General features: G+C 73.1%; 118 protein-coding genes and 1 pseudogene. 16 read left to right on the top strand and 103 right to left on the bottom strand.

The features are described from left to right. On the top strand, window positions 1-184 hold a 184-nt coding region (locus tag PSD17_RS28655), incomplete at its 5' end, for a hypothetical protein (protein WP_339125470.1). Window positions 185-597: 413 nt separating this feature from the next. On the opposite strand, the gene PSD17_RS28650 is transcribed toward PSD17_RS28655, so the two are convergent. The 3 genes from PSD17_RS28650 to PSD17_RS28640 form a co-directional block, all read right to left on the bottom strand. After that, complete coding sequence (locus PSD17_RS28650; protein WP_339125468.1) at window positions 598-1,905, bottom strand: MFS transporter; 1,308 nt, start codon at window positions 1,903-1,905, stop codon at window positions 598-600. Between the two features lie 137 nt (window positions 1,906-2,042). Continuing rightward, window positions 2,043-2,672, bottom strand: coding sequence for a histidine phosphatase family protein (locus PSD17_RS28645; protein WP_013675007.1), 630 nt, complete (start codon window positions 2,670-2,672; stop codon window positions 2,043-2,045). 1 nt (window position 2,673) lies between these two features. After that, the gene (locus PSD17_RS28640; RefSeq protein WP_339125466.1) at window positions 2,674-3,102 is read right to left on the bottom strand and encodes an HIT family protein; all 429 of its coding nucleotides are present in this window, start codon (window positions 3,100-3,102) and stop codon (window positions 2,674-2,676) included. A 59-nt stretch (window positions 3,103-3,161) separates the two neighbouring features. On the opposite strand from PSD17_RS28640, the gene PSD17_RS28635 reads away from it, so the two are divergent. The 4 genes from PSD17_RS28635 to treZ all read left to right on the top strand — a co-directional run bounded on the left by PSD17_RS28635 (window position 3,162) and on the right by treZ (window position 10,389). Further along, complete coding sequence (locus PSD17_RS28635; protein ID WP_339125464.1) at window positions 3,162-3,626, top strand: PPOX class F420-dependent oxidoreductase; 465 nt, start codon at window positions 3,162-3,164, stop codon at window positions 3,624-3,626. A gap of 345 nt (window positions 3,627-3,971) precedes the next feature. Further along, entirely contained in the window at window positions 3,972-6,155 is a 2,184-nt protein-coding gene (gene glgX / locus PSD17_RS28630; RefSeq protein WP_339125462.1) for a glycogen debranching protein GlgX, read from the top strand. Further along, the gene (gene treY, locus PSD17_RS28625; protein ID WP_339125460.1) at window positions 6,152-8,608 is read left to right on the top strand and encodes a malto-oligosyltrehalose synthase; all 2,457 of its coding nucleotides are present in this window, start codon (window positions 6,152-6,154) and stop codon (window positions 8,606-8,608) included. Before glgX ends, treY begins: the two co-directional genes overlap by 4 nt. 44 nt (window positions 8,609-8,652) lie before the next feature. After that, window positions 8,653-10,389, top strand: a complete 1,737-nt coding sequence (gene treZ, locus PSD17_RS28620; protein ID WP_339125458.1) for a malto-oligosyltrehalose trehalohydrolase — start codon at window positions 8,653-8,655, stop codon at window positions 10,387-10,389. 9 nt (window positions 10,390-10,398) lie between these two features. On the opposite strand, the gene PSD17_RS28615 is transcribed toward treZ, so the two are convergent. From PSD17_RS28615 to PSD17_RS28605, 3 genes are all read right to left on the bottom strand, one after another. Beyond that, window positions 10,399-10,959 carry a Uma2 family endonuclease gene (locus PSD17_RS28615; RefSeq protein ID WP_013675001.1) on the bottom strand — a complete coding sequence of 187 codons (561 nt, stop codon included), beginning with the start codon at window positions 10,957-10,959 and terminating at the stop codon, window positions 10,399-10,401. A gap of 168 nt (window positions 10,960-11,127) precedes the next feature. Continuing rightward, window positions 11,128-11,727, bottom strand: coding sequence for a CAP domain-containing protein (locus PSD17_RS28610; RefSeq protein ID WP_013675000.1), 600 nt, complete (start codon window positions 11,725-11,727; stop codon window positions 11,128-11,130). Window positions 11,728-11,939: 212 nt separating this feature from the next. After that, window positions 11,940-12,926: a malate dehydrogenase gene (locus PSD17_RS28605; protein WP_013674999.1), complete on the bottom strand. Its 987-nt coding sequence runs from the start codon at window positions 12,924-12,926 to the stop codon at window positions 11,940-11,942. A gap of 128 nt (window positions 12,927-13,054) precedes the next feature. Between PSD17_RS28605 and PSD17_RS28600 the strand changes: the two genes are divergently transcribed. After that, the gene (locus PSD17_RS28600) at window positions 13,055-13,576 is read left to right on the top strand and encodes a hypothetical protein (protein WP_339125456.1); all 522 of its coding nucleotides are present in this window, start codon (window positions 13,055-13,057) and stop codon (window positions 13,574-13,576) included. A gap of 16 nt (window positions 13,577-13,592) precedes the next feature. Here PSD17_RS28600 and PSD17_RS28595 read toward each other — a convergent pair whose 3' ends face one another. The 6 genes from PSD17_RS28595 to PSD17_RS28570 all read right to left on the bottom strand — a co-directional run bounded on the left by PSD17_RS28595 (window position 13,593) and on the right by PSD17_RS28570 (window position 19,158). Continuing rightward, window positions 13,593-14,093, bottom strand: a complete 501-nt coding sequence (locus PSD17_RS28595) for a CoA-binding protein (protein WP_103383667.1) — start codon at window positions 14,091-14,093, stop codon at window positions 13,593-13,595. Beyond that, window positions 14,093-15,394: an O-acetylhomoserine aminocarboxypropyltransferase/cysteine synthase family protein gene (locus tag PSD17_RS28590; protein WP_339125454.1), complete on the bottom strand. Its 1,302-nt coding sequence runs from the start codon at window positions 15,392-15,394 to the stop codon at window positions 14,093-14,095. Before PSD17_RS28590 ends, PSD17_RS28595 begins: the two co-directional genes overlap by 1 nt. A gap of 44 nt (window positions 15,395-15,438) precedes the next feature. Then, window positions 15,439-16,002 carry an OsmC family protein gene (locus PSD17_RS28585; protein ID WP_339125452.1) on the bottom strand — a complete coding sequence of 188 codons (564 nt, stop codon included), beginning with the start codon at window positions 16,000-16,002 and terminating at the stop codon, window positions 15,439-15,441. Window positions 16,003-16,188: 186 nt separating this feature from the next. Continuing rightward, a complete protein-coding gene (locus tag PSD17_RS28580; RefSeq protein ID WP_013674994.1) occupies window positions 16,189-17,088 on the bottom strand; it encodes an acyl-CoA thioesterase in 900 nt (299 codons plus the stop codon). A gap of 76 nt (window positions 17,089-17,164) precedes the next feature. After that, window positions 17,165-18,583, bottom strand: a complete 1,419-nt coding sequence (pyk, locus tag PSD17_RS28575) for a pyruvate kinase (RefSeq protein ID WP_339125450.1) — start codon at window positions 18,581-18,583, stop codon at window positions 17,165-17,167. 242 nt (window positions 18,584-18,825) lie between these two features. Continuing rightward, a complete protein-coding gene (locus tag PSD17_RS28570; protein WP_339125448.1) occupies window positions 18,826-19,158 on the bottom strand; it encodes a DUF2461 family protein in 333 nt (110 codons plus the stop codon). Between the two features lie 386 nt (window positions 19,159-19,544). On the opposite strand from PSD17_RS28570, the gene PSD17_RS28565 reads away from it, so the two are divergent. Beyond that, window positions 19,545-20,249, top strand: a complete 705-nt coding sequence (locus tag PSD17_RS28565; RefSeq protein ID WP_339125447.1) for a tyrosine-type recombinase/integrase — start codon at window positions 19,545-19,547, stop codon at window positions 20,247-20,249. 8 nt (window positions 20,250-20,257) lie between these two features. On the opposite strand, the gene PSD17_RS28560 is transcribed toward PSD17_RS28565, so the two are convergent. Then, window positions 20,258-20,464: a MerR family DNA-binding transcriptional regulator gene (locus PSD17_RS28560; protein ID WP_339125445.1), complete on the bottom strand. Its 207-nt coding sequence runs from the start codon at window positions 20,462-20,464 to the stop codon at window positions 20,258-20,260. 455 nt (window positions 20,465-20,919) lie between these two features. On the opposite strand from PSD17_RS28560, the gene PSD17_RS28555 reads away from it, so the two are divergent. Together PSD17_RS28555 and PSD17_RS28550 are read left to right on the top strand one after the other, a co-directional pair. Continuing rightward, window positions 20,920-21,285, top strand: a complete 366-nt coding sequence (locus tag PSD17_RS28555; RefSeq protein WP_339125444.1) for a hypothetical protein — start codon at window positions 20,920-20,922, stop codon at window positions 21,283-21,285. A gap of 239 nt (window positions 21,286-21,524) precedes the next feature. Further along, window positions 21,525-21,887, top strand: coding sequence for a DUF4429 domain-containing protein (locus tag PSD17_RS28550; RefSeq protein ID WP_339125443.1), 363 nt, complete (start codon window positions 21,525-21,527; stop codon window positions 21,885-21,887). A 4-nt stretch (window positions 21,888-21,891) separates the two neighbouring features. Here the strand turns inward: PSD17_RS28550 and PSD17_RS28545 are convergent, their stop codons facing one another. The 72 genes and pseudogenes from PSD17_RS28545 to PSD17_RS28190 all read right to left on the bottom strand — a co-directional run bounded on the left by PSD17_RS28545 (window position 21,892) and on the right by PSD17_RS28190 (window position 67,687). Next, complete coding sequence (locus tag PSD17_RS28545) at window positions 21,892-22,167, bottom strand: hypothetical protein (RefSeq protein ID WP_339125441.1); 276 nt, start codon at window positions 22,165-22,167, stop codon at window positions 21,892-21,894. A 1-nt stretch (window position 22,168) separates the two neighbouring features. Beyond that, entirely contained in the window at window positions 22,169-22,840 is a 672-nt protein-coding gene (locus tag PSD17_RS28540; protein WP_339125440.1) for a hypothetical protein, read from the bottom strand. Window positions 22,841-22,908: 68 nt separating this feature from the next. After that, window positions 22,909-23,238 (bottom strand): hypothetical protein, encoded by a 330-nt coding sequence (locus PSD17_RS28535; protein WP_339125439.1) that lies wholly within the window; start codon window positions 23,236-23,238, stop codon window positions 22,909-22,911. A gap of 38 nt (window positions 23,239-23,276) precedes the next feature. Further along, window positions 23,277-24,191, bottom strand: coding sequence for a hypothetical protein (locus PSD17_RS28530; protein ID WP_339125437.1), 915 nt, complete (start codon window positions 24,189-24,191; stop codon window positions 23,277-23,279). After that, a complete protein-coding gene (locus PSD17_RS28525) occupies window positions 24,188-24,958 on the bottom strand; it encodes a hypothetical protein (protein WP_339125435.1) in 771 nt (256 codons plus the stop codon). The genes PSD17_RS28530 and PSD17_RS28525 overlap by 4 nt, the downstream gene beginning before the upstream one ends. Then, the gene (locus PSD17_RS28520; protein WP_339125433.1) at window positions 24,958-25,287 is read right to left on the bottom strand and encodes a hypothetical protein; all 330 of its coding nucleotides are present in this window, start codon (window positions 25,285-25,287) and stop codon (window positions 24,958-24,960) included. The genes PSD17_RS28525 and PSD17_RS28520 overlap by 1 nt, the downstream gene beginning before the upstream one ends. After that, complete coding sequence (locus PSD17_RS28515) at window positions 25,284-25,697, bottom strand: hypothetical protein (protein ID WP_339125431.1); 414 nt, start codon at window positions 25,695-25,697, stop codon at window positions 25,284-25,286. The genes PSD17_RS28520 and PSD17_RS28515 overlap by 4 nt, the downstream gene beginning before the upstream one ends. Window positions 25,698-25,700: 3 nt before the next feature. Beyond that, window positions 25,701-26,066, bottom strand: a complete 366-nt coding sequence (locus tag PSD17_RS28510) for a hypothetical protein (protein ID WP_339125430.1) — start codon at window positions 26,064-26,066, stop codon at window positions 25,701-25,703. After that, window positions 26,063-26,917, bottom strand: a complete 855-nt coding sequence (locus PSD17_RS28505) for an N-acetylmuramoyl-L-alanine amidase (protein WP_339125428.1) — start codon at window positions 26,915-26,917, stop codon at window positions 26,063-26,065. Before PSD17_RS28505 ends, PSD17_RS28510 begins: the two co-directional genes overlap by 4 nt. Beyond that, on the bottom strand, window positions 26,914-27,105 hold the full coding sequence (locus PSD17_RS28500) for a hypothetical protein (protein WP_339125426.1): 192 nt from the start codon (window positions 27,103-27,105) through the stop codon (window positions 26,914-26,916). The genes PSD17_RS28505 and PSD17_RS28500 overlap by 4 nt, the downstream gene beginning before the upstream one ends. 110 nt (window positions 27,106-27,215) lie before the next feature. Beyond that, window positions 27,216-27,797: a hypothetical protein gene (locus PSD17_RS28495; RefSeq protein WP_339125424.1), complete on the bottom strand. Its 582-nt coding sequence runs from the start codon at window positions 27,795-27,797 to the stop codon at window positions 27,216-27,218. Next, a complete protein-coding gene (locus tag PSD17_RS28490) occupies window positions 27,797-28,915 on the bottom strand; it encodes a hypothetical protein (RefSeq protein ID WP_339125422.1) in 1,119 nt (372 codons plus the stop codon). Before PSD17_RS28490 ends, PSD17_RS28495 begins: the two co-directional genes overlap by 1 nt. 3 nt (window positions 28,916-28,918) lie before the next feature. Beyond that, window positions 28,919-30,013 (bottom strand): hypothetical protein, encoded by a 1,095-nt coding sequence (locus PSD17_RS28485; RefSeq protein ID WP_339125421.1) that lies wholly within the window; start codon window positions 30,011-30,013, stop codon window positions 28,919-28,921. A gap of 13 nt (window positions 30,014-30,026) precedes the next feature. Beyond that, complete coding sequence (locus PSD17_RS28480; protein ID WP_339125420.1) at window positions 30,027-30,953, bottom strand: hypothetical protein; 927 nt, start codon at window positions 30,951-30,953, stop codon at window positions 30,027-30,029. Continuing rightward, window positions 30,950-34,528, bottom strand: a complete 3,579-nt coding sequence (locus PSD17_RS28475; protein WP_339125419.1) for a phage tail tape measure protein — start codon at window positions 34,526-34,528, stop codon at window positions 30,950-30,952. The genes PSD17_RS28480 and PSD17_RS28475 overlap by 4 nt, the downstream gene beginning before the upstream one ends. Further along, entirely contained in the window at window positions 34,525-34,935 is a 411-nt protein-coding gene (locus PSD17_RS28470; protein ID WP_339125417.1) for a hypothetical protein, read from the bottom strand. The genes PSD17_RS28475 and PSD17_RS28470 overlap by 4 nt, the downstream gene beginning before the upstream one ends. Before the next feature lie 41 nt (window positions 34,936-34,976). Further along, window positions 34,977-35,330, bottom strand: coding sequence for a hypothetical protein (locus PSD17_RS28465; RefSeq protein ID WP_339125415.1), 354 nt, complete (start codon window positions 35,328-35,330; stop codon window positions 34,977-34,979). After that, a complete protein-coding gene (locus PSD17_RS28460) occupies window positions 35,327-35,548 on the bottom strand; it encodes a hypothetical protein (protein ID WP_339125414.1) in 222 nt (73 codons plus the stop codon). Before PSD17_RS28460 ends, PSD17_RS28465 begins: the two co-directional genes overlap by 4 nt. Window positions 35,549-35,647: 99 nt before the next feature. Further along, complete coding sequence (locus PSD17_RS28455; RefSeq protein ID WP_339125412.1) at window positions 35,648-36,307, bottom strand: phage tail tube protein; 660 nt, start codon at window positions 36,305-36,307, stop codon at window positions 35,648-35,650. Window positions 36,308-36,320: 13 nt separating this feature from the next. Continuing rightward, window positions 36,321-36,704, bottom strand: a complete 384-nt coding sequence (locus tag PSD17_RS28450; protein WP_339125410.1) for a phage tail termination protein — start codon at window positions 36,702-36,704, stop codon at window positions 36,321-36,323. Further along, complete coding sequence (locus PSD17_RS28445) at window positions 36,701-37,021, bottom strand: hypothetical protein (RefSeq protein WP_339125408.1); 321 nt, start codon at window positions 37,019-37,021, stop codon at window positions 36,701-36,703. Before PSD17_RS28445 ends, PSD17_RS28450 begins: the two co-directional genes overlap by 4 nt. After that, window positions 37,018-37,335, bottom strand: coding sequence for a hypothetical protein (locus tag PSD17_RS28440; protein ID WP_339125407.1), 318 nt, complete (start codon window positions 37,333-37,335; stop codon window positions 37,018-37,020). The genes PSD17_RS28445 and PSD17_RS28440 overlap by 4 nt, the downstream gene beginning before the upstream one ends. After that, entirely contained in the window at window positions 37,335-37,736 is a 402-nt protein-coding gene (locus PSD17_RS28435; protein WP_339125405.1) for a Gp19/Gp15/Gp42 family protein, read from the bottom strand. Before PSD17_RS28435 ends, PSD17_RS28440 begins: the two co-directional genes overlap by 1 nt. Window positions 37,737-37,853: 117 nt before the next feature. Next, on the bottom strand, window positions 37,854-38,783 hold the full coding sequence (locus PSD17_RS28430) for a phage major capsid protein (protein ID WP_339125404.1): 930 nt from the start codon (window positions 38,781-38,783) through the stop codon (window positions 37,854-37,856). Window positions 38,784-38,880: 97 nt separating this feature from the next. Next, a complete protein-coding gene (locus PSD17_RS28425) occupies window positions 38,881-39,396 on the bottom strand; it encodes a hypothetical protein (RefSeq protein ID WP_339125402.1) in 516 nt (171 codons plus the stop codon). Window positions 39,397-39,483: 87 nt separating this feature from the next. Next, window positions 39,484-40,179, bottom strand: a complete 696-nt coding sequence (locus PSD17_RS28420) for a VG15 protein (protein WP_339125400.1) — start codon at window positions 40,177-40,179, stop codon at window positions 39,484-39,486. A 4-nt stretch (window positions 40,180-40,183) separates the two neighbouring features. Next, complete coding sequence (locus PSD17_RS28415; protein WP_339125399.1) at window positions 40,184-41,503, bottom strand: phage portal protein; 1,320 nt, start codon at window positions 41,501-41,503, stop codon at window positions 40,184-40,186. Between the two features lie 140 nt (window positions 41,504-41,643). Continuing rightward, on the bottom strand, window positions 41,644-43,278 hold the full coding sequence (locus tag PSD17_RS28410) for a hypothetical protein (RefSeq protein ID WP_339125397.1): 1,635 nt from the start codon (window positions 43,276-43,278) through the stop codon (window positions 41,644-41,646). Between the two features lie 7 nt (window positions 43,279-43,285). Continuing rightward, on the bottom strand, window positions 43,286-43,762 hold the full coding sequence (locus tag PSD17_RS35490) for a phage terminase small subunit (protein ID WP_445261042.1): 477 nt from the start codon (window positions 43,760-43,762) through the stop codon (window positions 43,286-43,288). Between the two features lie 170 nt (window positions 43,763-43,932). Further along, window positions 43,933-44,181, bottom strand: a complete 249-nt coding sequence (locus PSD17_RS28400; protein ID WP_339125393.1) for a hypothetical protein — start codon at window positions 44,179-44,181, stop codon at window positions 43,933-43,935. A gap of 561 nt (window positions 44,182-44,742) precedes the next feature. Further along, window positions 44,743-44,955, bottom strand: coding sequence for a hypothetical protein (locus PSD17_RS28395; RefSeq protein ID WP_339125391.1), 213 nt, complete (start codon window positions 44,953-44,955; stop codon window positions 44,743-44,745). Beyond that, window positions 44,952-45,224 carry a helix-turn-helix domain-containing protein gene (locus tag PSD17_RS28390; RefSeq protein ID WP_339125389.1) on the bottom strand — a complete coding sequence of 91 codons (273 nt, stop codon included), beginning with the start codon at window positions 45,222-45,224 and terminating at the stop codon, window positions 44,952-44,954. Before PSD17_RS28390 ends, PSD17_RS28395 begins: the two co-directional genes overlap by 4 nt. Continuing rightward, window positions 45,217-45,489, bottom strand: a complete 273-nt coding sequence (locus PSD17_RS28385) for a hypothetical protein (RefSeq protein WP_339125388.1) — start codon at window positions 45,487-45,489, stop codon at window positions 45,217-45,219. Before PSD17_RS28385 ends, PSD17_RS28390 begins: the two co-directional genes overlap by 8 nt. After that, window positions 45,486-46,337, bottom strand: a complete 852-nt coding sequence (locus tag PSD17_RS28380; RefSeq protein ID WP_339125387.1) for a hypothetical protein — start codon at window positions 46,335-46,337, stop codon at window positions 45,486-45,488. Before PSD17_RS28380 ends, PSD17_RS28385 begins: the two co-directional genes overlap by 4 nt. After that, window positions 46,330-47,544, bottom strand: coding sequence for a hypothetical protein (locus PSD17_RS28375; RefSeq protein ID WP_339125385.1), 1,215 nt, complete (start codon window positions 47,542-47,544; stop codon window positions 46,330-46,332). Before PSD17_RS28375 ends, PSD17_RS28380 begins: the two co-directional genes overlap by 8 nt. Further along, window positions 47,537-47,779 (bottom strand): hypothetical protein, encoded by a 243-nt coding sequence (locus PSD17_RS28370; RefSeq protein WP_339125384.1) that lies wholly within the window; start codon window positions 47,777-47,779, stop codon window positions 47,537-47,539. The genes PSD17_RS28375 and PSD17_RS28370 overlap by 8 nt, the downstream gene beginning before the upstream one ends. After that, window positions 47,776-48,081 (bottom strand): hypothetical protein, encoded by a 306-nt coding sequence (locus PSD17_RS28365; RefSeq protein ID WP_339125382.1) that lies wholly within the window; start codon window positions 48,079-48,081, stop codon window positions 47,776-47,778. Before PSD17_RS28365 ends, PSD17_RS28370 begins: the two co-directional genes overlap by 4 nt. Window positions 48,082-48,357: 276 nt before the next feature. Then, window positions 48,358-48,669, bottom strand: a complete 312-nt coding sequence (locus PSD17_RS28360; protein ID WP_339125380.1) for a hypothetical protein — start codon at window positions 48,667-48,669, stop codon at window positions 48,358-48,360. After that, window positions 48,662-49,048, bottom strand: coding sequence for a hypothetical protein (locus PSD17_RS28355; RefSeq protein WP_339125379.1), 387 nt, complete (start codon window positions 49,046-49,048; stop codon window positions 48,662-48,664). Before PSD17_RS28355 ends, PSD17_RS28360 begins: the two co-directional genes overlap by 8 nt. Further along, window positions 49,045-49,647 carry a hypothetical protein gene (locus PSD17_RS28350; protein WP_339125377.1) on the bottom strand — a complete coding sequence of 201 codons (603 nt, stop codon included), beginning with the start codon at window positions 49,645-49,647 and terminating at the stop codon, window positions 49,045-49,047. The genes PSD17_RS28355 and PSD17_RS28350 overlap by 4 nt, the downstream gene beginning before the upstream one ends. Beyond that, complete coding sequence (locus PSD17_RS28345; RefSeq protein ID WP_339125375.1) at window positions 49,644-50,030, bottom strand: hypothetical protein; 387 nt, start codon at window positions 50,028-50,030, stop codon at window positions 49,644-49,646. The genes PSD17_RS28350 and PSD17_RS28345 overlap by 4 nt, the downstream gene beginning before the upstream one ends. Beyond that, a complete protein-coding gene (locus PSD17_RS28340) occupies window positions 50,027-50,227 on the bottom strand; it encodes a hypothetical protein (protein WP_339125373.1) in 201 nt (66 codons plus the stop codon). Before PSD17_RS28340 ends, PSD17_RS28345 begins: the two co-directional genes overlap by 4 nt. Next, window positions 50,224-50,406: a hypothetical protein gene (locus tag PSD17_RS28335; RefSeq protein WP_339125372.1), complete on the bottom strand. Its 183-nt coding sequence runs from the start codon at window positions 50,404-50,406 to the stop codon at window positions 50,224-50,226. Before PSD17_RS28335 ends, PSD17_RS28340 begins: the two co-directional genes overlap by 4 nt. Next, window positions 50,403-51,098 carry a hypothetical protein gene (locus PSD17_RS28330; protein WP_339125370.1) on the bottom strand — a complete coding sequence of 232 codons (696 nt, stop codon included), beginning with the start codon at window positions 51,096-51,098 and terminating at the stop codon, window positions 50,403-50,405. The genes PSD17_RS28335 and PSD17_RS28330 overlap by 4 nt, the downstream gene beginning before the upstream one ends. A gap of 104 nt (window positions 51,099-51,202) precedes the next feature. Then, the gene (locus PSD17_RS28325) at window positions 51,203-51,769 is read right to left on the bottom strand and encodes a hypothetical protein (RefSeq protein WP_339125368.1); all 567 of its coding nucleotides are present in this window, start codon (window positions 51,767-51,769) and stop codon (window positions 51,203-51,205) included. Further along, window positions 51,766-52,071 (bottom strand): hypothetical protein, encoded by a 306-nt coding sequence (locus tag PSD17_RS28320; RefSeq protein WP_339125367.1) that lies wholly within the window; start codon window positions 52,069-52,071, stop codon window positions 51,766-51,768. The genes PSD17_RS28325 and PSD17_RS28320 overlap by 4 nt, the downstream gene beginning before the upstream one ends. Window positions 52,072-52,251: 180 nt before the next feature. After that, a complete protein-coding gene (locus PSD17_RS28315; RefSeq protein WP_339125365.1) occupies window positions 52,252-52,449 on the bottom strand; it encodes a zinc finger domain-containing protein in 198 nt (65 codons plus the stop codon). Further along, window positions 52,446-53,078, bottom strand: coding sequence for a GIY-YIG nuclease family protein (locus PSD17_RS28310; protein ID WP_339125363.1), 633 nt, complete (start codon window positions 53,076-53,078; stop codon window positions 52,446-52,448). The genes PSD17_RS28315 and PSD17_RS28310 overlap by 4 nt, the downstream gene beginning before the upstream one ends. Continuing rightward, window positions 53,075-53,821 (bottom strand): hypothetical protein, encoded by a 747-nt coding sequence (locus PSD17_RS28305; RefSeq protein ID WP_339125362.1) that lies wholly within the window; start codon window positions 53,819-53,821, stop codon window positions 53,075-53,077. Before PSD17_RS28305 ends, PSD17_RS28310 begins: the two co-directional genes overlap by 4 nt. Before the next feature lie 83 nt (window positions 53,822-53,904). Then, window positions 53,905-54,033: a hypothetical protein gene (locus PSD17_RS28300; protein ID WP_339125360.1), complete on the bottom strand. Its 129-nt coding sequence runs from the start codon at window positions 54,031-54,033 to the stop codon at window positions 53,905-53,907. Then, on the bottom strand, window positions 54,033-54,470 hold the full coding sequence (locus tag PSD17_RS28295; RefSeq protein WP_339125359.1) for a hypothetical protein: 438 nt from the start codon (window positions 54,468-54,470) through the stop codon (window positions 54,033-54,035). The genes PSD17_RS28300 and PSD17_RS28295 overlap by 1 nt, the downstream gene beginning before the upstream one ends. After that, window positions 54,470-54,751: a hypothetical protein gene (locus tag PSD17_RS28290; RefSeq protein WP_339125357.1), complete on the bottom strand. Its 282-nt coding sequence runs from the start codon at window positions 54,749-54,751 to the stop codon at window positions 54,470-54,472. Before PSD17_RS28290 ends, PSD17_RS28295 begins: the two co-directional genes overlap by 1 nt. Then, window positions 54,751-55,032, bottom strand: a complete 282-nt coding sequence (locus PSD17_RS28285) for a hypothetical protein (protein ID WP_339125355.1) — start codon at window positions 55,030-55,032, stop codon at window positions 54,751-54,753. The genes PSD17_RS28290 and PSD17_RS28285 overlap by 1 nt, the downstream gene beginning before the upstream one ends. After that, complete coding sequence (locus PSD17_RS28280) at window positions 55,029-55,361, bottom strand: hypothetical protein (protein WP_339125354.1); 333 nt, start codon at window positions 55,359-55,361, stop codon at window positions 55,029-55,031. Before PSD17_RS28280 ends, PSD17_RS28285 begins: the two co-directional genes overlap by 4 nt. Next, window positions 55,358-55,954, bottom strand: a complete 597-nt coding sequence (locus PSD17_RS28275) for a hypothetical protein (RefSeq protein ID WP_339125352.1) — start codon at window positions 55,952-55,954, stop codon at window positions 55,358-55,360. The genes PSD17_RS28280 and PSD17_RS28275 overlap by 4 nt, the downstream gene beginning before the upstream one ends. After that, window positions 55,951-56,895 carry a hypothetical protein gene (locus tag PSD17_RS28270; protein ID WP_339125350.1) on the bottom strand — a complete coding sequence of 315 codons (945 nt, stop codon included), beginning with the start codon at window positions 56,893-56,895 and terminating at the stop codon, window positions 55,951-55,953. The genes PSD17_RS28275 and PSD17_RS28270 overlap by 4 nt, the downstream gene beginning before the upstream one ends. Further along, the gene (locus PSD17_RS28265; RefSeq protein ID WP_339125349.1) at window positions 56,892-57,785 is read right to left on the bottom strand and encodes a PD-(D/E)XK nuclease-like domain-containing protein; all 894 of its coding nucleotides are present in this window, start codon (window positions 57,783-57,785) and stop codon (window positions 56,892-56,894) included. Before PSD17_RS28265 ends, PSD17_RS28270 begins: the two co-directional genes overlap by 4 nt. After that, a complete protein-coding gene (locus tag PSD17_RS28260) occupies window positions 57,785-57,919 on the bottom strand; it encodes a hypothetical protein (RefSeq protein WP_339125348.1) in 135 nt (44 codons plus the stop codon). The genes PSD17_RS28265 and PSD17_RS28260 overlap by 1 nt, the downstream gene beginning before the upstream one ends. Then, window positions 57,916-58,137: a hypothetical protein gene (locus PSD17_RS28255; RefSeq protein ID WP_339125346.1), complete on the bottom strand. Its 222-nt coding sequence runs from the start codon at window positions 58,135-58,137 to the stop codon at window positions 57,916-57,918. The genes PSD17_RS28260 and PSD17_RS28255 overlap by 4 nt, the downstream gene beginning before the upstream one ends. Continuing rightward, window positions 58,134-58,541 carry a hypothetical protein gene (locus PSD17_RS28250; RefSeq protein WP_339125344.1) on the bottom strand — a complete coding sequence of 136 codons (408 nt, stop codon included), beginning with the start codon at window positions 58,539-58,541 and terminating at the stop codon, window positions 58,134-58,136. Before PSD17_RS28250 ends, PSD17_RS28255 begins: the two co-directional genes overlap by 4 nt. Then, window positions 58,538-58,738, bottom strand: a complete 201-nt coding sequence (locus PSD17_RS28245) for a hypothetical protein (RefSeq protein WP_339125343.1) — start codon at window positions 58,736-58,738, stop codon at window positions 58,538-58,540. The genes PSD17_RS28250 and PSD17_RS28245 overlap by 4 nt, the downstream gene beginning before the upstream one ends. Window positions 58,739-58,833: 95 nt before the next feature. After that, window positions 58,834-59,595 carry a hypothetical protein gene (locus PSD17_RS28240; RefSeq protein WP_339125341.1) on the bottom strand — a complete coding sequence of 254 codons (762 nt, stop codon included), beginning with the start codon at window positions 59,593-59,595 and terminating at the stop codon, window positions 58,834-58,836. Next, the gene (locus PSD17_RS28235) at window positions 59,595-59,765 is read right to left on the bottom strand and encodes a hypothetical protein (RefSeq protein ID WP_339125339.1); all 171 of its coding nucleotides are present in this window, start codon (window positions 59,763-59,765) and stop codon (window positions 59,595-59,597) included. The genes PSD17_RS28240 and PSD17_RS28235 overlap by 1 nt, the downstream gene beginning before the upstream one ends. 48 nt (window positions 59,766-59,813) lie before the next feature. Further along, on the bottom strand, window positions 59,814-60,083 hold the full coding sequence (locus PSD17_RS28230) for a hypothetical protein (protein WP_339125337.1): 270 nt from the start codon (window positions 60,081-60,083) through the stop codon (window positions 59,814-59,816). After that, window positions 60,080-60,319 (bottom strand): helix-turn-helix domain-containing protein, encoded by a 240-nt coding sequence (locus PSD17_RS28225; RefSeq protein WP_339125336.1) that lies wholly within the window; start codon window positions 60,317-60,319, stop codon window positions 60,080-60,082. The genes PSD17_RS28230 and PSD17_RS28225 overlap by 4 nt, the downstream gene beginning before the upstream one ends. A 392-nt stretch (window positions 60,320-60,711) precedes the next feature. Beyond that, window positions 60,712-61,026, bottom strand: a pseudogene (locus PSD17_RS28220) (DUF2461 family protein); the annotation flags it as partial. Window positions 61,027-61,030: 4 nt separating this feature from the next. After that, window positions 61,031-62,089, bottom strand: coding sequence for a prolipoprotein diacylglyceryl transferase (gene lgt, locus PSD17_RS28215; protein ID WP_339125334.1), 1,059 nt, complete (start codon window positions 62,087-62,089; stop codon window positions 61,031-61,033). Between the two features lie 297 nt (window positions 62,090-62,386). Further along, a complete protein-coding gene (gene trpA / locus PSD17_RS28210) occupies window positions 62,387-63,184 on the bottom strand; it encodes a tryptophan synthase subunit alpha (RefSeq protein WP_339125332.1) in 798 nt (265 codons plus the stop codon). Next, window positions 63,181-64,479, bottom strand: a complete 1,299-nt coding sequence (gene trpB, locus PSD17_RS28205; protein WP_013674989.1) for a tryptophan synthase subunit beta — start codon at window positions 64,477-64,479, stop codon at window positions 63,181-63,183. Before trpB ends, trpA begins: the two co-directional genes overlap by 4 nt. Window positions 64,480-64,528: 49 nt before the next feature. Further along, window positions 64,529-65,368, bottom strand: a complete 840-nt coding sequence (gene trpC / locus PSD17_RS28200) for an indole-3-glycerol phosphate synthase TrpC (RefSeq protein ID WP_013674988.1) — start codon at window positions 65,366-65,368, stop codon at window positions 64,529-64,531. Between the two features lie 49 nt (window positions 65,369-65,417). Continuing rightward, a complete protein-coding gene (locus PSD17_RS28195) occupies window positions 65,418-66,098 on the bottom strand; it encodes a Trp biosynthesis-associated membrane protein (protein WP_103382716.1) in 681 nt (226 codons plus the stop codon). Next, entirely contained in the window at window positions 66,095-67,687 is a 1,593-nt protein-coding gene (locus PSD17_RS28190) for an anthranilate synthase component I (protein WP_339125329.1), read from the bottom strand. Before PSD17_RS28190 ends, PSD17_RS28195 begins: the two co-directional genes overlap by 4 nt. Before the next feature lie 80 nt (window positions 67,688-67,767). Between PSD17_RS28190 and PSD17_RS28185 the strand changes: the two genes are divergently transcribed. Beyond that, entirely contained in the window at window positions 67,768-68,379 is a 612-nt protein-coding gene (locus tag PSD17_RS28185) for a TetR/AcrR family transcriptional regulator (RefSeq protein WP_103382718.1), read from the top strand. Between the two features lie 29 nt (window positions 68,380-68,408). Here the strand turns inward: PSD17_RS28185 and PSD17_RS28180 are convergent, their stop codons facing one another. Further along, window positions 68,409-69,083, bottom strand: coding sequence for a response regulator transcription factor (locus PSD17_RS28180; protein WP_013674984.1), 675 nt, complete (start codon window positions 69,081-69,083; stop codon window positions 68,409-68,411). Further along, on the bottom strand, window positions 69,080-70,339 hold the full coding sequence (locus PSD17_RS28175) for a sensor histidine kinase (protein ID WP_339125324.1): 1,260 nt from the start codon (window positions 70,337-70,339) through the stop codon (window positions 69,080-69,082). The genes PSD17_RS28180 and PSD17_RS28175 overlap by 4 nt, the downstream gene beginning before the upstream one ends. 107 nt (window positions 70,340-70,446) lie before the next feature. On the opposite strand from PSD17_RS28175, the gene PSD17_RS28170 reads away from it, so the two are divergent. Continuing rightward, window positions 70,447-71,361, top strand: coding sequence for a hypothetical protein (locus PSD17_RS28170; RefSeq protein WP_339125322.1), 915 nt, complete (start codon window positions 70,447-70,449; stop codon window positions 71,359-71,361). 109 nt (window positions 71,362-71,470) lie between these two features. Next, window positions 71,471-72,349 (top strand): oxygenase MpaB family protein, encoded by an 879-nt coding sequence (locus tag PSD17_RS28165; protein ID WP_013674981.1) that lies wholly within the window; start codon window positions 71,471-71,473, stop codon window positions 72,347-72,349. A gap of 12 nt (window positions 72,350-72,361) precedes the next feature. Here PSD17_RS28165 and hisI read toward each other — a convergent pair whose 3' ends face one another. The 12 genes from hisI to nadA all read right to left on the bottom strand — a co-directional run bounded on the left by hisI (window position 72,362) and on the right by nadA (window position 83,806). Further along, window positions 72,362-72,715 carry a phosphoribosyl-AMP cyclohydrolase gene (gene hisI / locus PSD17_RS28160; RefSeq protein ID WP_339125320.1) on the bottom strand — a complete coding sequence of 118 codons (354 nt, stop codon included), beginning with the start codon at window positions 72,713-72,715 and terminating at the stop codon, window positions 72,362-72,364. Next, window positions 72,712-73,482 carry an imidazole glycerol phosphate synthase subunit HisF gene (gene hisF, locus PSD17_RS28155; RefSeq protein ID WP_103382722.1) on the bottom strand — a complete coding sequence of 257 codons (771 nt, stop codon included), beginning with the start codon at window positions 73,480-73,482 and terminating at the stop codon, window positions 72,712-72,714. Before hisF ends, hisI begins: the two co-directional genes overlap by 4 nt. Then, on the bottom strand, window positions 73,482-74,249 hold the full coding sequence (priA, locus tag PSD17_RS28150; protein ID WP_013674978.1) for a bifunctional 1-(5-phosphoribosyl)-5-((5-phosphoribosylamino)methylideneamino)imidazole-4-carboxamide isomerase/phosphoribosylanthranilate isomerase PriA: 768 nt from the start codon (window positions 74,247-74,249) through the stop codon (window positions 73,482-73,484). Before priA ends, hisF begins: the two co-directional genes overlap by 1 nt. Before the next feature lie 49 nt (window positions 74,250-74,298). Continuing rightward, window positions 74,299-75,333: a uroporphyrinogen decarboxylase family protein gene (locus PSD17_RS28145; protein WP_103382723.1), complete on the bottom strand. Its 1,035-nt coding sequence runs from the start codon at window positions 75,331-75,333 to the stop codon at window positions 74,299-74,301. Window positions 75,334-75,351: 18 nt separating this feature from the next. Further along, window positions 75,352-75,711: a hypothetical protein gene (locus tag PSD17_RS28140; RefSeq protein ID WP_132975449.1), complete on the bottom strand. Its 360-nt coding sequence runs from the start codon at window positions 75,709-75,711 to the stop codon at window positions 75,352-75,354. A 5-nt stretch (window positions 75,712-75,716) separates the two neighbouring features. Continuing rightward, window positions 75,717-76,352, bottom strand: coding sequence for an imidazole glycerol phosphate synthase subunit HisH (hisH, locus tag PSD17_RS28135; protein ID WP_339125316.1), 636 nt, complete (start codon window positions 76,350-76,352; stop codon window positions 75,717-75,719). A gap of 665 nt (window positions 76,353-77,017) precedes the next feature. Then, a complete protein-coding gene (hisB, locus tag PSD17_RS28130; protein WP_339125315.1) occupies window positions 77,018-77,620 on the bottom strand; it encodes an imidazoleglycerol-phosphate dehydratase HisB in 603 nt (200 codons plus the stop codon). After that, window positions 77,617-78,756 (bottom strand): histidinol-phosphate transaminase, encoded by a 1,140-nt coding sequence (locus PSD17_RS28125; protein WP_339125313.1) that lies wholly within the window; start codon window positions 78,754-78,756, stop codon window positions 77,617-77,619. Before PSD17_RS28125 ends, hisB begins: the two co-directional genes overlap by 4 nt. Continuing rightward, window positions 78,753-80,072 carry a histidinol dehydrogenase gene (hisD, locus tag PSD17_RS28120; RefSeq protein ID WP_041761231.1) on the bottom strand — a complete coding sequence of 440 codons (1,320 nt, stop codon included), beginning with the start codon at window positions 80,070-80,072 and terminating at the stop codon, window positions 78,753-78,755. The genes PSD17_RS28125 and hisD overlap by 4 nt, the downstream gene beginning before the upstream one ends. Window positions 80,073-80,250: 178 nt before the next feature. After that, the gene (gene nadC / locus PSD17_RS28115; RefSeq protein WP_339125311.1) at window positions 80,251-81,144 is read right to left on the bottom strand and encodes a carboxylating nicotinate-nucleotide diphosphorylase; all 894 of its coding nucleotides are present in this window, start codon (window positions 81,142-81,144) and stop codon (window positions 80,251-80,253) included. Continuing rightward, entirely contained in the window at window positions 81,141-82,814 is a 1,674-nt protein-coding gene (locus tag PSD17_RS28110) for an L-aspartate oxidase (protein ID WP_339125309.1), read from the bottom strand. Before PSD17_RS28110 ends, nadC begins: the two co-directional genes overlap by 4 nt. Beyond that, entirely contained in the window at window positions 82,811-83,806 is a 996-nt protein-coding gene (nadA, locus tag PSD17_RS28105; RefSeq protein ID WP_339125307.1) for a quinolinate synthase NadA, read from the bottom strand. The genes PSD17_RS28110 and nadA overlap by 4 nt, the downstream gene beginning before the upstream one ends. On the opposite strand from nadA, the gene PSD17_RS35485 reads away from it, so the two are divergent. From PSD17_RS35485 to PSD17_RS28090, 4 genes are all read left to right on the top strand, one after another. Next, complete coding sequence (locus tag PSD17_RS35485; RefSeq protein ID WP_379652881.1) at window positions 83,775-83,891, top strand: hypothetical protein; 117 nt, start codon at window positions 83,775-83,777, stop codon at window positions 83,889-83,891. The two genes, nadA and PSD17_RS35485, sit on opposite strands and share 32 nt — an antisense overlap. A gap of 89 nt (window positions 83,892-83,980) precedes the next feature. Further along, window positions 83,981-84,691 carry an NUDIX hydrolase gene (locus PSD17_RS28100; RefSeq protein WP_013674968.1) on the top strand — a complete coding sequence of 237 codons (711 nt, stop codon included), beginning with the start codon at window positions 83,981-83,983 and terminating at the stop codon, window positions 84,689-84,691. Between the two features lie 4 nt (window positions 84,692-84,695). After that, window positions 84,696-85,370 (top strand): LON peptidase substrate-binding domain-containing protein, encoded by a 675-nt coding sequence (locus PSD17_RS28095; RefSeq protein ID WP_041759667.1) that lies wholly within the window; start codon window positions 84,696-84,698, stop codon window positions 85,368-85,370. Between the two features lie 45 nt (window positions 85,371-85,415). After that, a complete protein-coding gene (locus PSD17_RS28090; protein ID WP_267939123.1) occupies window positions 85,416-85,550 on the top strand; it encodes a hypothetical protein in 135 nt (44 codons plus the stop codon). Between the two features lie 36 nt (window positions 85,551-85,586). Here the strand turns inward: PSD17_RS28090 and PSD17_RS28085 are convergent, their stop codons facing one another. The 4 genes from PSD17_RS28085 to bioD form a co-directional block, all read right to left on the bottom strand. Then, complete coding sequence (locus PSD17_RS28085) at window positions 85,587-86,126, bottom strand: type II toxin-antitoxin system PemK/MazF family toxin (protein ID WP_086002805.1); 540 nt, start codon at window positions 86,124-86,126, stop codon at window positions 85,587-85,589. 88 nt (window positions 86,127-86,214) lie between these two features. Then, on the bottom strand, window positions 86,215-86,433 hold the full coding sequence (gene bsaP / locus PSD17_RS28080; protein WP_013674964.1) for a biotin synthase auxiliary protein BsaP: 219 nt from the start codon (window positions 86,431-86,433) through the stop codon (window positions 86,215-86,217). After that, complete coding sequence (gene bioB / locus PSD17_RS28075; protein ID WP_049803406.1) at window positions 86,430-87,491, bottom strand: biotin synthase BioB; 1,062 nt, start codon at window positions 87,489-87,491, stop codon at window positions 86,430-86,432. The genes bsaP and bioB overlap by 4 nt, the downstream gene beginning before the upstream one ends. After that, the coding region (gene bioD, locus PSD17_RS28070; protein WP_339125297.1) for an ATP-dependent dethiobiotin synthetase BioD at window positions 87,470-87,896 on the bottom strand (427 nt) is incomplete at its 5' end. The genes bioD and bioB, both read right to left, overlap by 22 nt.

Genomic DNA, 87,896 nt, shown 5'->3' with positions numbered 1-87,896 from the left:
TGACCACCGCCCGACCACCCGCCGACGGAAGGAGCACGCAGGTGCGCAACAAGAGCTGGTGACCGACCCCGAACAGGCCCGATCCGAGAGGAGCGCGACGTGCGCAACAAGAGCTGGTGAGCAACGCCCGCCCGACCCGCCGACCCACGAGAGGAGCCCGCAGATGCGCAACAAGTCCTGGTGACCCACCCGAGCAGACCCGTCCGAAAGGAGCGCGACGTGCGCAACAAGTCCTGGTGACCGTCCCGACCGCCGACCCGCGACCCGAAGGAGCTCCGGTGAGCAACAAGTCCTGGTGAACACGCCCCACACGACCCACGACCGAGAGGACGCCCCGTGCGCAACAAGTCCTGGTGAACCCCGTCGCGAGAATCCGCTCCGGACGACCGACCCCGACCCCGCCCCGAACCACCGCGCCCCGAACCGAGGAGTGACCGTGCGGAACAAGAGCTGGTGACGTGCCGATCCCGACCCTTCCCCCGACGGCGTCCGTGAGGGCCCGTCCCGACGGCCCGACCGGACCGGAGACCGAACCTCCGGACGACCGGACGCCGGACCGGCCCGCTCCCCCGGCGGGCACGACCACCGGACGCCCCGTCAGCCCCCCGCCCGGGCCGACCGCCACGCGACGGCCCCACCCACCGCGAGAACGGTCCCGACGGCACCCGCGATCGCGACCGTCATCGCGGGCCCGGTGTGGTCGGCGAGCACACCGCCGAGGAACACCGTCACCCCCTGGGCCGCGAGCAGGCACGACGCCGCGACGCCGACGACGCTGCCGCGCCGGGCGTCGGGGGTGGCCCGCACGAACAGCGCCTGCGCCTGGACCATGAACGCGGTGGACAGGGCGCCGGAGACGACCCACAGGGCGACCGACGCCCACAGCCCCGGTTGGGAGACGCAGGCGATCAGCGGGAAGCCGGCGAGCACGGCGAGCACACCGATCAGCCGGGAGCGCAGCCGCGCCGGGACCAGCCGTTGGAACGCGAAGGCCCCGATCACGCTGCCCGCGGGGTCGGCGGCCATGAGCAGGCCGGTGCCGAAGGGGCTGTTGCCCAGCGCCGACGCGTACGGCGCGGCGATCGCCTCCGGGACGACGTAGACGCTGACCAGCAGCACCAGGCCCAGCAGCGTGCGCCGCGCGGGATCGGCGAGGATCTCGCGGATCGCGGTGATGCCGTCGTGCACCACGGAGCGGGGTCCGGTGCCGTCGTCGGCGGGCGGGACCGGAGCGGGCCGCGACGCGACGCCCAGTCGCAGTACGACCCCCGAGATCAGGAAGCTCGCGGCGTTGAGCAGCAGCGCCGTGCGCGGGGGCACCGCGACGAGCAGCGCACCACCACCCGCGAAGGCCGCGAGCTGGACCGCCTGCGCGGTGATCTGGCGGACCGCGAGGCCCCGTTCGTACCGTTCGCCGGGAAGCACGAGCGGCAGCAGGGCGGCCTGGGCCGCGCTGTGCACCGACGACAGCAGCACGACGACGACCAGCACCCCGCAGAGCGCGCCCAACGGCAGCCACGGCACCGCCATGAGGACGACCAGCCCGGCGCGCAGGAGGTCGACCAGCACCATGAGCTCGCGCCTGCGGTAGCGGTCGGCGAGGCCGGCCAGAAGGATGCCGCCGAGCATCGCGGGCAGGAAGGTCAGGGCGTAGACCAGGGCGGACAGTCCCGCCGACGAGGTCTGCGCGTAGACGAGGACGGCGAGCGCGAGCCGCGCGAGCTGGTCGCCGACGGCGGAGACGAGCTCGGCGCCCCACAGGCTGCGGAACTCACGTACCGCGAAGACGGAGCGAGCGTGTCTTCCCGAGGGGGCGGCCTCGGGATCGTCGCCGGCCTGCGGGAGTGCCGCGGCGTCGAGTGGCCGGCGGGCGTCCCCGCCGTCAGCCCCGAGCCGACCGGTCATCGCGACGGCACTCTCCCCCCGGGTCCGGCGCCGCCATGGCGACCGGAGATCGTCGGGCACCGAGCGTATTGACCTGAACGCGGCTGGTCACGACCCTGTGACACCGTCGTGCGGGACGTCACCCGACCGCGCGGCCGTCAACCACGCACGGCGGCGACCTCGGCCAGCAGTGGTGCGACGTGTCCGATCTCGTTGACGCTGCGCACCGTCCGGCGGCCGTCGCGCCCGCACAGGACCCTGGTGATCCCGGTGTAGTCCAGCGGGAACGGCAGCTCCCGTTCGACGCCGAGCAGATGCGCGAGATAGATGTTGATCACGCCGGCGTGGGCGACGACGACGGCGGTCGAGACGCCCTGATGGGCCTCCGCGACCGCCTCGATCGCCGCGACGACGCGGGCGCGGAACGCGGGGACGTCGACGTGCGCGGGCAGCAGCCCGGCGCGCAGCCGCTCCCACGTCGCCGGGTCGAGCCGCGCCATCTCGTGGACCGGCACGTAGTGCGGGTCGTCGACGTCGTACTCGGCGAGGTCGGCGCGGCGCACGGGCTCGAGGCCCAGTGCGGCGGCCAGCGGCGCGAGCGTCTGCACGGCCCGGGTCATCGTGCTGCTGTAGACGCCCTCGACGGGCTCGCCGGCGAGCGCCGTGACGAGGGTGGCGGCCTGCCGGTGGCCGAGCTCGGTGAGGGCGGGGTCGGCGGCTCCCGCGACGTTCACCGTGCCGGGCTGGATCCTGGTCGGCAGGGCGTGGCGGACGAGGACGAGCTGCACGTCAGGCGTCGCGCACGTGGGCGCCGTGACCGGCGTCGCGCAGCGCGGCGCGCAGGGATCCGGCGTGCGCGTCCTGCTCGGTGTCGTCGACCGTCTTGGCGGCGTTCGCGAAGTCGAACGCGGCCATGTCCCACGCGGGGAAGACGTGCACGTGCAGGTGCGGGACCTCGAACCCGGCGACGACCAGTCCGACGCGCGGCGGCGCCCACACCGACTGCACCGCCTGCGCGATCGTGTGGGAGACCTGGGTGAGGTGCGCGACGAGCGCGGGCTCGGCGTCGACCCAGTGGTCGACCTCGGCGCGCGGCACGACCAGCGTGTGCCCGGGCCCGAGCGGGTTGATCGAGAGGAAACCGACGCACGTGTCGTCGGACCAGACGAACCGGGCGGGCAGCTCACCGTCGATGATCTTCGTGAACAGGGTGCTCATCACCGCGGACCCTACCCGTCGGCGCGGCGCGGACCGATGGCGCGGCCTAGGCTCGGCCCATGCCGCGCACCATCGCCACGAACACGAGGGTCGACCTCGACGGCCTGCTCGACTTCGTCCGGCCACGGCACCGGTTCGTCCTGCTCACGACGCGTGTCGACGGGTCCCCGCAGCTCTCGCCGGTGACCGGCGGGGTCGATGCCCAGGGCCGGCTCGTCGTCGCGACCTACCCCGAGCGCGCGAAGTCGGTCAACGTCGCCCGGACCGGCAGGGCCTCGGTCATGGTCCAGTCCGACGAGTTCAACGGCCCGTGGGTGCAGATCGACGGGGACGCCGAGCTGGTGACGCTGCCCGAGGCCGTCGAACCGCTGGTCGACTACTTCCGGGCGGTCGCGGGCGAGCACTCCGACTGGGACGAGTACCGCGCCGCGATGGTCTCCCAGGGCAAGGCGCTGATCCGCGTCACGCCGGTCCGCTGGGGCCCGATCGCCACCGGTGGCTTCCCCGCCCGGCTCGCGGGCTGAGCGTCCCGGCCCGCGTCCGCGCCGGACGGCCGGCACCGGCCCGTCCGCCGCCGCGGCGCGGCCCCGGGCGAGCGCCGCCGGCGCGGACCGCGGCGAGCACTGCCGCTGCGGCCCGCTCGGTTGCGCGCCTCGCTCGGTTGCGCGCCTCGGCGGACACCGGCTCGGGTGCCGCAGGCGCGGCGCGGTGTCGGTCGACACCGGTAGCGTGTCCGCGGACACCCCGAGCACGCCCCGCCGCCCGGCCGTCGCGCCGGTCACACCCCGCGAGCGGCATGGGACGCCGGGTTTCGGGGCACTTGTCAGTCCGAACCGACAGTCCGGCCGCGGCCGGGGAACGAGGAACTCATGCGGCCGTGGCCCGGTAGCGCCTATCCGTTGGGCGCCAGCTACGACGGCGCCGGGACGAACTTCGCGATCTTCTCGGAGGTCGCCGAGCGCGTCGAGCTGTGCCTGTTCGACCACGACGGCGAGGAGACCCGCGTCCGCCTCACGGAGGTCGACGGGTTCGTCTGGCACTGCTACCTGCCGGGGATCGAGCCCGGCCAGCACTACGGATACCGGATCCACGGCCCGTACGACCCGGCTCGCGGCCTGCGCTGCAACCCCAACAAGCTGCTGATCGACCCGTACGCCAAGGCCGTCGACGGGCCGGTGCGCTGGGACGAGGCCGTGTTCGGCTACCGGTTCGGCGAGCCCGACGAGCGCAACGACAGCGACTCGGCGCCCTTCGTGCCCAAGTCCGTCGTCGTGAACCCGTACTTCGACTGGGGTTCGGACCGGCCGCCGCGGGTGCCCTACCACGAGACGATCGTCTACGAGGCGCACGTCCGCGGGCTGACGATCAACCACCCCGACGTCCCCGAGGAGCTGCGCGGCACCTACGCCGGTCTCGCGCACCCGGCGATGATCGAGCACCTGCAGCTGCTGGGGATCACGGCGGTCGAGCTCATGCCCGTGCACGAGTTCATCACCGACCACCATCTCGAGCAGCGCGGTCTGGCCAACTACTGGGGCTACAACACGATCGCCTTCCTGGCCCCGCACCACGCCTACGCGATGGCCTCGGGCCGCGCCGGCAACCAGGTGCAGGAGTTCAAGGCGATGGTGCGCGACCTGCACGAGGCGGGCATCGAGGTCATCCTCGACGTGGTCTACAACCACACGGCCGAAGGCTCGGACATGGGCCCCACGCTGTCCATGCGGGGTATCGACAACCACGCCTACTACCGCCTCGTCGAGGACGACCAGCGGTACTACATGGACTACACGGGCACCGGGAACTCGCTCAACGTCCGCAACCCGCACACCCTGCAGCTGATCATGGACTCGCTGCGGTACTGGGTGACCGAGATGCACGTCGACGGCTTCCGCTTCGACCTGGCCTCGACGCTGGCGCGCGAGTTCTACGACGTCGACCGGCTGAGCGTGTTCTTCGATCTCGTCCAGCAGGACCCGGTGATCTCGCAGGTCAAGCTCATCGCCGAGCCGTGGGACGTCGGCCCGGGCGGCTACCAGGTCGGCAACTTCCCGCCGCTGTGGACGGAGTGGAACGGCAAGTACCGCGACACCGTCCGCGACTTCTGGCGCGGCGAGCCGGGCACCCTCGGCGAGTTCGCCTCCCGCATGACGGGCAGCTCCGACCTCTACCAGGCCGACGGCCGCCGGCCCTACGCGTCGATCAACTTCGTCACCGCGCACGACGGTTTCACCCTCGCCGACCTGGTCTCCTACAACGACAAGCACAACGAGGCCAACGGCGAGGACGGCAACGACGGCGAGAGCCACAACCGGTCGTGGAACTGCGGCGTCGAGGGCCCGACCGACGACGAGGACGTGCTGGCGCTGCGGGCCCGCCAGCAGCGCAACTTCATCACGACGCTCCTGCTGTCCCAGGGCGTGCCGATGCTGCTGCACGGCGACGAGCTCGGGCGGACCCAGGGCGGCAACAACAACGTCTACTGCCAGGACAACGAGACGGCCTGGATGGACTGGTCGCTCGCGGGCAAGAACGCCGCACTGGTCGGCTTCACCGGTGGGGTGGCCGCGCTGCGGCACGCGCACCCGGTGTTCCGCAGGCGGCGGTTCTTCGCCGGCAGGCCGATCCGCCCCCGGCGCTCGCGGGGCACACCCGACGTGCGCACCGCGCTGCCCGACATCGCGTGGTTCGCGCCGTCGGGTGAGGAGATGACCGAGCACGACTGGGACTCCGGCTTCGGCAAGTGCGTCGTCGTGTTCCTCAACGGCGACGGCATCACCGAGGCCGACCACCGCGGCGAGCGTGTCACCGACGACTCGTTCCTGATCATGCTCAACGCGCACTGGGAGGACATCGAGGCGACGCTGCCGCCCGCCGAGTTCGGGACCCGGTGGGCCGTCGTGGTCGACTCGGCCACCGGGGAGGTCACGTCGCTCGCGACGGCGCCCGGCACCGTGGCCGCCCAGCCGGACACCGTCGCGTCCGGCGCCGCGCAGGTCGTCCCGGCCCGGTCGGTGCTGGTGCTGCAGCGGGTCGAGGCGGCCACCCGATGACCTCCTCCTCCGAGTCGCCCGTGTCCGAGTCGCCCGTGTCCGAGTCGCCCGTGTCCGAGTCGCCCGTGTCCGGCCGCCCCGCCCGCCACGTCCCGTCGTCGACCTACCGGCTGCAGTTCTCCGCGCAGCAGACGTTCGCGCACGGGGTCGCGCTGCTCGACTACCTCGACGCGCTCGGCGTCGGCGCGCTCTACGCGTCGCCGCTGCTGGAGTCGGGCGCCGGCTCGAACCACGGCTACGACGTCGTCGACCCGACCCGGGTCTCCGCGGAGCGCGGTGGCGAGCTGGGCCGCAAGGACCTGGTCGCGGCGCTGCGCGAGCGCGGGCTCGGCCTGCTGCTCGACATCGTGCCCAACCACGTGGGCGTCGACGTGCCGCTGGCCAACCCGTGGTGGTGGGACGTGCTGACCCACGGCCGCAGCTCCCGGCACGCGGCGAAGTTCGACGTCGACTGGGACGCCGGCCCCGTCCTGCTGCCCGTGCTCGGCGAGGACGAGAACGAGGCGCTCGACGCGCTGGTCGTGTCGCCGGACCGCACCGAGCTGCGCTACCACGAGCACGCCTTCCCCGTCGCGCCCGGTACCGCCGACGGCACGGCGCGGGAGGTGCACGAGCGCCAGCACTACCGGCTCGTCTCCTGGAAGCGCGGCGCCGCCGAGCTGACCTACCGCCGCTTCTTCGACGTGTCTACGCTGGCCGCCGTCCGCGTCGAGGACCCGGACGTGTTCGAGGCGACGCACGCCGAGGTGCTGCGCTGGGTGGCTGCCGGCGAGGTCGACGGCATCCGGGTCGACCACCCCGACGGGCTGTCGCACCCCGGCGAGTACCTGCAGCGGCTGCGCGCCGCGATCGGGCCCGACCGGTGGCTGCTCGTCGAGAAGATCCTCGGGGTCGGCGAGGAGCTGCCCGCGTCCTGGCCCGTCGACGGCACCACCGGCTACGAGGCGCTGCGTCACATCGGCGGGGTGTTCGTCGATCCCGCGGGTGCGGGTCTGCTCACCCAGTTCACGGCCGAGCACGTCGGGTCGAAGGAGTCGGCGCACAGCGGCGAGCACCGGGCCCGGCGTGAGGTCGCGTCGACGATCCTGGCCGCGGAGGTACGCCGCATCGCAGGGGTCGCCGCCGCGGTGCCGGCCGTCGCCGCCGCGCTCGACGGTGCGCCCGAGGACGCGCTGGGCGACGCGGTCGCCGAACTGCTGTGCGGCTTCCCCGTCTACCGCAGCTACCTGCCCGAGGGCCGCGAGGCGCTCGACACGGCGCTGACCGTCGCGCGCACCCACCGTCCCGACCTCGCGCCGGTGCTGCTGGCGCTGCACGCCGCGATGCTCGCCGACCCGCACGGCGAGCTCACCACCCGCGTGCAGCAGACCTCGGGCATGATCATGGCCAAGGGCGTCGAGGACACCGCGTTCTACCGGTGGAACCGGTTCGTCGCGCTCAACGAGGTGGGCGGCGCCCCCGACCGGTTCGGGGTCTCCCCCGCCGAGTTCCACGCCGCCGCCGCGGCCCGCGAGGCGAGCAGCCCCGCGACGATGACGACCCTCTCGACACACGACACCAAGCGCTCCGAGGACGTGCGCGCCCGGCTCGCGGTGCTCTCGGAGATGCCCGCCGAGTGGATCGACGTGGTCCGGCGCTGGTCGGCGCGCCGCCCGCTGCCCGACCGGTCGCTGGACCTGCTGGCCTGGCAGTGCCTCGTCGGCGCGTGGCCGATCCCGGCCGACCGGATGGCGGCCTACCTGACGAAGGCGTCGAAGGAGGCCAAGCTCGTCACCAGCCACGTCGAGGCCGTGGCCGAGGTCGACGAGGCCGTCGCCGCGTGGGCGGGCGAGGTGCTCTCCGATCCCGACCTGGTCGCCGAGATCGAGGCGTTCGTCGCCCGGATCGAGGGCCCTGGCCGGTCGAACTCACTGGGCCAGAAGCTGCTGCAGCTGGCCGGGCCGGGCGTTCCCGACATCTACCAGGGCACCGAGTTCTTCGAGTACTCCCTCGTCGACCCCGACAACCGCCGTCCCGTGGACTTCGCCGCCCGCCGTGCGACGCTCGGCCGTCTCGACGAGGGCGAGCTGCCCGAGATCGGCCCGGACGGCGCCGCGAAGCTGCTGGTGACCGCCACCGCGGCGCGGTTGCGCCGGTACCGGCCCGAGCTCTTCGCCGGGTACCGGGCGCTGCCGGCCTCGGGACCGGCGGCCGAGCACGCCGTCGCGTTCGCGCGTGGCACGGCCTCGCTGCTCGGGCCGGGCGCGCAGGCCTCGGGGATGGTCGCCGTCGCCACCCGGCTCCCGGTGGGGCTGGCGGCCCGCGGGGGCTGGGGCGACACCGTCCTGCCGTTGCCCGACGGCGCCGACGACTGGCACGACATCCTCACCGACACCCCCGTCGACGGCGCCGCGCCGCGGCTGGGCGACCTGCTGCTGCGCTACCCCGTCGCGCTGCTCGTCCGGCCCGCCTGACCCGTATCCCCGACCGCAGACAGCACCGGAAGGAACCGACGCACGTGGCCGAGTACCGGGTCTGGGCGCCCGAGCAGGAGCAGATGCGCGTCGTCGTCGACGGCGAGCCGCACCCGATGTACCCCAGCCCCGGCGGCTGGTGGCACGTCGAGGTCGAGGGTGCCGGCCACGGGACCGCGTACGCGTTCCTCGTCGGCGACGACGAGACCCCGCTGCCCGATCCGCGCTCCTACTGGCAGCCCGGTGGGGTGCACGCCGCGTCCCGGCGCTACGACCACGACCGGTTCCTGTGGACCGACGGGTCCTGGACCGGCCGGCAGCTGCCCGGGTCGGTGCTCTACGAGTGCCACATCGGGACGTTCACCCCCGAGGGGACGTTCGCCTCCGCGATCGAGCGCCTCGACCACCTGGCCGAGCTGGGCGTCGACCTCGTCGAGGTGCTTCCGGTCAACGCCGTCGACGGACCGTGGAACTGGGGCTACGACGGCGTCGGCTGGTACGCCGTCACCGAGAACTACGGCGGCCCCGACGGGTTCAAGCGGTTCGTCGACGCCGCCCACGCCCGCGGCCTCGGCGTCGTGCTCGACGTCGTCTACAACCACCTCGGCCCGTCGGGCGCCTATCTCGACCGGTTCGGGCCGTACTTCGCGGGGAGCAACATCTGGGGCCCGTCACTGAACCTCGACGGCCCGTGGTCCGACGAGGTGCGGCGCTTCGCGATCGACAACGCGCTGATGTGGCTGCGCGACTTCCACGTCGACGGGCTGCGCATCGACGCCGTGCACGCACTGCGCGACACCCGCGCGACGCATCTGCTCGAGCAGCTGGCCGTCGAGGTCGAGTCGCTCTCGACGCACCTCGGTCGGCCGCTCTCGCTGGTCGCGGAGTCCGACCTCAACGATCCGCGGCTGGTCACGGCCCGTGAGGGCGGCGGCTACGGCCTGCACGCCCAGTGGGCCGACGACATCCACCACAGCCTGCACGCCGTCCTCACCGGCGAGTCGCAGGGCTACTACGGCGACTTCGCCGCGGCCGGGCTGACCGGGCTGGGGCACGTGCTGTGCCGGGCGTTCCTGCACGAGGGCACCTGGTCGAGCTTCCGGCGGCGGGCGCACGGCGCACCCGTCGACACCCGGCGCATCCCGGGCCACCGGTTCCTCGCCTACCTGCAGAACCACGACCAGATCGGCAACCGCGCGGCCGGCGACCGGCTCACCCAGTCGCTCACCCCCGGGCTGCTCGCGTGCGGGGCGGCGCTGGTGTTCACCTCGCCGTTCACGCCGATGCTGTTCATGGGCGAGGAGTGGGGCGCCCGCACGCCGTGGCAGTTCTTCTCGCACTTCCCCGACGCCGCGCTGCGCGACGCCGTGCGGGAGGGTCGTACGGCGGAGTTCGCCGAGCACGGCTGGGGTGCGGCGGAGGTGCCCGACCCCAACGCCGAGTCGACGTTCCTCGACTCCAAGCTCGACTGGGACGAGTCCTGCCAGGAGCCGCACGCGACGCTGCTCGCGCTGCACCGGGAGCTGATCGCGCTGCGTCGGCAGTGGCCGGAGCTGTCGGACCCGTGGCTCGACGAGGTCGAGGTCGACGTGCACGAGGAGGCGCGCGCGCTGGTCGTGCACCGCGGCCGGATCCGCGTCGTGGTCAACCTCGGGCACGACGACGTGACCCTCGGGCTCGGCGCCCGGGTGTCCCGGATCCTCCTCGCGTCCGAGCCCGCGGCCGCCGAGCAGGACCAGATCATCGTCCCACCGGAGGCGTTCGCGATCGCGCTGCTCTGAGCCCCCGGCTCAGCGGCGGCTCGGCGGGTCCACGAACTCCGCCATGTCGATCTGGGCCACCCACGGGTGCGGGACCTCCGCGTTCTCGCAGGGCACCAGCTCGGTGTCGTAGATGTAGTGCCCGTCGCCGAGGGTCTCGTCGAGACGCAGCGCGACGAGCCGCGGCCCCTGGTCGATCCGCCAGAAGTACGGGATGCCGGCCTCGGCGTAGCGCCACGGCTTGAGGATGCGGTCGGCGTGATGGGTGAGCGGGCCCAGCACCTCGACCACCAGCACGACGCCTGCGGCGTCGAACCCGTTGTCGTGGAAGGGCGTGCCCGCGCGGACGACGAGGAGGTCGGGCACGAAGAAGTTGGCCTCGTCGACGTGCACGCCCGTGCTGTGGTGGATCTCCACACCCTCTGGGGCGCTGACGCCGAGCATCAGGTCGAGCAGCCGCACGTGCCAGATCTGGTCCTCGTCGGGCTCGGGCAGCACCCGGATCTCGCCGTCGTGCAGCTCGCGGATGCGGCCGTCGTCCGGCTCGTGGAGCAGGTCGGCGAGAGTGCTTCGGACGGCGGCTGCGGTCACGGACTGGCCTCCACGTGCTCGGACGAGAACCCCGGTGAATACATGGCAATCCTAACCATCCTCCGCCCCCGGGCAAGGCGGCGCCGATGCCCGCCGGCCGGCGCACACGGCCCGGCACCCTCCCGCACCTGGTGCGGGAGGGTGCCGTCCTGCGGTGTCGGTGCAGGGTCAGTGGTCGCCGAAGACCACGGTGTAGTGGGCGCGGGTACGGGTCTCGCCCTCGTAGGCCATCTGGACCGAGAACGTCGTGGCCTGGGCGTTGAGCAGCCACGCGTTGTGCCCGGGCGAGTTCTTCCACCAGGTCAGCGCGGCCTGCCAGCCGGTGTACGCCTGGCTGCCCGTGCCCCAGTAGTTGATCTCACCGACGAAGCCGGTGTAGCCGGAGCAGAACTGGACGCGCTGGGCGATGCCCATGCCGCGGGTGTCGACGTGGTTCGACGGCGAGAAACCCCGGTTGTAGCTGTCCAGGCTCGCCCACATCGCCGGCCGGGCCAGGGTGCGCGAGTACGCCAGGGAGCGCAGGCCCTTAGAGGCCCGGTAGGAGTTGATGGCGTTGGCGAGGTCCTGCTCCCAGTCCATCTGGTTCAGGGCGAGGCCGTCGACGTAGGACCCGTAGCCACCCCGTCCGCCCGGGTTGTACGCGCAGTCGGCGGGGGCGGCGGAGGCCGCGGGGGCGGCGACGGCGGCGATCCCACCGAGGCTCGCGAGGGACAGCACGCCGGCGGTGGCGAGGCGGACGACGTTGCGGCGGAGGCTGGCGGTTCGCATCGGTTTCTCCCGAGGTGGGGGGCGGTTCCGGTTGGTCCGCCGTTGGGAGAAAGCTTCCGAGATCGAGCACTTCGCGACGATGGTGTGATCCCCAGGCGCACCCCTACTTGATCACGGGGGTGCGCCCCCTTCCGCCGAATGCAGCAACGGCACCTTCCCGCAACCGGGTTGCGGGAAGGTGCCGTTGCTGACGTACGGCAGGCGGACCCGCCTCAGAGCAGGCCGAGGGCCTTCACCGCGTCGCGCTCCTCGACGAGCTCGGCGACGCTCGCGTCGATCCGCTCGCGGGAGAAGTCGTTGATCTCCAGGCCCTGGACGATCTCGTACGCACCGTTCGCCGTCGTGACCGGGAACGACGAGATGATGCCCTCGGCCACGCCGTAGGACCCGTCGGACGGGACGGCCATCGAGGTCCAGTCACCGTCGGCGGTGCCGTTGACCCAGGTGTACACGTGGTCGATCGCCGCCGACGCCGCGGACGCGGCCGACGACGCGCCACGGGCCTCGATGATCGCGGCGCCGCGCTTGGCGACGGTCGGGATGAACGTGTCGCGCAGCCACGACTCCTCGACCTGCTCGGCGGCGATCTTGCCGCCGACCTCCGTGTGGTAGAGGTCGGGGTACTGGGTCGCGGAGTGGTTGCCCCAGATCGTCATCTTCGTGATCTCGGAGACCGGGACCGACAGCTTCGCCGACAGCTGCGAGAGCGCGCGGTTGTGGTCGAGGCGGGTCATCGCGGTGAAGCGCTCCGCCGGGACGTCCGGGGCGGCCGACTTCGCGATGAGCGCGTTGGTGTTCGCCGGGTTGCCGACGACGAGGACCTTGATGTCGTCGGCCGCACCCTCGTTGATCGCCTTGCCCTGCGGCGCGAAGATGCCGCCGTTGGCCTCGAGCAGGTCGCCGCGCTCCATGCCCTTGGTGCGGGGCCGGGCGCCGACGAGCAGCGCGACGTTCGCGCCGTCGAAGGCCTTGGTGGCGTCGTCGAAGATGTCGACGCCGGCGAGCAGCGGGAACGCGCCGTCGGCGAGCTCCATCGCGGTGCCCTCGGCGGCCTTCACGGCCTGCGGGATCTCGAGCAGGTTCAGCTTGACCGGGGTGTCGGGCCCCAGGAGCTGCCCGGACGCGATACGGAAGAGCAGCGCGTAACCGATCTGGCCAGCGGCGCCGGTGACTGTGACGGTGACAGGAGGGGTAGACACGCCCGGGAGGCTAGACCCTCCGCGGGCGTGTGCGCCGCGACGGGGATCACCTGCGACGCACCAGAGGCAGTGACGTCCGTCGGCGGTCGGATCGGCGCCCCGAGCGGCGGCTCGGCTAGCGTCGGGCGATGGCCGACTCCAGCCCCGCCACGCCCCCGCCCGACCCCCGCGACGGGGACGGCGGATCCGCTCCGGACAGGACGGTCGAGCGGGACGACACGGCCGAGCGGAACGGGACCGCGGCGCGGTTCGGCTGGGAGGGTGGCGCGCCCGGGTACACCCCCGTCGATCCCGACCGGCTCGTGCCGCACCAGCCCATGCCCGGCCCCCCGCCCTACCCGGCCGCGGAGGAGCTGCCGCCCCCGCCCGTCGGCGAGCGGGCGGCCGGCACCGGGTTCGGCCGTCCGATGCTCGCCGCGGCGCTGTGGGGCGTGGTGAACGTCGTGCTGGTGCTGCTCGTGTCGGGACCGCCGCCGTCGGGGGCCGCCGGCTGGGCGCTCGGCGGCATGATCGTCGCGTCGGTGCTGGTCGCGGGCATCCTGACCTGGGTGGTCGCCCGGCGGCACGCCTGGCCGTTCTGGGTCCTGCTGCTCGTCACCGGGCTGCTGTTCTGGGTCGTGCGGGTGGCGACGACGGCCGGCGTCGCCTGACCTGCCCGCACTCGGCTCAGGCGGTGCGGCGCCTGCTCGAGATCACCCCGGTGTCGAAACCGGCCAGGTGCAGCCCCCCGTGGAAACGGGCGTGCTCGACCTTGAGGCACCGGTCCATCACGACGGCGAGGCCGGCGGCCTCCGCCTTGCGTGCGAGGTCGGCGTCCCACAGCCCGAACTGCAGCCACCACGTCGACACCCCGTCGCCGAGGGCGAGCGTCTCCTCGAGGACACCCGGCAGGTCGGCGGGCTTGCGGAAGACGTCGACCAGATCGGGCACGACGGGCAGGTCGGCGAGCGTCGGGTAGACCGGCCTGCCGAGGACCTCGGTGGCGAACGGGTTCACGAAGTAGACGTCGTAGCGGGTGCTCGACAGCAGGTACGTCGCGACGAAGTTGCTGGCCCGCGCCGGGTTCGGCGACGCACCCACCATCGCCACGGTGCGCGTGCGGTCGAGGATCCGGCGCCGTTCCGGCGCGATCGGGTTGCGCCACTCGGTGCTGCTCACCGGGTCCATCAGTTCTCCTTCACGGCGGCGGCCAGCGCCTGGTCGAGATCCCAGAGGATGTCGTCGGCGTCCTCGATCCCGACGCTGATCCGCACGAGGTCCTCCCCCACGCCCGCGGCGACCAGCTGCTCCGCCGAGAGCTGCTGGTGGGTCGTCGACGCGGGGTGCAGCACGAGCGTCCGGGCGTCGCCGATGTTGGCGAGATGGCTGCACAGCTGCACCGACTCGATGAACCGCTGGCCCGCGGCACGCCCGCCCGCGACCCCGAACGAGAACACCGCGCCCGGGCCCTGCGGCAGGTAGCGCTGCGCGCGCGCGTGGTCGGGATGGCTGGGCAGCCCCGCCCAGCGCACCCACGAGACCCGCGGGTCGGCGTCGAGCCACTCGGCGACGGCGCGCGCGTTGGCGATGTGGGTGTCCATCCGCTGCGGCAGCGTCTCCACGCCCTGGATCAGCAGGAACGCCGAATGCGCCGACAGCGTCGCGCCGACGTCGCGCAGCTGCTCGGCGCGCAGCTTGGTGAGGAAGCCGAACTCCTTGAAGTTGCCCCACCAGTCCAGCCCGCCGTACGACGGGACGGGCGTCGTCATCGACCGGAACTTCCCGTTGCCCCAGTCGAACCGGCCGGACTCGACGACGATGCCGCCCAGCGTCGTGCCGTGGCCGCCGAGGAACTTGGTCGCCGAGTGCAGCACGATGTCGGCGCCGTGCTCGAGCGGCCGACACAGGTACGGGGTGGCCAGGGTCGCGTCGACGATGAGCGGCAACCCCTCGGCGTGCGCGACGTCGGCGAGCCCGGCGATGTCGGCGACCTCGCCGCCGGGGTTGGACACCACCTCGGCGTAGACGAAGCGCGTCCGGTCGGTGATCGCCTTCGCGAAGTCGGCGGGGTCGCCGCCCGCGACGAACGTCGTGTCGACACCGAAGCGGCGCATCGTCACGTCGAGCTGGGTGACGGTGCCGCCGTAGAGCCCGGCCGCCGCGACGACGTGGTCCCCCGCGCCGGCGAGGCAGGCGAACGTCAGGAACTGGGCGGCCTGCCCGCTCGCCGCGGCCACCGCGCCGATCCCGCCCTCGAGCGACGCCATCCGCTCCTCGAGCACCGACACCGTCGGGTTCGCGATCCGGCTGTAGATCAGCCCGTACTTCTGCAGCGCGAACAGGCTGGCCGCGTCGGTGGTGTTCTCGAAGACGAAGCTCGTCGACTGGTAGATCGGGACCGCGCGGGCGCCGGTCTCGGCATCGGGCACCGCGCCGGCGTGCACGGCACGCGTGCGGAAGCCCCAGCGTCGTTCCTGCTGCTCGGTCATGACGTCATCCTGCCCTGGGTGGCAACGGTGCGGCGCACGTGCGGTCAGGCCGTGACGTGGTCGACCGTGACCGGCGTCGGGTTGCGGAACAGGTCGAGCACCGGGCAGTGCTCGTCGACGGCCGCGGCGAGCTCGCGGTAGCGCTCCTCCCCCGCCGGGCCGGACAGCGTCACGACGAGCCGCACGTCGCCGAAGCCGGCGCGCCCGGAGTCGTCGATGCCGTAGAAGCGGCGCAGGTCGATGGCGCCCTCGACGTCGACCGACACGTCGTCGAGCAGGATGCCGAGCTTCGCCGCCCACAGCCGGTAGGTGACCACCTGGCACGACAGCAGCGCCGCGAGGGCGGTCTCGACCGGGCTGGGCCCGGCGTCCTGCCCGGCGAGGGCGGGCGGCTCGTCGACGACCAGCTCGTGGCGCCCGATGCGGATGTCGGAGCGCACGCCGTCGCCGCCCACCCCGCTCGCCCGGAACCGGACCGTCGCCCGCTCGGGCTGGGCGCTGAACTTCTCACCGACGACGCCGAGGATGCGGCGCAGGTTCTCGTCGCGTTCGGCACCAGGGGTCGGGGTGGCCGTGGTCGAGGCGGTGGGCGTCGCGGGGGTCGGCATCGTCGCTCCAGGGTGTGCGGGTGACCGGGAGGGGCTCAGCGGCGGCCCGGACACGCGCACGAGCAGACGTGCCCGTGGTCGACGTGACGACGACGTACGAGCCGCACCGACGGACGCGACCGGCAGGGCATGATCCAAGTCATACCCGACCCGCCCCGGCCCGGTCCAGGCCCGGGCCGGGTGGCGTCAGCGCCGCGGCAGCCGGGTGAGCCCTTCCTGCGCCGTCGTCGCGACCATCCGCCCGTCGCGGGTGAAGAACCGGCCCGTCGCGAGGCCCCGGCCGCCGGACGCGGCGGGCGACCAGCACTCGTAGAGCAGCCACTCGTCGGCCCGGCACGGCTGGTGGAACCAGATCGCGTGGTCGAGGCTCGCCATCTGCACCTGCGTCGCGCTCAGGTCGTGTCGCGCGACGACCGAGCTCAACAACATCATGTCCGACGCCCACGTCAGCAGGCACGTGTGCAGCAGCGGGTCGTCGGACAGCGTCCCGTCGGCACGCAGCCAGGCACGCAGCGGCTCCTTCGTCGCGACGCGGTCGGCGGTCCAGACGGGCTCGTCGACGAACCGGATGTCGATCGGGCGTTCCGCGCGGCCGAGCCAGTCCCCACCGTGCCCGGCGGCGCGCCGCGTCCCGAGGTCGGGCAGCGACTCGGGCGCGGGGACGTCGGTGGGCGCAGGCTCGGCGTGCACCAGCCCCTCCTGCGGGACCTGGAACGACGCCGACATCATGAAGATCGCCTCGTCGTCCTGCACGGCGAGCACGCGCCGCGTGGTGAACGAGCGTCCGTCGCGGATCCGCTCGGTGCGGTACTCGATCGGCACCCGCGGGTCGCCGCCCCGGATGAAGTACGAGTGCAGCGAGTGCACCGACCGGCCCGCCGGCACCGTCCGTCCCGCGGCGACGAGCGCCTGCCCCGCCACCTGCCCGCCGTAGACCCGGAACCGCCTGCTCTCCGGGCTCGTCCCGCGGAAGGTGTCCGGGCCGGTCTCGTCGAGGTCGAGCAGCGCGACGAGCTCGTCGACGACGGCCTGCCCGCGGGCGACGCCGTCGGCGGCGACGTCGGGTCGGCGGGGAGCGGCGGTCACGGCCGCATCCTCGCAAACGCGCGCCGCGGCCACGCCGCCGGCTCGCCGCGACTCCGGCCGCGGTGCGACCGTGCGGTCAGATGTCCTCTTCGCCCAGCCGGTGCACCCGGATCGAGTTCGTCGACCCGACGGTCCCGGGCGGGGAGCCCGCGACGATGACCACCAGGTCGCCGGGCTGGAACCGCTCGAGCGCGAGCATCGAGTGGTCGACCTGGCGGACCATCGCGTCGGTCGACTCGACGTAGGGCACCAGGAACGTCTCGACGCCCCACGTCATCGCCAGCTGGCTGCGCACCTCCGGCGTCGGGGTGAAGGCGAGCAGCGGCAGCCGGGTGTGCAGCCGGGCGAGCCGGCGCACCGTGTCGCCGGACTGTGTGAACGCGACCAGCGCCCGGGCCGAGAGCCGCTCCCCGATGTCGCGTGCCGCGTACGACAGCACCCCGCGCTTGGTGCGGGGCACGTGGTTGAGCGGGGGCACCGTCGTCGGGCCGGCCTCGACCGCCTCGATGATCTGCGCCATCGTGCGCACCGACTTGATCGGGTAGCGGCCGACGCTCGTCTCGCCGGACAGCATCACCGCGTCGGCGCCGTCGAGCACCGCGTTGGCGACGTCGGAGGCCTCCGCGCGGGTCGGGCGCGAGTTGGTGATCATCGAGTCGAGCATCTGCGTGGCGACGACCACCGGCTTGGCGTTCTCCCGCGCGATCTGGATCGCCCGCTTCTGCACCAGCGGCACGTTCTCCAGCGGCAGCTCGACGCCCAGGTCACCACGCGCGACCATGATCGCGTCGAAGGCCAGCACGATCGCCTCGAGGTTGTCGACGGCCTCGGGCTTCTCCAGCTTCGCGACGACCGGCAGGCGCCCGCCGTGCTGGTCCATGATCTTGTGGACCTGGTCGATGTCGGCGGGGCTGCGCACGAACGACAGCGCCACGATGTCGACGCGCAGGTCCAGCGCGAACGCGAGGTCGGCCGAGTCCTTCTCGCTCATCGCGGGCACCGACACGTTCATCCCGGGCAGCGAGATGCCCTTGTTGTCGCTGACCGGGCCACCCTCGGTGACCTTGCAGACCACGTCGAGGCCCTCGACGGCGACCACCCGCAGGCCCACCTTGCCGTCGTCGACCAGCAGCCGGTCGCCCGCGCGGGCGTCGGTGGCGAGGCCGCCGTAGGTCGTCGACACCCGGTCGTGCGTGCCGGCGACGTCCTCGACGGTGATCCGGACCTCCTCACCGGTGTGCCACTCGGTGGGGCCGGCGGCGAACCGGCCGAGGCGGATCTTCGGACCCTGGAGGTCGGCCAGCACGCCCACCGCGCGACCCTCCGCGTCCGCGGCCTCGCGGACCATCTCGTAGACCCGCTTGTGGTCCTCGCGGTTGCCGTGGCTGAAGTTGAGCCTTGCGACGTCCATCCCGGCCGCGACCAGCTCCCGGATCCGCTCCGGCGAGGCGGTCGCGGGGCCGATGGTGCAGACGATCTTGGTTCGGCGACTCACACGACACAGCCTAGCCCTCTACTGGAACGATACGGACGCCGGAACCGGAGCGCCGGGTGACGACCCGGGAACGGTCCGGCGACGGAGCGGACACGACCACCCGCGCACCGGTGAATCCCCAGGTCACGCGGGTCCGGTGCGCGTGGGGATCCCGATCGTCGGCGCCGCCGGGTGCCCGTCGCAGCCGGGCCGGGGCGCCGGGCGACACGACCGCCGGGTCGGCGGCTCCGTCACGCAGCCGGTCAGCGACGAGGGCGGTCGCTGGGGCCCACGTGGTCGGCCAGCCACTCCGCGAGCGGCCGGGCGGCGCGCCAGACGTCGGCGACGCGGTCGAGGCACGCCGGCTCGTGGAGCACGTCGTCGGGCGGGAAGGTGCGCCAGAGGTGCAACGACTTGTGGCGCAGCAGGTCGATGCGCGGATGGTCGGGCGCGACGCCGCGCGGGGCCCGCGTCAGGGTCTGCCCGCCGACCTCCAGGCCGGCGGCGCGGCCCGCGTCGAGCCGGGCGATCAGATCCGCGCCGCGCCGCTCGTCGTCGACGGCGGTGCGGTACCGCGCGACCTGGTCGGACTCCATCCGGAATTCACCCCGAAATCGGCGTTCTGTAACTGAATCGGCCCAGGTCATCGGGCTCGATTCACGACGCGCCGCGGCCACCGTCACCCGGCAGTGTGCGGGCCGGGGAGGTGAACATGAGACAGCTGCGTGACTCGGGGGCTATCCGTCCGGTACCACTCAAAAAGGTGACCACCACCACAAACGATCAGCAAATCCTGGACCGGCACTGCGACTGGTTCGACCGGAACGGCGCAACCCCGGTATCCCTCCGTCACCGCAGAGCGAACCTCCAGCGGCTTGCGGAAGCACTCCCCTGTCCCCTGCTCGACGCCACACCCGAGATCCTCGACGCCTGGCAGAGCAGCCTCCGCAACGGCACATCCCGACTCGGCACGCCGTACAAGATGAGCACCATCGCGACCTACACCTCGAACGCCCGCGCGTTCTACGCGTGGGCGCTCGAGACCGGGCTCATCGCCGTCGACCCGACCGCCCGGCTGCCGAGGATCAAGGTGCCGCCCGCCGTCGCGCACCCCGTGCCCGACCGGGACCTGCGGCTCGCGATCGAACTCGCGGAGGAGCCGCTGCGGACATGGCTGGTGCTCGCCGCGTTCATGGGGCTTCGCGCGATGGAGATCGCGCAACTCACCCGGGACAGCATCGACGAGGTCGAGGGCCGGCTCGTGCTCTCCGGGATCGGGAAGGGCCGGAAACCGTTCCGCATCACCGTGCCGCTGCACGTGGAGCCGTCGATCCGCCAGTACATGCACATGCGGGGGCCGCTGTGGCGCACCGCGAGCGGCGGGGCGATGAAGCCGAGCACGGTGAGCCGGCTGGTCACGAAGTTCTTCGCCCGCCACGGCATGCCCTACTCGCTGCACTGGCTGCGGCACAGCTTCGGCACGGCGTTCTACGCCGCGACGCGCGACGTCCTGCTCACCCAGGACGTCATGCGGCATGCGTCGCCGAACACGACCCGGATCTACGTCCGGACGACCGGCGCGGCCGCGACGAAGGCGATGGACCGGCTGTCGAAGTCGCTGCGTCCCCGGACCGGGCGGCGCACGAGCCGCGGGCACGCCGACGGGGAGACAGGGGCGGCGGCGTGATGGGTGCGCTACTCGGCCTCGTCGCGGCGACGTCGCAGGTCTCGCCGCAGCTCGGCGCGGACCCGTTCGACGTCCCAGCGCATGTGCCCGCCAGCCGTGCGGAAGTCCGGTTCGATCTGCCCCGTCGCGACCCAGTGCCGGAGCGTGCGCTCGTTGACGTTGAGCTCGCGGGCAGCTTCGGGCGTCGTGAGGTAACGCGGCGGCGGCTTCGGCACTCCACGCACAGTCGTGGCGGCCTTGCCGATTCGACCGCGATCTTTGCCGATTTCACCGGACTTCGCCGGGATCTTCCCCGGTGCGTGGGAACGGCCCGCGGCTTCGTCGCGGCAGCTCGGCCCGCGGGGCCCGTCCGGGCTCCCGTGTAGATGAGTCGGCCCCGGCTCGGCGACCTCACCGCCGGCCGGGGCCTTGATCCCCCCGGGAGGGGACCCATGCAGGACCGTAACTGGATCGAGCTCGTCGCGACCATCGCCCAGAACCCTGATCTTGTCGGGCGTCTCGTCACCGAGCACCGAGTCGACAACGATGGCCGGTGCACCGTGTGCCGAGTCGCGGGGACGTCGCTGCACGCGGCGTGGCCGTGCAAGATCTCCGAACTCGCTGCAGACGCGCTCGTCGTGATCCGCGCCCGGGGCGGCGCCCGCCCGTGCGGGGGTCGGTGACGATGGGGATGCGTCTGCAGGCTGACGGGCTTCCCACGCTGCACCTGATCCGGGTCCGTGACACGGACGGCGACGGCGTCGGCGGGGCGCGGCTCGTGCTGCTCGCCGACTCGCTGCTCGACCTCCTGGCCTGGCACGAGCGGCTCGACGAGCCCGAGCTGTCGATGTGGGCCGGCCTCGCGTCGGGCGACAGCGCCTACGTCGAGCTCCAGGGCCGGGCGACGGTGCTGCGGGACGAGCGGGTGCCGGTCGAGGTGATGTGCATGACGGGGCTGGGCTGCGGCGGGCTCACGGTCGGGAAGCCGTGGATCCGGCGCCCGGTGACGGTCGAGCTGCTGCGCGAGTGCGCCGGAGTCGCGCGAGGCTCGGGATGAAGTGCGCCGAGCCGAAGTGCCAGCGGGCCGCCGAGGTTGTCGTCCATGTCGGTGAGCTTGCTGTCGCTGCGTGCATGTCCGACGGGGTGCGGATCGCGCGCGTCCTCCTCGGACGGGTGGTCCTGCTGGGCCGTCCCGGTGTCGAGCTCACGATCCGGCCGCGCGGTGCGTAACACCGGCCGTACCGTTCCCGAAGGTTCATTCAGTCCCGCACGACCACGACGCCCAGGAGGCGAAGCATGACCAGCCCCACGCCCACCAGCCCGCTCGTCGTTGAGGGCTACCGCGGCGGGGCGGTGTCGTTCGACGGCAGGTTCGTCGAGATCAGCAAGAAAGGGCTCGCCGCGCTCACGAGCGCCAGCGGGTCGAAGCGGATCCCGGTGAAGGCGATCACGGCCGTGCAGATCAAGCCGGCCGGGGTCCTGACGAACGGGTTCATACAGTTCACGATCCCGGGCGGGAACGAGTCCCGGGCGACGTACGGGCGGCAGACCCGGCACGCGGTCGCGGACGAGAACTCCGTCGTCTTCACGAAGAAGCAACAGCCGGCGTTCGAGGCGTTGCGCGCGGAGATCGAGCGCGCCATGTACCCGGACGCCTGACGAGTCAGTCCTTCGGCCGGCGCGGCGACGGCAGCCCCGGCGGGCACGGGCGCCGGCGTCGCATCGCGAACGGCAGCAGCGCCCGGAAGTTCCTGACGAGCTCGGCGTCCTCGACCGCGCGCGCCGACGACTCCATCAGCGCCCGGTCGGCCGCGGCCCGGTGCTCCGCGAGGGCCTTCGCGAGCCGTTCGTGAGCGTGCGCGACCCGCTCGTACTCGGCCTCGACCCGACGCCACGCGGCCGCCTCGGCCTCGGCCGCGTCGTTCGGCGGGCGCGCCATGTCAGCCCCCGCTCGCCGACGACGGGTCCACGCACGTGATCGAGCGGGAGTAGCTGACTCCGTCGGAGCCCACGACCGGCCCCGTCTCGACCGGTTTGAACCCGTCGGGGCACGCGGGCCCGGCCGGCCCAGCGGGGCCCTGCCCGCCGTCGGCGCCGTTCTGTCCGGGCGGCCCAGCCGGGAGCGGCCCGGCGTCGAGGGTCGTCCCGTCGTCGAGGGTCAGGACGAGGCGGCCGCCGTCCGTCGACGCACCGGTGATCGAGCGCCCCGCGGGCCCGACGACACCGCCGAGGTCGACACGGGTGCCGTCGGAGTACACGACGACCAGCCGGCCGCCCTCGAGCGTGACCGTGGCGATGCCGCGGCCGTCGTCGCCCACGACCTTCCCGACGTCGCGGAACGTGCCGTCGGAGTAGGTGACGGTGAGGTGGCCGTCCGCGCCGATCGACGTGCCGGTGATGCCGCGCCCGTCGGCGCCGTCGACACCGTTCCGGGCGGCCAGGGTGGGGCTGTCGACGGCTGCCTGCGCCGCGCCGCACGCCGCGCCGACGCGGGCGCGGACCGACGCGTCCTCCGCGCACAGTTGCGCGAGCGGGTCCGCGACCTGCCCGAGCTGCTCGACGGCGACGGCCTTCCCGGTGTCGGCCTCTTGCTTCTTCACGACGTCGTGCACGGAGAAGAACCCGGCCCCGGCGAGGCCGAGCGCGACGAGCGCGACCGGCCAGGCGCCGTAGCGGCGGATCAGCCGTCGGGCAGTCGATGCCGAGGCGACGCGGGCGGCGAGGGCGGCACCCCCGCTGCTCGTGCCGCGTCCTCCGCGGCGTGTCGCGCCCGTCGTTCCTCCTCCAGGTCGGCGCGCAACTCCCGGATCTGCTCCCGCAGGTGCGTTTCGTCCTCGCGCCACTTCACCCGGTCGCGGGCGTGGTCCTCGTCCTGCTCGGCCATCCGCGTCGCGACCTTCTCGGCGTCCTTCCGCAGCGCCCGGATGATGAGCCACATCCCGATCAGCAGCAGCGCGTACACCCCGAACCGGGAGATCAGTTCGGTCCCGATCGCGCTCAGCCCGTCCACGCATCACCTGCCACCCCTCGCCCCCTCCGGGGCCCGCGCTAGTAGTTCGTGCCGCCGACCGCGACCGCGAGACCGACGTCCTCGACGGTGATCCGGGCGGGCCACGCGTCGCTGGTGGCGCCGTAACAGGCGCCCGTCGACGCGATGATCGACGCGGTGAGCAGCAGCCGGACCGTCTGATTCGACGCCGGGGTGTAGAAGTCGTCGGTGATGGCCGTCCCGACCCGGACCCCGGCCAGCAGCGGCGCCGAGGTGTGCTCGAACACCGTCGACGACGTGCTCGGCGCCGACCCGTCGGTGGTGTAGCGGAGGAACACGTCGGCGATCGTGGCGCCGCTGTCGGCGTAGAACCCGGCCTGCGACCGGAACCGGTACATGCGGCCGGCGAGGAGACTCGCCGACAGCTCCACGATCTTGTACGCGGTCCCCGACGCCATCGTGAGGTTCCCGGTGTTGCGGCGGGCCCGGGCGATCACGCCGCGCGGCAGCGCGGCGGGGTAGTCGATCCAGCCGACCGCGTAGTCGCTGGCCGAGGACTTAGCGAGGATCTGCCCGGACGCGCCGCCGGTGGGGAGGCCGCGGTTCCCGGCGGCGAGCGTCGTCGAGCTGGTGCCCGCGAGGTCCGCGACGACCTGCGCGGGGGTGCGGTTCGTCCACGCGCTCGACTTCCGCTGGAGGAAGTCGTTGTTCGCCGGGGACAGCGCGGCGATCGCGGTGAGGTCCGCGTCGGCGTCCTGGTAGCTGTGGCTGTGGTTCCCGAGCGCGACCGTGGTCCCCGACGTGCCCGTCGGGACGCGGGCGATCGCCAGCGTGCCGGACGTGACGTCGCCGGCGCCGTGGGCGTGGCTGGTGTTCGCCTTCCCCGCAAGGCCCGTCGCCATCTCGCCGCGGACCGTGTTGAACTCGGTGGCGAGCCTGGTCGCGAGCGCGGAGATCCGGCTCGCGAGGGTCACGACAGCCCGGCGACGAAGGTCGCGGCGAAGTCGGCGTCGGTGTCCCCGACCGCCGCCGCCAGCGCCGTCACGTCCGCGGCGGCCGCGGCGGCGATGTTCGTGCGGGCGTTGCCCTGCTGGGTCGTCGTGAGACCCTGCGCGGCGGTGTCGGTCCGGACGCGGTTCCCGAGGGCGGTGTTGATCGTCGCGGCGAAGTTCGGGTCGTCCCCGAGCGCGGCGGCCAGCTCGTTCAGGGTGTCGAGCGTGCCGGGCGCGGAGTCGACCAGGCTGTTCATCCCAGCCGACACCAGCGCGTTCACGGCGGTCGTGAAGTCGCTGATCGTCGACGCGGTCTGCGTGCCGGTGTGGGTCGACCGGTCCCGGAGCTGCGCGTCGGTGGCGTTCGCCGTGGCGCCGGACGCGATCCCGGCGAGCTTCGTCTTCTCCGCCGCGGTGTACGCCTTGTTCGTGGTGCCGTCGGTGATGGTGTCGGCGGACTGGGTGCCGGTGTGGTTCGCGCGGTCCCGGTCCGCGGTGGACGCGGTCGACACCTCCGAGGAGATCTTCGACGACGACCAGGTCGTCGACGTGCCCGTCGTGCCGTCGTCGATGCCCGAGGAGCCAGCGACGGCGGAGTTCACCTCGTTGATCGCGGCGACGAGGTTCGACTTCGCCGTCGTGGTGAGCGCCGAGAGGTCCGGGGCGTTCCCGTTGATCTGGGTGGCCTTGGCCTTGATCTCGGTCGCGACTCGCGTCGCGAGGTCGGCAACGTTGCTGGACAGGGACATCAGACAAGTCCGTTCTCGAACAGGAGCCGGAAGCTCGGGAGGTCGTCGTAGGCGGGGTGCGGCTCGGGCGCGAGGATGTGCGGGGCGAGGACCTCGTCCCGGGTCACCGGGTGCACCCGGCCGTCGTCCTGCCGCTCGAGCAGGCCCGGGGCGCCGACGGGGGCGTCGACGTCGAGGAGGTCGTCGAGACGGGCCGCGCCCCCGACGGCGGTGCCGGGCACGAACACCGGGACGGTGCTGGAGTCCTGCCCGACCTGCACGACCTCCGGGCCGGGGTCGCCGACCTCGACGACGACGACCTGCTCCCCGGGCAGGAGCGGCGCGGTCACTCGGTCACGTCCTTCGTGATCGAGATGGAGCCGACGACGAGCGTGACCCGGTAGGCGTCACCGAGCGGCCCGGCGTTCGGGCTGGACAGCTCGACGTCGAACGCGAGGGAACGGTTCGCGTCGAGCAGCGCTGTCGCCTCGGGGGTGAGGTACAGCCGGACCGCGGTCGTCTCGACGGTGAGGTCCCCGACGTCCCCGGTCCACGGCGCGGTGATGATCTGCGCGCCCGGGGTGGCGTCGGTACCGGCCCACGTGACCACGGCCAGCCCGTCGCGGCGCGCCTGCGCCTTGACCGTCCACCCCTCGTCGGGGTCGGCGAGGTCGACGCCCTCCCCGTCGACGACGACGACCCACCAGGGCGACAGGTAGGTGTCGCCCTGATAGATCGTGAGGTCGGTGCGGACGGCCACCGGTCAGGGCCCCTCGAGCGTCGCGGCCGGCGGGGCGGTGACGGTCGGCGGGACGGGCGCCTCGACGCGGTCGCGAACGACGACGGCGACGACAACACCGACAAGGCCCATGAGCGCGGCCTGCTGCTCCGAGGACCACTGCACGCCGAACGCGAGGACGAGCGCGAGGACGGCCTGCGCGGCGCCGAGGATCGCGGGGACGAGGCTGTCGGAGCGGACGAGGACGGCGGTGATGGCGCCGGCGAGCGCGACGGCGGCCGCGTTGACCGCGCCCTGGACGGTGGGGTTCGCGTCGAACACGAACGCGGCGAGGACCTGCACGACGGGGGCGAGGAGCCCGACGTAGAGCAGCGCGGGTTCGCGCTTCACGACTGCGCCTTCGGCTCGACGATGGTGACCGGGCGGGGGTTGTCGCACAGCGCGTGCGACTTCCGGTCGAGGTCGGCCCACTCGTCGCGGGACACCCACTGCACGAGCGCGCCCTTGCTGATGTTGTCGTCCGCGGACGCGACCGACCCGCCGGTCAGCCCGGCGAAGATCGAGCCGGACCAGATCGCGGTGCCGATCGTGCCCTTGCCGTCCAGATCGCACTTGATGTACATGACGTCGTCCTCCTGTCGGAGTGCGGGAGCGGCGGCGGGAGCGCTGCCGCCGCCACCGCGCGGGATGAGGTGCAGGGGGTCGGCGAGGAGCTGCCCGACCCGGGCCCGGAACGCGGGCATGTCGATGCCGGTCGGGTCCGGCTTGCGGCCCAAGGGGAGCGCGCATTCGCGGTGGGCGCACGCGCGGGATGCGTTGCGGCGCATGTAGTACAGGAGCGCCGCGACGAGGCGGGGGTAGCAGTCGAGCTGCTCCGCCGTCCACACGCCGTCGCCGTCGTCCTCGGCCTCGATACCGAGGAACCGGTAGTTCAGGTCGGAGTACCCGGCCCACGCGGACACACCGGCGTGGTAGGCCAGCCCGGCCGCCATGACGTAGACCGTGCCGGAGCGGCCGAGACCGAGGTTCGCCAGCGGCCCCGGCAGACCCGCTCGGCCGTCCCGGACGACCTGCAGCGACGGGTACTCCCCCGTCTTCGGGCCCGCGGTGTGATGGCAGACGACGCCCTCGACGGACGTCATGCCGCCGTGGCCGCGGGACTTCCACCCCGACACCTCGGCGACCGGGTAGCCGGTGAGCCGGGCCGCGTCCGCGAGCCACGGCACGTAGATGCCGCTCACCGCGGGTCCTGCCGTCCGGCGTCCCAGTCGGCGAGCTCGTACTCACCGGGGAGCATCAGGTCGGACACCGACCCGAGCGGTTCGTGCTCGCGGACGACGAAGTGCCGGATCATGTCGTCCGTGGTGACCTGCTCGTCGGGCATGTCGCGGTAGGCGAGCGACTGCAGGTCCAGTTCGTGACGCGCCATCGGCGGGCCCCTTCTCGACACCTGACGTGGTGCCACCAGGGGCGGGGCGCGGCCACCGAGGGCCGATAGCCCGGGATGCTACCTGCCCGACGTCGACGCGACGGCCGATCTCACGCTGCGACAGCGGCCGGGCCCTTGTCCTCGATGACCAGCTTCGCCGGCCACGTCGGGTGCGTCTGCACGGTGTAGGTCCCGGCCAGCCCGGCCCAGAACGACACGAGGACCTTGAGCGTCACCCCGGTCACGGTGTCGTCGACGCCGAGGGGGCGCGCCACGGCGACGAACCCGGTCATGTTCAGCCCGCGGGTCGACCCCGAGGTGTCCGACGTGGCGGTGTCGAGGACGGTGCTCGTAACGGTCGGGTCGGAGCCGTCGATGGTGTAGGTGATCTGGGCGATGACGAACCCGGCCGCGACGCTGTTGAACCCGAGGTTCGGGACACGCACCTCGAACTGTCGCCCGTAGGGCAGCGGCACCGACGCCGACAGCACCGACGCCCCGGTCGCCGGGGTCGTCCCCGACGTCGTCGGCCCGCCGCTCGTCCGCAGCACCAGCCCGCCCGGCACGATCCCCCGCGCGCCACCGGCCGCGACCTGCTGGGCGCGCAACGCCTTCCGGTCGAGCTCCCGCAACCGGGCCTCGTCGCGCCGCGCCGCCGACGCCTCCGATGTGGTCTCCGCGATCCGCCCCATCACGCGACCGCCGTCGTCGCGAACTTCGTCTCGTCCGGGTCCATCGACACTCCGATCATCCGGGCGGTCGCGGTGCCGTCGTCGAGCCACGGGTGCCCGGTGAACGCGAACGTCGCGACGTCGCCAAGGTTCCACGCCGTCCGGTACGCCGGCGCCAGGTCCGTCGGGGCGCTGTAGTTGATCGTCTCGACGGCCTGCCCGTACTCGGCGCCGTAGGACGCGGCGAGCGCGTCGAGCTGGGTCTGCCGCGCCTCGGACACGCTGGTGCGGTCCGCGCGCTCCAGCGCCGGCCACGGCTCCCCGCGGTCGACGGTCGAGACGCCGATGAGCCTGGCGCTGGAGTCCGAGCCGGAGGAGTCCCCGACGACGTAGGCGATCTCGGTGGTCTCCGAGTCGTCGACGTCCCCGGACATCGCGACGAGCGGGTAGTCCCAGACCGCGTCGGGGTTGAACGCGCCGAGGGTCGGGTCCCCGACCGCGGCGGTCCACGACAGCTGCGACTGGTCGTCGGACACCTGCGGCAGGAGCAGCACGTCGGGGCCGCCGTCGGCCTCGACGATCGCCTTGACCGCCTCGGCGGTGGTGCGCAGGTCGACCCCGGCGTAGGTGACCTCGTCGCCCCCGACCCCGGACAGCGACGGCAGGGTGATCGGCAGCCCGCGCCGCACCCCGGTCATGGCGAGGTCGAGGAGCGCGGTCACCCGATCCCGCGGCGGCAGCGCGAGCGTGACCGACGCGGCCGGGTTCGTCGGGTCGGTGAGGAAGCCGGGGGTGAGCACCATGCGCTTGTCGAACAGCTTCCCCAGCGACGCGCAGCCGATCGACACGCCCGCGGCGTCCCAGCCGAGGGTGTACACCGGCCCGGCGGCGAGCGCAGCGCCGTCGCGGCGGACGATGACCAGCGAGATCGACGACATGCCGTTGCGGATGCCGCGCAGCGTGTCCCGGGTCAGCCGCCCGGCGCGGTCGACACCGGGCAGCGGCACGGTGATGCTGATCTTCCCCAGCGACGCCCACGCGAGGTTCTCCTCGAACGACCACCCGGGGTCGTCGAGCGCATCGACGATCTGCCCGGTGCGCGTGTGCGCCACCAGGACCCGGTACTCCGGCTCGTCCACGGGTCAGGAGATCTCGATCGTCCCCTGGATCACGAGGATCCCGGGGATCGGGTAGCCGCCGGGGACGAGCGGCCGGCCGGTGCCCGCGGCGCCGGCGCTGCTGCTCGACATCTGGTAGGTGCCCAAGTCGGAGCGGGCGGAGGAGAACGGGAAGTACAGGTTCATCTGGTTGGAGTTCGGCGGGATGAAGCACTTCCCCATGAAGATCGCGTACAGCGTGCCGACGGGGTTGTGCGCGTTGAGCTTCGCGAGGATCTGGGTCTCCTCGACCGGGGCCGAGGTGATCCCCGGCGGCAGGGTCGTGGAGATGTCGCCCCACCCGGCCGGCGGGGCGCCGGTCCCGACGCGGAACACGTACCGCAGGTGCATGCTCTTGCCCTGCACGAGGTAGCGGCCGATCGCGGACCCGTTGGGGCCGACCGGGACGCCGGACGCGTCGCCCGCGGTGAGCAGCTGCGGGGTGAACTGCGACCAGCTGGCCGGGGCGACGACCCGCTGCCACGCGGACCCGGACCAGACGTCTTCGGAGCCGTCGCGGAACTTCCGGCGGTCACCGATGTAGGCGCCGGCGCGGGTGTCTCCGGTCTCGACGAGCCGCGGCGCGCCGGGCGCCCTCGCCCACGACATGATCGGTACCGGGGTCTGCGGGCCGGCGTTGGTCACCGGGACCCGGAACAGCGGCACGACGTTCGACGGGGTCGCCGGGATGCTCGGGGACGACGCGGCGGTGCCCTTCACGGTGTTGAGCCGGTAGGTGGCCGAGTCGCTGGAGTCGACGATCTCGCCGTAGATGATGTCGTAGCGGGACTGCCCGGACGTCGGAAGCGGGGTGTCGATCGGCACCGTCAGCGACGCCGTCGACGTGCACACGTACGTCCCGAGCGCGGCCTCGACGATCGCCTGGTGCGCGGTCACGACGACGTTCCCACCGGACACCGACGCCGTCGGGCCCGCGCCCTCGACCGCGCCGGACTCGGCGAGGATCGACGACCCGACTTGCTTCGCCCACGACGCGCCCAGCGCGAGCCGCGCCTCCGGGCTGGTGACCTTCTGATTCGACAGCCACGGGTCGGTCGTGCTGGCAGATGATGCGCCCATCTCGGTTCCTTCCTCAGACCCACGTGCCGCGGGTGTGCACGGTCAGCGCCGTCCCCGCCCCGGTCGCGCCGGTCAGCCGGTACGTGCGGATCTCGCCCGGCCGCAGCCGCGGCCACCCGCCGGTCACCCAGACCGCGCCGCGCGCGTTCGCCCCGCCGAGGACCGCGCCGTAGGCCGGGATCGGGGTCGGGCAGCCCGGCACGTCGAACGCGACCCGCCCGCTGGTGTTGATGAACAGCGACTCGCCCGCCGCGAGGTTGCCGCGGACCCCGACGATCGACGTGCCCGCCAGGTCCGCGACCTGCACCCCGGCCGTCGGGCCGGTGACCTGATAGACGACCTGGCTGTCGACCGTGCCCGTGCCGGTGACCGTCGCGGTCGCGAGCGTCGGGGCCGTGCCGGTCGCGATGCCCGGCGAGCTCGTCACGATGCCCGAGCCGGACGTCGCGATGCCGCCGACCCCGTCCGTCCCGGCCGACGACGGCCCGACGCTCGCCCACGCCACCGAGTACCGGTACGGGTCCGCCGCGATCACCGGCACCGACCAGTCCCACTGCCGCGGGCCGGTCTGGTCGACGAGGACCTCCCCGGCCTGCTCGACGTAGGCCAGCAGCGGCCGCACCGCCCCGTCGACGACCATCGGGTACCGCTCCCCCGGGTCCGGGCAGATCGCCAGCAGCCGGTCCGCGGTGTCCCAGCCGACCGCGTCGGACAGCGGGAAGAACCGGCCCTCGATCGACATGCTGCGGGTCTCGCGGTACGCGGCCGAGCGGTGCGCGCCGTCCCCGGTCGGGCGCTCGTCGTGCTTCGTGCGCCGCGCCGGCGCCGATAGCCAGCCCTTGATACTCGTGCAGATCCACGCCGTGCCGTTCGCGTCGACGTACTGCTCGTGCGTCGGCCCGTGCGACGCCTTCAGGACGTCGAGGGTCACCAGCCTCATCCGGTCCTCCTGGCCCACTGCGTCTTGCGGACGACCTCGTCGGCCAGACGGGAGATCTCCGACTGCGACATCGGCTCACGAGCGTGGAGGTGCAGCTCGGCGCCGTCACCGCCGCGGGCGAGGAGGTTGTCGACCAGCTTCGGCGGGAGCGGCAGCACCGTCTCCGAGTGCGGCAACCCGTTGAACACCGTCGTCGCGCCGGGCGGGAGCTCGCCGCCCTGGTCGTACCAGTGGTTCCGGTTCCAGAACGACAGCGCCCCGTACGGCGTCTGGTACTTGTCGGCGATGTAGGTGAGGCCGTACTGCGCCTGCAGGCCCGGGTTCGACGTCTTGTGCCCGCCGTAGGCGGCCCACGTGGCGTCGAGGAACTGGAACAGCCCGTACGCGGTCGAGTTCGGGTTCTTCGCGAGCGGGTCCCACCCGGACTCCCGCCGGATCAGTTCCTCGAGCGCGTTCCACTGGGTGCCGTGGTCCCACCCGTACTTCGTCGCGACCGCCCGGACCGCCTCGCGGGCGTCCCCGGCCGTCGACGCCATACCCGCCGCGATCCGGCCGGCGTCCATCTCGCCGGCCTTCCCGAACAGGTAGTCGTGCGCCTTGTCGATGGCCCAGTCCGTCATCTTCCCGGGCACGTCCCCGACCATCGTCCCGGACGGCCGCGGGAACACGGTGTTCACCAGGGAGCGGATGTCCGCGGCGATCGGGTCGAACACCCGCTGCAGCAGCGACACATAGGACGGGGCCTGCCCGGACCCGGCCGGGACGAACTTGTCCCCGACCCGCGGCATGTAGAACTGCCACGGGAACAGGCTGTCCTCGACCGACCGGGCGTCCGGGCCGACGACGACACCGTCCCCGCCGCGGGACTCGATCGCGAGCCCGTCGAGGTTCGCCGCCATGTGCCCGATGCCCTGCCCGGTGTTCGGGGAGACACCGATGACGAACGCGGAGTTCTTCCCGGGCACGAACCCGCCCGCGCCGCGGTTCGCCGCGAACGACCCGGTCGCGAACATGCGGATGTAGGGCTGCGGCAGCCCGAGCACGACCCGAGTCAGCGCGGACACCATGCCGGAGCAGTCGTAGCCACCCGGCCCGACCCCGCCCCACACGTACGGCTTGCCGCGCTGCGCCTTCGCCCACGACTGCCCCTCCGCGATGCCGCCGTCCGCGAACTCCTGGGGGCCCTCACCGCCGAACGCGAGGAACCGCGACACGGCGCCGGGGCCTCCCCTGCGCGCCACCAGGTTCACCTGGTCGACCCAGCGGCGGCCCATGCCGCGCCCGACCTCGGGGCGGAGCATCACCTCGCCCGGCGCGACGAGCGCCGGGATCCGGTCGACGCCGGGCTCGTAGCCGGGGGCGATACCACCGAGCGCGAACCCGGACACGTCGGCGGCCGGGAAGTCGCCGAGCGGGAACACCGTCTTCGCGGCGTTCCACAGCTTCCCGACGCCGCCATTCCAGATCGTCTCGAGGACGAACTTCACCGGCTTCTTGAAGGCGTCGATGATCCCGTTCCACACGGCCTTGATGCCGTCGACGATGCGGGAGAACACGTCGTGGAACGTCTGGACGGCCGCGGCGAAGATGTCGAAGACGGGCTTAATGATGTTGTCGTAGACCCAGCGGAGACCGGTCCCGAGAGCGTTCCAGGCGGTCCCGATGGCCGAGAAGATCGGCGCGAGGATGTTGTTCCACACCCACCCGGCGATCGTCGCGACGGCCTGGAACACCGGGGCGAGCACGGAGTCGTAGATGATCCGGAACCCGGTCGCGAGGACGTTCCAGGCTGCCGCGATCAGCGCGAAGATCGGCTGCAGGATCGTCACCCACAGCCACTGCGCGACCGCGGCGAAGAAGTCGAACACCGGCTTGATGACGTTGGCGTAGACGAAGTTCCAGGCGACGCCGAGCGCCTGCCAGGCCAGCACGAGCGGCCCGATCACGACCGCGAGCAGGAGCTGCACCATGAACGTCGCGGCGTCGATGATGAACCCGAAGACGGCGCCGATGATGTCCCCGGCGACCCGTACGGCGGTGGCGATCCCGTTGAACGCCGGCTGGAGGACGTTCTGCCACAGCCAGACCGCGACGGCGGCGATCGCGTCGAACGCGGGCTTGATCGCGTTGTTCCACAGCCAGGACGCGGCGTCGCCGATGAGTTTGAACGCGCCCTGGACGAAGTCGCGGAACCACTCGACGTTGTTGTAGGCCCAGATGATCGCCCCGACGAACGCGGCGATCGCGACGATGATGAGCGTGACCGGGTTCAGGGCCATGACGGCGTTGAACGCGGCCTGCGCGATGGTCCACGCCTTCGTGGCGCCGACGACGGCGAGGAGGACCGCGACGGCCGTGCCGCCGGTGGTGGCGAGGAACGACAGGATGTCCGGGACCGGACCCCAGTCGAAGATCTTCTTCCCCCAGTCGATGAGGGTGGAGAAGATCGGCAGCACCTTCCCGCCGATGAGGTCCACGATCGTCGTCTGCAGAGTGCGCTGGAACGACTCCATCCGCGACGCCGGGGTCTGCAGCGCCTGCCCGGCCTGGTCCGCGGCCCCGCCGATCTGACCGAGCCCCGCGGCCGCGGTCTCCGGGTGCAGCGCGAACAGCGCCGCGCCGAGGTCCTCAGCCTGCGTGCCGAACAGCGCGACGGCCGCCTGCGACTGCTGCGCCGGGTCCTTGATGCCGCGCAGCCCGTCGAGTACCTGGGCGAGGGCGACCTTCGCGACGTCGCCGCCGGCGCCGATCCGCTCGGCCATCTGCCCGGCGTTCAGCCCGATCGCGGCGAACCCGTCCGCGGTCGTCTTCGACCCGTCGACCGCCCGGATCGAGAACTCCTTGATCGAGTCGGCGACGAGGTCGGAGTCCCGGGCGCCGGCCTGCAGCCCCTGCGAGATCAGCCCGGTCGCGTCCGCGGCGTTGAGCCCGAGCTTCCGGAACTGGGTGCCGTACTCGTTCAGGGTGTCGAGGAAGTCCCCGGCCTTGTCGTCGCCGAGCTGGAACCCGCGGTAGATCACGTCGAGCGCGGTCTGCGCGTCCGGGGCCAGCCCGGTCCGCATCATCTGCCCGAGTGCGTTCGCCGCGTCGGTGGCGTCGACCCCGAACGCCGTCGACAGGTTGAGCACGCTGCCGGTGACGTTCTGGATCTGCGCGTCCGTGGCGTCCGCGGCGAGGGCCCCGGACTGCATCACCGACCGCAGCGCGTCGTTCACGCCCTCCAGCGAGTCGCCGTACGCGCCCGAGTACAGGTCCCCGGCGATCTTCCCGAACCGGGCCGAGTCCTGCGCCGACAGCCCCATCTGGGCCTGCAACTTCCCCTGCGCGGAGGAGAAGTCGATCGCGTCGGCCAGGCCCTTCGTGATCGCCGCGCCGATCAGCAGCCCGACCGCGGCACCGGCCGCGACGAGCCCCCCGCTGGAGAGCTTGTTCTCGGCCTCGTCGGTGTCGACGTCGGGCCGGATCCTCACCTCCGGCGGCTCGAACCGCTGCAGCCGCCCCGTGATCTCCTCGAAGAACCCGTCCATCGACGGGACCATCGGGACAGCGATGTCACCCGCGGTGTACGTGCTCACGACGACACCCCGCTCGGGCGCGGGTTGAACAGCTGGATCACGGTCTCGGCCTGGTCACGGTCCGCGCGGCGCCGCAGGTCGTCGACGAGGGTCCGGGGACGGCGCGCCGGCGGGACCTCCGGCGGCTTCCCCGACTTCGACACGATCCCGATCACCGTGGCCTGCAACGCCCGCACCGACTGCAGCAGCTCGGTCAGGAGCTCCCGCTCGTGTGTCCACCCGACCAGGGACATTCGGGGCTCCTCTCCGCTGTCGTCGTGCGCGGCGACGAGCAGCGGGGCGATCTCGTCGTCGTCGTGGAGGGCGGCGATGTAGCGGGAGTGGCGGCCGAGCTGCCCCGCGAGGCGGAGCAGCTTCCCCCACGGGTGCCGGCCGCGGAGCCAGTCCAGGAGGTCCAGGCCGAACACCTCGTGGAGGTCGGCCTCCAGCTCGTCGCCGTACCGGTCGATCAGCTCGACGGCACGGCCGACGATTCCGGGGGCGACCCCGGGCCGCCGAGGTTGAGGTCCGCCATCACGTCGAAGATCAGGTCACGCCACGCGGTGAACGGGACGTCCCCGCCGGCGGCCTCGTTGAGCCGGTCGAAGTTGTCCTTCCCGATCAGGACGGACACCGCGCCAGCGAAGTCGGCCTTGCGCTGCAGGTTCTGCAGCTCCTGCAGCGCCTCGGCGGCCGGGATGTGCACGACGATCACGTCGCCCGGCTCGTCGGAGACCGGGACCTCGGCGGTGACGTCCCGGGCCTCGGCGACCATGCGGTTCCACGACCGGCGGTCCTTGCGGTTCATGACCGGGGTGCTCACTTCGCGGTGGCCTTCCCGCCGCCGCTGGTGGCGGTGTTCGTGTCGACGGGCTCCTTCGCGTCGGCGGCCTTCGCGGCGCCGCCCGACGCGACGACGGTGTCGTAGGAGCGACCGGACTTGATCCGGTAGCCCTGCCCGTACACCAGGTTGTTCAGCTCGACGGGGTCGCTGGTCTGGTACTCGCGGCCGTCGGGGGCGATGAGGGTCGTGTTCTGCACGGTCGTTCCTTCCGGGTCGAGGTGCTGGAGGGGCTGGGACCGGCCGGCGACGAGCTGCAGCAGGAAGCTCGCCGCCGGCCGGGCACTGGGGAGCGGAGATCAGGCGCCGGTGTCGAACCCGGCCGCCTCGAGCTGCGCCTTCCAGCCGGGGCCGCCGAAGAAGTGCCGCACCGAGTAGCCGAGCGTCGGGTCGACGAACGCCGTGCCGGTCACCGGGTACTGCAGCTCGGTCCCGTCGGTCCACGCCTGGTCATCGACCGTCGTGATGGACATCCGAGGGCAGAACCGGCCGATGTAGACCGCGTCCGCGCCGACACCGTCGGCCATGATCGCGAAGAACCGGCGGTAGATCGTCACGTTCGACGTCGCCTGGTTGAACGACACCTCACCGGTCGTCGCGTCCGGCGTGACACCCGAGAGATCGACCCCGTAGTACAGCTCGAGGCTGGTCTTCTTCGTCTCCTGCATCGTGAACTTCAGGTCGGTCACGTCGGAGGTGATGTCACGCCGGGTCGGCTCGAACGCACCCCACGACGTGGTGTCGGAGGTGTCCATGTTCCGCGACCACGACGCGCCGTCGTCCTTCGTGATGTAGCCGACGTCGCTGTAGCCCGCGGGCAGCGAAGCCGGGTCCGAGCCGGCGCCGGTCGTGAGCGACGTCGGGGCCGCGGCGCTGCTCGCCGCGATCCAGATGCCGCCGTTCAGCGCCTTCCGGATCAGCTGCTGCTGCCGCTGCTGCAGGGTGGAGAATCCTGGCATTTCGATCTTCCTTTCAGGTCCGCGGCCGACGAAATGCCAGCTCGTAGTTCGAGGTCACCGACCGCTTGTCGAGGTCGGGATCGGGGATCTGCTGCGGCGGCGTGAACGTCGCCGCGTAGTCGATGAGCACGCCGGCCACCACCGTGTTCGGGCTGGCGAGGATCACCTGCCTGCACTGCTCCGACAGCGCCCACGACGCCTGCCGGTCCGCGCCGATGCACGTCACCTCCACCACCGGGGAGTCGGTGATCCCGTCGTCCGAGCCGCCCGTGCGCACCACCCGGATCAGCGGCGGCGTGATCGTCGGCGGGGTCGCCGTGCACGTCGACGCCACGGGCTCCAACAGCTCGAGGAGCACGACCTCGACGTCGGGGAACGGGGCGAGCACCTCGGTCATCGCCTGCTCACCGTCCCGACCACCGTCGCGACGGCCCGGAACCGGGACTTCACGTCCGGGTACCGCACCTCGCCGGGCGCCGGGGCCGGCACCGTCACGACCGCACCCGCCCGGTCACCGCGCACCCCGGCCACCGGGGCCGGCTGCACGATCGGGGTGGGCATCCGGTCGTAGACCCCCGACGGGGCCGCCGCGATCCGGCCGGCGACGTCGCGGGCGTGCCGCTCGACCGCCGCGCGCAGCTGCGGGTTCCGCGACAGGTACGCCCGGACCCCGGCGGTGTTCCGCCGGAACCGGGCACGCTGCTGCGCGGTCATCCCGACACCGCCCGCAGCGACACCGAGCACACCGCGCGCCGACCCGTCAGCGGCGACGACCACTGCGCGGGGTCGCCGTCGACGTGCCAGCGGCGGCCGCCGATCTCGATGACGTCCGTCGCGACGACATCGCTGCCGTACGGCAGGTACAGCGTCGCCGTCGACGTCGTCGTGTCACCCCGGGTCACGTGGTCCTCGCTGGAGGACACCGGCGCGAACGCACCGGTCATCTCCGTGCGGGTCTCCGTGCCCGGGTCGCCGAAGCGGTCCACGCCACCGGGGCGGCACCGGACGACCGTGTCGGGGTAACGCATCACGCCCACCCCGTCAGCGACGTCGGCCACTGCGGCGGCACCAGCGCGACCGGGGCGATCGTGAACGCCCCACCGCCGGCGCCGAGCAGCGCCCACTCCTCGTCGAGGATCGTGAGGAATCCCGCCGCGACGCGCGTGTCGAGCGTCGCCGACCACGGGCCGATGGACTCCTGCCGGTAGCCGTCGCTGTTGCGCAGCACTCGCGCGACAGCCTCGGCCTCGATCCCGCGGACGAGCGTCGCGTACTCGGGCTCAGCGTCAGCCCTTGTCAGCAGACCCGGCAGCCGAGCCAGCAGCCTTGCCTCGACGAGGCCGAGCTGCGCGCTGACGAACGGCGTCTCGTCCGTCGTCAGCGGCCGCCGCAGCGCCGTCGCCACGTCCGTCGTCTGCGCCAGCGCCATCGTCGCTGCCCTCCGCCGGGGTGCCGTAGTCGAGATCGTCGGTGGGCTCGAACCCGTCCGGCGCGGGCCCGTCGGTCTCGACGACGGTCCCGGCCTCGGGGTGCTTGTAGGCGGGCATCAGGAGCTCGGCGTGGTCTTGGTCAGCTTCACGAACGACGCGACGTCGTTGATGAGCAGACCGAATTCCGTCTCGGCCCGGACCGCGACGAGGTTGTTTTCCCAGAGCGACGTCAGCTCACCGTTGATCGTGACGGTGGCCTCGGTGGACACGTCGTAGGAGATGCCGCCGATCTGGCCCCACGCGACCTGCGACCAGTCGCCCGCGTACCCGAGCGGGTAGGTGACCGAGGTGCCGCCGGGGGTCGCCGCGCCTACCCCGTCGGCCATCGACGAAGGGCGGCCGATCAGCCGGCCGCCGCGGGCGGCCGGGGCGGTGCCCTCGTACGGGGACTCGATGTAGAGCGGCCGTCCGGTGGTGTCGACGGCGCCGAGGAGGTCGGGCTCGAGCCGGGTGTCGAGCGCGAACCCAGTGAGCTTCTTCCCGCTGGAGACGAGCAGCCGCAGCGCGGCGACGAGGTCGCCGTGCACGCTGCCCGCGTTCGCCGCGGTGGTGCCGATCCCGACGGCGTTCGTGGTCTGGTCGAGGTAGGCGCCGAACGGGGTGTTCGTGCCGTGGAACCCGGCGGCGTCGAACGCGATCGCGAACGCCTCGCCGAGCTGGGGGCGGATCTCGTCGACGTACCCGCCCGGGTTCGCGCGGACGACCTCAGCGGAGACGACCGCGATGGCCGCGATCTTCTTCGGGGTCATCGACTTGAGCGTCATGCCGCCCTTGGACACGGGCTTCTGCCCGGCCTCCGCGACCCATGCCGCGGTGGGCTTCGAGGTGATGACCGGGACCTCGGTACCGGCCAGGCCGAGCGGAACCTTCCGCGCGAGCTGCTGCAGCGCGGACGCCTTGTAGGCCTCGTTGAAGATCGGCTCCGCGCGTTCCTTCGTCAGGAAGCCGGAAAAGTCGCCGGTGACGGTGGGGGCGGTGATAGCCACTGGGCCCGCCTTTCAAGGTGAGAGATCCGATGTCGGACCGCCACCTCGGGCGAGCGCGCCCCCACCGCGGGGGACTGAATGCGGCGAGGGTAGCCGATCAGATGCCGAGCTTGGAGCGCAGCGAGTCCAGCAGCGGGTCCCCGTTCAGCGCCATCCCCTGCCCCTGCGACGGGTCCGGCGCCTTCCGGCGCTCCTCCCGACCGGCCGCCTGCGCGTTCGCGGTGAGCGCCGCCAACGCCTTCGCGTCGGCCGTCAACTCCTCCTCCGTGTTGCCGCGCAACCGGTCCGCGAGCTCGTCGGGCAGCTGCGCCCGCCGCGCGACCCGCTCCCGCAGCCGGCCGAGCTCGGCCTCCTCGGCGCGCCGGTTCGCGTCGGCGAGCTGCTCGGCGAACCGCTGCGCCTCGGACTTCTTCGCGTCCTCGGCGGCCCTCGCCGCGGCCTCGTACTGCTCCAGCTCCTTCAGCCGCTTCCGCAGCCCAGCATTCTCCGAGTTCGTCTTCCGGATCTTCTCCATCGCCCGTTCCGCGTCGAACGGCTCCTGCTCAGTGCTCTCGGCGGCACCGGCCGGCTCGGTGGTGGTCGTGGTGTTCGTGGTCTGCTGCTGCTCAGTCACGAAAGACTCCGAATCACAGGGAGCGCGCCCACCGGGGGCTCATGGGTCGCGGCCATTCGGCACCATCTGCGACCTGCGAATACTAACCTATTCGCCCGGCTGCTCCCACGCGCGCCGGAATGCATTCACCGCGTCCATTCCGGATTGGCCGCGTGTGGAATCCGCGTAAATGTCCTGGGCGCGCTCGTATTCGTCGCGGCCCGGCCAGTCCCGGGCGCCGGCGCGGACCAGCACCGCGACGCACCGGTCGTGGTCGTGCGCGTGGAACCCGCCCGACCGGGCCGTGTCGGAGTGATACACCGGCCCGCGGGAGATGAACAGCGCGCAGAAGTAGCAGGGCGACGCCGACCCCGACACCCGCGCCCACCGGCCCTTCCCGCCGGACGCCGACGACACCTGGATCGTGGTCTCCCGCCCGGCCTGCTCGACGTGCCGGACCAGCCGGGCGGTGCCGTCGGCGGCGACCTTCGCCGGGGACCAGCCCGGCGTGTCCCGCGGCACCCCGAACACCGTCTTCTGCAGCGCCTTCACCGTCCACGGCAGCTCATACGGCAGCGCCGGCGGCCGGACCGCCGTCGGCAGCACCGCCCGCGCGGCGAGGTACGCGATCGTCGCGGCCTGCGCGCGCCACCCGACGAGCTGCGGGTACAGCAGCCCCGCGAGCCGCACCCAGCCCGCGTCCGGGAGTTCGGCCTCGACCGCACGCAGCAGGACCGGCAGGACCAGCTGCGCCGCCTCGGTCGAGATCAGGTCCTGCTGACGGCGGAGCTCGACGACCGCCACGACGTCACGCCTGCGCGGTGTCCGCGCCGACCGACCGGATCAGCGTGTTGATCGGGTCCGACGCCATGAGCTGCGTGTAGTGGGCCTGCTGCTCCGGGGAGAACCCGAGCTGGTCCCACGCGGCCTCCTTCGGGATGATCCCGGCCTGCACGAGCTTCGTGACGGCGTCTGCCTTCGCCGCGAACGTCGGCGTCGACGGGTCCCGCCACTTCGTTTCCAGCCGCGGCACGTCGTCGGTGTCGTCGATCCAGCGCAGCGCCAGCCGCATCCCGCGTTCCCACGCGTCCTCCAGCGTGGTCGCGGCCCGCTCCGACCGCTTCACCAGCCGCGACTCCGACGACCGGATCGCGTCCGCCGAGGTGGGGTTCTCCGTGGAGTAGCCGAGATAGTGCGGCGGCAGCCCGGTCAAGGCCGACACGAGCTTCGAGTACTGGTTGATGACCTCGGTGAAGTTCCGCAGGTCCGCCGCGGTGAACTGCCCGACCTTGGCCTCCTCGTTCCCGAGCGCCCAGATCCGGCCGATGTAGGCCTCCCACGCCGGCTTCGGCGTGCCGTCCTGGTTGCGGAAGTCCTCCGACGTCGCGCCGAGCACGTACCGCTGCGGCACCGCGATCAGCTCCTGCGCCCCACCCAGGTTCGTCAGGGTGCGGCAGCACGCGTCCGTGAGCCCGATGATGTCGAGCATCTCCGAGCGGCCCGTCTCGTCGGACAGCCGGTCCTGATACAGCATCGGCACGACGGTCGTGGTGCCGAGGTCGTGCTCGACGGCGTCGACCTCGACGAACCCACTGCCCGAGCGGAGCTCGTAGTAGATGTTCACGTCCGGCAGGTACAGCGCCGCCCGCTGCGGAACCCCGTTGTCGTCAGGGGCGTACACCCGCGCGGCGGCCCGGGCCTCACCGGTCGCGGGGTCGACGTCGGCGTGCAGATGGTCCCCGGATTCGACGGTGATGAGCGGGGTCTGCTCGTCGTCGGCGCGGCGACCGACGACGACGTAGGCGTCACCGGTGACGAGCGCCTCGCGGTGCGCGAGGGGGGCGCGGGAGTCGAGGTTGTTCGCCTGCCACCAGTCCCACAGCCGGTCGGAGGTGCCGGTCTCCCCGGCGAGGCGGAACCCCTCGACGTCGAGCCGTTCCTCGAGCGACCGGATCGCGAGCCGGGGCCAGTTCACGACGACCGCGAGGTTCCGCATCTCCGGGGGGAGCGTGATCCCGAGCGCGGCGAGGCGGAGCGCGCCGTCGTAGTAGGCGTTGAGCCGTCGGCGCTCGGCGGCGCCGTCGTAGATCTTCTCGATCAGGCCACGGAGAGTGTCGAGGTCGGCCACGCTGGGCGCCCTTCCGGTGCGCGGCCACCGGGGCGCCGTGTGCCCACCGGGGGGCGGATCTGGGGCCCGATCCTACGGCGCGAGGTCTAGGACCCGAGGATCGTGACGCGCGCCGGCGGCGGTGCTGCGGAGTTTTCGGGTCAGCCCAGCACGACCACCGACCGCGACCGGTGCCGCTTCCGGTAGGCCGCCGACTCCAGCACCGCCCGCCGCGCCATCCGCGCCAGGATCATCGACACCGCACCGTCGATCTTCCGGTCCCGGTCCGGGCCCTTCCCCACCGACACCCGGTCCCGATACGGCCGCCGCCACGCCGCATAGACGTGCCGGGACAGGACCCGGTCCCCCGAGTGCGCGAGCGTGCCCTGCTCGATCTCCGACGCCACCAGCTCGGCGCCCAGCGCGAACGTGTAGATGTGCCGCCGCATGTCGAACGCGCACGGGTCCGACGCCGACGCCGGCGCGTCATACGTCGCGCCCCACCGGCCCGGCCACTCCACGCGGACGAGCTGCTCCGTCGGCCGCACATCCGACCACAGCGCGCACACCCGGAACCGCTCGTGCGCCCGCGTCACGTGGTAGTCGAGCTCGGCGACGTCGACCGGGACCCCGGCGTGCCGCGGCTCGTGAATCCACAACGGCCACACGAACCCGTCCGAGATCCGGCACGCCACCACCGCCGTCGCGTCGTCCGACTCCGACGGGTCCACCGCCAGCGCGATCTCCTCGCCGTCCTCGACCACGGCCTCCGGATCCGCGCACGCGTCCCACGCCTGCGCCGCGACCCACGTGCTGTAGCTCGACACCCGCCAGTTCCCGAACTCCCGCTGCGACCGCTCGACCGGCCGCTTCGGGTCCAGCACCTGCTCGAGGATCTGCTCCTGGTCCACCCACGGGCAGTCGTCATAGATCGTGTGCAGCGCCGCCCGGATCGACTCCGGATCCGACCAGTCCGTGTCCGCCGGGGCCTCCCGCACCACCATCAGCAGCCGCTGCCGGCCCCGAGTGCGGCCCTCCTGCTCCGCCGACCACGCCTCCCACAACGCCTCCGCGACGCTCCCCGAGCCCGGCTCCGGCGCGTTCGCCAGGCCCAGCACCCGCGCGCCCGGCACCTTCGTCGCGTTGTCGGAGAGCACGTCGTAGAACTCGTGGCCGTGGTTGCTCACCGTCCACTCCGACAACTCGTCCGCGACCACGAACGTCGGCCGGCCACCACGCGCCGTCGCCGGTGACGACGTCGTGACCCGCAGCTCCCCGCCCGTGATCCCCGGCGTCGACGGCACGTAGATCCGCTCGCGGCCCGGGTCGAGGTTGTACAGCCGCTGCAGCGGAGTCCCCCGCGCCGTCCACGCCGCGACGTACTTGTAGGTGTTCCCGACCTGCGCCTGCGACACCGCCGACAGCTGCACGAGCGGCATCGACACCGGCTTCCCGATCGCGCCGCCCGGCACGCTGTCGTCCCACCCGGCGAACCGGACCGGGCCGAGGAGCTCCCCCAGCGACAGGAACCCCGCCGTCGGCGACTTGATCGTGCCGCGCGCCAGCCGCACGAGCGCCGACCGGTACAGCCACCGCGCGTGCTCGTCGAGCGCGTACCACCACAGCACGAACCGGATCTGGTAGTCCGTCAGCGTCAGCGGCTGCCCGGCCAGCTCCCCATCCGGGACGTGGAACAGCGGCTCCCCGTGCTGCGCGCCGGCGGCCCACTGCAGCAGGCCCCAGCCCAGCGTGCGGTCCGGGATACCCGGCGGGAGCGTGTCCAGCGGCTCCAGCACCGCGCGCTCAGGACCCGGCCAGCCGGCGCCGCGCGTCCTCCAGATGCGCGATGCCCGCCTCGACCTCCGCCGCGCGCCGCTCCCCCGCCGACGACGCCCCCGCCTCGCCCGGCGGCCGCGACGACGCCCCCGGCGGGGCCAGCTCGACGTGCGCCGCGCGCCGCGACCTCTCCGTGCACAGCAGCTGCTCCATGCCGCGCATCACCGAGTCGTAGCTCGACGCCTTCGCCTCCGGGTCGGCGAGGACCCGCGACATCTGCTCGGCGAGGAACCACGCCGCCATCCGATCGGACGGCTGGTAGTAGAACGCCTGCCCCGATTCCCGCAGCGACAGATACCAATCCCGGGCCGCCGGGTGCCATTTCGACGACGCCCGCCGCCATTCCGGGACCCGGCCCCCCGATTCCGGCGCGGCCGGCGGAGTGTCGACCACCCGCTTGTGACGACGCACTCGCTGCTCTGTCGGCTTCGGTACCGGTGGCATTTCGGCGACCTCCAGGAGGGTCAATGCGAGTCAGACCGCCACCGGGGCGAATTCAGAAATCGTAAACGAGGTTCCACCAGCGCCGTTTCCACGGATCCGCACGAGATCCGAGCGGCTATGCCTACCGAGGGCGCTGCGGGTGGGGGCGGGGGGTGGCCCCCCTGGGTGAGTCAGTCGTCGAGGTGCTCGTCGTCGTAGATCGCGTCCCACTTGCCGGGGGCGAACATCGCGATGATGTCGTCGCCTCGTTCGTTTGTGTCGGGGTTCCAGGTGTGCAGGGTGAGGCGGCCGTCGGCTCGGTGGAAGAACGCGGTTGTGCGTGCGGGCCAGCTGAAGACGGTTCCGTCGGTGGTGATGACGACGAGGTGCGGTGGCTCGGTGTGCTCGGTGTTGGTCGGCTCGGTTTGCTGGTCGGTCATGGTTGGACTCCTGGGTGTCGTGTGGCTGGTCGTTGTTCTCGGTCGCGTCGTGCTGCTCGTGCGTCTCGGCCGGTGACGGTGTCGTGGCATGGGCCGCAGGCTGCGATGAGGTGGTCGGGTCGGTGGTCGTTGTGTGCGTGGGTGTGGTGGACGTCGGTGGCGTGGCCTGCGCAGCCGGGGAGTTGGAGGCGGCAGGTGTGTTGGTCGCGGTCGAGTACTTGGGCGCGGAGGCGGCGCCACCCGGGGGGTAGTGGTGAGCGGCGGCGGGGGGTCATCGCGGACACCCGGGGGGTGGCGCTGGTGGCGGGTGGGGGTGTCGACGGGGCGGGGGGTTGGAGCTGAGGTGGGTGATGAGCGGCGGCGCTGTGGGGTCGGTGGCGGATGGCGGCGGCGGTAGGCGCTGGTTCGTCCACGTCCCGGGCGCGTAGTAGCCGGGTGGGGTGCCGCCGAGGGTGCGGCGTGCGCGTTCCTGGGCGAGGTCGGCGCGGGCCTGGTCGAGTTCGGCTTGCAGGTCGGCGCAGCGTTGGCAGTCGTCGTCGGCGGGTGTGGCGGGGTCGGACGTCACGTGGCCTCCCGCTCGCCGTCGGGCCCCAGGTACAGCGGCACGATGGTGGGCGAGTCGGTGTCGAGGACCAGCCAACGGTCGTGTCCGGTGCCACGTCGGTGCTCAGCCGCCCACTTGCCGCGTTCAGCCGGAGAGCCGAAGGGGATGGCGTTGTCGGGGCTGGGCTCGTCCTCGCACTCCCGACACCAGAGCAGGTACGTCACGCTCATGTCGTCCCCTCGCGGGTGTCGTCGGCCGACCCAGCCAGCGCGGCGTCCGGGGTCCCGATCCAGCGCAGCAGCGGCACGATCGACTTCATGTGGAGCCCGGCGCCGTTCTCGCAGCGGCTCAGGGTCGCCCAGGTCTCCAGTCCGATCTGCTCGGCTGCGGCGCGCTGGGACATGCCTCGACGACGTCGGGTCTCGCGGACCAGGATCGGGAGGCTTTCGAGCACCGAGATCAGTTCGTCGTAGGACGTGGGGGCGCTGGGCTCAGCCACAGTTGTCCTCCGAGGTGGTGTCGTCGGCCGACCCAGCCAGCGCGGCGCACGCCGGGCACAAGGTCCCGTCCGGCCTGTACCTGCTGACGTGGGCCGAGGGCACCCACAGGCCGCAGAGCGTCTCGGCCTGGGCGTCGTCCTCCCGCTCCCCAGCGAGGTACCAGCCGCGGCCTCTCGGCCGCAGGTGCCACACGCCGTCGAGGTCTTTGACCCACGGGTGGACGTCGCTGTCGGCCTCGTTGGTGGTCGGCTCGCCGGTGCTCATGCCGCACCCTCCGCCGGCGCCGATGCGCGATCCCGGAGTGCCTGGTAGGCGTCCGCGAACTCGGTGACGGCCTTGCCGTCGATGCCCTTGATCAGGGATTCGAGCTTGTCGACTGCGTCTCGGATCCGGTACTCGACGTGCTGCGCCCGGTAGTGCAACGTGCCGAGGTCACGAAGCGCGGCCACGACGTCGTCCACGTCGACCTCGTTGGTCCAGCGGCCGATTTTCCCGTCCCGCTCGATCCCGCCCAGTCCGCGGATGATCTGCCGCACCGTTGCGTCGAGCTTGTCCTGGTGTGGCGATGAGCGAGGGACGCGCGCCAGCAGGTCATCGATCTGACGACGAAGGTTCTCCTCGGTCCTAGCCTGCGACTGCTGCGCGAGGTCGAGGCGGTGGAGACGCCAGAACGTCCACTTTGCGATCGTCTCGAACGCTGGCGCCTTATCGGCGGGCTTGAGCCTGGGCGCGGGGCGCACGATCGTCATGCTGCGGGTCCGTCGACCAGACGGGGGCGCCATCACGCCCCACAGCTCAGGCACGTCGACCCCATCGATCAGGGCCGCGTCGGACAGGACCAGCCACCATGCGTCGCAGTACCGCATCCAGGCGTCGGCTTTCATCGGGTCTGCCAGCTCCGCGAGGACGTCCGCACGGGACACCTTGACCTCGTGTCCGACCAGCTGGCCCTTGCCGGCGATCGTCACGTCCTGCCAGATCAGGTCTGCGCGGCGCGTGCTCGTCGGGGCTTGGATCTCGGGCGCGAAGATGCCCGACGGCTGGCGTCCCTCGGGCAGGTAGTGCCGTCGCAGCATCGCGATCACGTCGCGTGCCGTCGTGACCTCAGCCATGGCCGGTCTCCTGCGTGTCGTCGGCTGGCTCGGCGAGAGCGCGCGTCATGTCGTCAGCGATCCGTCCAGCGGACGGGCCCGCATCAGCAACCAGGTCGGCGAGTTCGGCGAGGTTGCGAAGCAGGTACGCCCAACGGGAGACCTCGCGACGCCACCCTGCAACGGTCGTCGGGACGGGCTGGTGCCACGGGTTGGTGCAGAGGTCGGGCGACGGGTGCAGGTGTGGCTGGGACGAGTCGCACGTCGGGCAGGTGCCAGGTCGGGCGTCGGCTGGCTCGGTGGGGGCGCCCGCCCCAGCCAGCGCGCGGGCGATCCAGTCCGTCGGGCCCTCGGTGAACTCCAGTCGCAGCCACGTCGGGATGTCGCAGCCGTTTGGGCATGGCTGCAGGCCGTCGACCATCGGGGCGCCGTCGGCGTCGCGGCCGAACCACTCCTCCTGCGTGATGCCCGTGTCGTGGCATGCCCAGCAGGTGGAGTCGAGGACGTCGGCCAGCTCGCTTCGGACGGAGCCGATGCGACGGACGAGCGCCCGTGTCGTCGCGGTCATCACGCGGTCGGGTGCGGGTTCGGCGGCCGGGGTGGAGGTCAGGCGATCCACGGTCGCGTGGGCCAGCTCAGCCGCCGCCCGCTCACGCCGCAGGTCCGTTCGCAGGGAGTCGGCGACGTCGCGCAGGCGCAGCACCTCGCGGGCGAGCACGCTGCCCTCCAGCATCTTCAACGCGCGCTCGACGGCGGGCCGGAGGTCTCCCGGTTCGCGCGGCGGCAGCAGGTCGGCGGGTTCTGCGGCCGGGGTGCCCGCCACCTCCCGCACGTGCTCGTCCGCGCCTTCCTGGGCTGCCCGCTCGGACGGCCAGGAAGCGCCGTGGGCCTGGCACGTGCACCGCCACGTCCAGTCGCTGTCGTCGCGCTCCCACACGTCGAGGCGGTGCTGCTCGGGCTCGGCTGGGGTGTCCGCCTCGACGGACCCCGACGCCGCCCGGTAGGCGTCCAGAGCGGCGAGAAGCTCGTTAGTGGACCCGTTGAACTCGGCCCACTTCTCGGCAGCGTCAAGTACGGTGCGGGCGGCCTGCCACCGCGCCCACAGGTTGTCGTTCTCCGCCAGCAGCTCGGCGACCGCGTCGCGTGGCGGCGGTGTCGTCGCAACTCCCCGTGCCCAGTTGCGGAGCCGCGAGTCGTTCACGCCGCGCTTCGGCATCAGATCATCCACAGGGGCCACCTCCCAGCAGCTCGTACAGCGCGTCGGCCAGTTCCGGGAAAGCCCGCGCGGCCTCTTCCCTGGGCAGCATCGAGCCCGGCGGGTCGTTCCACAGGTCAGCCACCCGACGGGCGTTCTCCGCGAGCAGCCTGGAAGGTGCATCGGCCCGGGCCGCGACGATCTCGATGGCGTCGTAGCAGTCCATCGCCACCAGCGGCGGCAGATTGCCCGGGGTCTGCTCGGTCATCGGATCTCCTCCCGCCGGGCCTCGACGGACCCCGACAACGCGGCCCGGAGCGCGCGGACAGCTTCGCGCAGCCGCTTCTCTACCTGCGGCCACCGCTCGGTCCCCTCCGGCCACGGACCGCGGCCGTAGCGCTGACGCTCCCAGGTCTCGGCGGCGTCGATGACGGGCTGCTGGGCAGCCAGCCGGGCACGCAGAGAGTCGTTCTCGACCAGCGCGGCATACACCAGGCCGAGAGTCGGCTGACCGATCGTCACCGACTCGCTGGTCCCCATCAGCGCGATCGTCTTCTCCAGGTCATCCACGGGTCCCCTCCTGCGGGGTAGTGGGAGCCAGCGCGGCGCGCGAGCACGGGAAACAGACCGGGAGATAGGCGCGGTGATCGCGAGACCAGCGCACTTCCGACGCCTCGCGGTTGCAGCCACCCTGTCCGCAGGTGCCGAGGTCGCTCCTCCGCCATGGCCAAGCGAGCCGCGCAGCCTCCTGCTGGCTCAGCGGCTTCTCCACCTCGGGGCGGAGAATGGTCCGAATGAGGCTGCGGAGCCGCGCGGCGGCCTCGTCCGGGGTCTGGGCGTCAGGGCTCATCGTCCGTCTCCGATCACGATGTACGTGGCGATGGCGCGCTCCACGCTGTTGAACCCAGCGGCCGGGTCGAGCACCCCACGAGCACGGTCCTCGACCGCAGCCAGCCGCTCCACCTCGGGGTCCGCCAGCAGCCGTGCCGCGAGCTCGTCGAGCGCCACGTCGTCGAGAGCGTCGTCCAAGTCGTGGGGCATCGGGTCATCGGCAGCCATGCGTGCGTACTCGATGTCGGCGAGGTGCTGGCGGATGCGCTTCCGCAACGCCACCACGGCCGGAGTGATCATCACTTTCGAGTCGGTCAGGTCAGGCATCGTCGTCTCCCAGGATGTAGCGGGCGGTCCGGGCGTCCTGAACGTTCGGGCCGTTGAAGATGTCGCGGGCCCGCTGCTCGATCCCGCGCAGCCGCTCCACCTCGGCACGCAGAGAGTCGCGCTCCGCTTCGAGCCCACGGACGACCCTGGCGGCTGCATCCGCCGCCTCCTGGATCTGCTCGACGTGCCCGTACTCGCCCCAGTCCTCGGTGTGGTGCGAGCCCTTCCCTGCCGTGGCCACCGCAGAGAGGACGAGGTCCACAGGCCGGGACCCGGTCCCGTCGAACCCGTAGTAGTAGGCGTCCATGCGCAGGTCGGCGCAGTCGGCGTTCCACTGGTGACGGAGCGCGGCGGCCTCGTCCGGGGTCGGGGCGGTCACGACGCCTCCCGGTCTTCGGAGAAGAGATCAGGCTGATCGAATTCGGGACTGGTCCGTAACCCCTCGATCCGGGCAGTGGGCGGGTCCGGAATCTCAAACAGCAGGCCAACCTTCTTCGGCGGGTGCTGCGCAGAGTTGATGAGTCCGAGCGCGTCGTTGATCTGTTTCGCCAGGTCGGTGATACCCCCCGAGAACGTGCGTGCCCCAACGGCGAGGTCGGCGAGCTGCCTACTCAAACCGAGGTTGGCGAGTCGACGCGACTCCTGCTCCCCGGCGGTACGTTCCCACTTGGGCAGCAGGTCACGGACAGTCTGGATGTGGTTGCGGATCGCCTCGGCCGGCGGCTTGACCCCAGCTAGGTGCGCGTACTGGACGACCATGTCGAGCGCTGCATCCCGTTCGAAGACGGCCGCATCGCGCTCGCGGCGCAGGGCGACGTTCATCAGGCGTCTGGACTCCATCTCAATGCTCTGTCGCACGGCGATGGCTTCCATCTCGGTCGCATCGGGGCTGATCTTGACCTGCCTCGCAGCCCGGGTGAGCGCGTACGCCAGGTCCTCTGACTTCGCGGCGGCCTCGTCCGGGGTCGAGGCGGTCACTGGGGCCCTCCGTTCAGGATGTACTCGGCAGCATCGGTCACCAGCGTGTCGGCGTAGAACCTGTTGTCGCGTAGCTCGACGGCTCGCTGCGCCATCCGACGCAGGCCCATCAGCTCCGTCTCGCTCCCGCTCCACAGCCACCACGTCGCACCGCTGTCGGACCTGTGCTGGTCAGCCTCCGTACCCGGGCCGTGCGGGGGCCGTGAGCACGTGAGCACGACCCCTCCGAAGCCCTGGGCGACATCGCCGCACACGACGGTCGACGCGAACACCTCGGCCACCTGCCGGGCCACCTCCCGGCACCCGTCGCACACGTTGGCGGTCCCGGCCCGGTGCAGTTGGTGGATGAGCTGCGCGGCCGTCTCGACCGCATCCGAGGTCACGACTGCTCTCCGAGCGCCAGGGCCGTCCACTGCCGCCACTCACGGAGGAGGGCGAGGTCCGAGCCGACCGGCGCGGGCTTACTCCAGAACGAGCAGCCAGGGACGTGGCACTCGCCCTCGGTCGCGGTCAGGCACAGGTCGCAGACGTAGAGATCGATGCGGCGCAGCGGAACGTCTTCGGGATCGGTGGCGGTCATCGGGTGGTCCTCTCGTGGTGGTCGGCGTCCCGCGCCCCGGCGCGGCACTGGGAGCAGAGGAGTTCGCCGGGGCGGTGCGGGAACAGGTGCCGCACTGCCGTGCAGCGGTCGCAGGGCAGTTGCGGGGCGTGGCCGTAGGTGTGGACGTGGAGGGTCCAGTCGTGCTCGGTCCAGGTCATGCCGTCCTCCGCGCCGCACGGCGGCGGGCTTGCTCGATCGACTCGGGCCTGCGGCCCAGCCGGCGGCCGATCTCCTCGAGGCTCGCGCCGGCCTCCGCCAGGTGGTCGACCTCGTCGAGGTCCAGGACGTCCGCGGCGCGCCGGCCGACATCCGGACGGGCCGCGGGGTCGTCGATGGTCTCGTCGTCCCAGGACAGCGGCCCGGTCCAACCGGCCGCCGCGGCGCGATGCCGCGCTCGACCGGCCGACTCGGCCGGCGGGGCCACGTCCCACAGCTCGTCGTACAGCGCGCGGACCTCGTCGGCGGTGCGTTGCAGGACATGTGGGCGTCGCCCGAGGATCAGCGACGAGAAGTTCCCGTCGCGCCAGCCGAGCCGCCACGCGAGCTCGGACTGCGGCCAGCCGACCGCGACGAGTGCGCGGAGCCGGCGCAGGGTGCCGGTCGCGTCGACCGGTGTGCTCGGCGCGAGCTCGAGGCGCACGTCGAGGAGACGTCGCGCGGTGTCGGCGTGCATCCGCCTGGTGCCGGGGTGCTTCCCGTGCCCGAGGAGCTTCGACATCTGCCCGGACGACGTCTGCGACTTCGCCATGATGGTGCGGCGGCCCATGCCCGCGGCCATCAGCCGGTGGACGTGCGCGCGGACCGGTTCGGCGTCGACCATGTCGGTCGCGGGCCGGCCGTAGGCGGTCATCCGTTGGCGGTGCGCGGCGTAGGCGGCGTTCGCTGCTCGGCAGGGAAGGCAGCGGCAGCCTCGCACGTAGGCGGCTCGAGTGCCGTGCCCGAGGAGCGGCCGGGTCATGCGCGCACGCTCGCCCGGTCGGGCCACGCGGCCTTCCGCAGCCAGTCCACACCACGGCGGCCGTCGAGCCAGGGCCCGTCCCAGCCGAGCCAGTCCGCGGCGCAGGTGCACATCGCGACGGCGTCGGCCTCGTCCGCGGAGATCCGGCCGAGTCCCTGCCCGGGCCAGGCGGCGGCGACCGCGCGGCGGACGTCGTCCTTCGACGCGTTGCCCTTCCCCGCGATGTAGCCCTTCACGGTCTTCGGGGCGAGGACGGCGACGGGGATCTCGTGGTGCAGGAGGCGGCGGACGACGGCCCACCACACCCCGGCTCGTTCGTGGGGTTGGCCGTGTTGCGCGGCGTGGGCGGGGCCTTCGACGACGGCGAGGATGGTGCCGGTGGTGGCGAGTCCGACGGCCCAGCCGGCCATGACGCCGATGCGGTCGGCGACGGCGTGGAGGGTGGCGGTGGGGCCGAGCGCGGGTGTGGTTTTGAGCCAGGTGTCGATGCGGCCGTCGGCGGTGAGGGTGGCGGCGCCGGCTTTGGCGAGCCCGAGGTCGAGGGCGAGGACGTGGTCGGTCATCGGGCCCACCTGCGGACGGCGGCGGCGAGGCCGAGCGCGGCCACGATCCCGCCGGGGAACGCCGCGAGCAGCCACCACCACGACCCGGTGACCCACACACCGCCGGTCGCGACGAGCACGCCGAGCGACGTGGTCGCGGCGACGATCCGGAGGAAGTCGGACGCGACGGGCTGCACGGGGTAGAGCTGGACGGTGTCCTGGTCGGCGAACGCGTCGTCGAGGAGCTCGGGGATGTCGGGCCGCCGGATCGGGCACGTGTGGTCGTCGACGGCGGGGATGCGGGTGGTGGGGTCGTCGGTCATCACGGCCACCCGAGGACCGGGTTGCAGTCCGGGCACAGGGGCGAATCGCAGCCCGGGCAGGGCGGGATGTCGTCAGCTCCGGCCGTCGGGGCGTGTCCACTGCGGACCAGAACCGGGCGAATCGCCTCATTCCTGGTCGCAAAATGAGAAGTGCTGCGGCGGCGCCGCAGGTCAGCGACGTCAGCCACGGCGGAGCTCCCGGGAGTCGAGCGGCGCGTGCACTACGCCGGCGTCCGTCAGCCGCGACGGATGTGCCGCGAAGTTCCGCAGCTGGTCGCTGGTGCCCTTCCGCACGCAGGGCTCCCCGATCTCGGCGAGGCAGTAGCGGCAGCCGACGGTCAGGGCGCGGTCACGGTCGACCTGGTCCTCGAGGTTCACGACGCCTCCGCCTCCGCCGCAGCCTCACGTTCCCGGGTCTCGCGCTCCCAGCGCTCGGACACGACCCGTTCGTAGGCATCGACCATCCATGCGGACGAGTCGTAGAACGTCCAGGTCACCATGTCGGCGATGGGCACGAGGCGCTGCTCGGTCGATCCACCGCTGAACCACGAGAACAGCTCGACCAGGTACATCCCGGGAGCCGGCTCGGCGACGATGCAGCCCTGCCACTGACGCTCGACGTCACCGTGGAAGAACGACCCGACGAGGCTCGACATGTTCAGGGCGAGCGCGTCGACGGCGATCGACAGGCGGTCCTGCCGGTCCTTGCCGGCCATCGGATTCCCTCTCGGCATGGGGGCGGTCTCGGGCAGGTTCTGCCGGTGCTGAATGTTGTGGATCGGGTGCTCGGCGACGATGGCCGCCCGCTCTGCGGCGAGCGCCTTGGACCGCGACGCGTGCTGTTCGATGCGCACCGTCGCGACCTCGGTCCACCACGGCTTCGTGGACCGATGCTGTTCGAACCGACGCGTGGGGTCGTTCGTGATGCCGACATAGAGCAGGCGCTCGGAGGAGTCGAAGAACCGGTACAGCGCGTGCGGCTTGTCCTCGGTTGTGGCGGTGGTCATGAGGCTTCCAGGTTCTGGTCGGAGTGGTGGCAGCGAGCCTGTTTGCCGTCGTCGAGCTCGACGAGGCCGCGGTCGTCGCACCGGTTGCAGCCGTCGACGGCGGCACGCCAGGCCGATCGCTCGTCGGCGACGCGTTGCGCCTGGTCAGCGGCATGCTGCTCCGCTTCGATACGAAGTCGTTTGCACTCGCCGCAGGCCGGAACTGGCTGGTCAGGAGGCAGTTCGGCGTGTTTGGAGCATCGGGGGCGGGGGCCGTTCGCGGTTCGCCCGCGTTCGGTTCCGGAACCCTCCCTCCCAGAAGAACCACCAGGGGGAAGGGCCCGGGTAAGGGCCCGGGAGTCGTGTGACTTCTCCTGAACTGACGCCGAACCTTCGGCGGAACGTCCGGCCGAACGTTCGCCCGAACTTTTCAACGCAGCCCGGCGTTTCCGGGCCCTCTCTCGGGCCTCGGCGCGCTCGGCGTGGACGCTCTCAGCGGACCGCTGGTAGCCGTCCCAGTCGTGGAACGTGAAGCCGGGCATGCCGTGCCGGGTCTCGCGGCTCCAGAGACCGACCTTGACGAGGGTGGTGGCCTGCCGCTTCCCGGTCGGCCAGGTCTGGACCCAGTACTCAGGGACCCAGCCGTCGGTGAGCTCGCGCATGGCGTAGGCGCCAGCGGCGGCCCAGAGCCCGATCGCGGGGAGTCCGGCGGCCCGGAGCTTGGGGTGCTCGGGTGCGGTCTCGGCGACGCGGAAGTCGGGCATGGTCGTGGCTCCTCCTCTCGGGGGTGAGGGGGTCGGGGGCCCGGCCGGGCGCCGCGGGGGGCGTGGGCGCCCGGCCGGGGTGCTCACCGCGCCGGTGGGGCGGGGTGGGCGGTGGTCGTCGGCTGCGGGGGCAGGCGGCGACCAGTCCGGAGCGTGAGCGGGACGAGCCAGGCCAGGGCGACGACGATCGCAGCGGCCGCGAGGAGCGCCATCACGACGCCTTCGTCCAGACACAGCCGCCGGTCAGTTCGACGGCGGCGTCGCTGGCCTTGACGGTGAGCGTGGCGGGCCCGCGGGTGTTGCCGTTCGTGATGATCGAGTCGAAGCTGCCGTCGGTGTTCTTCAGCCGGGCCCAATAGCAGGACGGGATGATCGACGAGGGGTCGGGGCCGGTGGTCTTGTACTTCCCGGGGGCGATGTCGGTGCCGACTTCGTGGGTGCCGTCGCTGATGCCTTCGGGTGCGGCGGGGGTGCTGCTGGCCGGGACGCCGGTGGTGGTGACGGGGCCGGCCGAGCTGGCCGTCGCGGTGCCGGTCTGGTGGGGGGCGACGATCGCGACGACGAGGACGATGGCTGCGGCGCCGCCGAGGAGCCAGGGCCAGATGCGGCGCCGGCGGGATGGCGCGGGTGGCGGGGGCTGGTAGGTCATCAGCCGATCACCTCGTACGTCTCGCCGAAGACGTCCGGCTTGCACGGGTAGAACTCGCCCTTCACACCTCGGATGACGAAGTCGCCGTAGCTGGCGCGCATGTCGCCCTCGAGGGTGTGGATGACGACGCCGAGTTCGAGGCCTCGGCCGGGGGCGGACAGGTGTGTCTCGTCGGCCTTGCCGTGGCACCAGGCGGCGATCTCGTCCCGGTTCTCGGGGGAGAGCGGGCCCATGGCCTGGACCTCGACGGGAACCTTGCGGACGGTCATCACGGGGGCCATCAGCCGATCTCCTCGGTGTCCTCGTCGAACGGCAGCGCCGGGTCGCCCTCCGGGCGGGGGATCACGTCGCCGGGCTCGACCTCGAGGACGCGCATGCCGATGACGGGGCGGCGGTGCCCGTCGGCCATGAGTTCGTGGTGGGGTTCCTTCACGCACTCGGCGAGGACGGTGAAGGACTGTCGGTCCCCGAGCGCGGGGAGGGTGTCGAAGTCGCCGGCGGCTTTCATGCCGGTGAACCGCACGAACGTCTCGGGTGGGGTCTCGCGCTTCTCGCTGGTCATGCGGGGGTCTCCGTTCGGGGTCGGCCTGGCGTGGGGATGCGCAGGAGTTCGGCGAGTCGGGTGGTCCAGGTCCGCGGCTCGGCCGGTTCGGGGGTGGGGTCGCGGTGGGCTTCGAGAGCGCACACGTAGGGGGCGTTCGCGGTGAGGTAGTCCGCTGCCTCGTCGGCCTCGCGGGCGAGCTGCCGGAGTTGGGAGGCGGTGAACCACACGCATTTCGAGTCGCGGTCGGCGTGTGCGCGGAGCCAGACGGCGGCGGCGTCGTCGGTGGAGCCGATGGGTTCGATGACGACGCGGCCGGTGTGGCCGGCGATGGTGACTCCCTCGATCACGACTCTGCCCGCTTCGCGACGATCTGCTGCAGCTGCAGGAAGCACCGCCCGGTCGCGGTGACGTCGCCCTCCGCGGTGTGGTCCGGGCCCTCGACGTCGAGCAGCTCGCACACCCGCGCGAGGCCAGGCAGCTCGTCGAGCCCGAGGACGCCGGCCGCGTACGCCGAGAGGTCCCAGAGGCGGTGGTGCCACGGCTCCGGGTCGGTGTCGGGCCCGTCAGCGGCGGCGAACAGCTTCGCGAGGAACTGCGCGTCGAACGCCGGGTTGGACCCGGCGAGAGTGTGGGCGATCTCGGCGGGGAACCCGCCCTCGTCGATGTCGTCCTGGTCGTAGCCGAGGAACTGGCCGTGAAGCCGGCCGAGTTCGTGGCCGTTGACGTCCTGGCCGTGGCCGGCGATCCGGTCGATGTAGCGGTTGATCCGGAGGGCTTGGAGCTCGGCGGCGGCGAGGACGTCGGAGACGCTGTGCGGCGGGATGAACCGACCGCGCGCGTCGGTGGTGAGGTTCCACCAGGCGACCTCGACGGCTCGGTGACGTTCGAAGTTCAGGCCGTTCGTCTCGATGTCGACGACGACTATCTGCCGGGCGATCACGACTCCGACCTCGCGTCGTCGTCGGCGGCGTCCTGCTCGGCGATCTCCCGCTCCATCTCCTCCTGCTCGCGGAGCATCTCGGCCTCGTCGTCGTCGGCTGGGACGGCCGGGTCCGCCGACGGCCGGCGGGCCGACGCCTTGATCTCGTCGACCGTGACCGGGACGACGGGGAACTCGACGTCCTTCTGCACCTCCCCCGCCTTCAGGGAGCGCCCCAGCACCTCCAGGTCGGTGACGTCCTGCGCGTCCCAGCGGTCCGACGAGCGGCCCAGGCGGGCGACGAGCTGCTGCTCGGTGATCCCGAACGACGCCTTGAACGCCCTGATGACCGCGGCGCGCCGCTGCTCGATCGGCTTCCCGTCGCCCTGCTCGGCCGTGGCCCTGCAGATTGCCTGCGCCTCGGCGACGAACGCGGCCGGGAGGACGTTGAAGATGGCCTCCCGCACGCGGCGGGCGCCGGCGTTCGCGTTGGACTCGTACACGTCCTGCACCGAGGTGAGGTTCTTCGACCTGCCGCCGGTGAGGTCGCGGCGGTGGGGCTGGATGAACAGGTACGAGGGCCGGGTGTTGGTCTCGAGGTCGAGCGCGAAGGCCTGCATCTCGGACTGGCCGAACTCGTCGTCGCGGCGCAGCTCGACGACGCCGTAGTCCATGTTCTGCCAGATGCGGGCGAGTTCGCGGGCGAGGTGCACGGACGGGCCGGTGGCCTTGTCCCCGCCGCTGCCCTTGGGGACGCTGTAGAACGCCTTCTCTGCGAGGGCGGGGTTGGCACAAGCCTTCCGCATCTGCTCGTAGGCACGCGCTTCGTCGCGGGGCATCTCCTTCGCGGCAGCGAGCCGGTAGTACACCTCGGCGGCGGCCCGGGACTTCTCGATCTCGGTGCCTTGCCCGACACGCTGGGACGCGGTGTTCGGGCGGGGAAGGGCGATGTCGGCGCTCACGCGCGTGCTCCTTCGGGGTCGAGCTCGCCGCGCCGGAGGGCGCCTTCGAGCTGGTAGGTGGCGTAGGCGGGGAGCTGCACGGGGATCACCTGGTCGTCGGCGTAGCCGGGCCAGGTGTCGGTCTCGACGCAGCGCCGGTACAGATCGCGGGCGTAGCGGTTGCGGGCGTGGCCCCAGCCGACGCTGTCGGGATCGACCTGAGCGACGACGACGAGGTAGGGCGCGGTCTTCATCTGGAAGATGAGAAGGAACGCCGGGGGTTCCGCCGTGAGGCCGACGGCTTGGACGGCCTCGGAGTACCACGCGGCCGCGCCGTAGTAGCCGTACTCCCACAACGCCTTCTGGATGGACTCGGGGTCGACCTTGGTGGCCGTCTTGTAGTCGGGGCACAGGTAGCGGCTACCTGGGACGGGACGGCGGAGGAAGTCGACGAGGGCCCGGCACCACACCCCGGTCTCGGGATCGCGCCACACGATGGCCTGCTCGGGCTTGCCGCTGTCGGGGTCGAGGAGCGCGGACGCGATGGGGTGTTCGCGAAGCTTCGCGGCCATTGCTTCGATGACGGCGTCGTCCTTCGCGAGGATCGGGGTGTGGCCAGCCTCGTATGCCTCGTCGCGTTGGGCGCGGGCCCGGGCGGAGCGCCAGTCGTCGGCTTCGATGACGACGACGGGGTCGCCGACGCCGAGGACGCGGGTGTGGGCGGCTCGCCCGAAGTCGAACGCCTCCTTGTGTTCGCTGCCGCCGTCGCGCCACGCCTTGAAGAGAGCTGGGCAGGACGGGGGCATGAGCTTCTTGACGCCGCTGGCAGAGAGGCTGCCGCCGGGGATGGGGTCGCGGTGGTACTCGGCGGCGGGTATGTCGTAGATCCCAGCGCGGGTGATCTCGGCCATCAGTCGACGTCCCAGCCGAGGGACCGCTCGTAGGCGTCCTGGATCCGGTCGATCGCGTCGTCGTCGAGTTCGCGGTCGCGCTGCTCGGCCTCGTAGCGGTCGATCTCGGCCTCGCCGGCCTTCGTCCACTTCACCACGCGACTCCGATCTGCCCGAGCCACGGCACATCGTGCTCGTCGGCGACGACGTGCTCGCGCTCGGCGGGCAGCAGCGGCCGGAACTCGACGCGGGTCTTGTCGGTGGCCGGGTCGTACTCGGCGCCGGTCGCGACGACGAACCCGCCGGCGAGGTCGGGGCCCATGACGCGGCCGACGGCGACGGCGACGACGTCGCCGGGGTAGGTGAGGGTCATCGGGTCCTCCGGATGCGGTCGAGCAGCCCCCGGCGCGGCAGCTCGGGTTCGCGCGGGACGAGCGCGACGAGACGGCGGACGAGCGCGGTGTCCTCGATCCACACCGCGGCCGGTTGGGCGGTGAGGTCCGCGAGGCGGGCGGCGCGGTCTTCCCAGGTGATCTCGTTCCGCCAGTAGGACTGGTCGAGGCTGCGGGCGACGTGGTCGACCATCCGTGCGGCGTTGCGGCGGAGCCAGTCGAGGAGGTGCGCGCGGTGGCTGGGGGTCATGTCGTCGACGGCGACCATTCGGAGGGTGTGGACGCCGTCGTCGCGGGTGAGCCAGTACCGGGAGCCGAGGAGTTTGTAGGTGGTGAACGGGTCGTCGGGGACGTAGAGGCCCGGGTAGTCGGCGGTCACGGTCACCGGTCCTCCTCGGGGGTGCAGAACTGGCAGCCGACGAGGAGAGAGCGGCGGTTACGCCACCGGAGCTGGTGGAGGTCGACGACGGTGCCGCAGGACCCGCAGGCCATCACGGCGACGACGGTCGGGGCGGGCAGCGCCCGCGGCGAGCTCCGCCGAGACGGCCCGTCGCAGGTGTCACAGAGCATCTCGTCGTCCACGAGGTGAAGCCAACCGATCGAGCCGCATCGATCGCAGTCGAGGCGTTGGGGCCGGCTGGGGTGCCCGGTGATGGTGGCGAGGACGGCAGCCCGGGTCATCCGGTTCCCCCTGCGGTGACCGTCGCGGGGAGCAGCGGTTGGCCGTCGAGGGTGCGGACGGCGTCGACGAGGGCCCGCGCGGACGGTTCGACGCAATACTTGGCGCGGTCGCCGGCGTAGAGATCGGCGTACGTCCGGGAGGCGTCGACGACCACGAGCAGACGCTCGATGAAGTCGAGGATCGCGGCGACGTAACTCACCGGCCACCGAACGGGATAGCCGAGCGCGACCGACACGCGGAGTTGCTCGCGGAGCGCTGCATCGGTGGGCGCTCCGGCGATGGGCGGAAACCGCCCATCCCGCTCGGCGAGCTGCGCCTGCAGAGCCTCGATCTCCCGGCGGGACTCCTGGAGGTCCAGCCCGAGCTGGATCACGAGGTCCTCGTCGACGTCAGCCGTGACGACTACCTCGTCCGGATCGTCCGGATCGGTCCGGTGGGCGATGCACTCGCCGTCTGGGTCCGTCTCGTCCTCGGCGCCCGGAGGGACGGGCCCGAACGCTTCTTCGGCCAGGCGGTCCCGCTCCAGCGCCACCCGGAGCAGCTCCCGCTCCAGGATCGCGACCTTCTCCTCGTCGCTGACGCCGTCAGGCCACAGGCGGTACACGTGGACCGGGCCGACGCGGACGTTCGCGGCGGTCTGGTCGAGGTCGAGCAGCTCGACGGCCTCGGCGGCGTGCTCGTCGACCGGGTCGCGGCCGGCGGCCTGTTCCCAGCCGTCAGCGACCGCGCGGAGCAGATCGGGGATGAGCCGTCCCATCAGCGGGCCTCCTGCGTCTCGCCGCCGAACAGCGCGCGCAGCGCGCGCCGCCACCATGGCGGCCGGATCAGCCGGTGACGGCCCGGCCGCTGATCGGCCCGCTCAACGGCGCGGAACCCGCGCGGAGGCGTCGGGATCGGCATCGGATGTGCGACACTCGAAGTGGTCATGAGCGTGTGGTCCTCGTGATCGTGTGGTGTATCGGGAGTACGCGGGAGTCACGACGGGTCGGGGAGCACATCCCCGGCCCGTTCCTCGTTCGCGGCCCGGTCGATGACGGCGAGCAGGGAGTCGGTGAGGTCGTCGCCGAGCTCGGGCTCGGGCTCGCGTTGGGCCTCGGTGAGGCGGTTCCTGTAGGGCTCGGGGACGTAGCCGCGGGCCTCGTCGGCGAGGAGGAACATCCGGCGGAACGCGCGCCGGCGGGCGACGCGGGCGGCGACGGTGTTCTCGACGGTCGGGGTGAGCAGCTGGGGCGGGCGGCCGATCATGAGGCGGCCGCCGATGCGGGGTACAGCTCTGACAACGGGATGCCGAAGCGGTCGCTGATCGTCTGCAGCTCGTGGGCGCGCCACGGGGTCTTGCCGAGGAACCGACGGCTGATGACGGGCTGGGGGATCCCGAGGACGTCGGCGATCTGCATCTGAGTCAGGCCGGCCGCCCGGAGCCGCTGCTGGACGTGGTCCGCGAGCGCGGCGACGTCCGGCGGGATGGGGCGTGAGGTCATGGCGTCATGTTCTAGTTCACTCAGAACTAGATGCGCAAGTCGCCACGCGAGGCAATCTCACTCACACAGAACTTGACGATGTAGATCGGAGCGGCATATCGTCCGGTCAGACGCAAGTTCCGCACTCGAACGGAGCGCACGACCATGGCCGAACTCGCCCACGACGACACGCCGAGCGGAAGCACAGCCCTGCGCGAGCAGGTCGCCGAGGAGGTCCGCGTCTGGCTCGCGCGCCGGAAGATGTCCGGCGCAGGCCTCGCCCGCGCACTCGGCCGCTCACAGACCTTCGTGCAGAAGCGGCTCGACGGTCGTCAGGCGTTCGACGTCGACGACCTCGAGGCCGTCGCCCGCGTGCTGCAGGTTCCGGTGTCGGTCTTCTTCGCCCCCAGGGCCGACTCCATCCGGTAGTACCCGGCCGCGACCATCAGCCCGTCGGCGGAGAGCTGCACGTAGTACGGCGGGGTGTAGCCGCCGCAGTGGGTCTTGTAGGGCGTCTTGTCCGCGGAGAACCGCACGTCGCGGTAGGGCCGGAACACTTTCCCGGGACCGCCGAACTCCGGCTCGAGCGCGGCGAGGAGCGCGAGCATCGGCTCCCGGACGTCGCTCTCGTAGACGGCGCGCTGGTCGGTCCAGTAGGCCTTCGAGTTGTCGGCGAGCAGACCGTCGTAGAACTCGACCGCGCCCTCGCCGAAACCCTCGAACGTCATGCCCTCATGATCCCGACTCGCGCGACGACCCGTTGGAGACGGCCTCGGCCCCGCCGCCGGTGGCGTCGGAGCCGGTGGCATCGCCGCCCGAACCCGTGCCCGAGACGTCGTCTCGGCGGCGGGAGTCGGAGCGGTCGGGCTCGGCCGCGGTGTCCGACGGCGCCGGGTCGACGGGATCGGCGGCAGCGGGACCGGTCAGCACCTCGCGCGGCCCGCGACGGCGGGCCACGATGACGTAGACGACCGCGCAGACGAACACCACCGCCGCCACGACGACGTTGATCCGGATGCCGCCGAACACCCGCGTCGCCGGATCGGTGCGGAGCAGCTCGATGAAGAAGCGGCCCAACGTGTAGCCCGCGACGTAGAGGCCGAACACGCGGCCGTGGCCGAGCCGGAACCGGCGGTCGGCCCACACGATGACGACGGCCACGAGCACGTTCCAGATGAGCTCGTAGAGGAACGTGGGCTGCACGATCGCGATCGGTGTCTTGTCGAGCGCGATACCGCCGAGCGGGTCGGGCAGCCCGGTCGACGGGTCGACCCGGTTGTAGATCTCCAGACCCCACGGCGCGTCGGTCGGGCCGCCGTAGAGCTCCTGGTTGAAGTAGTTGCCCAGCCGGCCGACCGCCTGCGCGACGACGATGCCCGGCGCGACCGCGTCGGCGAAGAACGGCAGCGGGATCCCGCGGCGGCGACAGCCGATCCAGGCGCCCACCCCGCCGAGGGCGATCGCCCCCCAGATACCCAGGCCGCCCTGCCAGATCTTCAGCGCGTCGATCGGCGTGCCGCCGGGGCCGAAGTAGGTCTCCCAGTCGGTCGCGACGTGGTACAGCCGGCCGCCGACCAGCCCGAACGGGACCGCGAACACGGCGACGTCGACGACGGTGCCCGGCTTGCCCCCGCGTGCGACGAACCGCCGCTCGCCCCACCAGACCGCGATGATGATGCCCGCGATGATGCACAGCGCGTAGGCCCGGATCGGGAGCGGTCCGAGGTGCCAGACCCCGCGGTCGGGACTGGGGATGAACGCCGGCAGCACGGCCGACAGCGCGAGGCTCACGCCGCCACGGTATCGCTCACGCGTGGCGCGACGTCGCGCCGACCCGCCCCCGCCCGCCTCGCACCCGTTCGTCCCGATCCGGGCCCGGCCGCGGGGCCTGCAACGACGGCCCGTGGGCGCGACGGCACGGACCGCGCCGGTCCGGCCTGCTCGCGCGCACCCCTGTCGCCGCCCGCGCACCTGCGACGCCCCGAGCGCAACCTCACCGTCGCCCAGCCGCCAGGAGACAACAGCCAGGTTGCGGCCGGCCCCCCGAGCGCAACCCCACCGCCCGCCGCGGCATGCGGGCGGGTGTGGTCAGGCCGGGGCGGGAACCCCGGCGCGGCGGACGCCGTCGGCCAGCTCGGCGGCGAGGTCACGCACGCCGTCGGTGCCGCGGTCGGTGGCGGCGGAGACGAACGCCGAGCCGACGATCACCGCGTCGGCGAACGACGCCACCTGCGCGGCCTGCTCGCCCGACCGCACCCCCAGACCCACGCCGATCGGCAGCCGCGTGTGCGGCCGGGTGCGCGCGACGATCTCGGGCGCCACGTCGGCCACGCTGTCGCGGGCACCGGTCACCCCCATGATCGACGTCGCGTAGACGAAGCCGGTGCAGGCGGCGACGGTCGAGGCGATGCGCTCCTCGGTCGAGGACGGCGCGACCAGGAAGATCCGGTCGAGCCCGTGGGCGGTCGACGCCGCGAGCCACTCGTCGGCCTCGTCGGGGATGAGGTCGGGCGTGATCACGCCGAGCCCGCCCGCGGCGGCGAGGTCGCGCGCGAACGCGTCGACGCCGTACCGCAGCACCGGGTTGTAGTACGTCATGACGACGGCCGAGCCCCCGGCGGCGGCGACGCGCTCGACGACGGTGAAGACGTCGCGCAACCGGACCCCGGCGCGCAGCGCGGTCTCGGCGGCGGCCTGGATCGTCGGGCCGTCCATCACGGGGTCGGAGTACGGGATGCCGACCTCGACGAGGTCGCACCCACCGTCGACCATCGCGCTGATCAGGTCGACCGAGCCGTCGACGGTCGGGAACCCGGCCGGCAGGTAGCCGACGAGCGCGCCGCGACCCTCGGCGGCGCAGCGGGTGAACACGTCCGAGACCGTCATGCCCGTCCTCCGTCGGCGATCGCGGTGCCGTCGGCGTCCTCGGCGCTCTCGCCCTCGGCGATCATGCCGAACCACTTCGCGGCGGTGTCGACGTCCTTGTCCCCGCGCCCGGAGACATTGACCAGGATCGTGGCGTCGGGGCCGAGCTCGCGGCCGAGCCGGACCGCCCCGGCGACGGCGTGCGCCGACTCGATCGCCGGGATGATCCCCTCGGTGCGCGACAGCAGCGCGAACGCCTCCATCGCCTCGGCGTCGGTGACCGGCTGGTACTCGGCACGGCCGATGTCCTTGAGCAGCGCGTGCTCGGGACCGACGCCGGGGTAGTCGAGCCCGGCGGAGATGGAGTAGGACTCCGAGGTCTGGCCGTCCTCGTCCTGCAACAGGTACGACATCGCACCGTGCAGCGCCCCGGGCGAGCCCTCGGCCAGGGTGGCGCCGTGGCGGCCGGTCTCGATCCCGTCGCCGCCCGGCTCGAAACCGATGAGGCGCACCGACGGGTCGTCGATGAACGCGTGGAAGATGCCGATGGCGTTGGATCCGCCGCCGACGCACGCGGCGACGACGTCGGGCAGCCGACCGGTGCGCTCGAGCACCTGCTCGCGCGCCTCCATGCCGATGACGCGGTGGAAGTCGCGGACCATCACCGGGAACGGGTGCGGCCCGGCGACCGTGCCCAGCAGGTAGTGCGTGGAGTCGACGTTGGTGACCCAGTCGCGCAGCGCCTCGTTGATGGCGTCCTTGAGGGTGCGGGAACCGGTGCGCACCGGGATGACCGTGGCGCCGAGCAGCCGCATCCGGGCGACGTTGAGCGCCTGCCGGGCGGTGTCGACCTCGCCCATGTAGACGACGCACTCGAGGTCGAGCAGCGCGCACGCGGTGGCCGTCGCGACGCCGTGCTGGCCGGCGCCGGTCTCGGCGATGACCCGCTTCTTGCCCATCCGCTTGGTGAGCAGCGCCTGGCCCAGGACATTGTTGATCTTGTGCGAGCCGGTGTGGTTGAGGTCCTCGCGCTTGAGCAGGATCCGGGCGCCGCCGGCGTGCTCGCCGAGCTTGGGCGCATCGGTCAGCGGCGAGGGGCGGCCGGTGTAGTCGCGGTGCAGCCGGTCGAGCTCGCCGAGGAACTCGTCGTCGTGGCGGGCCTTCTCGTAGGCCGCGGCCAGCTCGTCGAGGGCGGCGACGAGCGCCTCCGGCACGAACCTGCCGCCGTAGCGGCCGAAGTGGCCGCGCTCGTCGGGCTCGTGTCCCGACCTGTTCGCGACACCGTCGCTGGGCTTCACGCCCGTGCTGCTGGCCACCGCACTCCCTCGAACTCGCTGCAGTACGTACGCCGGCCGGTGTCCCGGCTCAGCGCACCATCCGTGAACACGACGGGTGGAAGCCCGCCGCCACCAGACCACGTACGGCGCCCTCGGGGTCGCCGCTGGTCACCAGACCCTCGCCGACGAGCACCGCATCGGCGCCCCACCCGGCGTAGGTGAGCAGGTCGCCCGGCCCGCGCACGCCCGACTCGGCGACGCGCAGCACGTTGTTGGGCAGGCCCGGCGCGATCCGCCCGAAGATCCCGCGGTCGACCTCGAGCGTGTGCAGGTTGCGGGCGTTGACGCCGATCAGCGTCGCGCCGGCCTCGAGCGCCCGGTCGGCCTCCTCCTCGGTGTGCACCTCGACCAGCGCCGTCATCCCGAGGGACTCGACCCGGTCGAGCAGCGACGCCAGGACGTTCTGCTCCAGCGCCGCGACGATCAGCAGGACCAGGTCCGCGCCGTGCGCCCGCGCCTCGTGCACCTGGTAGGGGCTGACGACGAAGTCCTTGCGCAGGATCGGGATGTCGACGGCCGCGCGGACCGCGTCGAGGTCGGCCAGCGAGCCGCCGAAGCGGCGCTGCTCGGTGAGCACGCTGATCACCCGCGCACCACCGATCTCGTAGCGCCGCGCGAGGTCCGCCGGATCACCGATCGAGGCGAGGTCGCCCTTCGACGGGCTGCGGCGCTTGACCTCGGCGATCACCCCGACGCCGGGGGCGTTCAGGGCGGCCATCACGTCGCGCGCCGGCGGTGCCTCGGCGGCACGTCGCTTGATCTCGGCGAAGTCGACGGCGGCCTCACGGACGGCGAGATCCTCGCGGACACCGGCGACGATCGATTCGAGGACGGTGGGTCCGGAGGTCTGCTTCGTGCGCTCGCCCATGGGGCTGTCTCCCCTTTCGGGTTCGGGCCTTCCAGGCGTCGGAACCATGCTAGTCAGCGCGCTCACCGCCCCCGCGACCAGGCCCGTCACGGGGCTCCGGGGCGCGGTCGACGCGGTCGACGCGGTCGACGCGGTCGAGGGTCGGGTCCCGGCCCGCGTCGAGCTCCTCCCACGCGGTCCGGTCGGGATCGGCGGAACGCTTCGCGCCGGACGGGTCCGCGGTCGCGTAGCGCGCGCCCATCCGCGGCATCCCCTGCTCGCGCAGCGTCAGCAGCAGCCCCGCGACGACGACGAGCACCGCCCCCACCAGGGCGAACACCGGCGCCGCGGTCGCCGTCACAGCCCCGGACGCGCCCGGCGCGGCGGTCGTCCCGGCGAGGACGGCGAGCCGGGCGGCGTCGGGCGGGGACGTCCATGCCGCCACCACGGTCCAGACCGTCACGAGCGCGACCAGCACCAGCAGCACGCCCAGCACCCGGCGCGCGAGGCCGGAGACCGCGACGGCCGCCGCGATGCCGGCGAGGGCGAGGACGGCCAGCGCGGTCGGCACCGGGAGCACCTCTGCGCCGGACACGGCGACGTCGGTGCTGCCGCGCGGGGTCGGCACCGTCGCGGAGAACCACGTCAGCCGGCTCGACGCCCACGCCGCGAGCGCGCCCACCAGCAGCGCGGCCGCGACAACCGCGAGGCGTCGCCGCCCCGCGCGCACCGCTGCGGCGGCCACCGTCACGACGGCCGGGCCTCCCCCGCACCCGCGGCACCCGCGACGATGGCATCGGGTGGGCTCAGGGTCGCGGCCGTGGCGACCGCGGACAGCACCGCGCGCGCCTTGTTCAGGCACTCGGTGTCCTCCGCGACCGGGTCGGAGTCGGCGACGATCCCGCCCCCGGCCTGCACGAACGCCCTTCCGTCGCGCACGACGGCGGTGCGGATCGCGATGGCGGTGTCGGCGTCGCCCGCGAAGTCGAGGTAGCCGATGATGCCGCCGTAGAGGCCGCGGCGCGTCGGCTCGAGCTGCTCGATGATCTGCATCGCGCGCACCTTCGGCGCGCCGGAGAGCGTGCCCGCGGGGAAGCACGCGGTGACCGCGTCGAAGGCGTTGCGGTCGGCGCGCAGGGTGCCGGTCACCGTCGACACCAGGTGCATGACGTGGCTGTAGCGCTCGACGGAGAAGAAGTTGTGCACCTTCACCGTGCCGGGCTCGCAGACGCGGCCGAGGTCGTTGCGGCCGAGGTCGACGAGCATGACGTGCTCGGCACGCTCCTTCTCGTCGGCGCGCAGGTCCTTCTCCAGCAGCGCGTCCTCCTCCTCGGTCGCGCCGCGCCAGCGGGTGCCGGCGATCGGGTGGGTGGTGGCGCGGCCGTCGCGGACCGTCACCAGCGCCTCGGGGCTGGAGCCGACGATCGCGAACGGCGAGCCGCCGGAGGCGTCGTCGAGGTGCAGCAGGTACATGTACGGGCTGGGGTTGGTCGCCCGCAGCACGCGGTACACGTCGAGCGGATCGGACGTGCAGTCCATCTCGAACCGCTGGGAGACGACGATCTGGAACGCCTCGCCCGCCCGGATCTGTTCCTTGGCGACCTCGACGGCCGCGCAGTGCTCCTCCTGGGAGCGACGGCGCAGGAACACCGGCTCGGCGGGCCGGTAGGCCCCGACCGTCGACGGCGCCGGCACGGCGAGCTCGGCGGTCATCCGGTCCAGCCGGGCGACGGCGTCCTCGTAGGCGGCGTCGACGCGCTCGTCGGAGCCGTCCCAGTTGATCGCGTTGGCGATCAGCGTGACCGTGCCCTCGTGGTGGTCGACCGCCGCGAGGTCGGTGGCCAGCAGCATGACCATCTCGGGCAGCCGCAGGTCGTCGACGGTGGTCGGGTCGTCGCCGATGCGTTCGAGGCGGCGCACGACGTCGTAGCCCAGGTACCCGACCATCCCGCCGGTCAGCGGCGGCAGCCCGGGCAGGGCCTCGCTGTGCAGCTCCTCGACGACGGTGCGCAGCGCGGCCAGCGGATCGCCCTCGGTGGGCATCCCGGCGGGCACGTCGCCGGTCCAGTGCAGCCTGCCGTCGACGACGGTGAGCGCCGCCGCACTGCGCGCCCCGACGAACGAGAACCGCGACCAGGAGCGCCCGTTCTCCGCCGACTCGAGCAGGAACGTGCCCGGTCGCGAGCCCGCGAGCTTGCGGTAGACCCCGACGGGGGTCTCGTCGTCGGCGAGCAGCCTGCGGGCGACCGGGATGACCCGGTGCCCCGCGGCGAGCGCGCGGAACTCCTCGCGGGTGGGTGTGACCGAGCCGAGGGGCGGGGCGTCGGTGGCGGTCGGCATCCGGCCATTGTCTCAGGCCGGGTCCGATGTCGGAGCGCGCCGGGTGGGCCGCGGGAGGAGCGGGCGGGGAAGATGGCGATGTGGCCGAGCCGATCGCCTCCGAGAGCCCCCGCAGGCGCGGGCGTCGACGCGCGGGCGCGGACACCCGCGGCGCCCTGCTCGACGCCGCACGCGCCGAGTTCGGCGAGCGCGGGTTCGACGGTGCGACGGTGCGCCGCATCGCCGAGCGCGCGGGCGTCGACGCGGCGATGGTCAACCACTGGTTCGGCGGCAAGGAGCAGCTGTTCGTCGCGGCACTCGACTTCCCGATCGACATCGCGACGATCCTCGACCGCGTGCTGCCGGGGCCGCCCGAGGAGCTCGGGGCGCGGATCATCCGGACCTTCCTGGGGGTGTGGGACGCGACCGGCGGGGCCCCGCTGGGGACGCTGATCCGCAGCGTCGCCTCGCACGAGACCGCGGCCGGGATGATGCGCGAGTTCGTCGGGACCGCGCTCGCCCAGCGCCTCGTGCGGCCGGTCGCGCCGGACCGCCACGAGCTGCGGGCGGCGTTGTGCGGCTCGCAGATCATCGGGCTGGGCATGATCCGCTACGTGCTCCGGCTGGAGCCGATCGCGTCGGCGGGTCACGACGAGGTCGTCTCCGCGACCGCTCCGACCCTGCAGCGCTACCTCACCGGCCCGCTCGACTGACCGCCCGGCCGACCACGAGGGCCGGCCGCTCACGGCAGGGGGCGCCGGGGGTCGACGAAGCCCGACTCGAACGCCGCCACGACCGCCTGGGTCCGGTCGCGCACACCGAGCTTGGCGAGCACGTTGCCGACGTGGGTCTTCACCGTCTCGACGCCGAGGACCAGCTCGGCGGCGATCTCGGCGTTGGACAAGCCGCGGGCCATGCCGCGCAACACCTCCGACTCGCGGTCGGTGAGTCCGCGGCCCGCGAGCCGGTCGCCGGTGTCCGGTCCGACGGCGGCGACCAGCTCCCGGACGGCGGCAGGGAACAGCAGCGACTCCCCCGACGCGACGGTGCGCACCGCCGAGACGATGTCGGCCGGCCGGGCCCGCTTGAGCAGGAAGCCCGTCGCCCCGGCGCGCAGCGCCTCGTAGACGTGGCCGTCGTTGCCGAACGTCGTCAGCACGAGCACGCGCGGCGGGTCGGGGCGGGCGAGCAGCGCGCGGGTCGCGGTGATCCCGTCGACGGTGGGCATCCGGACGTCCATCAGCACGACGGCGGGCCGCAGCCGGGCGACGAGGCCCGGCACCTCGGCGCCGTCGGCGGCCTCACCCAGCACGCGGATCCCGGGCTCGGAGTCGAGGATCGCGCGCAGGCCGGTCCGGACGAGCTCCTCGTCGTCGACGAGCAGGACGCCGATGGTCGTACCGCCGGTCGCGGTCACGGACCCGATCCTGACGCACCCGACCACGGCAGGCGGGCCGCGACGCGCCAGGCGTCGCCCTCGCGTCCGGCGGCGAGCTCGCCGCGCAGCACCCGCACCCGCTCCGCCATCCCGGCGACGCCGCGCCCACCGCTCGTGCGCTCGACGGTCGACCCCTTGTGCCCCAACGGGTTCTCGACGTCGACGGCCAGCAGCCCGGCGCCCGCGTCGAGGCGGACCGCGACCGGGACCGGCCCGGCGTGGCGTAGCGCGTTGGTGAGCGACTCCTGCACGATCCGGTAGGCCTCCCGCGACACCGCGGCCGGGACGGCGCCGAGATCGCCGCGGACGTCGAGGCGGACGTCGACGCCTGCCGTCCGGGCGCCGTCGAGCAGACCGGGGAGATCGGCCAGGTCGGCGGTGGGCGCCGTCGGCGGGCTCTCGCCCGGCCCGTCGCGCAGGATGCCCAGCACGTGGTCGAGGTCGGCCAATGCGCCGCGGCCGGCGTCGGCGATCGCGCCGAGCGCGCGGCGGGCGAACTCGGGGTCGCCGTCGAGGACGCGTGCGGCGGCCTCGGCCTGCAGCGTCGTGACGGTGAGGGCGTGCCCGACGGAGTCGTGCAGCTCGCGCGCGAGCCGGTTGCGGACGGCGAGGTCGTCGGCGACGCGCTGCGCGGCCGCGAGCTCGGCGCGCAGCCGCTCCCGGCGGTCCGGCCCCAGCACCCCGGGCGCGAGCCGGCCCAGCACGGCACCGGTCGCCGACACCGCGTGCGCGAGCAGGGCCACCAGCGCCACCCCGGCGACCGGGCACCACGCCGCGGCCGCGCCCGCCGGCAGGGGCGCGATGTCGCGCCAGGGGGCCGTGACCAGCGCGATCGCCGTCGGCACGACGACGAGCGTCACCAGCACCGTCACCGCGCCGGCGACGACGTTCAGGGCGAGCCAGCCGGCCGCGCGGCGGCGGGCGGACCAGGTGGTCGGCGTCGCGTCGCGACCGCCGGTGCCGGGGACGGCGGCGTCGAGCAGCGCGCGCGCCGCGGTGACCTCCAACGCGCGGACCCCCGGTGCGAACGCCACCGCGACGCCCGCCGCCACGGCGAGTGCCAGCAGCACCGTCCCGGAGACGACGTCGAGTCCCCCGGAGCCGATCGCGAGGGCGAAGAGCCAGCCCAGCGCCCCGTACGGCAGCGCGACCACGGCGCCGAGCAGCAGGTGCAGCGCGCGTCGCCACGTCGCCCCGTCGGTGAGCGGGGCGAACAGCAGGCGCAGCCATCCCACGTCCCGATCGTCGCAGAGCCCGCGCCGTACCCGCTCCCCCGCGCGAGGGAGCCGGTTCCACCCGCGGCGGGAGTCGCCCGGACGGCGTGGCGGCGACGGTGGAACCCATGACGACCACGACCTCCCCCGCACGGATCCGCAGCCATCCGGCCGACGGCCGTGCCCGCTCCTGGCCGCGCCCGGGCCACCGGCTGCTCGGCCTCGCCGCAATCGCGGGGACCGTGCCCTACCTCGTGCTCAAGGCGATCTGGCTGACGGGCGGCAGCGCGGGCGTGCACGATCCGACGCTGCTGCACGACGCGTCCCTGACGGTGCTCAACGTCGTGACGGTGGCGCTGGACGCGTGCGTCGTCGCCCTCGCGCTCGCCCTGACCACCCGGCGCGGGCTGCGGGCGCCCGCCGTGGCGCTGCTGCTGCCGACGTGGGTCGGCACCGGGTTCCTCGTCCCGATGGCCGTGTCGATCCTGCCCGCGACGCTGCTGTCGCTGGGGACACCGCCCGAGCCGGGCCTGCTCGCGCCGTGGGTGCAGCCGCTGGTCTACGGCGGGTTCGCCTGGCAGGGCGTGTTCCTCGTCGCCGCGCTCGCCGGGTACGCCCGTCAGCGCTGGGGGGCGCAGCTGCGCCATCCCGTCCGGCGGGCGGCGGCCGTCGAGCCGGTGCTGCGCGTCGTCGCCGGCGGCGCCGCGGTGACCGCCCTGGTCAGCGCCGTGCTGCACGTCGCGACGGGGCTGGTGATCGGCGGTGGCGTCACGACCATGACCGAGAGCGTGAACGCGCTGCTCGCCGTGGCCGGGGCATGGGGGCTGGTCGCGCTGGTCCGCCGCCGCGGGCCGCGCAGGCTCGCCGTCACCGCGGCATGGACGGGGTGCGCTGCGATGTTCTCGTGGGGTCTGTGGTCGACGGTCACGACGATGGGCGCCACCGCCCTGGCCACCGGCGGGGTCCCGGCGGCGGGCCTCGCCGCGGTGACCGGGCTGCTCGCGGGCCTGTCCGGCGCGATCGCGGCACTGCTCGCGCTGTGAGTAGCCCGTGAACGCCATGAGCGGCCGTGCGTGGCGATGGTCGCCATGGCGACCATCGCCACTCACGACCGCCGCGCGCCGGGCACGGTGCCGTGCGCATCATGGAGGCATGGGAGTCGCAGGCCTGCGGGCACGGATCGCGGCCGGGCTGTTCGAGAAGGTCGCCGGGGCCGAGGGCGCGGGGCGCCGCGAACGCATCCACGCCACCCCCGGACCGCGCTGGTTCGCCACGGACCGGCCCATCCGCGCCGTCCACGGCGACGCGGCGATGTTCGTCGGCGGGCTGCGAGCGCTGCTGCTGCAGTCGTTGCACCCCTTGGCGATGGCGGGCGTCGCCGGGCACTCCGGGTTCCGTGGTGACCCATGGGGCCGGTTGGCGCGGACCAGCTACTTCATCGCCTCCACGACGTTCGGCCCCGCCGAGCTGGCCGAGGAGACGATCGCCCGCATCCGGTCGGTGCACGAGCGCGTCCGCGGCACCGCGCCCGACGGGCGCCCGTACGCCGCGTCGGACCCGCACCTGCTGGAATGGGTGCACATCGCCGAGATCGACAGCTTCCTGCGTGCCTACCAGGCCTACGGCTCGGCCCGGCTCGACGCGACGGGGCGCGACGCCTACGTCGCCGACGCCGCCGTCGTCGCCCGCGCGCTCGGGGTCGTCGACCCACCGGAGACCGAGGCCGAGCTGGCCGCGCGGATCGAGGCGTTCCGGCCCGAGCTCGACGGCTCGCCCGCGGCCCGCGACACCGCGCACTTCCTGCTCCGCGAGCCCCCGCTGCCCGGCCCCGCCCGGGTCCCGTACGCGTTGCTCGGCGCCGCCGCCGTCGGACTGCTGCCACCGTGGGCCCGTTCTCCGTTGGCGCTGCCCCACCGGCCCCGGCTCGACCGCACCGTCGTCAGGCTCGGCGGCCGGGCGGTGACGTCGGGAATCCGGTGGGCGATGGCATCCGGGCCGCCCTCGCCCGCGCCCGCCGCCACCGCGCGCTGAGCAGGCCGGTTCTCAGCTCAGGAGATCGGCGTCGAAGCACGTCCGGGTGCCGGTGTGACAGGCCGGGCCCGCCTGGTCGACGACGACGAGCACCGCGTCGCCGTCGCAGTCGAGCCGCACCTCGCGGACGTGCTGGACGTGTCCGGACGTGTCGCCCTTGACCCAGTACTCCTCGCGCGAACGCGACCAGTAGGTGCCGCGGCCCGTGGTCAGGGTGCGGTGCAGGGCCTCGTCGTCCATCCACGCGACCATCAGCACCTCGCCGGTGCCGTGCGCCTGCACGACGGCACACACGAGGCCGTCGGCGTTGCGCTTGAGCCGCCCGGCGATGGCGGGGTCGAGCTCGGAGTCGAGAACGCGGGTCATCGCACTTCCACCGCCCCGGCCCGCAGGCCGTTCTTCACCTCGGAGATGCGCAGCGTCCCGAAGTGGAAGACGCTCGCCGCGAGCACCGCGTCGGCACCCGCGCGCACGGCGGGCAGGAAGTCGTCGACCTTGCCCGCGCCGCCGCTGGCGATCACCGGGACGTCGACGACCTTGCGGACCTGCTCGATCATCTCGATGTCGAACCCGGCGCGGGTGCCGTCGGCGTCCATGGAGTTGAGCAGGATCTCCCCGACGCCCAGTTCCTGGCCCCGCGCCGCCCACTCGACGGCGTCGATCCCGGTGCCGCGCCGCCCCCCGTGCGTCGTCACCTCGTAGCCCGAGGCGGTCGGCGGCCCGTCCTGGACGCGCCGGGCGTCGACCGACAGCACGATGCACTGCGACCCGAACCGGCGCGCACACTCGCCCAGCAGCTCCGGCCGGGCGATGGCGGCGGTGTTGATGCTGACCTTGTCCGCACCGGCGCGCAGCAGCGTGTCGATGTCCTCGGGGGTGCGGACCCCGCCGCCCACGGTGAGCGGGATGAAGACCTGTTCGGCGGTGCGGCGCACCACGTCGAGCATCGTGGCGCGCTCCCCCGACGACGCCGTGACGTCGAGGAACGTCAGCTCGTCGGCACCCTCGGCGTCGTAGACGGCGGCCATCTCGACGGGGTCGCCCGCGTCGCGCAGGTCGGCGAAGTTGACGCCCTTGACGACCCGGCCGGCGTCGACGTCGAGGCAGGGGATGACCCGGACGGCGACGCCCATCAGCCCGCCGCCCGACCCTGCGCGCGCACGGCGGCGACGGCGGCCAGCGCCTCGGGCAGGGTGAACCGGCCCGCGTAGAGCGCCTTGCCGACGATCGAGCCCTCGATGTTCGCGCCGTCGGCCTTGGCCTGCGCGAGGGTGACGAGGTCGGACACCTCGGCGATGCCGCCCGAGGCGATCACCGGCGCCGGGGTGGCGGCGGCGACGTCGCGCAGCAGGTCGACGTTGGGGCCCTTCAACGTGCCGTCCTTGCCGACGTCGGTGACCACGTAGCGGGCGCACCCGTCGCCGTCGAGACGGGCGAGGGCCTCCCAGAGGTCGCCGCCGTCGGTGGTCCAGCCGCGCGCCGCGAGCCGGTGCTGCCCGTCCTTGATCTTGACGTCGAGCCCGACGGCGATCTTGTCGCCGTGCTTCGCGATGGCCGCGGCGCACCAGTCGGGGTTCTCGATCGCCGCGGTGCCGAGGTTGACCCGGGCGCAGCCGGTGGCCAGCGCGCGCTCGAGCGACGCATCGTCGCGGATCCCGCCCGACAGCTCCACCTTGACGTCCAGCCGGCCGACGACCCCCGCGAGCAGGTCGGCGTTGGAGCCGCGGCCGAAGGCGGCGTCGAGGTCGACGAGATGGATCCACTCGGCCCCGTCGCGCTGCCAGGCGAGCGCGGCCTCCAGCGGGTCGCCGTAACCGGTCTCGGTCCCGGCCTCGCCCTGGACGAGGCGGACGGCCTGGCCGTCGGCGACGTCGACGGCGGGCAGCAGCGTGAAGCTCACGCACTGAGCCTACCGAGGCGGCCTTCCGCAACCGCCGAACGGTCCGCGCTCAGCCCAGCTCCGCGCGCAACAACGCCGCTCCTCCCGCGAGCGAGGCCAGCTTGCCCTCGGCCGAGGCCCGCGGCAGGTACTTCATCCCGCAGTCGGTCGCGAGCACGATCCGCTCGGGTGTGGTGTGCGCGAACGCCCGGCGGCCGCGGGCGGCGACGGTCTCGGGCGACTCGACGGCCGGGTCGGACAGGTCGATGACCCCGAGGACGATCGTCTTGTCCGCGAGGTCGGCGAGCACGCCCAGGTCCAGTCCGGACTGGGCGGTCTCGATGGAGATCTGGTCGGCGGTGCACCCCGCGAGCTCCGGGAGGAACGAGTAGCCCTCGGGCCGCTCGTGGACGATCGCGGCGTAGCCGAAGCAGATGTGCACGGCCGTCGTCCCCTCGACACCGTCGAGCGCGGCATCGAGCGCGGCCAGGCCGTAGGCACGGGCGGCATCGGGGCGGGCCTGCATGTACGGCTCGTCGATCTGCACGACGTCGGCGCCCGCGGCGAAGAGGTCGCGGATCTCGGCGTTGACGGCCGCCGCGTAGCCCATCGCGGCCGCCTCGGCGTCGGGGTAGTGGTCGTTCTGGGCCTGCTGGCTCATCGTGAACGGGCCGGGAACGGTCATCTTGACGGTCCGGTCGGTCGCGGCCCGCAGGAACTGCAGGTGGCGCACCTCGATCGGGGCGGACCGGGCGATCGGCCCGACGATGCGCGGCACCGGGTTCGGGTGGCCCGTGCGGTCGATCGCCGTGCCCGGGTTGTCGACGTCGACCCCGTCGAGGGCCGTCGCGAAGTGGTTGGAGTAGCTCTCCCGGCGGATCTCGCCGTCGGTGAGGATGTCCAGACCCGCCCGCTCCTGCGCCCGGATCGCGAGCAGCGTCGCGTCGTCCTGCGCCTGGGCGAGGAACTCCGGCGCGACCCGCCACAGCTCCTTCGCACGGACCCGCGGTGGCAGTCGGCTCGACAGCTTGTCGCGGTCGATCAGCCAGTCGGGCTGGACGTAGCTGCCGACGAGCGACGTCGGCAGCAGCGGCAACGCACTCACAAGGCCTCCTGGTGACGGTCAGCGGGCAGGTTCCTCCGGGGCGGTCCCACCCTGTCCCTCGGCGCGCAGCGCCGCCCGGCCGCGGGCAGCCGCCCACGCGAGCCCCACGACGAGCCCCACGACGATCAGCAGCACCCAGCCCCACCACGGGATCCCGCCGAGCGCGCTCGCCAGCACACCGGCCAGTGCCGCGCCGACGACGCTGCCCACCGTGCTCGCCGACGACGTGCGCCGCCGGGTGGTCGTGCGGCGCCTCGGCGTCCTGCGGGTGGTCGTGCTGCGGGTTGTCGTGCTGCGGGTGCTCGTCCGCCGGGATTTCGGCGTCGAGGCGCCCGACCGGCTGCTCGTCGAGGCGGGCTTGCGCTTACGGGTCGTCACGGGTGTCAGCCGACGACGTCGCGCAGCCAGTTGGACAGCACCGCCGCGCCCGCGTCACCCGACTTCTCGGGGTGGAACTGGGTCGCGGCGAGCGCCCCGTTCTCGACGGCGGCGACGAAGTCCTCGCCGTGGTGAGCCCACGTGACCAGGGGCGGACGCAGCACGTCCGACTCCTCCAGCTCCCAGCGGCGCACGCCGAAGGAGTGGACGAAGTAGAAGCGGGTGTCGGCGGGCAGCCCGGCGAACAGCACGCTGGCCTCGGGGGCGCGGACGGTGTTCCAACCCATGTGCGGCAACACGTCGGCCTTCAACCGCTCGACGGTGCCCGGCCACTGCCCGCAGCCGTCGGTCTCCTCGCCCCACTCGACGCCACGGTCGAACAGCACCTGCATCCCGACGCAGATGCCCAGCACCGGACGGCCGCCGGCGAGCCGCCGCTCGATGATCCGCGGGCCCCCGACCGAGCGCAGCCCGGTCATGCACGCCGCGAACGCGCCCACCCCCGGCACGACGAGCCCGTCGGCCTCGACCGCCAGGTCGGCGTCGGCCGTCACCGTGACGTCGGCGCCGACACGGCGCAACGCACGCTCGGCGGAGCGCAGGTTGCCCGATCCGTAGTCCAGCACGACGATCTGCGACACCCGGCAAGGATAGACGGGCCCGGCCGCGGCCACGCACCGCGAGGCCCGCTCCGACCCCGCCCCGCCACAGGTGATCACCGAACGGGGGACGTGGGCGCCGTGGAATGCGCTCGAGTCCCGCACATGCTGATCACGAGTGCGGGGCCGGCCCGCTGGTGGCCCTCCGCCGCGCGTGCAGGTGCTGGCGTCCTCCGGCGTGCCCGTCCTTCGGTGTGGCGCTCCTCCGGCGTGGCTGTCCTCCGAGGTCGCCGTCCTCGCGCGGCCGATCCGCGAGCAGTAGCCCTCGCGCGCCGATCCTCGAGCAGCGGTCCGCGAGCAGCCGTCCTCGGGCGCCGGCTCTCCGGCCCCGGTCCAGGGCAGCGGGCTCGGGTGATTGCCACGGGGCACGGGGCGCCCGCCACCGCGCGACGGACTCGGCCGAGCGAGCGCACCCGCCCCCGGCCCCACCGAGCCACGGACACGCGCACACGCCGATCATCCGCGCGGCGACCGACGCAGCCATGAGGAAACCCGCCGTGGGCCGTCAGAGGGCGCCGCACGCAGGTCGATCGCTGAACCGGGGACATGAGCGCACGCAGCTGCGCTCATGTCCCCCGAACGCCGATCACCCGCCGTCGCCCGGGCGCGGGACACCTCAGTACCCGAGCACAGCCGGGCGGGCAGGGTCAGAGCGCGCCCTTCGTCGAGGCGATGCCGGTGATCCGGGCGTCGGGTTCGGTGGCGGCACGCAGCGCGCGCGCGACGGCCTTGAACTCCGCCTCGGTGATGTGGTGGGGGTCGCGACCGTCGAGCACCCGCACGTGCAGCGCGAGGTGCCCGTGGAAGGCCAGCGACTCGAAGACGTGCCGGTTGAGCACCGTCGGGTAGTGCCCGCCCACGACGAATCCGCGCATCATCTCCGGCTCCCCGGTGTGCACGGTGTAGGGCCGCCCCGAGACGTCGACGACGCACTGCGCCAGCGCCTCGTCCATCGGGATCCAGGAGTCGCCGAAGCGGCGGATGCCCTTCTTGTCCCCCAGTGCCTGCCGGATCGCCTGGCCCAGCACGATCGCGGTGTCCTCGACGGTGTGGTGCACGTCGATGTGGGTGTCGCCGTCGGCGTGCACGCGCAGGTCGAAGGCGCCGTGCTTGCCGAAGGCGTCGAGCATGTGGTCGAAGAACGGCACGCCGGTGTTCACGTCCGCGGTGCCGGTGCCGTCGAGGTCGATCTCGACGCTGATCTTGGTCTCCTTGGTGGCGCGTTCGATGCGCCCGACCCGTCCGGTCATCGGTCGGTCTCCAGTTCGGTCGTGGCGAGCGCCGTGGCGGCCGCGAGGAAGGCGTCGTTCTCCTCGGGGGTGCCGACGGTGACGCGCAGGTGCGCGGGGATGCCGACGTCGCGGATCAGGACGCCGCGGTCGAGGAACGCCCGCCAGGCGCGCGGCGCGTCGGCGAAGCGGCCGAAGAGCACGAAGTTGGCATCGCTGGGGACGACGGCGAAGCCCGCGGCGGCCAGCGCGGCCATGACCCGGTCGCGCTCGGCCGACAGCAGCGCGACCGAGGCGAGAGTGGCGTCGGCGTGTCTCAGCGCAGCGCGGGCGGCGGCCTGCGAGAGCACCGAGAGGTGGTAGGGCAGGCGCACGAGCTGCAGCGCGTCGACGACGGCGGGCGCGGCCGCGAGATAGCCCAGCCGGCCACCCGCGAAGGCGAACGCCTTGCTCATGGTGCGCGACACGATCAGCTTGTCGCCGTGGGTGTCGAGGAGGCGGATCGCGCTGGGGTGCGAGGAGAACTCGCCGTAGGCCTCGTCGACGACGACGATCCCGGGTGCCGCGTCGACCAGGGACGCGACCTCGTCGGGGTCGAGCGACTGGCCGGTGGGGTTGTTCGGGCTGGTCAGGAACGTGACGTCGGGGGCCCGCTCGGTCAGCACCGCGCGGGCGGCGGCGATGTCGATGCCGAACGTCGCGGTCCGGGGCGCGGGCACCCACTCGGTCTGCGTGCCCGAGGAGATGATCGGGTGCATCGAGTACGACGGTTCGAACCCGACGGCGCGCCGCCCGGGGCCGCCGAAGGCCTGCAGGATCTGCTGGAGGATCTCGTTGGAGCCGTTGGCGGCCCACACGTTGGCCGCGGTGAGCGCGACGCCCGTGCGGCGCGTGAGGTACTCGGCGAGGTCGGTGCGCAGGTCGACCGCATCGCGGTCCGGGTAGCGGTGCAGGTCGACGGCGGCGGCCGCGACCGCGCCCGTGACGTCGGAGACCAGCTCGGCGGGCGGCGGGTACGGGTTCTCGTTGGTGTTGAGCCGCACCGGCACGTCGAGCTGGGGCGCGCCGTAGGGGCTCTTGCCACGCAGGTCGGCACGCAGGGGGAGGTCGTCCAGCCGGACCTCCGCGCCCACCACGGGCTGGGACACCGCGGTCATCGGGCGAACCTGGCCGTGACGGCCTCGCCGTGGGCGGGCAGGTCCTCGGCGACGGCCAGCGTCACGACCTGGTCGGCCACGTCGCGCAGCGCGTCCTCGGTGTACTCGACGACGTGGATGCCGCGCAGGAACGTCTGCACCGACAGCCCGCCCGAGTGCCGGGCGCAGCCGCCGGTGGGCAGCACGTGGTTGGAGCCGGCGCAGTAGTCGCCCAGCGACACCGGCGACCAGGCCCCGACGAAGATCGCGCCGGCGTTGCGGACGCGGGCGGCGACCGCGCGGGCGTCGGCCGTCTGGATCTCCAGGTGCTCGGCGGCGTAGGCGTCGACGACGGCGACCGCGTCGTCGAGGTTCGCGACGAGGATCGTGCCGGACTGGGGGCCCGAGAGCGCGGTGCGGATGCGTTCGGTGTGCTTGGTGGACCCGACCATCGGGACGAGCGCGGCGTCGACGGCGTCGGCGAGCTCCTCCGACGTCGTGACCAGGACGGACGCCGCATTGGGGTCGTGCTCGGCCTGGGAGATCAGGTCCGCGGCGACGTGCACCGGGTCGGCCGTCGCGTCGGCGAGCACGGCGATCTCCGTGGTGCCGGCCTCGGCGTCGATCCCGATCAGGCCGCGCAGCAGTCGCTTCGCGGCGGTGAGGTAGATGTTGCCGGGCCCGGTGACCATGTCGACGGGCTCGAGGTCTCCCCCATCGGTGTCGGTGCCACCGTGGGCGAGCAGCGCGACGCACTGCGCGCCACCGACGGCCCACACCTCGTCGACCCCCAGCAGCGCGGCGGCGGCGAGGATCGTCGGGTGCGGGAGGCCGCCGTTGTCGGCCTGCGGCGGCGACGCGACGACGAGCGACTCGACGCCGGCCGCCTGCGCCGGCACCACGTTCATCACCACCGACGACGGGTAGACCGCGAGCCCGCCCGGCGCGTAGAGGCCGACACGGCGGACCGGTACGAACCGCTCGGTGACCGTCCCGCCCGGCACGACGTTCGTGACGACGTCGGTGCGCCGCTGCTCGGCGTGCACCGTCCGCGCGCGCTCGATCGAGGTCTCCAGCGCCGCGCGGACCGCCGGGTCGAGCGCGTCGAGCGCCGCGGCGAGCGCCTCGGCGGGCACCCGCACGCTCGCGGGGCGGACCTTGTCGAAGCGCTCGGTGTACTCCAGCGCGGCCTCGACGCCGCGGTCGCGGACCGCGTCGACGATGGGCCGGACGATCTCGAGCGCGGCGTCGACGTCGATCGCGGCCCTGGGCACGATCCCCCGCAGGACGGCGGGCCGGGGCAGGGTGTCGTGGCGCAGGTCGAGACGGCGAAGCATGGCCATCAGCGTACGGCCAGGAGGGTGCTGGAGAACTCCGGCCGTAGCGAGCGGCGTCCAGGTGGTGTCATCGCACGGCGGGCGGGTGTGGCGATACCGCTGTGGTGTCGACGCACTCGACCAACGCCGCGAGGGCGCCGCCTGGGCGTCGCGCAGTGCGCCCGAGTTCTCCAGCGCACTACTGACGCAGGTCGAGCCCGAGGTCGAGGGCCGTGACCGAGTGGGTCAGCGCCCCGACGGAGATGAAGTCGACCCCGGTCGCGGCGTAGGCCGCCGCGTCCGCCAGCACGATGCCGCCGGAGGACTCGAGCAGCGTCGGCGACGCCCCGCGCCTGCGCACGGCCTCGGCCGTCTGCGCGGGTGTGAAGTTGTCGAGCAGCACGAGTTCCGCGCCGAGGGCGAGGACGTCGTCGAGCTGGTCGAGGGAGTCGACCTCCACCTCGCAGGGCAGGTCCGGGGCGAGGGCGCGGGCAGCCGCGAGGGCCGCCGACACCGAGCCCGCGGCGGCGACGTGGTTGTCCTTGATCAGGACCGCGTCGCCGAGCCCGAGCCGGTGGTTGACCCCACCCCCGCAGCGGACGGCGTACTTCTCCAGCAGCCGCAGGCCCGGCAGCGTCTTGCGGGTGTCGCGGACGCGGGCAGGGGTGCCGGCGAGCGCGTCGACCCAGGCCCGGGTGGCCGTCGCCACCCCGGAGAGGTGGCACAGCAGGTTGAGCGCGGTGCGCTCGGCCGTCAGCAGCCCACGGACGGGGGCACGGACGACGAGCGCGGGCTCGCCCGCGGTCAACGACGCGCCGTCCTCCAGCGCCGCCATCTCCTCCCACTCACCCCCGAGCACCTCGTCCAGCACCGCCCGCGCGACCGGGAGACCGGCCAGGACTCCGGCGCGCCGCGGGGTGAACTCCCCCACTGCCACCGCGTCGGCCGGGACGGTCGCCGCAGTCGTCGCGTCGGGGCCGTAGCGCAGGTCCTCCTCCAGCGCGGTGCGGACGACGCGCAGCAGGTCGTCGCGGTCGGGAACGCCGATCTCGGTGGTGCCGCCGACGCCGGCGGCCGGCCGCCCGGCCGTCATGCCACACCCACCAGCACGCCGCCGACGGCGTCGATGCGCCGGCCGTCGCCGGCTGCGTCGATGCGCCGGCCGTCGCCGACGACCGGCCTGCCGTCGCCGTCGAGTGCGACGACGAGGCTCTCGCGCTGCCAGACGTCGTCGCGGTCGGGGAAGTCGGTGCGCACGTGGCAGCCCCTCGTCTCGCGTCGGGTGCCCGCGGCGGCCAGCACGGCCTGCCCGAGCAGGGTGAGCGCGGCGTCCTCGACGCCCGCGCGGTCGACGGGCAGGGCCCGGACGGTGGCGGACTCGATCGCGTCGGACGCCGCGGCGAGCCCGGCGGCGTCGCGGCCGATGCCGGCCGAGGCGCTCATCGCCCGCTGCACGACGCGCCGGTCGGCGACGGGTACCGCGGCCCCCCGCGCGACGGGATCGGTGAGGGCCGCCCGGGGTCCGGCGAGGTCGGCCACGACCGCGCGGACGGCGCGCCCGCCGACGACCAGACCTTCCAGCAAGCTGTTGGACGCCAAGCGGTTCGCCCCGTGCAGCCCGGTCCTCGCCACCTCACCCGCCGCGTACAGGCCGGGGACGGCGGTGCGCCCGTCGACGTCGGCGACGACACCACCGCAGGCGTAGTGCGCGGCGGGCGTCACCGGGATCAGGTCGACGCGGGGGTCGATGCCGGCGTCGCGGCAGGAGGCCGAGACCGTCGGGAAGCGGACGGCGAAGCCGTCGATCGAGGTGGCGTCGAGCCACACGCAGTCGGTGCCGGTCTGCGCCATCCGGCGGGTGATCGCGGCGGCGACGACGTCACGCGGCGCGAGGTCGGCGAGCGGGTGCACGTCGGTCATGAACCGCACGCCGGCGCGGTCGCGCAGCACCGCTCCCTCGCCGCGGACGGCCTCGGTGACCAGCGGCCGGCGCCCTACGGCCGGCCCCGTGTAGAGCACCGTGGGGTGGAACTGCACGAACTCCAGGTCGGCCGCGGTGGCCCCGGCCCGCAGGGCGAGCGCGATGCCGTCGCCGGTCACGGCCGCGGGGTTGGTCGTGGACGCGAACAGCTGGCCGTAGCCACCGGTGGCGAGCAGCACGGCGGGCGCGCGCAGCAGGCCCGGGCGGCCGTGGTCGTCGGCGACCCACAAGCCGACGACCCGCCCGGTCGCGTCGAGCGCGACGTCGAGGCCGACGTGCCCGGCCAGCAGCGGCAGCCCCGCCACTCCACGAGCGGCCGCGACGAGCGCGCGTTCGACCTCGGCACCCGTCGCGTCGCCGCCGGCGGGCACCACCCGGAAGGCGGTGTGCCCGCCCTCCCGGGTGCGCGCCAACCGACCCGGCCCCCCGGACGGGTCGGCGTCGAAGACCGCGCCACGGGCGCGGAGGTGTGCGAACGCCGCCGGACCCGCCTCGACGATCGCGGCGACGGCACGAGCGTCGTTCAGCCCCGCGCCCGCGGCCAGGGTGTCGGCGACGTGCCGGTCGGTGTCGTCGCCGGGCACGTCACCGAGCACGACGGCGATGCCGCCCTGCGCCCAGCGGGTCGACCCGGCGTCGACCTCGTCCTTGGTGACGACGACGACCCGCAGCCCGGCGGCGACCGCGTCGAGCGCGGCCGTGAGCCCCGCGACGCCGCTGCCGACGACGACGAGGTCGGCCCCCGCCTCCCAGCCCGACGACGTCCGTCCCGACGCGGTCATTCCCCACCGCCGGGGCGGCCGATGGCGATCATCCGCTGCACCGCCTCGCGCCCGCGGGCGGCGAGGTCGGGGTCGACGTGCACCTCGTCGGTGCCCTCGCGCAGCGACCGGACCAGCTTCTCCGGGGTGATCATCTTCATGTAGGGGCACGACGCGCGGTCGTTGACGGCCCGGAAGTCGACCTCCGGAGCGGCCCGCCGCAGCTGGTGCAGCATCCCGACCTCCGTCGCGACCAGCACCGACCTCGCCCCGGTCCGGCGGGCGGCGTCGAGCATGCCGCCGGTCGAGAGGATCTTGACGCGCTCGGCGGGGACCGCGCCCGCCGTCGCCAGGTAGAGCGCCGAGGTGGCGCAGCCGCACTCCGGGTGCACGAAGAGCTCGGCCTCGGGGTCGGCCTGCGCCTTGGCGGTGAGCTCGGCACCGTTGATGCCGGCGTGGACGTGGCACTCCCCCGCCCACACGTGGATGTTGTCGCGACCGGTGACCCGGCGGACGTGCGCGCCGAGGAACTGGTCGGGCAGGAAGAGGATCTCCCGGTCGGCGGGGATCGACTCGACGACCTCGACGGCGTTCGACGACGTGCAGCACACATCGGTCTCGGCCTTCACCGCGGCGGTGGTGTTCACGTAGGAGACGACGACCGCGCCGGGGTGCTCGGCCTTCCAGGCGCGCAGCTCGTCTGCCGTGATCGAGTCGGCGAGCGAGCAGCCGGCGGCCGCGTCGGGGATCAGGACCGTCTTCTCCGGAGCAAGGATCTTGGCGGTCTCGGCCATGAAGTGGACGCCGCAGAAGACGATGGTCTCCGCGTCGGCCGCGGCCGCGATCCGCGAGAGCGCCAGCGAGTCGCCCACGTGGTGGGCCACGTCCTGGATCTCGGGCAGCTGGTAGTTGTGCGCCAGGACGACCGCGTTCCGACGGCGGGCCAGCTCGTGGACCTGCTCGGCCCAGTCGGCACCCGTGATGGGCGCGTCGACGGCCTGTGTCGGGCTCATCGGTCACCTCCTCCTGTTTTCGCCTATGAATCGAAAACAAGGGGATCGTAGCAGCCGCCGTCGTCCGCCGGCACCGTCGAGGTGACCAGGGACTCACCTGCCGTTCACGCTCCGGAAACACCGGCCCACCCTGTGACGTCCCGGCCGCCGCGCCGGGCCGCATACGCTGGGCGCATGCCCGGCACGTCAGCGCTCCCCACCTGCCACGAGGTCCTCGCGGCGGTGCTGCAGGTGCGCGAGGGGCGCCTGTGCGTGCTGGCCTGGCAGCGTGCCATCGCGCCCGACGAGGGCCGGTGGGCGTTGCCCGGTGGCCGGCTGGGCGACGAGGAGGACGTCGAGGAGTCGGTGCGCCGCCAGCTCGCCGAGAAGGTCGACCTGCGCGACGTCGCGCACGTCGAGCAGCTGGGCGTCTTCTCCGCGCCGCACCGGGTCCCGGGTGCGCGCGTCGTCGCGACCGCGTTCCTCGGGCTCGTCCCCTCCGACGCCGACCCGGCCGTTCCCGGCGACACGGCCTGGCATCTCGTCGACGCGCTGCCGCCCACCGCCTTCGACCACGCCGAGATCGTCACCGACGCGCTCGACCGGCTGCGCGCCAAGCTCTCCTACACCAACATCGGGTTCGCGCTCGCCCCCGCGGAGTTCACCGTCTCGGCGCTGCGCGAGATCTACGCGGGCGCGCTGGGACACCCGGTCTCGGCGACGAACCTGCAGCGGGTACTCACCCGGCGCGGTCAGCTCGAGCCGACCGGCGCGGTCTGCCCGCCCGGTCCCGCCGGCGGGCGGCCCGCGGCGCTGTTCCGGTTCACCCGCCGCAGCCTGCGCGTCACCGACGCCTTCGCCGTGCTGCGGCCGCCAGGCGAGGGTGGACGGGCCGTCGTACCGTAGTCCGGTGCCGACGACCATTCCGCTGTTCCCGCTGGGGACGGTGCTCATGCCGGGGTCGTCACTGCCGCTGCACATCTTCGAGCCGCGCTACCGCCAGCTGACCGTCGATCTCGTGACGGGCGCGGTGCCGGGCAAGCAGTTCGGCGTCGTCGCCGTGCGGGAGGGCTGGACGCCCGACGCGGACGGCCTGGCCGGGCTGCACGGCGTCGGCTGCACCGCCGAGCTGCTCGACGTGCGACGGCTGCCCGACGGCCGCTACGACATCGTCACCCGTGGCGTGCAACGGTTCCGGCTGCTCGAGCTCGACGACGCGACCAAGCCGTACCTGATGGGCACCGTCGAGTACCTGCCCGACGACGAGCCCTCCCACGCCGAGCTGACGCCGGCGCTGTCGGCGGCCGCCCGGGCCGCGCACCGGCGCTACTGCGCGACGGCGTGGAAGAACGGCGAGTGGTCCGAGCCGGGTGGCGACGTCGACCCGCACCTGCTCCCCCACGTCCTCGCGGCCGACTGCCTGCTGCCCATCACCGACCGGCAGCGGCTGCTGGAGCAGACCTGCCCGACCGAGCGGCTGCGGCTCGTCCGGGCGCTGCTCGCGCGCGAGACCGGGCTGCTGTCCCAGTTGCGCGCCGTCCCCGCGCCGATGACGAGCTTCGCCGTCGAGCACAGTTCGAACTAGCGCCCCCCGGCGACGCGGCCCCACCCGACGTCAGGCGGACCGGGCTTGCCTGCCCAGCGGGGCGAGGGCGTCACCCCGGTCATCACCGAGCTGTCGACGGCGTGCATGCCGACCACCGTCGCCACCGGGAACCGGTCGACCTCGCTGACCGCCGGGAGCAGCACCGCGTCGGTGCCCTGACGGACGCGGCCCGGACCCTGAGCGGGTGGCCGGGTGTCAGTGCCAGCCGTAGCGCGACCGCAGCTCGTCGGCGACGCGGTCGAACCGGTCGCGGTCGAGGATCGCGCCCTCGCGGCGGATGTCGTGCTCGCCGACCTCCAGCACCCGGTCGAGCCGGACGAAGGAGTCGCGCCCCTCGCGGTCCCATGCGCCGGTGCCGATCGACACCCAGCCCGGCTCCCCGTCGCGTTTGTGCTGGCTGGAGAGCATGAGCCCCAGCAGCGCTCCGCCGCCCCGGCCGACGACGAGCAGCGGCCGGTCCTTGCCCTGGCTCGCGTCCTCCTCGAACGGCACCCAGGCCCAGACGATCTCGCCGGGATCCGCGGCACCGTCGAGGTCGGGGGCGTAGGCGATCGTGCGGGCGCGCTCGGCCGTCGGGGCGGTGCGGACGCCGCCGTGTCCCTGCGGGCGCCGGACGGGCTCTCGCGAGGCGGGCGCCGGGGCGGGCCCCGGGCGGGTCTGCTGCTGGTTCGAGCTGCTCAGCAGCTTCAGCCCGACGTCGACGACCTGCTTGAGCAGGTTCCCCCAGTTCGCCATGCGCGACAGCATGTCAGGCTGGCCCGCCCGGTTCTCGCAACCCCTGTGCGTGGCAATGGTCGCCATGGCGACCGTTGCCACGCACGACTCAGGAGTGCGTCTCGCCGTGGCGGCTGCAGCGGGCGGTCCAGCCGAAGGGGTCGACCTGCACGACCATCCGCCGCGCACACTGCGGGCAGAAGCGCGGCGGCTCCAGGGTGCGGCGGGCGGCGCAGCGCTCGTGGCCGGGCTCGGCGGCCGGGGCGCCGCACTGGTCGCAGAACTGGGCCGCGCCGTCGGCCGCAGGCTCCTGCACGGGCGCTGTCACAGGGTCTCGTTCAGTGCCTTGATCGGCATCTGCAGCTCGCCGAGCAGGTCGATGTCGGCCTCGGCGGGGCGTCCGAGCGTCGTCAGGTAGTTGCCGACGATGACGGCGTTGATCCCGCCGAGCAGGCCCTGGCGCGCGCCGAGGTCGCCCAGGGTGATCTCACGGCCACCCGCGAACCGCAGCACCGTGCGCGGCATGGCGAGCCGGTAGGCGGCGACGGTGCGCAGCGCGTCGGGGCCAGACATCTGCTCCAGGTCGCCGAACGGCGTGCCCGGCCGGGGGTTGAGGAAGTTCAGCGGCACCTCGTCGGGGGTGAGCTCGGCGAGCTGCGCGGCGAACTCCGCACGCTGCTCCAGCGTCTCGCCCATCCCGACGATCCCGCCGCAGCACACCTCCATCCCGGCCTCGCGGACCAGGCGCAGGGTCTCCCAGCGCTCCTCCCACGTGTGCGTCGTCACGACGTTCGGGAAGTACGACCGGGCTGTCTCGAGGTTGTGGTTGTAGCGGTGCACGCCCATCTCGGCGAGCCGGGTCACCTGGTCCGGGGTGAGCATGCCCAGCGAGCAGGCGACGTTGATGTCGACGGCGTCCTTGATCGCGGCGACGCCCGCGGCGACCTGGCCCATCAGCCGCTCATCGGGCCCGCGGACGGCGGCGACGATGCAGAACTCCGTGGCGCCGGTCTTCGCGGTCTGCTTCGCGGCCTCGACCAGCATGGGGACGTCGAGCCAGGCCGAGCGCACCGGCGAGGCGAACAGCCCCGACTGGGAGCAGAAGTGGCAGTCCTCGGGGCAGCCGCCCGTCTTCAGCGAGATGATGCCCTCGACCTCGACCTCGGGGCCGCACCAGCGCATCCGGACGTCGTGGGCCAGCGCGAGGAGGTCGTCGAGCGACTCGTCGGGCAGCTGCAGGACCTCGAGCACCTGCTCCCGGGTCAGTCCTTCGCCCCGCTCCAGCACCTGCTCCCGGGCCACGGCCAGGATGTCGCTGCGACCCGGGTCGCCGGGACGGTCGGACAACGTCGTCGTCGAGATGCTCACGGTTCCGGAGTGTGCCATTCCCCGCCCAGCCGGGGCCCCAGACTGTGACGGGCGACCGGTGCGAAAGCCTGGGCGTCGAGCGCGCCCGCGCCCTCCGGCAGCGCCCCGACCAGGGGAACTCCGGTGACCTCGGGGAGATCGGCCAGGTTGCAGGTCGTCGCCAGATCGGGCGCGGCCGGCATCGACCCGACGACGATCCCCGCGCACGCCACCCCGGCGGCCCGCAGCGCACGGGTCGTCAGCTCGGTGTGGTTGAGGGTCCCGAGCCCCGCGGCGGCGACGACGAGCACCGCCGCACCGAGGCCGGCGGCGACGTCGACGAGGGTGCCCTCGGGGGTGAACCGCACGAGCAGCCCGCCGGCACCCTCGACGAGGACGAGGTCGTGGTCGCGCTCCAGCTCGCGGGCGGCCGCGACCGCGGCG

Origin of the sequence: Pseudonocardia sp. D17 (genome assembly GCF_036984265.1) — a bacterium.
In the GTDB taxonomy this organism is placed as follows: domain Bacteria; phylum Actinomycetota; class Actinomycetes; order Mycobacteriales; family Pseudonocardiaceae; genus Pseudonocardia; species Pseudonocardia benzenivorans.
The sequence above is the reverse complement of the archived record's forward strand: the minus strand, read 5'-3'. Positions and strand labels throughout refer to the sequence as shown.

Coding starts and splice junctions, on each gene's coding strand:
- PSD17_RS28640 (WP_339125466.1), bottom strand. CDS start 3,102: ATGAGCACCCTGTTCACGAAGATCATCGACGGTGAGCTGCCCGCCCGG.
- PSD17_RS28330 (WP_339125370.1), bottom strand. CDS start 51,098: ATGACCGCCTACGGCCGGCCCGCGACCGACATGGTCGACGCCGAACCG.
- PSD17_RS28295 (WP_339125359.1), bottom strand. CDS start 54,470: ATGACCTACCAGCCCCCGCCACCCGCGCCATCCCGCCGGCGCCGCATC.
- PSD17_RS28545 (WP_339125441.1), bottom strand. CDS start 22,167: ATGGCGCGCCCGCCGAACGACGCGGCCGAGGCCGAGGCGGCCGCGTGG.
- PSD17_RS28370 (WP_339125384.1), bottom strand. CDS start 47,779: ATGACCGAGCAGACCCCGGGCAATCTGCCGCCGCTGGTGGCGATGGAC.
- treY (WP_339125460.1), top strand. CDS start 6,152: ATGACCTCCTCCTCCGAGTCGCCCGTGTCCGAGTCGCCCGTGTCCGAG.
- PSD17_RS28325 (WP_339125368.1), bottom strand. CDS start 51,769: ATGACCGACCACGTCCTCGCCCTCGACCTCGGGCTCGCCAAAGCCGGC.
- PSD17_RS28305 (WP_339125362.1), bottom strand. CDS start 53,821: ATGCCCGACTTCCGCGTCGCCGAGACCGCACCCGAGCACCCCAAGCTC.
- glgX (WP_339125462.1), top strand. CDS start 3,972: ATGCGGCCGTGGCCCGGTAGCGCCTATCCGTTGGGCGCCAGCTACGAC.
- PSD17_RS28320 (WP_339125367.1), bottom strand. CDS start 52,071: ATGACCGACGACCCCACCACCCGCATCCCCGCCGTCGACGACCACACG.
- hisF (WP_103382722.1), bottom strand. CDS start 73,482: ATGGGCGTCGCCGTCCGGGTCATCCCCTGCCTCGACGTCGACGCCGGC.
- PSD17_RS28455 (WP_339125412.1), bottom strand. CDS start 36,307: ATGCCAGGATTCTCCACCCTGCAGCAGCGGCAGCAGCAGCTGATCCGG.
- PSD17_RS28385 (WP_339125388.1), bottom strand. CDS start 45,489: ATGAGCACCGGCGAGCCGACCACCAACGAGGCCGACAGCGACGTCCAC.
- PSD17_RS28100 (WP_013674968.1), top strand. CDS start 83,981: ATGCCCGGCACGTCAGCGCTCCCCACCTGCCACGAGGTCCTCGCGGCG.
- PSD17_RS28235 (WP_339125339.1), bottom strand. CDS start 59,765: ATGACCACTTCGAGTGTCGCACATCCGATGCCGATCCCGACGCCTCCG.
- PSD17_RS28310 (WP_339125363.1), bottom strand. CDS start 53,078: ATGACCACCGCCACAACCGAGGACAAGCCGCACGCGCTGTACCGGTTC.
- PSD17_RS28600 (WP_339125456.1), top strand. CDS start 13,055: ATGGCCGACTCCAGCCCCGCCACGCCCCCGCCCGACCCCCGCGACGGG.
- PSD17_RS28485 (WP_339125421.1), bottom strand. CDS start 30,013: ATGGGCGCATCATCTGCCAGCACGACCGACCCGTGGCTGTCGAATCAG.
- PSD17_RS28125 (WP_339125313.1), bottom strand. CDS start 78,756: ATGACCGCGGTGTCCCAGCCCGTGGTGGGCGCGGAGGTCCGGCTGGAC.
- PSD17_RS28440 (WP_339125407.1), bottom strand. CDS start 37,335: ATGCGTTACCCCGACACGGTCGTCCGGTGCCGCCCCGGTGGCGTGGAC.
- PSD17_RS28495 (WP_339125424.1), bottom strand. CDS start 27,797: ATGGGGCGGATCGCGGAGACCACATCGGAGGCGTCGGCGGCGCGGCGC.
- PSD17_RS28480 (WP_339125420.1), bottom strand. CDS start 30,953: ATGAGGCTGGTGACCCTCGACGTCCTGAAGGCGTCGCACGGGCCGACG.
- PSD17_RS28500 (WP_339125426.1), bottom strand. CDS start 27,105: ATGGCGCGTCACGAACTGGACCTGCAGTCGCTCGCCTACCGCGACATG.
- hisI (WP_339125320.1), bottom strand. CDS start 72,715: ATGACCCGCGTTCTCGACTCCGAGCTCGACCCCGCCATCGCCGGGCGG.
- PSD17_RS28550 (WP_339125443.1), top strand. CDS start 21,525: ATGACCAGCCCCACGCCCACCAGCCCGCTCGTCGTTGAGGGCTACCGC.
- PSD17_RS28650 (WP_339125468.1), bottom strand. CDS start 1,905: ATGACCGGTCGGCTCGGGGCTGACGGCGGGGACGCCCGCCGGCCACTC.
- PSD17_RS28380 (WP_339125387.1), bottom strand. CDS start 46,337: ATGGCTGAGGTCACGACGGCACGCGACGTGATCGCGATGCTGCGACGG.
- PSD17_RS28570 (WP_339125448.1), bottom strand. CDS start 19,158: ATGGAGTCCGACCAGGTCGCGCGGTACCGCACCGCCGTCGACGACGAG.
- nadC (WP_339125311.1), bottom strand. CDS start 81,144: ATGACGGCCGGGCGGCCGGCCGCCGGCGTCGGCGGCACCACCGAGATC.
- PSD17_RS28360 (WP_339125380.1), bottom strand. CDS start 48,669: ATGCCTGACCTGACCGACTCGAAAGTGATGATCACTCCGGCCGTGGTG.
- PSD17_RS35485 (WP_379652881.1), top strand. CDS start 83,775: ATGGGCGCGTCGACGGCCTGTGTCGGGCTCATCGGTCACCTCCTCCTG.
- PSD17_RS28565 (WP_339125447.1), top strand. CDS start 19,545: ATGAGCACCATCGCGACCTACACCTCGAACGCCCGCGCGTTCTACGCG.
- PSD17_RS28525 (WP_339125435.1), bottom strand. CDS start 24,958: ATGTCCCTGTCCAGCAACGTTGCCGACCTCGCGACGCGAGTCGCGACC.
- PSD17_RS28610 (WP_013675000.1), bottom strand. CDS start 11,727: ATGCGAACCGCCAGCCTCCGCCGCAACGTCGTCCGCCTCGCCACCGCC.
- trpA (WP_339125332.1), bottom strand. CDS start 63,184: ATGACGGTCTCGGACGTGTTCACCCGCTGCGCCGCCGAGGGTCGCGGC.
- bioB (WP_049803406.1), bottom strand. CDS start 87,491: ATGGCACACTCCGGAACCGTGAGCATCTCGACGACGACGTTGTCCGAC.
- PSD17_RS28335 (WP_339125372.1), bottom strand. CDS start 50,406: ATGACCTGGACCGAGCACGACTGGACCCTCCACGTCCACACCTACGGC.
- trpC (WP_013674988.1), bottom strand. CDS start 65,368: ATGGGCGAGCGCACGAAGCAGACCTCCGGACCCACCGTCCTCGAATCG.
- PSD17_RS35490 (WP_445261042.1), bottom strand. CDS start 43,762: ATGCCACCGGTACCGAAGCCGACAGAGCAGCGAGTGCGTCGTCACAAG.
- PSD17_RS28285 (WP_339125355.1), bottom strand. CDS start 55,032: ATGACCAGCGAGAAGCGCGAGACCCCACCCGAGACGTTCGTGCGGTTC.
- PSD17_RS28265 (WP_339125349.1), bottom strand. CDS start 57,785: ATGGCCGAGATCACCCGCGCTGGGATCTACGACATACCCGCCGCCGAG.
- PSD17_RS28300 (WP_339125360.1), bottom strand. CDS start 54,033: ATGGCGCTCCTCGCGGCCGCTGCGATCGTCGTCGCCCTGGCCTGGCTC.
- PSD17_RS28400 (WP_339125393.1), bottom strand. CDS start 44,181: ATGACCGACCAGCAAACCGAGCCGACCAACACCGAGCACACCGAGCCA.
- PSD17_RS28110 (WP_339125309.1), bottom strand. CDS start 82,814: ATGACCGCGTCGGGACGGACGTCGTCGGGCTGGGAGGCGGGGGCCGAC.
- PSD17_RS28085 (WP_086002805.1), bottom strand. CDS start 86,126: ATGGCGAACTGGGGGAACCTGCTCAAGCAGGTCGTCGACGTCGGGCTG.
- PSD17_RS28595 (WP_103383667.1), bottom strand. CDS start 14,093: ATGGACCCGGTGAGCAGCACCGAGTGGCGCAACCCGATCGCGCCGGAA.
- PSD17_RS28450 (WP_339125410.1), bottom strand. CDS start 36,704: ATGACCGAGGTGCTCGCCCCGTTCCCCGACGTCGAGGTCGTGCTCCTC.
- PSD17_RS28585 (WP_339125452.1), bottom strand. CDS start 16,002: ATGCCGACCCCCGCGACGCCCACCGCCTCGACCACGGCCACCCCGACC.
- hisD (WP_041761231.1), bottom strand. CDS start 80,072: ATGCTTCGCCGTCTCGACCTGCGCCACGACACCCTGCCCCGGCCCGCC.
- PSD17_RS28190 (WP_339125329.1), bottom strand. CDS start 67,687: ATGCCGACCGCCACCGACGCCCCGCCCCTCGGCTCGGTCACACCCACC.
- PSD17_RS28165 (WP_013674981.1), top strand. CDS start 71,471: ATGGGAGTCGCAGGCCTGCGGGCACGGATCGCGGCCGGGCTGTTCGAG.
- PSD17_RS28230 (WP_339125337.1), bottom strand. CDS start 60,083: ATGATCGGCCGCCCGCCCCAGCTGCTCACCCCGACCGTCGAGAACACC.
- PSD17_RS28170 (WP_339125322.1), top strand. CDS start 70,447: ATGACGACCACGACCTCCCCCGCACGGATCCGCAGCCATCCGGCCGAC.
- hisB (WP_339125315.1), bottom strand. CDS start 77,620: ATGACCGGACGGGTCGGGCGCATCGAACGCGCCACCAAGGAGACCAAG.
- PSD17_RS28240 (WP_339125341.1), bottom strand. CDS start 59,595: ATGGGACGGCTCATCCCCGATCTGCTCCGCGCGGTCGCTGACGGCTGG.
- PSD17_RS28435 (WP_339125405.1), bottom strand. CDS start 37,736: ATGGCGCTGGCGCAGACGACGGACGTGGCGACGGCGCTGCGGCGGCCG.
- PSD17_RS28555 (WP_339125444.1), top strand. CDS start 20,920: ATGCGTCTGCAGGCTGACGGGCTTCCCACGCTGCACCTGATCCGGGTC.
- PSD17_RS28445 (WP_339125408.1), bottom strand. CDS start 37,021: ATGACCGCGCAGCAGCGTGCCCGGTTCCGGCGGAACACCGCCGGGGTC.
- nadA (WP_339125307.1), bottom strand. CDS start 83,806: ATGAGCCCGACACAGGCCGTCGACGCGCCCATCACGGGTGCCGACTGG.
- PSD17_RS28395 (WP_339125391.1), bottom strand. CDS start 44,955: ATGAGCGTGACGTACCTGCTCTGGTGTCGGGAGTGCGAGGACGAGCCC.
- PSD17_RS28590 (WP_339125454.1), bottom strand. CDS start 15,394: ATGACCGAGCAGCAGGAACGACGCTGGGGCTTCCGCACGCGTGCCGTG.
- PSD17_RS28255 (WP_339125346.1), bottom strand. CDS start 58,137: ATGACCCTCACCTACCCCGGCGACGTCGTCGCCGTCGCCGTCGGCCGC.
- PSD17_RS28635 (WP_339125464.1), top strand. CDS start 3,162: ATGCCGCGCACCATCGCCACGAACACGAGGGTCGACCTCGACGGCCTG.
- PSD17_RS28225 (WP_339125336.1), bottom strand. CDS start 60,319: ATGACCTCACGCCCCATCCCGCCGGACGTCGCCGCGCTCGCGGACCAC.
- PSD17_RS28290 (WP_339125357.1), bottom strand. CDS start 54,751: ATGGCCCCCGTGATGACCGTCCGCAAGGTTCCCGTCGAGGTCCAGGCC.
- PSD17_RS28340 (WP_339125373.1), bottom strand. CDS start 50,227: ATGACCGCCACCGATCCCGAAGACGTTCCGCTGCGCCGCATCGATCTC.